The sequence below is a fragment of the Streptomyces sp. MGP-P1 genome (assembly GCF_057766565.1).
In genome coordinates, this window is the sequence record NZ_JBYMEM010000007.1 from 2,616,903 (window position 1) to 2,728,456 (window position 111,554).

The 111,554-nt window shown below is 71.4% G+C and carries 112 protein-coding genes and 7 pseudogenes (2 of these 119 cut by a window edge); 48 read left to right on the plus strand and 71 right to left on the minus strand.

Features of this window, described 5'->3' with window-relative positions:
* Together AC3CH1_RS33310 and AC3CH1_RS33315 are read right to left on the minus strand one after the other, a co-directional pair.
* Positions 1-465 (minus strand): annotated as a pseudogene (locus tag AC3CH1_RS33310) (TerD family protein) (it extends 116 nt beyond the left edge of the window).
* 70 nt (positions 466-535) lie between these two features.
* Positions 536-1,111: a TerD family protein gene (locus AC3CH1_RS33315; RefSeq protein WP_047175329.1), complete on the minus strand. Its 576-nt coding sequence runs from the start codon at positions 1,109-1,111 to the stop codon at positions 536-538.
* A gap of 281 nt (positions 1,112-1,392) precedes the next feature.
* Between AC3CH1_RS33315 and AC3CH1_RS33320 the strand changes: the two genes are divergently transcribed.
* The 6 genes from AC3CH1_RS33320 to AC3CH1_RS33345 all read left to right on the plus strand — a co-directional run bounded on the left by AC3CH1_RS33320 (position 1,393) and on the right by AC3CH1_RS33345 (position 6,622).
* Positions 1,393-1,824: a BlaI/MecI/CopY family transcriptional regulator gene (locus AC3CH1_RS33320; RefSeq protein ID WP_397923693.1), complete on the plus strand. Its 432-nt coding sequence runs from the start codon at positions 1,393-1,395 to the stop codon at positions 1,822-1,824.
* A 2-nt stretch (positions 1,825-1,826) separates the two neighbouring features.
* Positions 1,827-2,759, plus strand: coding sequence for a M56 family metallopeptidase (locus AC3CH1_RS33325; protein ID WP_488466272.1), 933 nt, complete (start codon positions 1,827-1,829; stop codon positions 2,757-2,759).
* 330 nt (positions 2,760-3,089) lie between these two features.
* Positions 3,090-4,448, plus strand: a complete 1,359-nt coding sequence (locus tag AC3CH1_RS33330) for a hemolysin family protein (protein ID WP_488466273.1) — start codon at positions 3,090-3,092, stop codon at positions 4,446-4,448.
* The gene (locus tag AC3CH1_RS33335) at positions 4,445-5,482 is read left to right on the plus strand and encodes a hemolysin family protein (RefSeq protein WP_488466274.1); all 1,038 of its coding nucleotides are present in this window, start codon (positions 4,445-4,447) and stop codon (positions 5,480-5,482) included. Before AC3CH1_RS33330 ends, AC3CH1_RS33335 begins: the two co-directional genes overlap by 4 nt.
* A 9-nt stretch (positions 5,483-5,491) precedes the next feature.
* The gene (locus AC3CH1_RS33340) at positions 5,492-6,268 is read left to right on the plus strand and encodes a uracil-DNA glycosylase (RefSeq protein ID WP_488466275.1); all 777 of its coding nucleotides are present in this window, start codon (positions 5,492-5,494) and stop codon (positions 6,266-6,268) included.
* Positions 6,269-6,322: 54 nt separating this feature from the next.
* Positions 6,323-6,622 (plus strand): HEAT repeat domain-containing protein, encoded by a 300-nt coding sequence (locus tag AC3CH1_RS33345; RefSeq protein WP_488466798.1) that lies wholly within the window; start codon positions 6,323-6,325, stop codon positions 6,620-6,622.
* A 32-nt stretch (positions 6,623-6,654) separates the two neighbouring features.
* Here AC3CH1_RS33345 and AC3CH1_RS33350 read toward each other — a convergent pair whose 3' ends face one another.
* Positions 6,655-7,218, minus strand: coding sequence for a DNA polymerase ligase N-terminal domain-containing protein (locus tag AC3CH1_RS33350; RefSeq protein WP_488466276.1), 564 nt, complete (start codon positions 7,216-7,218; stop codon positions 6,655-6,657).
* A 268-nt stretch (positions 7,219-7,486) separates the two neighbouring features.
* Between AC3CH1_RS33350 and AC3CH1_RS33355 the strand changes: the two genes are divergently transcribed.
* On the plus strand, positions 7,487-8,395 hold the full coding sequence (locus tag AC3CH1_RS33355) for a glycoside hydrolase family 16 protein (protein ID WP_488466277.1): 909 nt from the start codon (positions 7,487-7,489) through the stop codon (positions 8,393-8,395).
* Between the two features lie 93 nt (positions 8,396-8,488).
* Entirely contained in the window at positions 8,489-9,481 is a 993-nt protein-coding gene (locus AC3CH1_RS33360) for an aldo/keto reductase (RefSeq protein WP_488466278.1), read from the plus strand.
* Positions 9,482-9,538: 57 nt separating this feature from the next.
* Here the strand turns inward: AC3CH1_RS33360 and AC3CH1_RS33365 are convergent, their stop codons facing one another.
* The 4 genes from AC3CH1_RS33365 to AC3CH1_RS33380 form a co-directional block, all read right to left on the minus strand.
* Entirely contained in the window at positions 9,539-10,759 is a 1,221-nt protein-coding gene (locus AC3CH1_RS33365; RefSeq protein WP_488466279.1) for a serine/threonine-protein kinase, read from the minus strand.
* Between the two features lie 263 nt (positions 10,760-11,022).
* Positions 11,023-11,715, minus strand: coding sequence for an HAD family hydrolase (locus tag AC3CH1_RS33370; protein ID WP_488466280.1), 693 nt, complete (start codon positions 11,713-11,715; stop codon positions 11,023-11,025).
* 37 nt (positions 11,716-11,752) lie between these two features.
* On the minus strand, positions 11,753-12,262 hold the full coding sequence (locus tag AC3CH1_RS33375) for an Lrp/AsnC family transcriptional regulator (RefSeq protein ID WP_488466281.1): 510 nt from the start codon (positions 12,260-12,262) through the stop codon (positions 11,753-11,755).
* Positions 12,263-12,350: 88 nt separating this feature from the next.
* Positions 12,351-12,674: a hypothetical protein gene (locus AC3CH1_RS33380; RefSeq protein ID WP_488466282.1), complete on the minus strand. Its 324-nt coding sequence runs from the start codon at positions 12,672-12,674 to the stop codon at positions 12,351-12,353.
* A 312-nt stretch (positions 12,675-12,986) separates the two neighbouring features.
* Between AC3CH1_RS33380 and AC3CH1_RS33385 the strand changes: the two genes are divergently transcribed.
* The gene (locus AC3CH1_RS33385; RefSeq protein ID WP_488466283.1) at positions 12,987-14,492 is read left to right on the plus strand and encodes an FUSC family protein; all 1,506 of its coding nucleotides are present in this window, start codon (positions 12,987-12,989) and stop codon (positions 14,490-14,492) included.
* A gap of 622 nt (positions 14,493-15,114) precedes the next feature.
* Here the strand turns inward: AC3CH1_RS33385 and AC3CH1_RS33390 are convergent.
* A pseudogene (locus AC3CH1_RS33390) lies at positions 15,115-15,998 on the minus strand (transposase); the annotation flags it as partial.
* Positions 15,999-16,198: 200 nt separating this feature from the next.
* Here AC3CH1_RS33390 and AC3CH1_RS33395 point away from each other — a divergent pair.
* Complete coding sequence (locus AC3CH1_RS33395; RefSeq protein WP_488466284.1) at positions 16,199-16,855, plus strand: hypothetical protein; 657 nt, start codon at positions 16,199-16,201, stop codon at positions 16,853-16,855.
* Between the two features lie 63 nt (positions 16,856-16,918).
* Here AC3CH1_RS33395 and AC3CH1_RS33400 read toward each other — a convergent pair whose 3' ends face one another.
* The 7 genes and pseudogenes from AC3CH1_RS33400 to AC3CH1_RS33430 form a co-directional block, all read right to left on the minus strand.
* Complete coding sequence (locus tag AC3CH1_RS33400) at positions 16,919-17,236, minus strand: transposase (protein ID WP_488466285.1); 318 nt, start codon at positions 17,234-17,236, stop codon at positions 16,919-16,921.
* A gap of 191 nt (positions 17,237-17,427) precedes the next feature.
* Positions 17,428-17,943: pseudogene (locus tag AC3CH1_RS33405) on the minus strand (IS30 family transposase); the annotation flags it as partial.
* Between the two features lie 37 nt (positions 17,944-17,980).
* A complete protein-coding gene (locus AC3CH1_RS33410) occupies positions 17,981-20,497 on the minus strand; it encodes an FtsX-like permease family protein (protein ID WP_488466286.1) in 2,517 nt (838 codons plus the stop codon).
* Positions 20,494-21,198: an ABC transporter ATP-binding protein gene (locus AC3CH1_RS33415; RefSeq protein ID WP_488466287.1), complete on the minus strand. Its 705-nt coding sequence runs from the start codon at positions 21,196-21,198 to the stop codon at positions 20,494-20,496. The genes AC3CH1_RS33410 and AC3CH1_RS33415 overlap by 4 nt, the downstream gene beginning before the upstream one ends.
* Positions 21,199-21,278: 80 nt before the next feature.
* Positions 21,279-21,656 (minus strand): peptidase inhibitor family I36 protein, encoded by a 378-nt coding sequence (locus AC3CH1_RS33420; RefSeq protein ID WP_488466288.1) that lies wholly within the window; start codon positions 21,654-21,656, stop codon positions 21,279-21,281.
* Between the two features lie 524 nt (positions 21,657-22,180).
* Positions 22,181-22,360 (minus strand): hypothetical protein, encoded by a 180-nt coding sequence (locus AC3CH1_RS33425; RefSeq protein ID WP_488466289.1) that lies wholly within the window; start codon positions 22,358-22,360, stop codon positions 22,181-22,183.
* 76 nt (positions 22,361-22,436) lie between these two features.
* Positions 22,437-22,694: a hypothetical protein gene (locus tag AC3CH1_RS33430; protein ID WP_488466290.1), complete on the minus strand. Its 258-nt coding sequence runs from the start codon at positions 22,692-22,694 to the stop codon at positions 22,437-22,439.
* Positions 22,695-22,988: 294 nt separating this feature from the next.
* On the opposite strand from AC3CH1_RS33430, the gene AC3CH1_RS33435 reads away from it, so the two are divergent.
* Positions 22,989-23,258, plus strand: coding sequence for a hypothetical protein (locus AC3CH1_RS33435; protein ID WP_488466291.1), 270 nt, complete (start codon positions 22,989-22,991; stop codon positions 23,256-23,258).
* A gap of 25 nt (positions 23,259-23,283) precedes the next feature.
* Here AC3CH1_RS33435 and AC3CH1_RS33440 read toward each other — a convergent pair whose 3' ends face one another.
* Positions 23,284-23,766, minus strand: a complete 483-nt coding sequence (locus AC3CH1_RS33440; protein WP_488466292.1) for a hypothetical protein — start codon at positions 23,764-23,766, stop codon at positions 23,284-23,286.
* Between the two features lie 386 nt (positions 23,767-24,152).
* Here AC3CH1_RS33440 and AC3CH1_RS33445 point away from each other — a divergent pair, with 386 nt between their 5' ends.
* On the plus strand, positions 24,153-24,611 hold the full coding sequence (locus AC3CH1_RS33445) for a hypothetical protein (RefSeq protein WP_488466293.1): 459 nt from the start codon (positions 24,153-24,155) through the stop codon (positions 24,609-24,611).
* A gap of 301 nt (positions 24,612-24,912) precedes the next feature.
* Here the strand turns inward: AC3CH1_RS33445 and AC3CH1_RS33450 are convergent, their stop codons facing one another.
* Both AC3CH1_RS33450 and AC3CH1_RS33455 read right to left on the minus strand, forming a co-directional pair.
* Positions 24,913-25,104, minus strand: a complete 192-nt coding sequence (locus AC3CH1_RS33450) for a DUF6233 domain-containing protein (RefSeq protein WP_488466294.1) — start codon at positions 25,102-25,104, stop codon at positions 24,913-24,915.
* 185 nt (positions 25,105-25,289) lie between these two features.
* Entirely contained in the window at positions 25,290-25,529 is a 240-nt protein-coding gene (locus AC3CH1_RS33455) for a hypothetical protein (RefSeq protein ID WP_488466295.1), read from the minus strand.
* A gap of 176 nt (positions 25,530-25,705) precedes the next feature.
* Here AC3CH1_RS33455 and AC3CH1_RS33460 point away from each other — a divergent pair, with 176 nt between their 5' ends.
* Positions 25,706-26,236 (plus strand): NUDIX hydrolase, encoded by a 531-nt coding sequence (locus tag AC3CH1_RS33460; RefSeq protein WP_488466296.1) that lies wholly within the window; start codon positions 25,706-25,708, stop codon positions 26,234-26,236.
* A gap of 285 nt (positions 26,237-26,521) precedes the next feature.
* On the plus strand, positions 26,522-26,662 hold the full coding sequence (locus AC3CH1_RS33465) for a hypothetical protein (protein ID WP_488466297.1): 141 nt from the start codon (positions 26,522-26,524) through the stop codon (positions 26,660-26,662).
* A gap of 173 nt (positions 26,663-26,835) precedes the next feature.
* Here AC3CH1_RS33465 and AC3CH1_RS33470 read toward each other — a convergent pair whose 3' ends face one another.
* Together AC3CH1_RS33470 and AC3CH1_RS33475 are read right to left on the minus strand one after the other, a co-directional pair.
* Positions 26,836-27,567: a restriction endonuclease gene (locus tag AC3CH1_RS33470; RefSeq protein WP_488466298.1), complete on the minus strand. Its 732-nt coding sequence runs from the start codon at positions 27,565-27,567 to the stop codon at positions 26,836-26,838.
* Positions 27,568-27,583: 16 nt separating this feature from the next.
* Entirely contained in the window at positions 27,584-27,793 is a 210-nt protein-coding gene (locus tag AC3CH1_RS33475) for a hypothetical protein (RefSeq protein ID WP_488466299.1), read from the minus strand.
* A 144-nt stretch (positions 27,794-27,937) separates the two neighbouring features.
* On the opposite strand from AC3CH1_RS33475, the gene AC3CH1_RS33480 reads away from it, so the two are divergent.
* From AC3CH1_RS33480 to AC3CH1_RS33490, 3 genes are all read left to right on the plus strand, one after another.
* Complete coding sequence (locus AC3CH1_RS33480) at positions 27,938-28,198, plus strand: hypothetical protein (protein WP_488466300.1); 261 nt, start codon at positions 27,938-27,940, stop codon at positions 28,196-28,198.
* A gap of 799 nt (positions 28,199-28,997) precedes the next feature.
* Positions 28,998-29,894 (plus strand): ectoine hydroxylase, encoded by an 897-nt coding sequence (gene thpD, locus AC3CH1_RS33485; protein ID WP_488466799.1) that lies wholly within the window; start codon positions 28,998-29,000, stop codon positions 29,892-29,894.
* Between the two features lie 47 nt (positions 29,895-29,941).
* A complete protein-coding gene (locus AC3CH1_RS33490; RefSeq protein ID WP_488466301.1) occupies positions 29,942-30,349 on the plus strand; it encodes an ectoine synthase in 408 nt (135 codons plus the stop codon).
* 30 nt (positions 30,350-30,379) lie between these two features.
* On the opposite strand, the gene AC3CH1_RS33495 is transcribed toward AC3CH1_RS33490, so the two are convergent.
* Complete coding sequence (locus AC3CH1_RS33495; RefSeq protein WP_488466800.1) at positions 30,380-31,321, minus strand: LysR family transcriptional regulator; 942 nt, start codon at positions 31,319-31,321, stop codon at positions 30,380-30,382.
* A 329-nt stretch (positions 31,322-31,650) separates the two neighbouring features.
* Here AC3CH1_RS33495 and AC3CH1_RS33500 point away from each other — a divergent pair, with 329 nt between their 5' ends.
* Entirely contained in the window at positions 31,651-32,607 is a 957-nt protein-coding gene (locus AC3CH1_RS33500; protein ID WP_488466302.1) for an EamA family transporter, read from the plus strand.
* A 296-nt stretch (positions 32,608-32,903) separates the two neighbouring features.
* Here the strand turns inward: AC3CH1_RS33500 and AC3CH1_RS33505 are convergent, their stop codons facing one another.
* The 13 genes from AC3CH1_RS33505 to AC3CH1_RS33565 form a co-directional block, all read right to left on the minus strand.
* A complete protein-coding gene (locus AC3CH1_RS33505; RefSeq protein ID WP_488466303.1) occupies positions 32,904-33,560 on the minus strand; it encodes a LysE family translocator in 657 nt (218 codons plus the stop codon).
* Positions 33,561-33,626: 66 nt separating this feature from the next.
* Positions 33,627-34,886 (minus strand): diaminobutyrate--2-oxoglutarate transaminase, encoded by a 1,260-nt coding sequence (locus AC3CH1_RS33510; RefSeq protein WP_488466304.1) that lies wholly within the window; start codon positions 34,884-34,886, stop codon positions 33,627-33,629.
* Positions 34,887-34,938: 52 nt separating this feature from the next.
* Positions 34,939-35,448: a flavin reductase family protein gene (locus AC3CH1_RS33515; protein WP_488466305.1), complete on the minus strand. Its 510-nt coding sequence runs from the start codon at positions 35,446-35,448 to the stop codon at positions 34,939-34,941.
* A gap of 1 nt (position 35,449) precedes the next feature.
* Positions 35,450-37,060, minus strand: coding sequence for an amino acid adenylation domain-containing protein (locus AC3CH1_RS33520; RefSeq protein WP_488466306.1), 1,611 nt, complete (start codon positions 37,058-37,060; stop codon positions 35,450-35,452).
* Positions 37,061-37,064: 4 nt separating this feature from the next.
* Positions 37,065-37,802: a hypothetical protein gene (locus AC3CH1_RS33525; RefSeq protein WP_488466307.1), complete on the minus strand. Its 738-nt coding sequence runs from the start codon at positions 37,800-37,802 to the stop codon at positions 37,065-37,067.
* Positions 37,802-38,077 carry a hypothetical protein gene (locus AC3CH1_RS33530; RefSeq protein ID WP_488466308.1) on the minus strand — a complete coding sequence of 92 codons (276 nt, stop codon included), beginning with the start codon at positions 38,075-38,077 and terminating at the stop codon, positions 37,802-37,804. Before AC3CH1_RS33530 ends, AC3CH1_RS33525 begins: the two co-directional genes overlap by 1 nt.
* A 52-nt stretch (positions 38,078-38,129) precedes the next feature.
* A complete protein-coding gene (locus AC3CH1_RS33535; protein ID WP_488466309.1) occupies positions 38,130-38,930 on the minus strand; it encodes a 4'-phosphopantetheinyl transferase family protein in 801 nt (266 codons plus the stop codon).
* Positions 38,923-40,038 carry an acyl-CoA dehydrogenase family protein gene (locus AC3CH1_RS33540; protein WP_488466310.1) on the minus strand — a complete coding sequence of 372 codons (1,116 nt, stop codon included), beginning with the start codon at positions 40,036-40,038 and terminating at the stop codon, positions 38,923-38,925. Before AC3CH1_RS33540 ends, AC3CH1_RS33535 begins: the two co-directional genes overlap by 8 nt.
* A gap of 50 nt (positions 40,039-40,088) precedes the next feature.
* Entirely contained in the window at positions 40,089-40,343 is a 255-nt protein-coding gene (locus AC3CH1_RS33545) for an acyl carrier protein (RefSeq protein ID WP_488466311.1), read from the minus strand.
* A 65-nt stretch (positions 40,344-40,408) separates the two neighbouring features.
* Positions 40,409-41,698, minus strand: coding sequence for a type III PLP-dependent enzyme domain-containing protein (locus AC3CH1_RS33550; protein ID WP_488466312.1), 1,290 nt, complete (start codon positions 41,696-41,698; stop codon positions 40,409-40,411).
* A complete protein-coding gene (locus AC3CH1_RS33555; protein ID WP_488466313.1) occupies positions 41,691-43,199 on the minus strand; it encodes a class I adenylate-forming enzyme family protein in 1,509 nt (502 codons plus the stop codon). The genes AC3CH1_RS33550 and AC3CH1_RS33555 overlap by 8 nt, the downstream gene beginning before the upstream one ends.
* Complete coding sequence (locus AC3CH1_RS33560; protein WP_488466314.1) at positions 43,196-44,461, minus strand: acyl carrier protein; 1,266 nt, start codon at positions 44,459-44,461, stop codon at positions 43,196-43,198. The genes AC3CH1_RS33555 and AC3CH1_RS33560 overlap by 4 nt, the downstream gene beginning before the upstream one ends.
* On the minus strand, positions 44,458-44,730 hold the full coding sequence (locus tag AC3CH1_RS33565) for an acyl carrier protein (RefSeq protein WP_488466315.1): 273 nt from the start codon (positions 44,728-44,730) through the stop codon (positions 44,458-44,460). Before AC3CH1_RS33565 ends, AC3CH1_RS33560 begins: the two co-directional genes overlap by 4 nt.
* A gap of 873 nt (positions 44,731-45,603) precedes the next feature.
* Between AC3CH1_RS33565 and ectA the strand changes: the two genes are divergently transcribed.
* The 3 genes from ectA to AC3CH1_RS33580 all read left to right on the plus strand — a co-directional run bounded on the left by ectA (position 45,604) and on the right by AC3CH1_RS33580 (position 47,498).
* The gene (ectA, locus tag AC3CH1_RS33570; protein ID WP_488466316.1) at positions 45,604-46,158 is read left to right on the plus strand and encodes a diaminobutyrate acetyltransferase; all 555 of its coding nucleotides are present in this window, start codon (positions 45,604-45,606) and stop codon (positions 46,156-46,158) included.
* Positions 46,155-46,988: an enoyl-CoA hydratase-related protein gene (locus AC3CH1_RS33575; protein ID WP_488466317.1), complete on the plus strand. Its 834-nt coding sequence runs from the start codon at positions 46,155-46,157 to the stop codon at positions 46,986-46,988. Before ectA ends, AC3CH1_RS33575 begins: the two co-directional genes overlap by 4 nt.
* Positions 46,989-47,318: 330 nt before the next feature.
* On the plus strand, positions 47,319-47,498 hold the full coding sequence (locus AC3CH1_RS33580; RefSeq protein ID WP_488466318.1) for a hypothetical protein: 180 nt from the start codon (positions 47,319-47,321) through the stop codon (positions 47,496-47,498).
* An 869-nt stretch (positions 47,499-48,367) separates the two neighbouring features.
* Here AC3CH1_RS33580 and AC3CH1_RS33585 read toward each other — a convergent pair.
* Positions 48,368-49,627 (minus strand): serine hydrolase domain-containing protein, encoded by a 1,260-nt coding sequence (locus AC3CH1_RS33585; RefSeq protein ID WP_488466319.1) that lies wholly within the window; start codon positions 49,625-49,627, stop codon positions 48,368-48,370.
* Positions 49,628-49,848: 221 nt separating this feature from the next.
* On the opposite strand from AC3CH1_RS33585, the gene AC3CH1_RS33590 reads away from it, so the two are divergent.
* From AC3CH1_RS33590 to AC3CH1_RS33600, 3 genes and pseudogenes are all read left to right on the plus strand, one after another.
* The gene (locus AC3CH1_RS33590) at positions 49,849-50,118 is read left to right on the plus strand and encodes a hypothetical protein (protein WP_488466320.1); all 270 of its coding nucleotides are present in this window, start codon (positions 49,849-49,851) and stop codon (positions 50,116-50,118) included.
* A 12-nt stretch (positions 50,119-50,130) separates the two neighbouring features.
* Positions 50,131-50,636: pseudogene (locus AC3CH1_RS33595) on the plus strand (FUSC family protein); the annotation flags it as partial.
* Positions 50,637-50,756: 120 nt separating this feature from the next.
* Positions 50,757-51,812, plus strand: coding sequence for a lactonase family protein (locus tag AC3CH1_RS33600; protein ID WP_488466321.1), 1,056 nt, complete (start codon positions 50,757-50,759; stop codon positions 51,810-51,812).
* A gap of 202 nt (positions 51,813-52,014) precedes the next feature.
* On the opposite strand, the gene AC3CH1_RS33605 is transcribed toward AC3CH1_RS33600, so the two are convergent.
* The 4 genes from AC3CH1_RS33605 to AC3CH1_RS33620 form a co-directional block, all read right to left on the minus strand.
* Complete coding sequence (locus AC3CH1_RS33605; protein ID WP_488466322.1) at positions 52,015-52,938, minus strand: sirohydrochlorin chelatase; 924 nt, start codon at positions 52,936-52,938, stop codon at positions 52,015-52,017.
* A gap of 151 nt (positions 52,939-53,089) precedes the next feature.
* Positions 53,090-54,223: an N-acetylglucosamine kinase gene (locus AC3CH1_RS33610; RefSeq protein ID WP_488466323.1), complete on the minus strand. Its 1,134-nt coding sequence runs from the start codon at positions 54,221-54,223 to the stop codon at positions 53,090-53,092.
* Positions 54,220-54,897, minus strand: a complete 678-nt coding sequence (locus tag AC3CH1_RS33615; RefSeq protein WP_469222456.1) for a uracil-DNA glycosylase — start codon at positions 54,895-54,897, stop codon at positions 54,220-54,222. Before AC3CH1_RS33615 ends, AC3CH1_RS33610 begins: the two co-directional genes overlap by 4 nt.
* Positions 54,898-55,151: 254 nt before the next feature.
* Entirely contained in the window at positions 55,152-56,237 is a 1,086-nt protein-coding gene (locus AC3CH1_RS33620; RefSeq protein WP_488466324.1) for a WD40/YVTN/BNR-like repeat-containing protein, read from the minus strand.
* Between the two features lie 226 nt (positions 56,238-56,463).
* On the opposite strand from AC3CH1_RS33620, the gene AC3CH1_RS33625 reads away from it, so the two are divergent.
* Both AC3CH1_RS33625 and AC3CH1_RS33630 read left to right on the plus strand, forming a co-directional pair.
* Positions 56,464-56,892, plus strand: coding sequence for a hypothetical protein (locus AC3CH1_RS33625; protein ID WP_488466801.1), 429 nt, complete (start codon positions 56,464-56,466; stop codon positions 56,890-56,892).
* Positions 56,893-56,990: 98 nt separating this feature from the next.
* Positions 56,991-57,722 carry a class I SAM-dependent methyltransferase gene (locus AC3CH1_RS33630; protein ID WP_488466325.1) on the plus strand — a complete coding sequence of 244 codons (732 nt, stop codon included), beginning with the start codon at positions 56,991-56,993 and terminating at the stop codon, positions 57,720-57,722.
* 13 nt (positions 57,723-57,735) lie between these two features.
* Here the strand turns inward: AC3CH1_RS33630 and AC3CH1_RS33635 are convergent, their stop codons facing one another.
* Positions 57,736-59,115, minus strand: coding sequence for an FAD-dependent oxidoreductase (locus AC3CH1_RS33635; protein ID WP_488466326.1), 1,380 nt, complete (start codon positions 59,113-59,115; stop codon positions 57,736-57,738).
* Positions 59,116-59,203: 88 nt separating this feature from the next.
* On the minus strand, positions 59,204-59,890 hold the full coding sequence (locus tag AC3CH1_RS33640; RefSeq protein ID WP_488466327.1) for a DUF305 domain-containing protein: 687 nt from the start codon (positions 59,888-59,890) through the stop codon (positions 59,204-59,206).
* A gap of 158 nt (positions 59,891-60,048) precedes the next feature.
* Between AC3CH1_RS33640 and AC3CH1_RS33645 the strand changes: the two are divergent.
* Positions 60,049-61,541 (plus strand): annotated as a pseudogene (locus AC3CH1_RS33645) (LVIVD repeat-containing protein).
* 295 nt (positions 61,542-61,836) lie between these two features.
* On the opposite strand, the gene AC3CH1_RS33650 reads toward AC3CH1_RS33645, so the two are convergent.
* From AC3CH1_RS33650 to AC3CH1_RS33670, 5 genes are all read right to left on the minus strand, one after another.
* Positions 61,837-62,013 (minus strand): hypothetical protein, encoded by a 177-nt coding sequence (locus AC3CH1_RS33650; protein WP_488466328.1) that lies wholly within the window; start codon positions 62,011-62,013, stop codon positions 61,837-61,839.
* A gap of 96 nt (positions 62,014-62,109) precedes the next feature.
* Positions 62,110-62,805: an HAD family hydrolase gene (locus AC3CH1_RS33655; RefSeq protein ID WP_488466329.1), complete on the minus strand. Its 696-nt coding sequence runs from the start codon at positions 62,803-62,805 to the stop codon at positions 62,110-62,112.
* An 11-nt stretch (positions 62,806-62,816) separates the two neighbouring features.
* Complete coding sequence (locus AC3CH1_RS33660; protein WP_488466330.1) at positions 62,817-63,530, minus strand: phosphatase PAP2 family protein; 714 nt, start codon at positions 63,528-63,530, stop codon at positions 62,817-62,819.
* A gap of 101 nt (positions 63,531-63,631) precedes the next feature.
* Positions 63,632-64,567 carry a M56 family metallopeptidase gene (locus AC3CH1_RS33665; protein WP_488466331.1) on the minus strand — a complete coding sequence of 312 codons (936 nt, stop codon included), beginning with the start codon at positions 64,565-64,567 and terminating at the stop codon, positions 63,632-63,634.
* Positions 64,568-64,665: 98 nt separating this feature from the next.
* The gene (locus AC3CH1_RS33670; RefSeq protein ID WP_488466332.1) at positions 64,666-65,268 is read right to left on the minus strand and encodes a DUF5134 domain-containing protein; all 603 of its coding nucleotides are present in this window, start codon (positions 65,266-65,268) and stop codon (positions 64,666-64,668) included.
* Between the two features lie 250 nt (positions 65,269-65,518).
* On the opposite strand from AC3CH1_RS33670, the gene AC3CH1_RS33675 reads away from it, so the two are divergent.
* The gene (locus AC3CH1_RS33675; protein ID WP_488466333.1) at positions 65,519-66,094 is read left to right on the plus strand and encodes a GNAT family N-acetyltransferase; all 576 of its coding nucleotides are present in this window, start codon (positions 65,519-65,521) and stop codon (positions 66,092-66,094) included.
* Between the two features lie 12 nt (positions 66,095-66,106).
* On the opposite strand, the gene AC3CH1_RS33680 is transcribed toward AC3CH1_RS33675, so the two are convergent.
* Complete coding sequence (locus AC3CH1_RS33680) at positions 66,107-66,757, minus strand: glycerophosphodiester phosphodiesterase (protein WP_488466802.1); 651 nt, start codon at positions 66,755-66,757, stop codon at positions 66,107-66,109.
* A gap of 342 nt (positions 66,758-67,099) precedes the next feature.
* On the opposite strand from AC3CH1_RS33680, the gene AC3CH1_RS33685 reads away from it, so the two are divergent.
* From AC3CH1_RS33685 to AC3CH1_RS33705, 5 genes and pseudogenes are all read left to right on the plus strand, one after another.
* Positions 67,100-68,497 carry a DUF6421 family protein gene (locus AC3CH1_RS33685; protein ID WP_488466334.1) on the plus strand — a complete coding sequence of 466 codons (1,398 nt, stop codon included), beginning with the start codon at positions 67,100-67,102 and terminating at the stop codon, positions 68,495-68,497.
* Between the two features lie 26 nt (positions 68,498-68,523).
* Positions 68,524-69,291, plus strand: a complete 768-nt coding sequence (locus AC3CH1_RS33690) for an SDR family NAD(P)-dependent oxidoreductase (RefSeq protein WP_488466335.1) — start codon at positions 68,524-68,526, stop codon at positions 69,289-69,291.
* Positions 69,288-70,349, plus strand: a complete 1,062-nt coding sequence (locus tag AC3CH1_RS33695) for a threonine aldolase family protein (protein ID WP_488466803.1) — start codon at positions 69,288-69,290, stop codon at positions 70,347-70,349. The genes AC3CH1_RS33690 and AC3CH1_RS33695 overlap by 4 nt, the downstream gene beginning before the upstream one ends.
* 74 nt (positions 70,350-70,423) lie before the next feature.
* Positions 70,424-71,023, plus strand: coding sequence for a transglutaminase-like domain-containing protein (locus tag AC3CH1_RS33700; RefSeq protein ID WP_488466336.1), 600 nt, complete (start codon positions 70,424-70,426; stop codon positions 71,021-71,023).
* Positions 71,019-71,348, plus strand: a pseudogene (locus tag AC3CH1_RS33705) (cytoplasmic protein); the annotation flags it as partial. The gene AC3CH1_RS33700 and the pseudogene AC3CH1_RS33705, both read left to right, overlap by 5 nt.
* Before the next feature lie 34 nt (positions 71,349-71,382).
* Here the strand turns inward: AC3CH1_RS33705 and AC3CH1_RS33710 are convergent.
* Positions 71,383-72,105 carry a lysophospholipid acyltransferase family protein gene (locus tag AC3CH1_RS33710; protein ID WP_488466337.1) on the minus strand — a complete coding sequence of 241 codons (723 nt, stop codon included), beginning with the start codon at positions 72,103-72,105 and terminating at the stop codon, positions 71,383-71,385.
* Positions 72,106-72,337: 232 nt separating this feature from the next.
* On the opposite strand from AC3CH1_RS33710, the gene AC3CH1_RS33715 reads away from it, so the two are divergent.
* The 5 genes from AC3CH1_RS33715 to AC3CH1_RS33735 all read left to right on the plus strand — a co-directional run bounded on the left by AC3CH1_RS33715 (position 72,338) and on the right by AC3CH1_RS33735 (position 76,837).
* On the plus strand, positions 72,338-72,664 hold the full coding sequence (locus tag AC3CH1_RS33715) for a TlpA family protein disulfide reductase (protein ID WP_488466338.1): 327 nt from the start codon (positions 72,338-72,340) through the stop codon (positions 72,662-72,664).
* A gap of 196 nt (positions 72,665-72,860) precedes the next feature.
* The gene (locus AC3CH1_RS33720; RefSeq protein WP_488466339.1) at positions 72,861-73,370 is read left to right on the plus strand and encodes a flavin reductase family protein; all 510 of its coding nucleotides are present in this window, start codon (positions 72,861-72,863) and stop codon (positions 73,368-73,370) included.
* 196 nt (positions 73,371-73,566) lie between these two features.
* The gene (locus AC3CH1_RS33725; RefSeq protein WP_488466340.1) at positions 73,567-74,352 is read left to right on the plus strand and encodes an electron transfer flavoprotein subunit beta/FixA family protein; all 786 of its coding nucleotides are present in this window, start codon (positions 73,567-73,569) and stop codon (positions 74,350-74,352) included.
* A gap of 60 nt (positions 74,353-74,412) precedes the next feature.
* The gene (locus AC3CH1_RS33730; protein ID WP_488466341.1) at positions 74,413-75,375 is read left to right on the plus strand and encodes an electron transfer flavoprotein subunit alpha/FixB family protein; all 963 of its coding nucleotides are present in this window, start codon (positions 74,413-74,415) and stop codon (positions 75,373-75,375) included.
* Between the two features lie 163 nt (positions 75,376-75,538).
* Entirely contained in the window at positions 75,539-76,837 is a 1,299-nt protein-coding gene (locus AC3CH1_RS33735) for a DUF6986 family protein (protein ID WP_488466342.1), read from the plus strand.
* A gap of 126 nt (positions 76,838-76,963) precedes the next feature.
* Here AC3CH1_RS33735 and AC3CH1_RS33740 read toward each other — a convergent pair whose 3' ends face one another.
* Positions 76,964-77,512, minus strand: a complete 549-nt coding sequence (locus AC3CH1_RS33740) for a CGNR zinc finger domain-containing protein (RefSeq protein ID WP_488466343.1) — start codon at positions 77,510-77,512, stop codon at positions 76,964-76,966.
* Positions 77,513-77,611: 99 nt separating this feature from the next.
* Here AC3CH1_RS33740 and AC3CH1_RS33745 point away from each other — a divergent pair, with 99 nt between their 5' ends.
* Complete coding sequence (locus AC3CH1_RS33745) at positions 77,612-78,445, plus strand: alpha/beta fold hydrolase (RefSeq protein ID WP_488466344.1); 834 nt, start codon at positions 77,612-77,614, stop codon at positions 78,443-78,445.
* Positions 78,446-78,538: 93 nt separating this feature from the next.
* Here the strand turns inward: AC3CH1_RS33745 and AC3CH1_RS33750 are convergent, their stop codons facing one another.
* A complete protein-coding gene (locus AC3CH1_RS33750; RefSeq protein ID WP_488466345.1) occupies positions 78,539-79,567 on the minus strand; it encodes a LacI family DNA-binding transcriptional regulator in 1,029 nt (342 codons plus the stop codon).
* A 207-nt stretch (positions 79,568-79,774) separates the two neighbouring features.
* Between AC3CH1_RS33750 and AC3CH1_RS33755 the strand changes: the two genes are divergently transcribed.
* Together AC3CH1_RS33755 and AC3CH1_RS33760 are read left to right on the plus strand one after the other, a co-directional pair.
* Positions 79,775-80,704: an ROK family protein gene (locus AC3CH1_RS33755; RefSeq protein ID WP_488466346.1), complete on the plus strand. Its 930-nt coding sequence runs from the start codon at positions 79,775-79,777 to the stop codon at positions 80,702-80,704.
* A gap of 254 nt (positions 80,705-80,958) precedes the next feature.
* The gene (locus AC3CH1_RS33760; RefSeq protein ID WP_488466347.1) at positions 80,959-81,996 is read left to right on the plus strand and encodes an NUDIX domain-containing protein; all 1,038 of its coding nucleotides are present in this window, start codon (positions 80,959-80,961) and stop codon (positions 81,994-81,996) included.
* A gap of 53 nt (positions 81,997-82,049) precedes the next feature.
* Here the strand turns inward: AC3CH1_RS33760 and AC3CH1_RS33765 are convergent, their stop codons facing one another.
* Both AC3CH1_RS33765 and AC3CH1_RS33770 read right to left on the minus strand, forming a co-directional pair.
* Positions 82,050-82,775 (minus strand): MBL fold metallo-hydrolase, encoded by a 726-nt coding sequence (locus tag AC3CH1_RS33765; protein WP_488466348.1) that lies wholly within the window; start codon positions 82,773-82,775, stop codon positions 82,050-82,052.
* A 111-nt stretch (positions 82,776-82,886) separates the two neighbouring features.
* Positions 82,887-84,251 (minus strand): M20/M25/M40 family metallo-hydrolase, encoded by a 1,365-nt coding sequence (locus AC3CH1_RS33770; RefSeq protein WP_488466349.1) that lies wholly within the window; start codon positions 84,249-84,251, stop codon positions 82,887-82,889.
* Between the two features lie 195 nt (positions 84,252-84,446).
* Here AC3CH1_RS33770 and AC3CH1_RS33775 point away from each other — a divergent pair, with 195 nt between their 5' ends.
* Positions 84,447-85,661 (plus strand): geranylgeranyl reductase family protein, encoded by a 1,215-nt coding sequence (locus tag AC3CH1_RS33775; RefSeq protein WP_488466350.1) that lies wholly within the window; start codon positions 84,447-84,449, stop codon positions 85,659-85,661.
* Between the two features lie 73 nt (positions 85,662-85,734).
* Here the strand turns inward: AC3CH1_RS33775 and AC3CH1_RS33780 are convergent, their stop codons facing one another.
* Entirely contained in the window at positions 85,735-86,190 is a 456-nt protein-coding gene (locus AC3CH1_RS33780) for a nitroreductase family deazaflavin-dependent oxidoreductase (protein WP_488466351.1), read from the minus strand.
* 128 nt (positions 86,191-86,318) lie between these two features.
* On the opposite strand from AC3CH1_RS33780, the gene AC3CH1_RS33785 reads away from it, so the two are divergent.
* Entirely contained in the window at positions 86,319-87,020 is a 702-nt protein-coding gene (locus AC3CH1_RS33785; protein WP_488466352.1) for a TetR/AcrR family transcriptional regulator, read from the plus strand.
* 225 nt (positions 87,021-87,245) lie between these two features.
* Here AC3CH1_RS33785 and AC3CH1_RS33790 read toward each other — a convergent pair whose 3' ends face one another.
* From AC3CH1_RS33790 to AC3CH1_RS33800, 3 genes are all read right to left on the minus strand, one after another.
* Positions 87,246-87,998, minus strand: a complete 753-nt coding sequence (locus AC3CH1_RS33790) for a maleylpyruvate isomerase family mycothiol-dependent enzyme (RefSeq protein ID WP_488466353.1) — start codon at positions 87,996-87,998, stop codon at positions 87,246-87,248.
* Positions 87,999-88,031: 33 nt separating this feature from the next.
* Positions 88,032-88,397, minus strand: coding sequence for an SCO4225 family membrane protein (locus AC3CH1_RS33795; RefSeq protein WP_488466354.1), 366 nt, complete (start codon positions 88,395-88,397; stop codon positions 88,032-88,034).
* Positions 88,398-88,511: 114 nt separating this feature from the next.
* Positions 88,512-89,642, minus strand: coding sequence for an MFS transporter (locus tag AC3CH1_RS33800; protein WP_488466355.1), 1,131 nt, complete (start codon positions 89,640-89,642; stop codon positions 88,512-88,514).
* A 239-nt stretch (positions 89,643-89,881) separates the two neighbouring features.
* On the opposite strand from AC3CH1_RS33800, the gene AC3CH1_RS33805 reads away from it, so the two are divergent.
* Positions 89,882-91,096 carry an ROK family protein gene (locus AC3CH1_RS33805; RefSeq protein ID WP_329359025.1) on the plus strand — a complete coding sequence of 405 codons (1,215 nt, stop codon included), beginning with the start codon at positions 89,882-89,884 and terminating at the stop codon, positions 91,094-91,096.
* A 116-nt stretch (positions 91,097-91,212) separates the two neighbouring features.
* On the opposite strand, the gene AC3CH1_RS33810 is transcribed toward AC3CH1_RS33805, so the two are convergent.
* Both AC3CH1_RS33810 and AC3CH1_RS33815 read right to left on the minus strand, forming a co-directional pair.
* Positions 91,213-91,731: an ATP-binding protein gene (locus AC3CH1_RS33810; RefSeq protein ID WP_488466356.1), complete on the minus strand. Its 519-nt coding sequence runs from the start codon at positions 91,729-91,731 to the stop codon at positions 91,213-91,215.
* A 255-nt stretch (positions 91,732-91,986) separates the two neighbouring features.
* On the minus strand, positions 91,987-92,304 hold the full coding sequence (locus AC3CH1_RS33815; RefSeq protein WP_026290322.1) for a hypothetical protein: 318 nt from the start codon (positions 92,302-92,304) through the stop codon (positions 91,987-91,989).
* Between the two features lie 235 nt (positions 92,305-92,539).
* On the opposite strand from AC3CH1_RS33815, the gene cds1 reads away from it, so the two are divergent.
* Positions 92,540-93,673: an L-cysteine desulfhydrase Cds1 gene (gene cds1 / locus AC3CH1_RS33820; RefSeq protein WP_488466357.1), complete on the plus strand. Its 1,134-nt coding sequence runs from the start codon at positions 92,540-92,542 to the stop codon at positions 93,671-93,673.
* A 21-nt stretch (positions 93,674-93,694) separates the two neighbouring features.
* On the opposite strand, the gene AC3CH1_RS33825 is transcribed toward cds1, so the two are convergent.
* The 5 genes from AC3CH1_RS33825 to AC3CH1_RS33845 all read right to left on the minus strand — a co-directional run bounded on the left by AC3CH1_RS33825 (position 93,695) and on the right by AC3CH1_RS33845 (position 99,490).
* A complete protein-coding gene (locus tag AC3CH1_RS33825; protein ID WP_488466358.1) occupies positions 93,695-94,171 on the minus strand; it encodes an SRPBCC family protein in 477 nt (158 codons plus the stop codon).
* A 61-nt stretch (positions 94,172-94,232) separates the two neighbouring features.
* Positions 94,233-95,792: an SDR family oxidoreductase gene (locus AC3CH1_RS33830; protein WP_488466804.1), complete on the minus strand. Its 1,560-nt coding sequence runs from the start codon at positions 95,790-95,792 to the stop codon at positions 94,233-94,235.
* A gap of 147 nt (positions 95,793-95,939) precedes the next feature.
* On the minus strand, positions 95,940-97,970 hold the full coding sequence (locus AC3CH1_RS33835) for a hypothetical protein (RefSeq protein ID WP_488466359.1): 2,031 nt from the start codon (positions 97,968-97,970) through the stop codon (positions 95,940-95,942).
* A gap of 150 nt (positions 97,971-98,120) precedes the next feature.
* Positions 98,121-98,567, minus strand: coding sequence for an SRPBCC family protein (locus AC3CH1_RS33840; protein ID WP_018956731.1), 447 nt, complete (start codon positions 98,565-98,567; stop codon positions 98,121-98,123).
* 62 nt (positions 98,568-98,629) lie between these two features.
* The gene (locus AC3CH1_RS33845; RefSeq protein WP_488466360.1) at positions 98,630-99,490 is read right to left on the minus strand and encodes a DeoR/GlpR family DNA-binding transcription regulator; all 861 of its coding nucleotides are present in this window, start codon (positions 99,488-99,490) and stop codon (positions 98,630-98,632) included.
* A 264-nt stretch (positions 99,491-99,754) separates the two neighbouring features.
* Between AC3CH1_RS33845 and AC3CH1_RS33850 the strand changes: the two genes are divergently transcribed.
* Positions 99,755-102,193, plus strand: a complete 2,439-nt coding sequence (locus AC3CH1_RS33850) for a hypothetical protein (RefSeq protein WP_488466361.1) — start codon at positions 99,755-99,757, stop codon at positions 102,191-102,193.
* Here AC3CH1_RS33850 and AC3CH1_RS33855 read toward each other — a convergent pair.
* From AC3CH1_RS33855 to AC3CH1_RS33890, 8 genes and pseudogenes are all read right to left on the minus strand, one after another.
* Positions 102,160-104,589 (minus strand): right-handed parallel beta-helix repeat-containing protein, encoded by a 2,430-nt coding sequence (locus AC3CH1_RS33855; RefSeq protein ID WP_488466362.1) that lies wholly within the window; start codon positions 104,587-104,589, stop codon positions 102,160-102,162. The two genes, AC3CH1_RS33850 and AC3CH1_RS33855, sit on opposite strands and share 34 nt — an antisense overlap.
* Before the next feature lie 167 nt (positions 104,590-104,756).
* Positions 104,757-105,362, minus strand: coding sequence for an Rv1733c family protein (locus tag AC3CH1_RS33860; protein ID WP_488466363.1), 606 nt, complete (start codon positions 105,360-105,362; stop codon positions 104,757-104,759).
* A gap of 36 nt (positions 105,363-105,398) precedes the next feature.
* On the minus strand, positions 105,399-106,235 hold the full coding sequence (locus tag AC3CH1_RS33865) for an MOSC domain-containing protein (protein WP_488466364.1): 837 nt from the start codon (positions 106,233-106,235) through the stop codon (positions 105,399-105,401).
* A 131-nt stretch (positions 106,236-106,366) separates the two neighbouring features.
* Positions 106,367-106,840 carry a DUF6643 family protein gene (locus AC3CH1_RS33870; RefSeq protein WP_488466365.1) on the minus strand — a complete coding sequence of 158 codons (474 nt, stop codon included), beginning with the start codon at positions 106,838-106,840 and terminating at the stop codon, positions 106,367-106,369.
* Positions 106,841-107,157: 317 nt separating this feature from the next.
* Positions 107,158-108,480, minus strand: coding sequence for an MFS transporter (locus tag AC3CH1_RS33875; protein ID WP_488466366.1), 1,323 nt, complete (start codon positions 108,478-108,480; stop codon positions 107,158-107,160).
* A 41-nt stretch (positions 108,481-108,521) separates the two neighbouring features.
* The gene (locus tag AC3CH1_RS33880; protein ID WP_488466367.1) at positions 108,522-109,037 is read right to left on the minus strand and encodes a glycine-rich domain-containing protein; all 516 of its coding nucleotides are present in this window, start codon (positions 109,035-109,037) and stop codon (positions 108,522-108,524) included.
* A gap of 36 nt (positions 109,038-109,073) precedes the next feature.
* Positions 109,074-110,311, minus strand: a pseudogene (locus AC3CH1_RS33885) (hypothetical protein).
* Between the two features lie 130 nt (positions 110,312-110,441).
* Complete coding sequence (locus AC3CH1_RS33890) at positions 110,442-110,597, minus strand: hypothetical protein (protein ID WP_488466368.1); 156 nt, start codon at positions 110,595-110,597, stop codon at positions 110,442-110,444.
* 426 nt (positions 110,598-111,023) lie between these two features.
* Between AC3CH1_RS33890 and AC3CH1_RS33895 the strand changes: the two genes are divergently transcribed.
* Both AC3CH1_RS33895 and AC3CH1_RS33900 read left to right on the plus strand, forming a co-directional pair.
* Complete coding sequence (locus AC3CH1_RS33895) at positions 111,024-111,449, plus strand: hypothetical protein (protein WP_488466369.1); 426 nt, start codon at positions 111,024-111,026, stop codon at positions 111,447-111,449.
* Positions 111,449-111,554, plus strand: partial view of a sensor histidine kinase gene (locus AC3CH1_RS33900; protein ID WP_488466370.1) — the 5' end (the start) only. It continues 1,394 nt past the right edge of the window; 106 of the gene's 1,500 nt are visible here — the first part of the coding sequence; the start codon lies at positions 111,449-111,451; its stop codon lies off the right edge, out of view. Before AC3CH1_RS33895 ends, AC3CH1_RS33900 begins: the two co-directional genes overlap by 1 nt.

Genomic DNA, 111,554 nt, shown 5'->3' on the forward strand with positions numbered 1-111,554 from the left:
GGCGGTGTGCCGCCCGCCGCCGGTCAGGGTGTACCGGGCCAGCTCCTGGCCGTTGCTCTCGTCGACCAGACGGCAGAAGGCCGCCTCGACCTCCTCGAAGGTCTGACCGGTGAAGGAGTTCACCGTGAAGACGATCTGGTCCACATGGACCGGCACGCGCCGCAGGTCGACGACGATGGACTCGTCGTCCCCGCCCTGGCCCGCCCCGCCGACCCGGTTGTCCCCGGTGTGCTGGACCGAACCGTCGTCACTGGTCAGGTGCTGGAAGAAGACCACGTCCTGCGGGGCCTGGCCCGCGAAGAGCACCGCCGAGGCGTCCAGGTCGATCTCGCGGGCGGTCAGCCGCGCCAGAAATCCCTTACGGGGAGCGGACTTCCAGCCCAGTCCCATCCGTACGACGCCGAGCTCGCCGCCGCCGGACTTGGTGAGGCTGACCTGCTGGCCCTTGGTGAGGTTGATCGTCATCGTTCCGCCTTCGGTGACTGGGTGACTGGGGTGACTACGGTAGGGCGTGCGCCTCGAGGATCCCGTCGGCTCAGAGGCTGACGCCGAAGTCGGCGACGATGCCGCTGAGGCCGGAGGCGTAACCCTGCCCGACCGCGCGGAACTTCCACTCGGCGCCGTGCCGGTACAGCTCGCCGAAGACCATCGCGGTCTCGGTGGAGGCGTCCTCGCTCAGGTCGTAGCGGGCGATCTCCGCGCCGCCCGCCTGGTTCACCACCCGGATGTACGCGTTGCGCACCTGACCGAAGCTCTGCCCCCGACTCTCCGCGTCGTGGATCGAGACGGGGAACACGATCTTCGCGACGGTCGCGGGCACCGAGGCGAGGTCGACCTTGACGATCTCGTCATCGCCCTCGCCCTCACCGGTGAGGTTGTCGCCGGTGTGCTCGACCGACCCGTCGGGGCTCTTGAGGTTGTTGTAGAAGACGAAGTGCTCGTTGGACAGCACCTTGCCCGCCTCGTCGCAGAGCAGCGCGCTCGCGTCCAGGTCGTAGTCGGTGCCGGTGGTCGTGCGGACGTCCCAGCCGAGACCGACGAGGATCGCGGTCAGCCCCGGGGCCTCCTTGCTCAGCGAGACGTTTCCGCCCTTGGCGAGGCTCACGCCCATGATGTTCTCCCTTGTGCGGTGACGGGTGTTCACGTGTGTGCGGTGACGGGGGTTCACGTGGTGGCGGCCACGCCGCGGGTGACGGCGCGGACACTCTGCGACTACGAGAAAATCTACAGCACTGTAGATTTTCGGGGCCAGGAGGTGTTCGGCCCGCCCCGGCCGGTCGCCGGTACCTCCGCCGGCTGGATACGATTTCCGGACGCCCGGCAGGCGAGACGCCACGGCAGGGCGACCGAACGGAGAAAGCCGGGCGGACGGACGGAGAGAGGGGTCGGGCCGTGGACGCCGAAGGAGCCGGTGGCGAGCGGGAGTCCCCCGCCCGCAGGCGTGGCCAGGGCGAGCTGGAGGCCCAGGTGCTGTCGGTGCTGGGCGGGGCGAGCGAGCCGGTGACCGCCGCCTGGGTGCTGGAACGGCTCGGCGCGGGCCTGTCGTACAGCACCGTCATCACGATCCTGACGCGTCTGCACGCCAAGCAGGCGGTCACGCGCACCGGACGCGGCCGCCCCGTCCTGTGGGAGCCCGTGGCGAACGAGGCGGGGCTCGCCGCCCTGCGGATGCGCCGCCTCCTCGACAAGCAGAGCGACCGGGACGCGGTGCTCTCCAGCTTCGTCTCCGTCCTCTCCTCGCACGACGAGGAGCTGCTGCGGGCCCTGCTCGCCGAGAGCGGTCCCGACGACACCGGAACGCCCTCGGACCGGCCGGAGCGCTGACGATGGGCGTCTTCGTCTACCTGCCCCTGGTGCTGCCCCTGACCGCGTTGCCGATCGCGCGCCTGGCCGAACAGCACCTGCATCCCCGCAGGGCCGCCCGGCTGCTGACGACTGTCGCCGTGATCCTCGCCTCCTGCAGCCTGGTGTGTCTCGGACTGCTGGTGGTGGTGGGCACGGCCCAGCTGCCCGGCAACCCGCTGCCCGACGGCTGGTCCGACGCCGAGGTCCGCGAGGCCGTGCCGCACGACGCGTTCGCGGGCAAGGCGGCCATCCTCGCGCTCGTCGTCGTGACGGCGGCCTGCGCGGTCACCGTCCACCGCCACTACCGCTTCCGGGCGCGGGCCCACCGGACGCTCGCGGGCCTGCCGGGCGGCGACGTCGCCGTGCTGCCCGACGACGTCCCGTACGCCTACGCGCTCCCCGGCTCCCCGGGACGGGTGATGGTCTCCACGGCGCTGCTCGCCTCCCTCGAACCGGCCGAGCACCGGGCGCTGTTCGCCCATGAACGGGCCCATCTGGCGGGGCACCACCACCGATTGCTGCTCGCGACCCGGCTGGCGGGCTGCGTCAATCCGCTGCTGTGGCCGCTGCTCGGGGCCCTGGTCTACAGCACGGAACGCTGGGCGGACGAGGAAGCGGCCCGGGTCACCGGCGACCGCCGGCTGACCGCACGCGCGGTCGGCAGGGCGGCGCTCGTCTCCCGCCCGGCGCCCGGCGGCGCGGCCTTCGCCGCCTTCGCAGCGGCGGGGCCCGTACCGCGACGGGTGGCGGCGCTCCTGGGCCCGGTGCCGCCGGACCGGGGCTGGCCCCCCGCCCTCACCCCCGCCGGTGTCGCCGCGCTCGTCGCCGCGGCCGGGACGACCGTCTCCGCGCTGTCCGCGCTGAACGCGGCCGTCGCGCTGTTCCTCGTCCTGGAGGCGGCGACACCGCTGTAACCCGGGGCGTCCCTCGGGCGGGGCGGCGCCCGGCCCGGAGCCGCGAAGATCGGGCCGCCGCCTGTCGCTACAGGGTTGTAGAGTTCATCAGCCACGGAACGCGGGCCTCGTCGACGGCGGTTCCTCACCCGCCCGGCATGCAGAATCATGCCCGGGTGCCCGCCTCCCGCCGGAGTGCGTCCCCCTCGAACCCCATGGCTGGAGAACCCAGCCGGACAGGAGCCACGCGTTGTCCGCCAGTCCGGGCCCCACGGGGCCCGACCCCCACCGTCACCGACCCGCGGCCCCGGGCAGGGCCGCCCGCCGCCTCGCGCGCGGGGCGGGTGACCGATGACCTCCGCCCTGCTCGGTCTGCTGGCCGTGTTCGTCCTCACCGCCGGGACCGGCTACTTCGTGGCCCAGGAGTTCGCGTACGTCTCCGCGGACCGGCTGACCCTCGGCCGGGAGGCCGCAGCCGGGGACAGGAGGGCCGCCCGCGCCGTGCAGGTGCTGGAGCGGCTCTCCTTCATGCTGTCCGGCGCGCAGCTCGGCATCACCGTCACGGGACTCGTCGTCGGCTTCCTCGCGGAACCGTCCGTCTCCGCCCTCCTGCGGCCCGCCCTGAGCGGCACCGGCCTCTCCGACGGCCTCGTCTCGGGCATCTCCGTGGCGCTGTCGTTCGTGGTGGCGACCGTCATCCAGATGGTCCTCGGCGAACTCGCCCCCAAGAACCTCGCCCTGGCCGTGCCCGAGAGCATGGCGAAGTCCCTCGCCTCCTCCACCCTGATCTACCTGCGGATCGTCGGCCCCGTGGTCCACGTCTTCGACGGCGTCGCCAACCGGCTGCTGCGCCGCATCGGCATCGAACCGGTCGAGGAGCTCCACCACGGCGCGACCCTGGAGGAGCTGGGTCACCTCATCGGTGAATCCCGCGAACAGGGCGAACTCCCGGCCGCCACGGCCGAGCTCATGGACCACGCGCTGGAGTTCTCCGAGCGGAACCTGGGCGAGGTGATGGTCCCGCGCGCCGACGTGGCGTTCGTCCGCCGGGACGCCCTCGCCGCCGAGGCGGTCGAGCTGATCGCCCGGTACGGGCACTCCAACTACCCGGTGCTCGGCGACCACCCGGACGACCCCGCCGGAGTCCTCGGCGTGCGGGAGCTGATGCGGCTGCCCGCGGCCGACGTCGGGCGCACCACCGTCGGCTCCCTGGCCCGCCGCCCCCTCCTGCTGCCGGAGCTCCTCAGGCTCCCGGCGGCGGTCGCGCAGATGCGCGAGCGCGACGACGAGTTCGCCGTCGTCCTCGACGAGCACGGCGGCCTGGCCGGGATCGTCACGTACGAGGACATCGCCGAGGAACTCGTCGGGGACATCGCCGACGAGTCCGACACCGTCGTCGAACTCGCGGTCGCCGACGGCTCCGGCTGGATCGTGGACGCGGGCCGCCGCCTCGACGAGATCGAGGAGGCCACCGGCGTCGCACTGCCCCAGGAGAGCGAGGACTACGACACTCTGGCCGGGCTGATCATCGACCGGCTCGGACGCTTTCCCACCGTGGGCGACCGGCTCACCACCGGCGCGGTCCGGATCGAGGTGCGCACCCTCGACCGGCACGTCGCCGAGTACGTCCGCGTCGAACCCGCCGAACCCGTCGAACGCGTCAGCCCCACAGGCCCCGCAGGACCCACCGAACAGGAGCCGCAGGCATGAGCTTCCCCATGGCGCTCTTCGTGACGGTCCTCCTCCTGATCGGCAGCGGATTCTTCGTCGCCGCCGAATTCGCCCTGGTCGCCTCCAAGCGACACCGCATGGAACAGGCCGCCGCCCGGGGGCAGCGCGGGGCCGGTGCCGCGCTCGACGGGATGCGCGAGCTGTCGCTGATGCTCGCCGGAGCCCAGCTCGGCATCACCATCTGCACCCTGGGCCTGGGCTCGGTGTCCAAGCCCGCGATCTCCCACGAGCTGGACCCGCTGCTGGAGCGGCTCGGCCTGCCCGCGGCCCTCAGCTACGGCATCGCCTTCGCGCTGGCGATGACCGTCGTCGTCTTCCTGCACATGGTGATCGGCGAAATGGCTCCGAAATCCTGGGCTATCGCCCACCCTGAGCGCTCCGCGATGCTGCTGAGCCCGGCCTTCCGTGCCGTGGTGGGCGTCGTACGCCCGCTGATCCGGCTGCTGAACGCGATCAGCAACGCCCTCGTGCGGCTGTGCCGGGTCACCCCGCGCGACGAACTCGCCTCGGTGCACAACCGCGACCAGCTCACCCACCTGATCGAGGAGTCCGAGCGCCTCGGGCTGATCAGCAAGGGCGACTCCGGACTGATGACCAGGTCCCTGACCGAGCCGGGCACCCCGGTCTCCGTGCTCCGGACCCCCGTGGAGCGGATCGCGACGGTTCCGGCGGACGCCGGGCTCGACCGGATCCTGGCCACTGCCGCCGAGGCCGACCGCACCCGCCTGCTGGTACGCGACGGGGAGGAGATCCTCGGATCGGTGCACGCCCGGGACGCCCTCGTGGCCCGCGCCGGCGGCCGGGACGTCCTCGCCCGCGACCTGGCCCGGCCCGTCCCCGAGCTGGCCCCGGACGCGACCGCGGCACATGCGGTGGAGCAGTTGCGCGAGCGGCGGGCCACGATCGCCGTCGTACGTGACGGGGAGGGCGGGCCCACCGGACTGGTGAGCCTGGACGACCTGCTCGCCCGGCTGCTGCATCCCCCGACGGCACCGCGGCAGGCCGGGAAGTAGCTTGGAGGCATGGACGAGGCGGCGGACCCGGTGGCGGCGGCCGACGACCGGGGATTCCCGGCGCGGCACGCGCCCTCGTGCACCGGGCTCGGCGAGCTCGACGTCCTCGTTTCCCACTGCCGCGCCTGTCCGCGGCTCGTGGCGTGGCGGGAGGAGGTCGGCGGGGTCAAACGCGCCGCGTTCCGGGACCAGGACTACTGGGCGCGACCCGTGCCGGGCTTCGGCCCGGCGGATGCCAAGGTGGCGGTGGTGGGGCTGGCGCCCGCGGCCCACGGCGGCAACAGGACCGGGCGGATGTTCACCGGTGACGCGACCGGGGACTTCCTCCTCTCCGCGCTGCACACGGTGGGCCTCGCCTCGCAGCCGTCCTCGGTCCACGTCGAGGACGGGCTCCGTCTGCGCGGCGTGCGACTGACCTCGCCCGTGCACTGCGCGCCTCCGGAGAACCGGCCGACCCCCGAGGAACGCGACACCTGTCGTCCCTGGCTCGCGGCGGAGCTGGACCTGCTGAGTCCGGGGCTGACCGCGGTGGTCGTCCTCGGCGGCTTCGGCTGGCAGGCGCTGCTTCCGGCCCTCGCGGAGGCGGGGTGGGAGATTCCGCGTCCGCGCCCCGCCTTCGGCCATGGCGCCCGGGTCGTGCTGCCCGCCACCGAGCGCCGACAGGCGTTGCACCTGCTGGGCAGTTACCATCCCAGCCAGCGCAACACCTTCACGGGCCGGCTGACCATGCCCATGCTGGTCGACGTGCTCCAAGAGGCAGCCACAGTCGCGGGGATCGCCACCTGAGACAGCCATAGTCGCTGGAGGGCACGCCTGCACGCACACCGGACCTCGCGCGCCCTGTTCGACCGGGACACCCATGCCCGGCTCACCGCGCTCCTGCTGTCCGACCCCTTGCCCGACGTGGTGCGCATGACCGCGCGGACGCTCGGCCGCGCCGGCTGGGAGCCCGCGCCGCCCGCCCTCGTCCGCCTCCTCGACCACACGAGGCCGGGGGTCCGGAGAGCGGCCCGGGACGCGCTCGTCGGCTTCGGCGACGCGGCGGTCCCGGTCCTGCGCCGGACCGTCGCCCACGCCCGGCCCGACCGGCGGCCGCTCTATACGGACGTGCTCGCTGAGATCTCCGGCGCGGGGGCCTGACGGGGCGCCCGGGCGTCCCCCGGGGCGTGTGGTCAGCCTCCGGGTCCCCGGGACGCCGCCGCGGCGACCTGGTGCAGCGTCCGCCCCGTACGGGCGGACCTGGCGTGGTACGGGTCGGGGGAACCGGGCCTGCCGCGAACGGCGAGGCGGTCGTTCGCCTTGATCAGCAGCCACGCCTCGTGGCCGCCGCTGTCCGGCTCGTCGCCCTTCTGGATGCGGGTCAGCGCGAACTCGCCGTGCAGTTTCGACCCGTACAGCCAGAACGTCGCATGGCCGAGCGCCAGGGACTCGGAGAAGGGAACGGCGTCGCCCTGTCCGTCGTGCCCGAGCGGCCGGTAGGTGCCCTGGTCCCAGACGATGACCGTGCCGCTGCCGGACTCGCCGTGGGGGATCACCCCTTCGAACTCGCGGTACTCCAGGGCGTGATCCTCCGTCGGTACGGCGAGCCGACGGTCGCTGGGGTTCTCCGACGGGCCGCGCGGCACCGCCCAGGACTTCAGTACGCCGTCGACCTCCAGCCGGAAATCGAAGTGCAGGCGTCGCGCGTCATGGATCTGCACGACGAAGTGGGGCCGCGGTGTGCCGTCGTTCTCCACGTCGTGCTCCCTTCGTGCCCCGGCGTCGCGCCGGTCCCTGTTTCCACTCTGCGGCTGCCCGGGACGAACCGCACGATGAGCCGACTGCCTTCAGGCGCATATGCTCTGGTGATATGCCGTTCCCTTTCCGGTCTGGACCAGGTTATTGACGGCTCCCGTGGGACTCCCTTAAATCAAGTAGTGAAATATGGGCCCGAGGTGAACGCCCCAACCGTTCACCTCTCGGCAGTGATCTGTCATGCGCATGCCCCCCACGCGAAGTGATGTGATGACCGTGCACCCCACGCACTCCACGGCGCGCGGTGTTTCCCGGCGCCGCCGCGTCGCCCTCTGTGCCGCCTCGCTGCTCTGCTGTTCCGCCATCCTGACCGCACTCCCCGGAGGGGCGTCCGCCGCACCGCCCGCCGGCTCCCCGGTCCCCGGGCCCACGGCGCGGGCCGTCGCCTTCGAGGACCAGTTCGACGGGCCGGCCGGCGCCGCCGTGGACGGCGGCAAGTGGCAGACCGAGACCGGCGACAACGTCAACAACCACGAACGGCAGTACTACACGCCGGGCAACGACAACGCCGCCCTCGACGGCCAGGGCAACCTCGTGATCACCGCCCGGAAGGAGAACCCGGGCAACTACCAGTGCTGGTACGGGACCTGCGAGTACACCTCGTCCCGGCTCAACACCTCCGGCAAGTTCTCCGCCGCCTACGGCCACGTCGAGGCGCGCATCAAGATCCCGCGCGGCCAGGGCATCTGGCCCGCGTTCTGGATGCTGGGCGACGACATCGGCAACGTCGGCTGGCCGAACAGCGGCGAGATCGACGTGATGGAGAACGTCGGCTTCGAACCCGGCACCGTCCACGGCACCCTGCACGGACCGGGATACTCCGGCTCCGGTGGCATCGGAGCCGCGTACACGCTGCCGAACGGGCAGGCGTTCGCCGACGACTTCCACACCTTCGCCGTCGACTGGGCACCCGACGCCATCACCTGGTCCGTCGACGGCCAGGTCTTCCAGCGGCGCACCCCGGCCGACCTGGGCGGCAACCAGTGGGTGTTCAACAAGCCGTTCCTCCTCATCCTGAACCTCGCGGTCGGCGGCTACTGGCCCGGCGACCCCGACGGCAGCACGCGGTTCCCGCAGCAGATGGTCATCGACTACGTCCGCGTGACGACCGGCGACTGACCACCGGCCCGCACCGGGGCGGCCCCCGATACGTGGACGGCGGCAGAGGTGCTCCTGCCGCCGTCCACCCCCCGACCCCAGAAGCGGAATAGCATGATCCTCATGGAACAGCGCACACTCGGCAGGACCGGCCGTGACGTCTCGGTCGTCGGACAGGGCACCTGGCAGCTCGGGGGCGACTGGGGCGAGGTCGCGGAGGACGACGCGTTCGGGGTTCTCGACGCGGCCGTCGCATCCGGCGTCACCTTCTTCGACACCGCGGACGTGTACGGGGACGGCCGCAGCGAACAGCTCATCGGCCGCTACCTCAAGAACCGCTCCGACACCGACGTCCTCGTCGCCACCAAGATGGGCCGCCGCGCCGACCAGGTCGCAGAGAACTACGTCCTGGACAACTTCCGTACCTGGATCGACCGTTCGCGCGCGAACCTCGGGACCGACACGCTCGACCTCGTACAACTGCACTGCCCGCCCAGCGGCGTCTACTCCTCCGACGCCGTCTACGACGCCCTGGACACCCTGGTCGCCGAGCAGCGGATCGCCGCCTACGCCGTGAGCGTCGAGACCTGCGCCGAGGCGCTCACCGCCATCGCGCGCCCCGGCGTCGCGAGCGTGCAGATCATCCTCAACCCGTTCCGCCTCAAGCCGCTGGACGAGGTGCTCCCGGCGGCGGCAGCGGCGGGCGTCGGCATCATCGCCCGGGTGCCGCTCGCCTCGGGCCTGCTCTCCGGCAAGTACACCCAGGACACGGTCTTCGGCCCCGAGGACCACCGTACGTACAACCGGCACGGCGAAGCGTTCGACCGGGGCGAGACGTTCTCCGGCATCGACTACGCGACGGGCGTCGCCGCGGCCGCCGAGTTCGCCGCACTGGCCCCCGAGGGCGCCACCCCCGCGCAGACCGCGCTGCGCTGGATCATCCAGCAGCCGGGCGTGACCAGCGTGATCCCCGGCGCACGCTCGGTGGAACAGGCCCGCGCCAACGCAGCGGCGGCCGGCCTGGAGCCGCTGCCGCAGTCCACGCTGGACGCGGTGCGGGACCTGTACGACCGGTCGATCCGTGCGGAGGTCCACGACCGCTGGTGACGGCGCGCGGGGCCGGAACGGCCGGGGCGCCGACCGGTGAGGGGGAGCGGGCGGAACTCAGTCGTCCTGCTCGTCGTCCCCACCCTGCCGGCCACCGTCCTGCTGGTCCTGCTGTTCCTGTTGGTCCTGCGGGTTCTGCCCGCCCTGCGGGTCCTGCTGCTGCCCGTCGCCGTCGCCGACGTCCTGCGAGGGGCCCGAGGACGGACTCTGGTCCGGTGTTCCGGCCGAGCTGGAGTCCGGGGAGAAAAGGATCATTCCGAGATACACGGCGGCCAGGAACGTCGCCGTGCCCGCGATGACGCTGGCCACCCTGGGCCGACGCCGTATCGCCTCACGCGTGCTGCGACGACGGGCCGGAGCCGATCGGGCCGACGCCTGCCGTCTTCGCCCCGTGGGTCCCGGAAGCCGGTACGTCGTCGGGCCGACCGGCGCCGGCGGCCCGGCGGGGGAGGGCTTCGGGGCCATGGGGGCGGTCGCCCGGTGGGACGTGGGCGTCTGCAGGGGCAGGGGTTCCGGCCGGCCGCGCCAGGCGTCGGTGCGGAACCAGTCGGAGACCTGCTGCGCAGTGGGCCGCTCCTCCGGCTGCTTGGCCAGCAGCCCGAGGAGATACGAGTCGAAGGCGGCGGAGATCTCCACGCCCCGCTGCCGCAGCGGGACCGGCGGGGTGTCGACATGCTGGTACAGCGTCGCGGTCGCCGTGTCGGAGCGGAACGGCGGCTGCCCGAGCAGCAGTTGGTAGATGACGCAGCCCAGGGAGTACATGTCGGACGCGGAGTCGGCGGTACGTCCCAGTGCCCGCTCGGGCGCCAGGTAGAGGCTCGTGCCGACGATGTGGCCGGCCGTCGTCAGCGCGGTCGAGGGGTCGTCGACGAACTGGGCGATCCCGAAGTCGCCGATCTTCACCGAACCGTCCGCGTCCAGCATCAGGTTGCCCGGCTTGATGTCACGGTGGACGATGCCCTGGCGGTGCGCGGCGGCCAGCCCGGCGGCCGCCTGGCCGGCGATCAGGGCGACCTGTTCGGGATGGACCCGCTCCTGGGCGGCCAGCAGGTCCCCGAGGCTCTGCCCCTCGACCAGCTCCATCACGAGGAAGAACCGGTCCTCCCAGGCCCCGAAGTCGAACACGGCCACCAGGTGCGGGTGGCTCAACCGGGCGGCGGTCTGCGCCTCCAGCCGGAAGCGGGCGGTCGACGAGGCGTCCGCCTGGTCCCCCAGCAGCAGCTTCACGGCCACGGCACGTCCCAGCACCTCGTCCGTGGCACGCCACACCTCGCCCATGCCGCCACGACCGATGGGGGATACCAATCGGTACCGACCAGCTACCAGCACCTGTACACCTATCTCGAATTGTGGCCCGCTCCGGCTGCCGGCCCCGTGGTCCCGGTCTCCGGCGGAGTCCGGGGCGGAGCGGCGAACGACATGATCAGGATATCGGTCCGGCGGAGCCCCGATGCCCCGACGGGCCTTTCGCCAGGCTCTGCTGACGACCCGATACGCCTCGGCACCCGCCCCGGCGCCGGGAGCGCCCGCCGGGCCCTCGTTCAGCCGAGCAGCCGACGGTACGCGGCATCGGCCGTGAACGCGGACTGCCCGCCCCTGAAGAGCAGTTCGGCGGTCCCGAACGCCGGGTCGGACGCCGTCCCCGGCACATAGGGGACGGCGAAACACCGCATGCCCGCCGCGTGCGCGGCCGCCGCTCCGGGAGGGGCGTCCTCCAGCACCACGCAGTCCGCCGGCTCCGCCCCCATCCGCCGGGCCGTCTCCAGGAACACGTCCGGCCGGGGCTTGCCGTGCGCGACCTCCTCCGCGGAGACGTACAGCGGAAGGTACGCGTCGAGCCCGGTCACCGCGAGGACCGCCCCGATCGCGGCCCGGGACGAACCGGAGGCCACCGCCATCGGCACCCCGGCCGCGTGCAGGCGCTCCACGAAGAGGCGCATCTGCGGGAAGACCTCCGTCGACGCCCCGGCCAGCTCCAGGTACAGGGCGTTCTTCCCGGCGAGCAACTCCTCGACCGGGGCGTCGATCCCGTACTCCGCGCGCAGGACCGTCAGCGTCTCGCGGGTGCCGATGCCGATGAACCGGGTGTGGGCCTCCCAGTCGAAGTCCCGCACCCCGTACCGGGCGAGCAGCCGCCGCCCCGCCTCGAAGTAGTTCGGCTCGCTGTCCACCAGTGTCCCGTCGAGATCGAAGATCACGTGCGGGCCGGGCGCGGTCACGGGGCGGGACGTCATGGCCCCAGCATGCCGCAGTCCGCAGGGGCGGGCCCGGTCACCCCCGACCGGGTACGGGGCCCGACCGGTCCCGGTCGCCCGCCGCGCGCCCCACGGATTCGACCAGCGGCAGCACCCGGTGAGCCACCCGCTCGCGGAGCGCCACATCGGTCCGGGTCCTGACGACCCCCGGGAGCTGGATCAGCCGTTGGATCACGTCCTCCAGATGCCCGGCGTCCCGGGCGACGACGCGGGTCAGCAGATCGCCCCCGCCCGTCGTCGAGAACGCCTCGATGATCTCGGGCACGGCCGCCAGGGCGTCGCCCACCTCGACCAGATGCCCCTGCGTGACCTCCAGGTGCACGAAGGCGAGCACGGGATGGCCGAGCGCGGCGGGGGAGAGGGTCGGCCCGGTACCGGTGATCACCCCGTCGCGCTCCAGCCGGTCGAGCCTGGCCTGCAGCGTGCCCCGGGCCACGCCGAGGATGCGCGCGTACTCCCGGACGCTGGTACGCGGCTGCTCGATCAGCAGGCGCAGGATCCGGGTGTCGAGAGCGTCCACCGCCATGATCCGCAGATCTCCTTCCGAGCCGTCCGGTGCGGCCCCGACTGTACCCAGGGCGAGGGCCCCGCGCCGCCGGGGCGACGACGGCGCCTCACTCCTGGAACGACAGCAGCCAGGCCATCAGTAGGGCCGTCAGGACGAACTGGGCCACGGCGGCGCCCCAGTACCGTCCCCAGCACAGCGCCGTCCCCACAGCCGCCGGCACGCCGCCGCTCACCAACAGCTCCGTTGCCGGAACGGCTGCTTCCGCACCGTTGTGCGCGGCGGCCCAGCCGCCGATGCCGACCACGAGCCAGGCGTAGCCGCCGACGAGCGCGTCGAGCGGCAGCAGGGCCAGGAACACCAGGAGGTTCGCCCCTTTGCTCCGTGGTTCGCGCTCCTTCCGGGCCCCGTCCGCGTGCAGGTCCATGTCCATGGCGGCATCGTGTGCCGCCCCTCCCGTCCGGCGGATGAGTACGCGTACTCATCCGCCGCTCCCCCCGAACCGGAGCCAGGCCGTCCGGTGCGTGCGTTCATCCGTCGCGCGCGATGGTGCCCGACCCGGGTGGTCCGTTGGTACGCCGGTGGCCGAACGCTCACGGGATCTGCTGGGCCATTGGCACATGGTTCTCCTCCCCGTTTGATCCAAGAGCCCGACAGATGCTGCAATGGATCCATCGATGGCGCTGCGGACTTCCGCGGCGCCTTTTTCATGCGAGTTCTGCAGAGACGCGGAAGGGGCGGAAGTGTGCTGAAGAGGGTGTTCGTGGCACCGGACCCGGGGCGGGTGCGGCTGCGCTTCGCCGGCCGTGGTGTTCTCGGCATCAGCCTCGCCGTCGCGCTGTGCGGCCTCGCCGGGCACTCGCTCGTGGCGGCCATCACGGGCGGCCTCGCGGCGCTGCTCGCCCTGTTCACCGTGACCGACCCGACGGTGCGCGGTCAGGCGGTCACCACCGTCCTGCTCCCCGTCGTCGGCCTGCCGGTCCTCGCCGTCGCCGCCGCGCTGCACGACCAGCCGGTCGCCCGCGACCTGACCTTCCTCGCCGTGATGGGGGCGGGCGTGTACGCCCGGCGCTGGGGGCCCCGCGGGAACGCGCTGGGCGTCTTCGCGTTCATGATGTTCTTCGTCGCCCAGTTCCTGCATGCCACACCCATCCAGCTGCCCGGCTTCTTCACTGCTGTCCTCCTCGCTCTGCTGGCTTCTTCGGCGGTCCGTTTCGGTCTGTGGTGCTTCGAGCGCCGCTATCCACCCGTGGCTGTGCCTGCTCCGGCGGGTGGTCGAGGTCTGGGGCGTGCCACGACCCGCCAGGCGATACAGGCGACCGCGGCGTGCGGGTTCGCTCTCGGGGCGGGGCAGCTGCTGTCGCATGACCGCTGGTACTGGGCGGTAGGTACGGCCTGGTGGATTTTCGTGAACACCACCTCGCGCGGTGAGACCTTGGTCCGAGGTTTCCGCCGGGTGGTGGGCACGGTACTGGGTATTCCCGCCGGATTGCTGATCGCTGTTCCGCTCCACGGAAACCTCGTGGGCACAGCGATCCTGGTGGCGGTATGCGTCTTCGGGATCTTCTACACAGCCGCGGTGTCGTATTCCTGGATGATCTTCGCCGTCACGTTGATGATCTCGCTTCTCTACGGTCTGCTGGGAGTCCTGAACCCGGAATTGCTCGTGCTGCGGCTGGCGGAGACCGGGGTCGGGGCGCTCGGGGCTGCCCTCGCGGTGCTGCTGGTGCTTCCCGTGACCACGCACGCGACGACCCATGCGTGGGTCCAGCGCGCACTGAGCTGCGTCCACGAGTGCACCGCCCAAGCTGCTGCGCGGCTCGCCGGTGCCCCGGGTGCCGACCCGGAGCCCCACATCGCCGAACTCGAACTTCTGCTGGGGCGCGTGCGGCTCTCCCTGGCACCCCTGGTGCATCCCCTCAACCCGCTTCGAGCCCGCAAGGCCCGCGCCCGCAAGGTCCTGGCCCTGCTCGACGACTGCGCCCGAGAGGTCCGCAGCCTGGCCGTTGTCGCCGCCGACCCCGACGCTTCGCACGACGCCCGCCTTGCGGCTGCCTGCTGGCGGGTCCAGTCCGCAGTCGAGATCCTCACCGCACCTCGCCCCGGCGCGATCGCCACTGTGACCGTCCAGGCGCATCACTCCACTGCAACAGAGCCTGCCCTTGCACACCTCCACGACCTGGAACGTGCCCTCGCCGAACTCGTCAGCCCGCTCAGCCACGCCCCGTACGCGGCATCGACGAACGCCTGAAGTTGCAGGAAAGTTCAGACATAGGCCAAGTCCAGCCTTCTCGGAATCGCGGACGAATTGTTTCCGATGACCCACCACGTGGTTCTGATAGGTCATCAGACGCGTTGCCCCGCTGGTCAGGCGTCTCCTGGCTGGCCGGGAATGGCAGGATGCCGAGAATTGCGTGGTGCAGAGCGGTCCCACTGGGTCACCTGCGCGGAGTGGCGGTAGGTTCTTCGTCTGCTGGTGGTACACGCCTCCCATGGTCACTGACCAGCGGAAATGGCCACGGTATAGCCGAGTGCAGGCGGCTGGTCCGCGTATAGCCCGGGTCTTGTGGTCGGCACGAAGTGCACCCCTGACCGTCGGCCCGTGGCGGCGGCGAGCTGGCGGCTCGCTCAGGGACCGGCTCGGCGCCGTGTCGGCGGTAACAACGGCAAGGGCTGGGACGACTGCCTCCCGCGCAGCGGAACACCCCGCGTCGGCGGGGAGGACTCGTCGCGGTACGTACGGGAACGTCGGAGCACCGGAACACCCGCGTTGGCGGGGAGGACCGCCCCGACGGCGGCCCGCTCACCGACGCCGACGTAACACCCCCGCGGACGTGGGGGGCAGGCATGCACGGCTAGCGCAGCCACGAACGACGTTCTCTTCGCTGACGCAGGGGTGATCCGGCCGCCCGAAGGGCGAGGACAAGCCACTCAAGTTCTCCGCCGTCGCGAACCTCGCCGTCCGTCTCGACGGCCGGAGTCCAGGCCGATCCGGAACCTTCAGCACGTGCTGATGGATCGCCTCGGTGATCACCATGCCGACCGAGTAGGACAGCCCCCGTCCTCGCTGAGCGAGCCAGGCGACGAAGTCGTGGGTGCCGCCCGCGGAGTCGGTGCGGATCAGGGTCCGGCACCCGGGCCGGTACTTCTTCGGCAGCTGGGCCAGGGGTGGCGGTGATGTGGTCGGCCGTCGTGTTCGAGCCCGCGTTGCCCGGTCTGAGCAGGGCTGCAACGGGTTCACCCGTACCGCCCGGTCCGTGGTCAACGAACCCCATCAACGGGTGGTGACCGTAGGTCCGCTTCCATGTGGGTGCGGCGTCCTCCTTGTCCGAGTGCGCGTCCACCAGCACCCCGTCGAGGTCCACGCTCACCGTCCCGCCCGCATCAGGCGCTTCCCGGCCGGCCAACCGCCAGACCTGCTGGCGAACGTCGGCTCGCGCGGCACAGATGGCCCGCAGGGCTGTCTCCCCGGAGGCCGCGAGGATGTCGATGAGGCGGGAGACCGTTGGGTCGGAGGCCACCGCCCCGAACACGGCTTGCTCGGCCCGCAGCACCCCGACATCGCGAGGCAGTCCCCGCCCGGCGCGACCGCCAGAGCCACGCCCAGCAGGATCTTGCCCGGATCGGGCACCGCCCGAGCCTTCTGCCAAGGCGCCACCGCTGCTGATATCGCGGTGTCCAAGCCGGCCTTGCGGACCGTCTCGACCAGCAGCACGCCCCCGGCCTGCGAGACCACCGCCCGGCCACCGCCCTCGATGCGGACGCGTGGGTAGGACCGATACGCTTCTTCACCTGGGAAGTGCCTCCGGCGGTGGCAGGAGCAAGAACCTCGAAATTCCTTATTCCCGCTGCTCAGAGGCGTTTTTTTCGCTTACCTGACCACCCGTCGGGAAGCCCGCTTCATGAAGGCGCGAGGTTCAGCTCGACCCCACCCCACCAGCGAGCGGACCCCCCTCCATGACCAACGGCCTCACCTGGATAGGCGCCCAGGCCCACACCGCCACGCTCGTCCCCGGAATGCGCGCCGGCATTTCCCTCACTCTCGCCCGAGGCATCGACCCTGACGAGTTCCTCATCAACCTCGGGGCCGACCTCGATCAGCTCGCCGCCCGCACCCCGCTGGCCGAACTGCGTAGCCGGCCCATCCCGCCCGGCCACGACCCCACTCGCTACGCCTACGCGATGTACGGCAGCGAGGGTGAGTGGACGTACGTGCTGGAGAACGACCACGCCGCGACCTGGGCGACCGGCTTCCGCCGTGTCCCCTCGATGAGGCCCGGCCCGGGTGAAGAGATCCTGTGCGCCAGCCGGAACCTGTACAGCCCGCCTGCCGTGATCCTGCACGTTGAAGGCGACGAGGTGATACGGCGCGCAGAATTCGGCACCACCACCGGCCACGAGTCGGCGTTGGACGCGGCGCTCACCGCCGCCGGCGCCGTCTTCCCCTCCATCCCCGACGCCCCCGCCGACGAGGTGACCGCCTACTACGAACAGCACGGCGCGCGCCTGCCCACCCTGGTGTTCACCGCGCTGGGCGCGTACACGGGACTGAGCATCGACCAGGATGCCGCACAGGCCGGGAATCTCCCCGCCGTCCACCTCCTCACTCCTTGAGCGACTCTGTCGGGGATCTTGTGCGCGCGGCTCATTTACCTTGCCGCCACCAGCATTCCCAGGTCAGGCCGCGGGCCTCGAGGTACTGCTGGAAGGTCGTGGGGCGTCGGGGCGGTGGGGGTGGCGAGTTGTGCGCGATGCGAGGCGTTCGATGTTGATGGCGATGCCGGTCAGGACGTACGGCACGTGTGTCTTGCGGTGGCCGTGGTAGCGGCTGCGGCGGACCCGGTGTCCGTTGATGAACTCGCAGATGGTGCCTTCGACTCCGGACCGGGTGGCGTAGAGCCTTCTCCATGGGGAGTCTTGCTGGTTCGCGCGGTTCTGGGCCTTGTGAGCTCGGGAACCACCGCACCGGACCAGGGACGAACGGACACTGATCACCTCAGGAGGACGGAACTACACAGGACCGTCCGAAGTGTTCCAAGGGCCAACAGCCTCGTCCCGAGAACTCCAAGATCCCCGACAGAGTCGCTCCTTGAGCCGCACGCGTCTGCACAACGGCTTCGGCCCCCACCCTGACGCTTGAGTTCTAGCGGTCGTTGCAACACTGCTGGCTTCAGACGGCGAGTAGATCACGCAAGACGCTCGACTGGTGTATCCCAGTCGAGCGTCTTGCGTGGACGGCCGTTGAGCTCCTGGGCGACGAGTTCGAGATCCTCGGGACCGTGCAGGCTCAGGTCGGTGCCCTCGGGGAAGTACTGGCGCAACAGGCCGTTGGTGTTCTCGTTGGAGCCGCGCTGCCAGGGAGAGGCCGGATCGCAGAAGTAGACCGGCATCCCGGTGGCGGTGGTGAACTGCTTGTGACGCGCCATCTCGGTTCCCTGGTCCCAGGTGAGAGAGCCCCGTAGGTGCTGCGGGAGGGCCTGAACGGTGCGGACCAAGCCGTCGCGGACGGCTACGGCGTCGTGGGAGTTGCCGGGCAGGTGGACCAACACGGTGTAGCGGGTGGCCCGCTCGATCAGGGTGGCGATGGCCGACCGGCCGTTCGCGCCAATGATCAGGTCGCCTTCCCAGGGGCCGGGCACTGCCCGGTCCTCGACCTCGGCGGGACGGCTGCTGATCATCAGGGCGGCGGTTCCACGCCCCTCCGGCCCCGTGCTTGGGGCCGGAGGGGCGTGGAGCGGGTCAGGCTTCGGTGCGGTTGAGTGTGTTGTTGATGCGGCGTGGTGCGGCGAGTGCACCGTAGGCCGCGCCGAGGAGGAGGGTCAGGGCGAGGACGGCGCAGACGGCTGTCCAGTCCATGACGACGGGGATGTCGCCGGGCCAGTTCCGTGCGGCGGTCAGGCCCCAGCCGGCGGCGGTGCCGAGGACTGCCGCGAGGGCGGCGATGGTGACCGATTGCCATACGACGATCTGGCGCAGGGTGCCTGGGGACAGGCCGATGCGGTGCAGGCGTACCAGGTCGGGTCGGAGCTCGGCCGCGGAGGAGGTGATGGTGATGCCGAGGACGGTCACCACGGCGGCGAGTGCGAGGCCGAGCATGAGGTACCACAGTGAGGGCGGGGTGAGCTCGGGGCCTGTTTCGATGCGGACGTCCGACATGAGGACATCGACCGGTTCGAGTGCCTTGGTGAGCCGTTCCTGCAGATCGGGCACGGGCCCGGTGGGGGCGGCGATGACCGAGTAGTCCACGGTCGATGCGCCGAGCGCGCGTGCCGCCTTGGTGGTGATGTAGGCGGAGGCGCGGGTGAGGGTGGTGGCGTTGACGGGGTCGGAAAGGGCAGCGCCGTTGATCTCGCGGCGGGTGTCGGACTGTTCGGGGCTGGTGGGCAGGGAGGTCGGCATGGAGATCGTGACGCGGTCCCCCTTGATGTATGCGGGGGCCAGGACCAGGATGCGGCCCTCTTCGAGAGCCTGCTGTTCCCGGGAGGACCAGGCCCGGCCAGTGAGTGCCTTGAACGTCGTGCCGTCGTCGACAATTCCGATCGTCTGCGTCCGGTTGGCGAACTCTCCGCCTGCCTGCCAGGCGACGCTCCAGGGAGGAGTGAGGGCGGGGGTGACGGAGGCTTCGCGGAGCTCTTCGTCCACTGGGTAGGAGCCCCGGATGATCGGTGTTCCCTCAGGGAAGACGCTGGTGAGCGTCTTCTCGACTTCACTGGGATCACTGCCGGCGAACAGCAGAGCCTCCACCTGGTTGAGGTGGCGGCTGCCGACGTAGGTGGCGCGTTCCTGGGCGGTGACGCTGGACAGGGTGCCAAGGATGCCGACGGTGAGGGCGAGCGCGACGGATCCGATCACGACCGCCGAGACCGGTCGGCGAGGGTCGCGGGCGAACGCGCGCAGGGCGATACGGGCGCTGAGCGTACGGTCGGCCAGACGAGCCAGGCCGCGCAGCACATCTGCGATGCGGGTGAGTACGGCCGCGGCCAGGAACACCACAGCCGTGACGGCCGCGGCGGCGGAGACGGTCTCGTTGTCCTGGAAAACCACGGCGAGAGCGATACCGAGCGCGGCCACGCCATACAGCACCGGGGACCACAGGCGGGCTCGCTTGCTGTCACGGAGGGTGGTGCGGGCCCGAGCACGGGCAGGAAGTCCGGCGGGGTACCGCGACGTCAGTACGGCCGCCAGGGCCGCCACCGCGACCGACAACAGGACGGTCAGCAGGCCCCCGACCAGCAGCGGGTCGTAGGGGGCGGTGTCCTTGTGGGTGAAGCGGGGCAGCACCGGGCGTGCGGCAAGAGCGAGCAGACTCCCCGCGAGCCACCCGGCGGGAACGGCGGCCAGGCTGGCCGATACCGCTCCGGAGACGGCGGCATACCGCAGGTCCCGGTCCGGCACACCGAGGGCGGCGAGGATCGCGAACTCGGCGCGGGTGCGCCGCATGCGCAGGGCGAACGCCCCCGCGGCGATGACCCCGAGCACGACGATGCCGGGGAGGAGCAGCAGCGCGGGCTCGCGCTCGATCATCGTCCGGGAGGCGGAGATGTTCGACCTGGTCTCCAGCCGCAGCCCTTTTTCGCCGATGAGATTCTGTGCTGTCTCCATCTGGCGGGCGTCACCCGCGAGGAGCAGACCGTAGCTGGACATTGCGGTGTTGGTGCTGTCGTTTCCGGTCTTCGGCCAGGCTCGCAGCTGTCCGGGGGCGGCGAGGTAGTCGTATGCGGTGTGCGCCTGCGGGCTCTCGACCAGTCCGATGATCCGCGTGGGTGCGTCGCGCTTCCATCGATAGGGCAGATGGTCACCCAGGCGAAGTCCGTACGCGTCGGCAAGGGTCCTGCTTACTGCGACCTCCCCCAGCTTCGAGGGGAAGTGTCCCCCCAGCAGCCGGTACCGGCCGCGCATCAGGGGGGATGACCAATCGGTATCCACATAGCGCACGGCAACCGTGCGGTCCTTCGCCCACACGGGGAACTCGCTGTTGTCATCAAGCGCTACCACGGCGATCCCCGGCACGCGCCGGCGCAACTCTTGTGCGAGCTCGCCCGTCATCACGGGGTCGGAAAGCGTGATGAACCCGTCGGCACCGCCCAGACTGCTGGTGGCACGCTGTCCCGCCGAAGGGGCAGCCGAGGCGAAAACGCCGGCCGCGAGCGTGGCGAGCAGCACGGGCAACGTCAGCAGCACGAGAAGACCGATACGCCTGCTGCCGCGGCCCACGACGGTGCGCCTGCCGACCAGATGCACATACCCCTTGCTCATGCCACGCCTTCCTCGGCGGTGGTGAAGGAGAGAAGCGTGCCGTCCTGGAGGACGGCGACCTGGTCTGCGTGGGAGAGGTTGGCCGGGTTGTGGGTGCTGAGAACGACGGTGACGCCTTCATCGCGGAGCTGGGCCAGAACTCCCATGATCTCCGCGCCCGTTTTGGAGTCGAGCGATCCTGTGGGCTCGTCCGCCAGAACGAGAGTGCGGCTTCCGACGATGGCACGGGCGATGGCGGCACGCTGCTGCTGCCCGCCGGAGACCTCGGCGGGGAACCGCTGCTCCAGCCCTTCCAGACCGACGCGGCCCATCGCCTCACGTGCCGCCGCGGCCGCGTCGTTACGGGCGGTGCCAGTGGCTTCCAGCGGAAGGCGCACATTCTCGATCAAGGTGAGGTCGGCAAGAAGGCTGAAGTCCTGGTGGACGAAGCCGATCTCGCGAAGCCTCAGCGCGGAAAGCTCGGCCGCGGTGCACGAGTGGAGCTGGCTCCCCAGGACATCGAGAGTTCCGGAGTCAACCCGCTCCAGGCCCGCGATCAGATGGAGCAGGGTGCTCTTGCCGGAGCCGCTGGGCCCGGTCAGCGCGGTCAGCGTTCCAGCGGGGAGAGACAACGACACGTCCCGCAGCGCGGTCACGGTCTGCTTCCCCATGGGGAATGTCTTACCGACTTGAGTGGCGACGATTGCCACGTTCTTGCCCACGTGAATGGTTCTTCCTCTTCTACGCGAGTGGGGCAGCCGGTTGTCCGGCCGCCCCACGGGTCACCTCACCTCAACTACCGTCAACAGGCGGTGCGAGAACTGTACTTTCGGGCCGAGCTTGCCTCGTCGGAGTCCTGGAAGCTGAAGCTGCGGTTGCTGGTGTTGTTGTGGATGCACACACGGCGGCCCACGTAGCTGGTGTCCGTCCACCAGGCGGAGTCGTAGGTGTAGTTGCTGTAGTACGAGTCGGCCTGGTCGTTGAACCCGTACGAGCTCATGTGAGATATCGCGGTGGTGCTGTTGGTCAGGGTGACGTGACCGCCTCGGTAGTCGTCGTCCCTGTACAGGCAGACGAAGCCCGTCGTCTCACAGTCGGCCGGAGCAGCACTGGCGATTCCGGTCCCGCCGATGATCAATGCCGCTCCGATGAGTGCTGCCCCCACCAGGTTTCGCTTCATTAAACTCTTCTTCTTTATGCGGAAGCATGGCCTTCGCACGATAAGGAACGAGGCATGAAAAAACACAAAGGCGTGCAAGTGCCTTTCCCCGAGCCGTAGTTGTAACGACGCCGAATGTATATGCCAGCCTGATCGACTCATAGACCTTCATGATCTTTGGCTGATTTCCGGGGCGCGAGGGGAGTGAATTCAGGCAGGAGGGCGGCAGAAGAAGTAGACATCGCGCTGGCACGAGGGAGAGGGAGAGGGAGAGGGAGCACGGGGCCGTGGTGCTGCCGCCGCCGGTGGCGGTGCAGACCAGGACACGCGGGGATTCGGCGCCCAGGTCAATGGCGATGGCCCGGCTGGTGGTGCTGATGCCGATCAACATGGTCCCTTCGGGCATCGCCTCGATCCGCTCGCACGTTCTCCAGGACGAGGAAGATTGTGTCGGCCGGACCGGGCCCGGTCCGGCCGAATCGGCCGAATCGGCATCAGTCTTTTTCGGCCTGGTCGGTAGCGGCCCACGCGGCGGCTTCGGTCGCTCAGCGGTGGATCGTCGCGTCGTTGGTGTTCGTCGCCGCCTTCTCGGTGTTCTGCGGGGTGGCCTCGGTCGACGACCCGTCCTTCTCGCTGGGCCTGCTGAGCGCCGCCGTGACCGCGCTCGGCATGATCGGGCTGTTCTTCATCCCGGCCGCCGCCTCCCGCCCGCTGCCCGACGTCACCCGCCGGCGCTCCCGCCAAACATCCGGCGAACCGTCCTGAGGTCGTCCGCCCCACCCGGCCTGGAGGGTCAGCCCCTCACCCGCCGGTGCCACGCCACGCCTCGGACTCCTCGTCCTCGCTCAGCTCGTAGCCTTCCGGGTACGCGGCGTCCGCGCGTTCCCGGGCGGCCTCAGCGGAGGCGCGGACCTCGCGCCTGAGACGGGTGAGCAGGGCGAGCGCCGGTTCGTGGGTGATCGGGTCGACGATGTCGCGGGTGCGGGCCGTGTCCCAGTCGGCGATCCGCAGCGCGGTGTCCACCAGGAGCTGCGACGGCGACGCCCACGGTGTCGTCACCGTCGGCGGCCGTCGCGATCAGGCGGTTGCGGATCACCCGGGCGTCCTGCCACCCACGCCAGGCACCCTCCTGCTGGTCTGCGGTGCTGCCGCGGGTGGCTCCCTGCGACAGCGGCGGGAAGGCGAGCACCAGCTCGGCAGCGGCGCGCCAGTCCATGGCCGGCGCCTGCACCCGGGCCTCCTCGCCGCGAGCATCTCGTGGAGGTGGAGGCCGGCGGCCTCTGCCAGGGGCCGGCCGTGGATCCCGGGCTGCTGCCAGTACAGGTGCCTGAGCGCCCTGATCAGCTCCGGAGCGTGGACGGCATCCACCTCGTCACGCAGTCGCTTCACCTGGTCCAGCACGCTCCGCCGCGTGTGGTCGCGCCGCTGCTCGGCTTCCGCGAGCCCGGCTTCGGCACCGGTGAAATCGCCGACCGACCCCTCGACCTCGCCCAGAACTTCGTGCAGGCTCTCCTCGCTCATGTCCGAGAGCTTATGCACCAGGTCAGCGGCCCCTTCCTCAAGGTCGGGTCCTCATCGCTGACCTGCCGCAGTCAAGGCTGGTCGCCTCTCACGGAAAGTTGAGCGTGTAACGGGCGCGGGGCCGGAATCACCGGTTTTTGAGTACGCATTCCAGAGGCGTTGGGCTAGGCGTTGCGCCATTGTCGAGGCAGACCCGCACGACCGGAGCGCCGCCGGCCACGTCTGCCGGCACATCGAAGCTGAACTTCTGGCTGTCACCGTTGCATACCGCGAAGGGGCTCGTCCTCATGCTCAGTTGCTTGCCCGCCGAGTCGAGGGTGTAGGCCGTGGTCCCCCGGCAGCTCGCGACCGCCTTGTGCTCCCCGGCCACGCGGACCGCCCGGTTGTACCAGGTGATGGTCCCCTTCGTGTACGTGTTCCCCACGACGACCTCAAACGACTTGACCGGATAGTCGGAGGTGCTGGCGCTGGCCAACGGCGCGCTCACCAGCATGCTCGTCGTCAGTGCAACGGTGCCAAGAGCGGCAGCAAGAGGGTGGCGCATTCGGTCTCCCTGAAGGTGAGCCTGTCGCAGCTGTCGATGAAGAACCATCAGTTTCTGGCCCGTCATCGACAGCGTCCATACCATATCGGGCCAATCGCCCAGCGGCTGAAAGCATGGGACGAACCACGCCCGATCCGCTCATCAAGACGGAACGGCTTCGAACGGTTCGCCCAGATCCTCGATGACAAGGAAAGCCCGGCGACCAGCCTTCAACGAGAACGCTCAACCTTTGCGGGGACAGGTCATCGGCAACGGAAGCGTTCGGGTTGTGCGTCAGGTGGGCAACGGGCCGGACGGCGAGCCGGTGTACGCCCAACCTGTGGGGATGGACAAGTTGATCGAGTTGGCCAGCACTCTCGTCTCCGGGGCGGTCATCGCCGTCCTGGTGGCGTGGCTGACCAACCGCTCCCGCAACAGGCAGGATCGGGGCCCTGCGCGTACAGGCGGATGCGATGACCGTCGCGGTGATGGAACTGCAGGGCGCGGCCGTCGCCAACCGCCTGCTGTGGGAGGGGCCCGCCGAGCGCGGCCGCACATTCCTGCTGACCCTGCTCGCCTTCGCCGGTGGTGCGGCCCGCGCCCGGATCGCCGGCGGAACGGACGCGCAGAGCGGACTGGTGGGCTTCGGGCGCGCGGCTGAGCTGCTTAGCCGCGAGAGGGTGGCGAGCAAGCAGATCGTGGCCGCCGTGCGGGAGCCGCTCACCCGGGCCGGCACCGCGGCCGCCCCCCTCATGCGCTGCTCCGACCCAGCCGTCGTCACTGCCACCGAGAAGCTGCTCACCGCTCTGGCCGCCGTGGAAGACACCGCGCGCCTGGAGTCCGCTCTGGAGGCGTTCGGCCGGGCCGTCAACGCGGCCACCGCGCCGCAGCAGTCCTGGTGGGCACGCCGTCGTGCAACGCGCACGACCTGACGCAGGAGTTCATCGAGAGTGGTCGGCGATGCGGGCGTCGGGGCGGCAGACGAGGCCGTCGGTGTAGCGGTCGACCAAGCGAGAGGCCATAACCGTCATCTTCACGCCGCCCTGTACGCAATGCATCACGGCACAGCGCCGGGGCATACGTGCGCCCCGGCCGCACAGGTCAGAGGCCTTTGCACGATCGGCTGCGGTACTCACCTGAGGGGCGTTCCGCTTCAGCGCGGCCCGGGCGTAGTTTCCCCCGCCTCACCTCTTCGCAACGCTCGGCACCGGAAGAACAGGACCGGGCCCGGGATCACGGTCTGGTGAGGACGGTGTCGGGGCGACACACCCCGCAGGCCTGGACACCATCGGCCAGCTCGGCACGGGCACGCTCCGCACTGATCGGCTGCATCATCTTGCCCCCGGTGAAGCAGTCGCCCCGGTGGACCTGAACGACGGGTGCCCCGATACCGACACCAGAGATAGCCCAGTCAGGCGTGGGCATGCGGCACGAGCCGACAGGCCGGGCCGCGTGCGGTGCGCACTGGGGCTGTGCCGGCCGTTCGACAGCCGCGGTCTCCTCACGGACCTGCTTCAGGGAGAGGGAGAGCCACGTGCCCGACGTCCGGAGCCGCTCCAGATCAGGTGGCAGATCACCCGTGACCGATCAGCCCCTCTCAGGCAGTCGGCTCATGCCGCGTCCGTACGCCGGTCCCCGCCGGTGAGCCGCCTCAGCTCGACCCGGGCCGCGGGCGTCCAGCCGGCCGGAGTGGACCAGAACGGATGCCACTCGATCCTCACCGACAGGTGGAGCAGGCGGCGGCGCAGCTCGGTGGCACGGCGCGGGCGCGGCATGGCGAGGGCGCGGTAGGTGTCGTGCCACTCCTGCTGGGCGCGAATCAGGTCGTCGGGGAAGGGGAAGCGGTCCATCCCCTTATAAGAACACGTGTTCGATTTCTGATGCCACCCCGGGAGCCACGGCCCCGGTCGGCGCCCAGGCTGTCTGTCCTGGCCCACTGAAGCTCGACCGTTTGCCACTGAAGGTTGACCGGCGGAGTGCGGATGCGAAGGGCTTCTCGTGGAGTCGCTCGGGGCAGCATCCGACCGTGGCCTACCCCGCAGATGAACCGCTGGCAGCCGATGGCTGTGGCAACTCCTTGATCTCGTTCGCGCGGGGAGACGAGGCAGCGCCGCCGCAGGATGCCCCGCTGCCGGCGGCGCTGGTGGCCTTGTGGCGAGCCGGTCGGGTCCTCATGGTCTTCGATCGGTACCGTCAGTCCTGGGAGCTTCCAGGAGGGAGCGTCGAAGAGAGCGAAACCCCCCGCCAGGTAGCCGCGCGCGAGCTGCTGGAGGAGAGCGGACAGCAGCCTGACGAACGGTTGCGGTTCATCGGCTATGCGCGGTTCGTGTTGGCGCCTGACCGGCGAGCCGAGTATCTGGCCCTGTACGCAGGATCCTGTGCCGAGACCCGCGCCTTCGAGCCCACCGAGGAGATCTCGGCCATCCGCTGGTGGGACCTCCTCGAACGCCTCCCAGGGCAGGTGCAGCCCTTGGGCGCCCGCCTACCTCGCCGCGCTCACCCGATAGCCGAGCAGCCGACGCCACTGCTCCATCGAGCAGTGGTCAATGTACGTTGACAAACGGTCAAGGTTCGCTGCCACCGGACACAGAAGGTGGGCGTGCGCAACTCGTGGCACACGCCCGCCGCCCCCGAACGCGCGTCCCTCGCTTCGCCCCGTCCTGCAGGCCCCTCCGGTGCCCGGAACTGCCGTACTGCGAGGAGCGCCTGGGCTACTCCATCACCGTGGTGATCACGGAGAACGGCAGCATCATCAACGGGGCGCTGGAGTCCCGGCCCCGCGGCGGCACCGCGATCGTCGTCCCGGCCGGTACCAGGACCCCCCAACCGGTGCCGTCATCTCGTGTGCCGGGGGCTGGCCCGCTGCCTGTACCGGGAGCCCGGCCACCGCACCGGCCGCATCGACCACTCCGCCACCACCGAGCAGGAGATCGAGTACACGGCTCTCTTCCTCGGCCGCCACGTCGACAACGCCCAGCAGTGACGCCGCCGCGCCCCGGAGCTGTCCTCCTGGGCGCGGCGTCGGTTGTTCAGGAGGGGGTGTCACCTCATCCGAGATCTTGGTCCTGCCAGGCGGTGCGCGGGTTCGGTGTGGTGGTCATGGCCGGAGCGTACGACCAGCGAACCGCTCGGCACAGGCCCGCGACGGTGCGCGCTCTACCGGCCTCTGCGGGGCGGAGGAATCTTCGGCAGGAGCTCCCACAAGGGGCGCCCGCCGCTGGCCCAGGTCGCCAGGGTGCGCCGGTCGGCGAGGTGCATGTGCAGCTGCGTAGCGAGGGGTGCGCAGCGGGTGGAGAAGCGGCCGTTGGTGACGACCAGGACGACGTCGGCTCCGTAGAGCTGGCGGGCGGTGCCGTTGACGCGCTGGAGATCGGGGGTGCCGACCGGGGAGCCGCGGTCTCCGTCGCGGCGGTGCTTTACCTGGATGACCCAGGAGCGGCCCAGCGGGTCGGTGGCCAGGACGTCGGCGCCGTTGTCGCCGGCCCCGCCGATCTGGCGGGCGTCGGTGCACCCGTCGCGGCGCATCAGGTCGCGGATCGCGTACTCGAAGTCGCGGTGGTGCAGGCCGTCCAACTCGGGCAGCCCGTAGCGCAGCGCTTGCTGCCGGACCCGGTCCCAGGCCTGCTGCTGGCGGTACCGGTGGACCCACACCGCCCCGCCGACGGCGGCGAGGGCTCCGAGTACGACCAGCGCCCACCAGTTCACCAGCAGCCAGGAGATGACCGCCCAGACCAGGGCGAGGCCCGCGACGGCGCCGAAGCCGAGCAGGAGCAGCTGGTTGTCGCGGTGCTGCTGCCGGCGCGAGCGGCGGCGCCGCAACGGGGTGCTGCGGCGTGCGGGGCGGCGTGCCGCGGGCCTGCGGCGGGGCGGTGGGCGGCGGTTGGCCATCGGGCGCGCTCCGGTTTCAGCGGGAGGAGTCGGTGACGCCGGAGGCGAGCTGGCCCAGGAAGTCGCCGATGCCCTCCCCCAGCGGGGTCGGGGCGATGACGACGCCGAGAGCGAGCACGATGAGCACGGTTAGCTTCTCGTCGTTCCTGCTTCGGGACTCCGTGCGCCGGCGTGGCCGCAGCAGGACGATGACGGCGAGCAGCACTCCTACGTTCTTGGTCAGCATCCCGCCCCGCCCCTCGATCACCCTCGATCCCGTTCCGGCCCCCTTATGTATCCGCACGCTGCACCGTTGTGCCTGGCAGTTGCCGGATGATGACGCAAAGCGACTGGTTGGCCGGATCCGTCACCAGGGGAAGTGTCCTCGGGGGTGCCCGATAGGCTCGCCGCCCTGAGCGAGGACCTTCACCAGCAACTGGCCGCCTATGACCGGGCGGTGAACATCGCCGGTTCCACCTACCCGGGGATTTCCCGTAGCGAGCGCGGGGCCCGCGAGCTCGCGGGGCGCCAGCTGGCTCGGCACGCCCCCAGCGACCGGACGTCCCCGACCTGCCAGGGATGTGACGGCGGTGCGTGGCCCTGTTCCACCGTCCAGGGCGCGATCAAGTACGCCGACCCCCGGTACAACTGACACCTGGCTTCCAGACCGGGCGCCGTACCAACACCATCGTCAAGGACACCCGCCGGTAGCCCCGCTTCATGCCGCCGCGGCCTCGGAACTCTCTTCTGGGGCCGCAGCGGCGGTCGTTCAGAAGCCGGTCACGCCCCATCCGGGTCCCGGTCCTGCCGGGCGATGCGCGGGTTTGGCGTGGTGGTCATGGCCGGAGCGTACGCCCGGCAGACCGCTGAAACAGGCCCGAGCCTCGCTTCCCGGCGAGACGGCGGCCAGGGTCATGCGGCGATCCAGCAGTGGGATGGAATCCGGCGGCTGATCAGCTGATTCCGGATCCGCCCGGCGTTCAGTAGCTCACTTGGGGCGGCCGCGCCCGGCCGTTACGTGCCAACGGGGGGTGAACTGCAGAGGCCCCCTTCGGCTGCCACCCCGTTGCGCATAGCCCAGCGACTGTGCCAGATCATGCTGACTTCGTGCGCCACGGCGCGATCTGGCCGCGCGGCGACCTCTGGGCACCATGTGCGGACCGGCTTTGCTGACTCCGTCGCGAGCACGCCGGTGCGCCTCCAGGGCTGGCCTTGCAAGGGCATTGAGCTGCTTCTTTTTCATCTGTCAAGCTTACGAACGGTCGCTCCATAAAGGGCCACGGGTGTAAATTACATTACGGTATCTTACGAAAACATTTCGCCGTTTTCTCTTTTTCTCGACTACATCAACGGATTCTGGCTAGTCGTAGAGGTATCGGATTTGCGCCGAGCTGCACAGGCGCGTAATCGCGTAACCGATACGAGAGGCCACGGGAGAAGGAATGAACGAAATGGGCTCATGGGTTACGGATCGCTATCTCACGCGAGTTCCCGAGAAGGCCCCGCATCGGCGAAGGGAAGATCCGGTGGTCTGGGGGCCCGGCGAAGGTCCTATCTCCCCTGTGGATCTTTCATCATATGAAGAGCACGGGTATCTCGAGGTAGATTCGTTGCTGCTCCCCGAACAGGTTGAGCATTGCCGAGACGAACTCGATCGATTGAAGCAATCTGACGTACTCGCCGCTTCAGATCTTGTCATACGCGAGCCAAATTCGGGGGAAGTGCGATCGATCTTCCAAGCGCACAAAGTGAGCAGGGTGTTCGCCGACGTCATATTTTCGCAACGTTTGGCAGAGATGGCCCGGCAGATCCTTGGGTCCGATGTGTACATTCATCAGAGCCGCGTCAATTATAAGCCAGCATTCGGGGGAGCCGAGTTCGACTGGCACTCCGACTTCGAGACCTGGCACGCAGAGGACGGCATGCCCACGCCGAGGGCGTTCAGTATGTCGATCTCGCTAACGGAGAATTATGAGTTCAATGGCCCCCTGATGGTCATACCTGGCTCCCACCGGACCTTCGTTCCTTCCATCGGGGAAACGCCTGCAGAAAACCACAAGGTTTCTCTGCAGACCGCACGTCTCACCATCGGGACAGTCGATCACGCAAGCCTCACGGGTCTCGCCCAGAAGAACGGGATCCAGCAGATCACGGGGCCGGCCGGAACGGGTGTGCTGTTCGACAGCAATATTCTTCATGGATCCAACGGCAATATTACACCTTTCCCGAGATCGAATATTTTCGTCGTCTACAACAGCATGGAAAACAAGCTGGGAAAACCCTACTATGCGCCCACCGAACGCCCCACCTATTTGGCTGATAGGGATTTTGAACCCCTTCCGAAGTGATGGGTTGAGAGTGGCCGAGGAATAACATCTCAGATGCTGGAGGAAAAATGACCGTCAGGTCTCTGGAAACCATTAGCGGAACCGGACGGGACGTCAGCGGGCCGGGCTGGAGGAGTCGGCGTTTCACGCTCGCAGAAGATGGGTTGGGCTACTCGCTCAATGACACACTGATGGAAGCAGGAACAGAGACGTACATGCGGTATGCCAACCACGTGGAGGCGGTCTACTGCGTGTCTGGCGAAGCCGAAGTGGTGAACGAAGAAACCCAGGAGGTTCATCGCATCGTCCCCGGCACTCTTTATATTCTGGACCGTCACGACCCGCACACGTTCAAAGCCATTACGGACGTACGCAACGTATGCATATTCACCCCTGCGCTTACGGGGCGTGAAGTGCACGACGAGACCGGTGCTTACCCATCCGCTCCGGAGGACGACAGTGCACTTGATCGCTGAGTGATGTCAACTGCCGAGTACCACAAGCCGTCACTCGTGCACGATATTTGACTGTGAGGTAGGAGGCAGAAGAGCGACCGTTGCGGCTTGGTCTCGCAGAGCCTGGATTCCCAGGGCGATCGCGCGCTGGTGGTTGCTGCCGCGGCGTACGCAGATGAGAACCCGTCGAAAGGGTGCTTGTGTACCGCTGATACGGAGCCGTACCGCATGTGGATGAGTGGCCAGTGGTACGAGGCGGGGCACCAGGCAGATCCCGAGTCCATGACTGATCAGTGCGAGCACGGCGTGCCAGTCATCGGCGTGGTGAACCATTCTCGGGGTGAAGCCGGCAGTCGCGCAGAGGGCCCTGATCAGACGGCCCTGATCGTGATGGGGGGAGATCCAGTTTTCGGTGGCGGTCGCGGACAGATCGACGTGGCCCTGGGTGGCGAACGGGTGGTCGGCCGGGACCACGAGGTCCACGAAGTCGTCCATGAGGAGCTGCTGGTCGAAGCGGGGGTCGTCCACGGCAGGGTCGTCCGTCAGTGGTGTGAGGACGGCAAGATCGAGGTGGGAGGCCAGGATTTGCTCGAAGCACTCGTGGGTGTCTGCCTCGGTGATGTGGACTTGTGTGACTGGTTCGGAGTGCAGGAGGCCACGGGCTACGGGTGCGAGAAGCGAGCCGATACTCGTGGCGAAGCCTCCGAGGCGCAAAACCTGGGGCCGGTTCTCCTGATGGGCGGCAAGGTCCGTTCGGGCCTCCTCCCATTGGGCGCACAAAACGTTGGCGTGGTCGAGCAGCACCTGGCCGCTTGCGGTCAGGCGGAGGCGTCGTCCATCTGGCTGCAACAGTTCCGCATCGACCTGGCGTGAGAGCTGCCTAAGCTGCTGGGAGACCGCCGAAGGCGACAGATTCAAGGCTCGTGCAGCGGCGGTCACGGTGCCCTGTGCGTGGAGAACACGGAAGGTTTGCAGGAGACGTAAATCGACCATGCGGTCATCCAACACGGTTGCGTGCTGGAAGTCGCGATGGACGTGAAAGATAGAGCACGCGATGCTTTTCCCATGACCTTGAAGCGTGAGGGAAGCGGCGTACGCATGGGAGGGCCGGCTCCCACCACAGTCGGGGAAGTGGTGTCGCGCCACGCGGTCACCGACGGGGAAGTGGTGTACGTACGGTGTGCATGCGGTCGGTTGCGCGTGTGGCTGGTGCCGGTACACGCGATGCGGTCCCGGCTACTTGTATCCGGGACCCACACCACCGACGTATGCAACGCTTCCCCGCCGTCCCGGCAGCAACACTGAACAGCATGGGAGGCCACGTGGACAACGTCACCGATACACGTGACACCGGCACTCGCCCCGAGGCGGCGCCGAAGACGGCCGTTGAGACCTCCTTCAGCCGTCGGTTCTCTGCTATCCCCGCGCCAGCCCTGGTGTTGGGCAGTGTCGTCAGCGTTCAAATCGGCCAAGCACTGGGCAAGCGACTTTTCGAAGCCGTGGGGGGACCGCTTGGTGTCGTATCGTTGCGGCTGGTCCTGGCCGCGCTCGTTCTCATGGTGATATGGCGCCCGCGCTCGCTGCCCAGGGGGAGCGACCTCCTGCTTGTCGTCGCCTTCGGTACGGCGATCGCCGGCATGAACCTCGTCTACCTGGCTATGGAACGCATGCCCTTGGGCGTAGCCATGACGGTACAACTGACAGGCCCCTTGACGGTGTCCCTCCTTGCTTCACGGCGCTGGAAAGACGCTGCATGGGGAGTGCTGGCGGCCGCAGGAATCTTTCTCTTCATGTCGCCGGGCTCCAGTAACCAGCCCGTGTCGCTGACTGGCATGGCCTTCGCCGTTGCATCGGCGGTCTCGATGGGCCTGTATCTGCTTCTGAGCCAGCGAGCCGGAGCCCGTATGGTCGGCGGAGGCCCTTTGGCACTCGCGGTGGCGTGGGCCGCACTGCTGTCGCTCCCCTTCGGCCTGACCGAGAGCGGAGCGAATTTGGTGCAGCCCAACCTCCTGCTGATCGGACTTCTCGTGGCGATCCTGTCGGCTGCTCTTCCCTACTCTCTGGAACTAACAGCCTTGCGCCGTCTCCCGGCTCGCGTGGTGGGCGTTCTGCAGAGCCTGGAGCCGGTCGCGGCCGGCCTCGCCGGTTTGCTGTTGCTGTCGGAGCGCCTCTCACTTCTCCAGTGGCTCGCCATCGGATGCATCTCTGTGGCTTCCATCGGGGTCGTTGCAACCCGTGACCGCGGGCGTTCGGAAACGGCCGACGTACCTTCCGGATGAACGGCTGGGCCACCGGTCGCACCAGTCGGGGGTGCCGGCGTCACGCGGAAGCTCCGACTTATCCTCGGAGGGGAATCCATCCCTGAAATTGCTTTTCCCGCGGGCCCGCCGCCTCCCGCCCCCGCGAACAAACGCCGGATAACTCGTGGATGAACCCATTGCTGACTTCCGCCGCCCATGAGTTTCCTTTTGCTCCTGGCGCTCACGTGCCTCGCAGGAACTGTGCTCGGTGTGGCGTTGCTTCTCGGGGAACAGGCGGCAGCGGGGACAAGGGGCAAGCCCCGCCGAGCCGGGATTCAGGCGGCGGCCGCGACGCCGATGCCGATGCCGATGAACAGCCAGCCAGTGGTTAGCTCCCAGCGGTGCTGGATCTTCGGGCGAGCCAGGAGGGTACGAAGCCGGCTGGCGACGGCTACTACGGCAAACCAGTAGAAGATTCCGATCAGGACGTCCAAAGTGCCGAGGAAGAAAATCTGCCGCGTCATCGAGCCACCATCATTGACAAACTGCGGCAGGATACTGAGGAAGAACAGCGCCGCCTTGGGGTTGAGCACATTGGTGAGAAGCCCCTGCACGAAGCCGGAACGCCACCGTGCGCCGGTCGACCGAGGCTCTCCCGGCGGCGGGCCGTCGTCCTGCGCCCCTCGTACCGCCGGATGCCTCCGGGCGGCCCGCCGGGCCGCGAGCAGCGCCCGAACCCCGAGATAGACCAGGTAGAAGGCGCCCAGAAGTTTGATGGTGTCGTAGACCATCGGGGAGCGGGCGGCTACCACCGCCAGCCCGATGGCGGCGGCCAGCATGTGCACACACAGTCCTGCCTGGGCGCCCAGCCCCGCCGCCCGCCCCTTGGACGGGTGCTCGATCGCCGACCGGAACACCACTACGAAGTCCGGGCCGGGGACCAGATAAGCGACCACCACCACCCCGAGGAAGCCCATGAGGTCGACCGACATCCGCTCTCCAATCATCCACCCCGGGCATGGGAGCCGGAGTCGCGCGCTTCTACGGACAAGCCTCGATCAGGCCGCGAGGGTCCGCACGTTCATCACGGTCGCGACGGCTTCGTCGAATGTGGCCAGGCCACGCTCCACCTGCTCGTCCGTCACCGTGAGCGGGGGTAGGAGCTTCACCACTTCGTCCCGGGGCCCCGCCGTCTCTAGCAGCAGTCCCGCACGGTAGGCGGCGTCGCACACCTCACGGGCCGCCCCGGGACGTTCGAGGGGCAGCCCCCAGGCCAGGCCACGCCCCCGCGGAGCGGGAAGCCCGTGGCGGTCGGCCGTCCCGGTGAGGGAGCGGTGCAGTCGTTCGCCCAGCACGGCGGTCCTGGATTGGAGCACGTGGTCGGACCAGAAGACTTCCAGAGCCCGGGCGGCAGTGACGAACGCCGGACTGTAGCCCCGGAAGGTGCCGTTGTGCTCGCCGGGCTGCCACACGTCGTACTCGGGGCGCATCAGGGTGAGGGCCATGGGCATCCCGTACCCGCTGATCGACTTGGACAGGCAGATGATGTCGGGGGTGATCCCGGCCGTTTCGAAGGAGAAGAACGGGCCAGTGCGCCCGCAGCCCATCTGGATGTCGTCGACCACTAGCAGGGTGCCGTGTGCACGGGTCCAGACGGCGAGCGCCTTCAACCAGGCCGGACGGGCCGGATTGACCCCGCCCTCGCCCTGCAGCGTCTCCACCACGACGGCGGCAAGCGGGCCGTCGGCGGAGGCGGCCTCCAAGGACTGGACGAGACGGTTGACGGCGCGCTCGTCGTCGTCGGCGCAGTGGTCGAAAGGCATCTGCGCGGCGTGGGACAGAGGGACCCCTGCCGCGGCGCGTTTCGCCGGGTTGGCTGTGACGGCGAGCGCGCCCAGTGTCATGCCGTGAAAGCCGCGCTCGAAGTAGCCGACGGTGTGCCGCCCGGTGACTTTGCGGGCGAGCTTCAGCGCCGCCTCGACCGCGTTGGTGCCGCCGGGGCCGGGGAACTGGACGCGGTGGTCCAGGCCGCGCGGGGTGAGCACCAGATCGCGCAGGCGTTCCAGGAAGGCGCTCTTGGCGGCGGTGTGCATGTCCAGCGCGTGCGTGATCCCGTCGCCGGAGAGGTACTCCAGGAGGGCCGGCTTCAGGTCGGGCGGATTGTGACCGTAGTTCAGGGCGCCCGCGCCCGCGAAGAAGTCGAGGTAGGTACGGCCGGTCTCGTCTCGTAGTTCGGAGCCGCGGGCGAGGGTGAAGACGGTGGGCCAGGCCCGGCTGTAGCTGCGGACCTCGGACTCCATGTCGGTGAAGACGCTCATGGTTCGTCCCTTTCTGAGGCGGGGGCGGGTGGTCGTTGATGAGCGTGGGGGGTCAGTGGGACACGGCGTGCTGACTGCGCTGGTAGAGGACGAGAGCGGGCGCTGCCGGGTTCTTACGCGTCCATAGGGCGCGGCCGATCAGCAGGGTGTGGTCGAGGGCGGTGGGAGCTTGGTCGAGTCGGCACACCACGGTGGCGGCCGTGTCTGCCAGGACCGCGCAGCCCTCCTCGCAACGAAAGTCGACGCCCTGGAAGCGCTCGGGGCCGGGCAGCCGGGCGAAGCGGTCCATCAGTTCCCGCTGGTGCCAGCTCAGGATGTTGACCGCGAAGGCCCCGTGGTCGCGGGCGTGGCTCACAGTGCGGCCCGCGCTGGCGAGGGACACGAGGAGCGAGGGCGGGTCCGTGGAGAGCGAGAGCACCGCGTTGGCGGTGCAGCCCGCCGGGCCGTCAGGGCCTGCGGTGGTGATGACGGCGACGCCGGTGGCCAGATGCGCCATGGCGGAGCAGAACTCGTCCCGGCTGGGCAGTTGGGCGGGGGTGCCGGTGGTTGCGGTCGCGGTCACGTCAACGGGATCCTTCCGTGAGGTATATGCGGCGGGCGCCGGCAGGGCCGGGGAGGTCGTCGGCACCGGAGGCGGCGGGCCGGGCGGCGGCCACGGCGGCGAGCACGGCGGCGCGGTCGGTCTTGCCGTTGTGGTTGAGAGGTAGCTCGGGCAGGCGCAGCATGGTGTGCGGCACCATGTAGCCGGGCAGCCGCTGCCGCAGCACCCTGAGCAGAGGTTCGGGGTCGGGGGCGTCGCCGGTGTAGGCGGCCTGGAGAACTGGGGTAGGCCGGTCGGTGCGGGCGACCACGACGGCGTCTGTGACGCCGGGGCAGGAGCGCAGTGCCTCCTCGACCTCTCCCAGCTCGATCCGGTAGCCGTTGATCTTGATCTGGCTGTCCAGGCGTCCCAGATGGACCAGGTTCTCGCCGTGGCGTTCGACGCGGTCTCCTGTGCGGTACCAGGCGGACCCGGTCAGCGTTCCGCCCTGATACTCGGAGAGCCCGGTGGCGGGTTCGCCCGTGACGAAGCGGCCCGGGTCGTCGGCAGGGTCGAGGTACCCGGGAAACCGCTGAGGGCCGCGCACAAGGAGTTCACCCTGGTCGGCAAGGGTCAGGTGCTCGTCCACCACCAAGATCTCGGTGCCCGGGTGGGCGGTTCCGATGGGTACCGTGCCGTTGGGAGTGCGGCGCCAGTCACCGGGGTCTGCGGGGAGGCGGTGGCCGGTGCAGGTGACGGTCAGCTCGGTGGGTCCGTAGAGGTTGTCCAGCCGCGCGCCGGGAGCGGCTGCGGCGAACGCCTCGGCCTGCCTGAGCGTGAGCGGTTCGCCGGCGAAGGCCGCGTAGCGCAGGGTCGGCATGGAGCCAGGAGCCAGCCGCCGTAGGCGTGCGGCGAGCGACACCACCGACGGTACGGAGAACCAATGGGTCAGCCGGTGCTCCGTCACGAACCCGGCCGGATTCATCAATTCGTCGCGGGTGGGCACGACGAGGGCCGCTCCGCTGCTCCAGGCCACGAACATGTCGAAGACGGACGGGTCGAAGGTCAGGTCGAAGGTCTGCGACAGGCGGCTGTCCGGTCCGACGCCGGTTCGTTCGACGGCGTGTTGCAGGTAGGCATCGGTGTTGGCATGGCGGATGACCACGCCCTTGGGCCGCCCGGTGGACCCGGAGGTGAAGAGGATGTATGCGGTGTCCTGGTGGCGCGGGCCGGGAATGCCCGCCAGGTCCGCCCGATCGGGAGTCCCGGTGAGGGAGACCGGGGCCAGGGGCGCGGCCCGGCCCGCCGGAGCCGCGTCGGTAGCCGCGTCGGCCAGCACCAGCGTGGCACCCGCCTGGCGCACCACGGTCTCGTTGCGACCGGGCGGAGCGGCCGGGTTGAGCGGGATCACCGCGGCGCCCAGCCGTTGCACTGCCAGGTAGGCGGCGTAGGTCACGGGGGTGCGCCGGGCGAGAAGAGCGACCCGGCGCGGCGGCGGTTCGGCCGCACCCAGTCGGGCAGCCAACGCCTCGGAGTGCTTTCGCAGTGCGGCGTAGGTGAGGGTGGTGGAGTCGACGACGAGGGCTGTGCGGTCGGGGTGACGGTCGGCCGTGCGGGCGAACCGGTCCCAAAGGGTGAGTGGGGAGGCAGGCACCGTGTCACCCTCCCTGCGGGGCGTGGGAGCGGGCTTCGACGGGACGAAGGGCGGGGGCGCGGTGACCGTGGCGTTCGTGGAGCGGTGCGGCGGCGCTTTCCAGTTCGGCCAGGGCGGTGAACGCGCCGGTGACCAGTGAGGGCCTCGGGCGCCCGCGCCGGGCGGAGTTGGCGGCGAACCGCAGCATCCGGGGCAGTTCGCGCCACTTGACCGTGGTCGCGCGGACAGTCTGTAGTTCTGCCGGGCCCAGTTCGGCGCGACCTGTCAGCAGGTGGGTGTCGCGGAAGAGGTGGTGCTGCGCTGCGGCCCAGACGTCCTCCAGTACTCCGCGGGAACCGTCGCTGTCCATGTCGGTCAGCAGCAGTCGCGAGGTCTCCTCCAGAGCGGCGGCGCCGGTCAGCCAGGTGCCACCAGGCAGCTGCTCCTTCGTCGTACCCTGCTCCTCCACTAGCCACTGGTAGGTCTCGTAGGGCGGTGGGGCCACCGGAAAGCCGAAGGCCAGGGAGTTGCGGGTGCGGTGGACCGGCGACAGACCTCGAGGGAAGGCCAGCATGCCCATGAGCTCTTCGTCGGACACCGTGCCGGCGAAGGGGTCCTGGGAGCCGTTGCTGAACAGGGCGGTGAACCCGTCGACGACGTGCCGGTGGCCATCCGGGCCGCGGCCGTCCACCATGAGCAGGTGCGGCGCGTGGTCGTCAGCGGAGCCGGTCAGCCAGGGAAGCGACCCGCTGTCGGCGACCACTAGGACGCGACCGCGTTCGGCCAGTTCGGCGTCGATGCCCGCCAGTGCGCTCCGGGCGTCGAGGGCGCCCGGTAGGCCAGCCTGCGCGCGCCGGGGAAGTTGTTCAGGGCCCGGTCGTGGTGCGAGAAGGCGCCGGTGTCGGGGTCCACCGCGAGCCGCACGGAACGGGCGAGCAGGTCGGTGGAGCGGGGGGCGCGGGCGGACAGGTAGCCGAGAAGGTTTTCCGTGTAGCAGCTCAGGCCCATGCTGGTGGGCACGGTGGAGTCGGTACGCATCGGGCTCCTTGAGGGAGGCGGTAGCGGGACGGTGATGGCCTGCGGTGGCGGGTCAGCGGCGTGTACGCGGCGGCGGTGGCACGTCGCTGGTGCGGTGCCGTCGGGTGGTGCCGGTGCGAGGCGGCTGGTGCCTGGGGGCACGGTCGGGCGGTGCGAAGGCGCAGACCAGGGCCGCCGTCCCGGTGCCGGTCCCGGTCGGCCAGGACAAGCGGTGCCAGTGCACTGCTTGCCAGGTGCCGGTCCCGGCGTCCGGGTCGGCGGGCACGTTCCAGGGCGCACCGGGCAGGCCGGTGCCGCGGGCCTTCACACAGGCTTCCTGCACGGCCCACACCCGGGCGAAGGCGTACGCCATCCGTTCGGGCGTCAGGGCTGCCAGGCGGGCTGCCGTGTCCGGTGGGCAGCAGCGGCGCAGCATGCCGGCCGAGGGGGGCCGGGGTAGCTGGACGTCGACGCCGACGTCCTGACCGTCGGCCACGGCTGCGGCGGTGTAGGGACCGCTGTGCGAGATGCTGACCCCGGTGCCGGGCCGGCCGGCAAGCCGGGGCCGGCCGGCCGGTTCGGGTACCACCGGCAGTCGGGCCTCTCTCTCACCTGACTCGTCGGCGAGGAGGAGCCGTAACAGGGCCCGGCCGGCCAGGTGCTCGCGGCCGCGCCAGGGGGTCATCGCCGCGGCCGATCGGTGTTCTTCGGGCCGCAGCCGCGCCAGCGCTGGGGGTGAGGCCAGCACGTTGGGGATGCGGGCCAGGGCGACGGTGACGTCGGGTGCCGGAGTCCAGAGCCCGAGGAGTGGCTCACCGGCCCGGCGGGCGGTGGCGGGGGCCATGTCCGCCGGACCGGTGAGGATGTCAGGCAAGGGTCGTCTCCTGGTTCAGGAGGGTGAGTGAGCCGTTGGCCAGGTGGAGCCGGTCGTTGGAGTAGTTGAGGGAGGCCGAGCGAAGGTCGCGCAGGGCCCGTTCCAGGGCGAGAGGCTGGTTGCGGAGGTAGCCGTGGCGCAGGCCGACCAGCTCGACCAGTTCGTCGACGGCGGCCGGGCACTGCTCGGATGCCGTCACCTTGAGGGCGTTGACGAGCAGTTGCCAGGGGGCAGCGCCGCGTTCGCGTTCCGAGAGGGTGCCGTAGACCTCGGCGGTGTGGCTGAGCATGGCCTGTACGGTGTCGATGCGCTGGCGGGCTCGGGAGAGCCTGGTGAGCAGCAGCTCGCTTTTGAGGTCCCGGCGGCGTCGCTCCTCGGGGCTGCGCAGCAGCCGCAGGGTGCGCGATAGAGCGCCCGCTGCCGTGCCCAACCAGCAGGCGCTCCAGCCGAGGTGGGCGAGGGGGGCGAAGACGTCGACGGTGACCCGGCGGAAGTCGCCGTGGGCGCCGATGACCTGGGCGTGTGGCACGGCGCCGGTGAAGCGCATCGGGACACTGTGGGTTCCGCGCATGCCCAGGGGGTCCCAGCCGCCGAGTACCTGAACGTCGAGCTGGTCGCGTTCGGCGTAGACCAGGGAGACCTGGCCTTCGGAAGTGGCGCCAGGGGCGAGGGCGGTGATCAGGTAGGCGTCGGCGTGGGCGCCGCCGGTGACGATGGGAGCCATCCGGTCGAGCCGGATGAGATTCCCGTCTCGTCGGGTGTCCGTCTGCGAGCTGAGCAGGTGCCCGCCTTTACCGGCCTCGGTGGTCACCGATCCGAGGTACACCTCTCCGCGGGCGACCTTGGGCAGTACCTTCTCGCGCAGTTCCTCGGAGGCGTGGCGGACCACGGCTGCGACCTGTTGGCCGTGCATGGCGAAGACCATGGCCGCGGACATGTCGTGGCGGGCGATCTGCTGGGAGACGGCCAACAGATCCGGAACGGTGCCGTCCAAGCCTCCGTAGCGGGCCGGCACGAGCAGGCCCAGGAGCCCGGAGGCCCGCAGCGCGGTCAGGCCCTCCAGGGGGAAAGCCGCCTTGTCGTCGCTCTCGGCCGCATGCTGCTCCACGGTCGCGAGTACAGGTGCCAGACGGTCGGCCAGCTGCGGTGCGGGGGCCCTCACCGGGCCGCCAGGTCGCTGGAGCGGGCACTGCGCACGGCCTCCCACAGAGTGCCGGCGGTCTCGAAGTTGGCGTCGGTGAGTTGGTCGTCGGGGAGGAGCACTCCGCAGTTGTCCTCCAGGTCGAAGATGAGGTCGATGGCCTGCATGGAGTTGAGCCCCAGGTCGCGGAGCCGGTCCTCGGACCGCAGTTCCTGGTCGGCGGCGAGGTAGCGCAGGTGGGGGCGGAGGGTGTCGATGAATGCCTGGTCCATGGTTCTCTCCTTGGTGGGTGTCGAAAAGGCCGGTGCCGTACGTCGGCGGCACCAGGTGTACGGGGTCAGTCGGCGCAGGGCCGGCGGACGAATGCCAGACGGTCGCTGCGCAGCACCCGGCCGGATTCGGTGACGACTTCCAGCGGAGCCGGGTGGCCGAGGAAGAGCACGAGACTGGCGTGCAGGCCGTAAGCACCGGTGTTGGGTACGGAGAGCAGATCGCCCGGTGCGACGTCAGGCAGAGGGAGCGAGCGCGCCCAGGTGTCGAGCGGAGTGCACAGAGGGCCGCAGATCATGGCCGGTCGCGGCGGTCCGGCGGCGTCCTGCTCATCCTGCGTGGGCTGCGTGGGCCGGCTGTTGTGCGGGACCACGTCGGGGTGGAGCGGAGGCACCCGGCGGAGCCCGGCCATGCCCCCGAGATGGTTGATGCCGGCGTCCAGGACGACGACCCGCTGTCCGTGGGAGTTCTTTACGTCCAGGACCCGGGTGAACAGTTGTCCGCAGGTGGCCGTCAGGTAGCGGCCCGACTCGAAGGCCACGGTGGGTGTGTTGTGCCGCCAGCCGGGCAGTGCCTCGTCGAGTTCTCCGGCCAGCCGGTGGGCCAGGCCTGGGTAGGCGGGCAGGTCGCCGGCCCGGGCGTACGGGGCGCCGAAGCCGCCGCCGAGGTCGACGGTGTGTAGCGGTACGTCCAGCGCTTTCCGTAGTGTCCGGGCCACCGCGATGGCCTCGGAGAAGGAGTCGCCGAGCGCGTCCTCGTCGGTGATGTTGGTGGCCAGGTAGAGGTGGAGGCCGTCGATGCGGGCGTGCTCACCGCCGGTGTAGCGGCCCGGGTGCGTCGCGATGTCCTCGGCGTCGGCGCCGAACGCGGAGGGGTCGCCGGTCATCCGGAGCCCGGCGCCGCGGCTGCCGCCTCCGGGGTTGACGCGCAGTAGGTAGGTGACGGACACCTCGTGCCGCCCGGCGGCGCGGTCCAGCTGGTCGATGCCCCAGGTCGAGTCCACTGCGAAGTGGCGTACGCCGGCGGCGAGTGCCGCGTTCAGATCCTCGTCCCGTTTGCCGGGACCGGTGTAGAGGATGTCGCGGGGCGGGACCCCGGCCGCCAGGGCGGCTCCCAGTTCGCCGGGGGAGCTGACTTCTGCCCGGCAACCCAGGGCGTACAGGGCTGCCACCACGTCCGGGTGGGGGTTGGCCTTGAGCGAGTAGTAGAGCTCGCTGGGCTCCGGAAGCCAGGAGCGGAGCCGGTCGTGGGCGGAGCGCACCTGCGCCAGGTCGTAGATGTAGGCCGGGGTGGTAAGTCCGTGCGGCACAACCGAGCTGTGGGTGGCAGGCGCAGCGGGGTGGAGGGTCTCAGACACGACCGGCCTCCGCGAGCTGTCCGGCCAGGACCGCCTTGGCGGTCTTGCCGTTGGCGTTGACGGGCAGCGCTTCCACGGCGTGGCATACCGCGGGGACCTTGTAGTCCTCCAAGTGCTCGCGCAGCCGGGACAGAACCGTGGCGGGGTCGGCGTCGCCGGTGACCACCAGGATGGCTTCCGGACGTTCCGTCTCGGGGGTCAGCACCGCGGCGGTGTCCACATCGGGCAGTCGGCGGGCTGCGGCTTCGACCTCGATAGCGCTGACCCGGAAGCCGTGCTGCTTGTAGATGTCGTCGCGGCGGCCGGCGAAGTACAGCCGTCCCGCGTCGTCCGTCCATCCGTAGTCGCCGGTGCGCAGCTCGGGGAAGAGCCCTTCGCGCCGGGGGAAGCGGTCGGCGGTCAGTTCGGGCCGCCTCCAGTAGCCGGCCATCACGTTGGGGCCGCGTACGGTGATCTCGCCGACCTCCCCGGTCGGCAGCCGCTCGCCGGTCTCGTCCACCACGAACACTTCGGTTCCGGTGAGCGGGAGGCCGCAGCTGCCGGGACGGATCAGGTCCTCGTCGGGTTCGGCGATGGTGAGGCGCTTGCACTCGGTGAGTCCGAACATCAGCTGCACGCGCATCCGTGGCAGCACTTCGCGCAGCCCCCGCGGGACGTCGGCAGGCAGCGCGGCACCGGTGTTGGTGAGCAGCCTCAGTGGCGGGCGTTCGCCGTCCCGTCGGCGCAGCAGCCGCAACAGCGCGGCGGAGACCGGTGGTACGGCCGGCAGGACGGTGGCCCGGCTGCGCAGCAGGCTGGCCAGAAGGGCCGGGCCCGACTCGGCGCCCGACCCCAGCCACAAGTGGCTGCCTGCGAGCACGGAGAGGAACACCTGATAGAGGCCGTAGTCGAAGGAGAGCGGCAGCGGGCAGTAGACGACGTCGTCATCCCGGTAGCCCAGCCGTTCCGCGATGGCGTGGACGGCGAACATCATCTGCTGGTGTGTGGAGACGACTGCCTTGGGCATCGCCGTGGTGCCGGAGGTGTAGATCAGGCACACCGGGTCGACGGGGAGCGGCCCAGGGACGGCGTCGTCCATGCCGGGGGCGGTTGACATCTCGTTTTCGAGCTCGTCCGGCGCGAGGACGGCGGTGCCCGCCTCGCCCACGAGATCGCGGGTGGCGGGCGAGCCCGCGACGACGAGGGAGGGTTCGCAATCGGCCAGCACGTGCCGCAGTACCTCGCCCCGCACCTGGTCGTGCAGGACGGAGAAGACGACACCGAGCCGGGAGGCGCCGAACAGCAGCGGTACCAGCATGGGCCCGGCATCGCTGGTCACCACCAGGCGGTCACCGCGTACGAGGCCGCGGGCGCGCAGGGCCGACGCGTAGCGGTGGCCGGCTGTGACCAGGTCGGCCCGGGTGAGGGTGGTGTCCGCGCACGTGACCGCGGGTCGGGCCGGGTTCTCAACGGGTACATCGAGCAGTTCGTGCAGCATGGTGGCCTGCGGTCGCGGGTTCACGAGTGCACCACCCCCGCCCCGGTGGTGGTGCGCACGACCAGGTCGACCAGGCCGTCGATGCTGCGCAGCACGGCGGGCTTCAGGTCGCCCGGGGCGAATTCCACGCCGTAGGCGTCCTCCAGCCGCTCGACGGTCTCCACCATCTGGAAGGAGGCGAAGCCCTCCAGTCGGCTCAGATCGTCGGTGGCGAAGACCGCCTGGGGGGTAGTGCCCAGGACTTCGGCAACGGTCTCGGTCACCGTCCTGCGTATCCGGGCGGGGTCGGCGGGCATGGTTCCTCCTGGTTCGGGCTGCGCGGCTCGAACGGCCAGCTCGGCGTCGGCGTACAGCAGTTGGGCGAGGGTCATGTGGATCTGCGGGGGTACGGAGCGTCCGCGCCGTACCCGGCGTGCGGCCAGGTAGCACTGGCCGGCCAGGTCGCTCCAGGCATCGGCTTGCTCGGAGGCGGCCGAGGCGTGGGCGGAACCGGGCGCGCGGTGGCACACCCAGGCGGCGTGCAGCCGCCGCGACCGGTTGAGCAACCAGGTCTCCAGCAGCAGCGCGGTGCACGCCTCCTGCTGGTCCGCGTGGTCACGGAAGGCTGCCGCATAGCGATCGGGTGCCTCGCCCGACAACAGGATCGCGGCGTCCTTGGCGTTCCGCTCAAGCACGCATTCCAGGGGCTGTACCCCGGGGAGACAGGGGCGCACCGCCACCGGTACGGCAGGCGCGCCGTCAAACAGGGCGGCAGCCTGGTGTCGGTTGTAGGAGCACACCACCGGCTCGGCCCTGCCGAAGGGGGTCTCGTTGTCGTAGGCGTCGATCGCCTCCACGTTTGTGCCGCTGTCTGTGGCCCGCAGCAGCACGCTGTGCTCCATGTGCTGGTGACCGTGGTACGGCAGCCACGGCATGTGGTACGCGTCGCCGACGACGTACAGCGGGCTTCCGTCCTCGGGGAGCAGGTCCAGTAGCACCGTGCCCTCGGTCACCGGCTGCCCGACCCCCAGAGCGAGCCCGAGCGGGCCCGCCATCCGCTCGATCTGGTCGGTCGGCCGCTGCTCGACGGTGGGCAGTCGCCCGGGGGCCACGGTGCGTGGGGTGAAGTCCGGCCGGCTGCCGAGCTCCAGGTGGGAGTCGGCTCCGTGCAGGGCATCGGCCAGTACAGCGGCGTTGACCTGAATGCAGTCGAGCGCGGTGGTATCGATGCCCCGGATGGCGTCGGGCAGGGGCTCCGTCAGCTGCGAACCGTAGGGCCCGAAGGTGTGTTGGCTCGCCGCGCTCATGCCACGTGGTCCTTCATCGAGGCATCGGTGGTCCGCACGATGTCAGTCAGATCGCCGACGGTGTAGACGGCGGAGAGCTGTTCGTCGGGGATGGTGAGCCCAAAGGCATCCTCGATGTCTTCCAGTACGTGCACGATCGTCATCGAGTCCATGCGCAGGTCCTGTTCCAGCCGGGTGTCGGGGGTCAGAGCGCCCGGGTCGAGCGTCTGCTGGTCAACACGAGCGCGGAGCAGCGGGATCAGGGTGTTCAGGACGTCCTCGTTGGTCATGGACAGGACTCTCCTTCGCGTACGGGAGCGTTCGAGCGGGTGAAAGGGCAGCCCGGAACGCCGCTGGTGTGTGCGAGGCGGCGGGGCCAGGAGGCGGAGCGAAGAGGCGGCCGGGGGAAAGCACACCGGCTCGGGCGGCCCGACTGGAGCGTAGGAAGGGCTCAATGAAAAATCGTCAGAGCCAACGTCCCATGGAGCATAGCTGCTCCGAAATCCTGAGTCTCATGCAGCCGGATACAGCTGACCGACTCCCATAATGCGGCACGGTCTTGTGCGTGTCACGCGATCCGTTCCTTCTGCTTATGCGGCGAAGCTGGCTAACGGAGTGATCCGAGGCGGTGCGCCCTACGAGTAGCCAGGACGAACGATTCCATGCGGGGCGGCAAAGGAACTGACTGAAAACTACTAAAAGCAAAACCTCGCCCGAGAGGTTCCTGCGAGCGGGGGCCACTCCGCCATATACATCACTGGTCGCCAAACCTGCTGCTCACTGGTCTTGATCATCCTTTTCCCCACCGACACGGGGTGACGGGGGCAACTCACCAGCCCTTCGCATGATCTTGGCCGGGTTGCGATAGTTCAGAGCACGGACCCCCCTGAGACCACACACGAAATCGGCCCCGACGATGGCTCAGGACAAATCTTCCTTTCCCCTGGCGTGACCCGCGTCCACTGTGCTAGAAATTTTTCCAGGGCCCCTGCCTGCACTTCTCCACGCTCGCCCTGCCGCGCCTTGTCGCCGCGCGAAGGCGAATTCGCACCATGCAACGGCTTCTCACCTCTCGTGCGCCGTAGAGCGCGCAGGTCGCAGCGAATTCACTTTCTCACCACCTCGATTTCCGACCTCTGCGCCCCATCGACCGGGAAGGCCCCATGAACGACTTACACACTTCCGATTTCACGTTGCGGGAGCCGCGCCAGACGGACGCTCCAGCGGTATGGCAGCTGGTGCGGGACTCCGAGATCCTGGACACCAACAGCGCGTACTACTACCACCTCTGGTTCCGCGACTTCGCCGGCACCTCGGTCGTGGCAACCGACACGAACGGCCGCCTCGTCGGCTTCGTCACCGCCTACATACGCCCCGGTCGCCCTGACACACTCATGGCCTGGCAATCAGCCGTCGCGCCTGACATCAACGCACCCGGCCTGGCCGTGCGGATGATGCATGAACTGACCGACCGCGTCGCCGGGCGTGGGGCCACCCGCGTGGAGACCACGGTCAACCCCGGAAACCGGGCCGTCGCCCTGATGCTGCGCAAGTTCGCCCAGGAGCGCGGATTCGATGTGCACACCGAAGTGCTTTTCGCGGCTGAGGACTTCCCCGGAGGCGAGGCGCATGGCCATCCGCCCGAGGTGCTCTACAGGATGAGCCCGGTCCACCGAACTGCCGGGGCAGCGGCCCGCAACACTCCGAGCGCCCGATGAACACGCCCCCGCTCCACCTCACCGTGGACGAAGAAGGCCTCGCCCTCATCACCATCAGCGGCAGCGGCACCGGGAACGCGATGGGCGGTGCCTTCTGGGAAGACTTGCGCGACGTCATGGAGAACGCCTCCCGGCGCGACACCATCCACTCGATCGCCCTCATCGGAGCAGGAGACGTCTTCTCCGTGGGCATGGACCTGCGGTGGTACCTCATACGGCTCCGCCGAGCCCGGCGCTCGCACGACCCCGCATTCATGGACACGGACCTACGCAACCTCCGACAGGCCGTCTCCGCCGTCGCCGACTGTCCGAAACCGGTCATCGCCCTCATCGACGGCGAGTGCACCGGGGCCGCCCTGGAACTGGTCAGTGCCTGCGACATCCGCTACGCGACCCAGAGAGCCAACTTCGCCCTCCCGGAGGCGGAACTCGGCGTCGTCGCCGACCTCGGCGGCCTCCAACGCCTCCCCCTGATCGTCAACCAGGGCCACCTCCGCGAACTGGTCTTCACCGGCCGCACCATCGACGCCACCCGCGCTGCCCGCATCGGCCTCGTCAACGACCTCCACGAAGACCGCACTGCCCTGCTTCGCGCAGCCCGACAGCTGAACGCCGAACTGAGCCGGCATCCGGCCCACGTCATGGAAGGCATCAAACGCACCCTCGACGCCGCCCATCACGACACCCATATCCGCGGACTGGACCACGCCGCCCGATGGAACTCCACGCACACCGGCCCTGACGGTCTCGCCCGAGCCATGGCCGCCCGACTGGGCAGCCAAACCCGGTCGCCCGACCAGGAACAGCCTCGCTCCGTACCGACACCGTGACCACCACCGGCCACACCACCCCGACGGTCTGCGCACCGGCCCCGGACAGCAGCGACCCAGGAGGACTCCGTGCCCCAAGTCCCGCACCCACGCTCGCGGCCACGCCTCGCGCGCGTCCGCGGCATCGCACCGCGCTTCGCTCTCATCATCACCGACACACGCCTCGATCCGGCTGTGCACATCTCGTGCACGGACGACACCATCGACGTCCACTACCCCGAGACCCGCATACGCTGCCGCCTGCGGCGACTGACAATGAGCAACCGCCTCCTATGCTCGCTCCACGTCACCCACATCGCCCCCGACGGATCTGCCCAGACACCCCATCACATGGACATGATCCTGACGGGCACCCCGGGCACCGCCGCCCAGCGCGAAACCCTCCTCCGGCACTTCCACGCCTACCATTGTGCGGCCGCCGCCTCACGCATCCAGGCCGCCACCCGTGTCCCGCGCCAGGAGAACAATCCTCGACCGTCCCCCAACCACACCGCCGCGGCCGCGGCCTAACGAGCTCGTGGACGGTTAGCGGCGGGGACGTCGAGCGCTGGATCGTTGATCATGGATGTGTGGTCGGGAACGTGACGCGCACAGCGATCATCAGCGGCCGGAGGATCACGGGCTTGTCATCCGCGGTGATCGCTGAACTCGTAGCTGGGGTAAGACCGTTGTGGCATGAAGGGCACAAGGCCAGGCTGGCGTCCAGGCTGCGGAAACGCGCGGTGGGCGCCGGTGCGAAGCACCGGATGGTCTTCGTCGCTCGGCTCTTGGCCACGCTCGTGCACCTTCGCCACGGGGTTACCCATGACGTGCTGGCCTGCTGGAGAGGCCACCCGTCGTGGTGAGGTGCGCCCCCAGCTGCTGCCCGCACCTTCGATCCTCACGCCGGGCCAGGCAACCCGCATCCCTGCCCGGGCCTCGAGTCCTGGTCACCGTCGACGTCGGCGGGCTCCTGCTCCGGAGCGGCGACGGCGTGCGCGGCGCGCAGTTCGACCGGGGCCGTCAGCGCGGCCGGGACGTCATCGGCCGGCGGCTGGGGCCTGAGCGGCGGCGCCCCCGTTGTTCGCGGATCTGCCTGGCGGTGACGTTCCCGCGCGAGGCGATTCGGCGGTTGTCCAGCTCAGTCACGTCCCGCCCTGCGTCGCTTACGGCTTGCCGAGCTGCCTGACCTGTCCACGCAGCTCCTCGTCCGACTGGGCGGGGTTGCCGGGTTGTCCGCTTCGTAGAGATTCGAGTCACCAGTCGCCACCCACGACGCCAGTATCGAGCGCACGAGCGAGAGGTGTGATCGACCTCAATGCGGACCGACCGGTGTCGTCGAGCGCAGTGGTGCCCTACTTGACTGGCCGACTCGCAGTGCCGGCCAGTCGTGCCGCATCTCAGTAGCGCTCGGGCAGATCCCGATCGGCGGGCAGCGGTGCTTGGTCGGGGGAGGCGGAGGGCGCTGTGGAGCGGCCGGTCGGGGCGGGTGTCGGCTTCTTGCCGCAGAAGGCGGCTTCCAGAGTGCCGCCCAGCGCGGTGTTCGCGGCGCCGCGGTTGGAGGTGTTGGCCAACGCCGAAAGGCTCCGGCGGCCGTCGCGGGTGGAGAAGGCGTATGTGTAGAAGCCTTGGACGGTGCCGGTGTGGCCGTACACCTGGGTGCCGCACGTCAGGTCGTAGCGGCGCAGGCCGAGTCCGTAGAACCGGGTGTTGGTGGTGTCCGTCGGGGTTACGGTCGTCATCGCCTCCAGCAGCGCCGGGGGCAGCAGCCGACCGCGCATGAGGGCGCTGGTGAAGGTGTTGAGGTCGGCGGGGCTGGAGATGACGGCGCCGGCCGACTGTGCCCAGGAAACGGTCTGCTCCGTTGAATCGACGAGTGGCGCACCAGCCTCGTCGGGGTGCAGGTAGCCGCGCACGTGTGTGCCCTTGATGCGCGTGTCCGGGTGGACGTACGTGGTTTTGCGGAGCCCCAGCGGCTTGATGATGCGTCGCTGGTATGCGTCGGCCACCGGGCGCTGTGTCAGCTTCTCGATCAGCATGCCGACGACGACGAAGTTGGCGTTCGAGTACTTGTACGCGACCCCGGGCTCGGTGGTCCGGGGCTCGGCAAGGGAGAGGTCCACCAGCTCCTGGTAGCTGAACACCCGATTTCGTACGGCCTCGAAGCCCGGCACGGTCTGGTTGAACATGGCGTTGGTGTAGTCGGCAAGGCCGCTGCGGTGGGTGAGGAGATGACGGACCGTGATCCGGTCGTCAGGCAAGAGCCCTTCGAGATAGGTGTTGACGGGCGCGTCCAGCTGCAGCCGGCCCTCTTCCACCAGCTGCAGCAGTACGACGCTGGAGAACGTCTTGCTGACACTGCCGATCCGGAACCGCGCCTTGGTGTCCATCGCCGCGCCGGACACCCGGTCGCGGACACCGACAGCTCTTTCCTCTGCCCCTTCCGGGCCGGAGTAGCGGGCCATCGCGCCCGGCGCCCCGCTGGCCAGCGCGGATTCGAGTGCGGCGACGACCCCGGCCATATCCGGTGCGGGCGCCGGGGATGGGGCGGCGGGCAGGGCTGCGGACGCTGTGGTGGCCGGAGCGAGAGCTCCGGCGAGCGCGGCGATCAACGCGGCACTCACGGTCAGACGTCGGTGTGAAGACAGGGGCACGGTCATCCTCGGTTCTTCCTCGGCTGAATCAATATGGCACCACGACAGTGATCAACCGCATGGGCACCATGGAAGGGGAGTCCCGGACAGCCGGAACGGTTCCAAACACGAGGAATACAGCATCCGAACAGTCCGGCTCCGCCCGGCGACGCACCACGGCCCTTGGTCGCGCGGATGGTCGGCGAGGGCCGGGTAGCCGCGCCGCGGCCCCACGTGCATGGCGAGCAGTGCAGGAGCTGACCCGGCTCATCGCCACCGGCCCCGTCGACGCCCGCCAGTGGGACCAGGACGCGGCCGCCGCCGACGAGGCCAAGGCGTCGCTGCTCCAGGACATCGCCGACGCGGCGGCCGCGGGACGAGCCGGGGCCAGGTCGAGGTCGCTTCCCTCTATGCGCTGCTGGACCAGGTCGACGAGCACCTGGCCGTCGCCCGTACCGAGCAGGACCGGGAGAAGACGGCCGCCGAAACGTACGCGGTGCTCTCCGCGCGAGAGGTGAGCCGCCCGGCCAGTGACCGACGCGTGGATCCAGAAGGACCTGCGGTGCGTCCACGCCTGCACGGCGGAGGCCGCCGACCGGCTCGCCGGCTCGGCGGTCGCCGACCCCGGCCCCCGTGTCGCCGAACTGGAGGTGCTGCTCGGCCGGGTTCGGCTCTCCCTCGCGCCGCTGGTGCACCCCCTGAGCCCGCTGCCGGCCGCAAGGCGCGCGCCCGGCAGGTGCTCCCGCTGCTGGACGACTGCGTGACCGAGGTCCGAGGCCTGGCCTCGATCGCCGCCGACCCGGACGCCTCGCACGACGCGCGGCTGTCGGCCTCGTGCTCCCGCGTCGAGGCGGCCGTCGAGGCGCTCACCGCGCCCGAAGGCTCCCGCGGCTTCCACCTGCCCGAGCTGCCCGGGGCCGCCGCCGACCCGGCCCTGGTCCACCTGCACGGCCTGGAGCGCGCACTCGCCGCGCTGTCGGCACCGCTCCAGGGCCGAAGCGGCCGGACACCGGCTGTGGCGCCCGAACCGGCCTGACCACCGGGGCCGCGGGCCGGAGTCGGCCCGTTCCGTCCGGCCGCATTGGTCTGGACCGCAGCGAGGTGCCTGCTACCGTCGGCCGTGAAGATCGCGGCGACGGTGAAGAGGGGTAGCGCGATGATCGGCAACAGCGCCGGGCGGGCATTCATAGGGTCGTTCACCTCGGCGGGCGGGCGCGGGATCACCGCCGCCACCGTGGACCGGGACACCGGTGCGCTGACGGTGCTGGGGTCCACGGACGCCGTGCCCGACCCCTCGTTCCTCACGGCCGGCCCCGGCGGCACGGTCCTGTACGCGGTCGGCGAGAGCGCCCCGGGCGTCGCCGCCGCCTTCGCACTCGACGGCGACGTGCCGGCGCTCCTGGGCCCCGTCCGCGCCGTCGACGGCGACGCGCCCACCCACCTCGCGCTCGCCGCGAACCACCTGGTCACGGCCAACTACACCTCCGGCGGCGTCACCGCCCTGCCGGTCCTCGCCGACGGCTCGCTCGGAGCGGCGGCCTCGGTGCTCCAGCACGAGGGCAACGGGCCGGACGCCGGCCGCCAGGCGGCCCCGCACGCCCACCAGGCGCTCGCCGACCCCTCGGGGAACTGGGTGGTCAGCGTCGACCTCGGCACCGACTCGGTACGCGTCTGCGCCCTGGACCCCGCCACCGGCGCCCTGCGCCTGCACAGCGAGACCACCCTGCGCCCCGGCACCGGTCCGCGCCATCTGGCCTTCCACCCCTCGGGCTCGCTCGCCTACGTCCTGGGCGAGCTGGAGCCGACGCTCACCGTATGCCGCTGGGACGCGGTTGCGGGCCGTCTCGACGTGCTCGGCGAGACACCGGTGCTGCCCGAGCACGAGGCGGCCGACGACGCGGCGCGCACCTACCCGTCCGAGGTGGTCGTCGCGCACGACGGGCGCTTCCTGTGGACCGCCAACCGGGGCCACGACAGCATCTCCGTGCTCACCCTCGACGAGAGCGGCGAGAAGGCGGCCCTGGTGGCCACCGTCGGCTGCGGCGGCCGCTGGCCGCGCGACCTCACCCTCGACCCGAGCGGCCAGTGGCTGTACGCGGCCAACGAGCGCTCCGGGAACGTCAGCTGGTTCGCCGTGGACGCCGAGACGGGCGTCCCACGGCACGCGGGCTCCGTCGAGGTTCCCGCGGCCTCCTGCGTCGTCCTCGTCTGACAGCGGTCGCCCCCCCGGGACAGCACGTTCGGCAGCGGTCACCCCGGGGGCAGTACGGTCGGCAGCTGTTCGTCCCCGGGACGGTCGCCGCCGACAGCGGCCGCCGGACAGCGCGGCGGGCCCGGACCGGAGATCTCCTCCCGTCCGGGCCCGTCGCGCTGTCCGGCTTCCCGAGCCGCCGCACCATGGCGACGGCGTCCGGTCAGTGCGCCTGAGCTCCCTGCGGCGTCGCCGGCGTGATGCCCAGCGTCGTCGCGTACAGGGACAGCACGAGCTTGCCGATCGCCGGGTAGGCGCCCAGCGGCTCGGCCGTCGCGCAGCCCGCCTCCTTCGCGGCGGCGTCCAGCAGACCGGGGTCGACCTCCGGGCCCACCAGGTACGGCGCCAGGGCCAGCTGCGCGGAGCCGGAGCCCTGCAGCTGCTCCGCGATCGAGGCGACCGATCCCTCCACGTCCAGCGCGGCGGCCATCACCGGCACGGCGAGCCGGGCGGCCAGCAGCATCCCGGTGATCCCGGCGGCCCGCACGGCCTCCTCGCCACCCACCGTGACCAGCACGATGCCGTCGGCGGCGGTGGCCACGGTGAACAGCCTGGCGCGGTCCGCGCGCGCCAGCCCGGCCTCCGACAGCCTTACGTGCAGGGCCTCGGCGAGCAGCGGGTGCGGGCCGAGCACATCGGTCAGCTCCGCCTGCGTACCGCTGTCCATCACGGCCTGCCGTATCCGCCGGATCAGCGCGCTGTCCGGGCCCGCGAGCAGCGGGACCACGACGGCGGGCGGACCCGCGGGCTCGGCGACCTCACGGCCGACGGCGACGGCCTGCTCGAAGCGCGCGACGCGCTCGGCGGCGGTGTGGGCGAGAACGGAGGCAAGACTCGGGTACTCGGCATCGTCGCCGTCGAGGTAGCCGATCCGGGCGTTGAGGCCGGGCAGCTCGGAACGGGCGATGCTGATCACCTCTTCGGCCAGGCCGCGCGTGGCCGAAGAGGGGGTACCGGGAACGGCGAGAACGAGCGCGGCAGCGCCCTCGGGTGCGACCACGGGCTCCGGGCGGCGGTGCCGTCCGGACTGGCGAGGTCGCGGCATTCGTACAGGCAGGCCGGAAGCGGGCCCAGTGGGGGTGCTCATGGCGCCGCATGCTACTGGTTTTGCCTGCCCCTCTGTTCGGGGAGGGTCCGGTCGAGCGTTAACTATCCGCTTATGTCCGATGAGTGACGTACCGCCGGAGTGTCCCTGTCTGTCGGGGCGATTGTTCCGTCGGCCTCCGTCCGGCTCCCCGTCACCCCGTGCGGGGCTCGTCGCGCCCCGTCGTTCCGCCGCGCTCTCCGCTCCCGCGCTCCGGGGGCACGAACAGCATCGTCGGATGGAGCGGCAGGCGCAGATCCCCGGCAGCCAGGGCTCGCGCGATCCGGAGTGCGCCGGTCAGCGGATCGCCCGCCGCCGAGGTCACCCGGGCCCCCGGCAACAGCCGTGCCAGCTCCTCGCGCAGAGGTGCGATCAGGGGCTCGCCCATCTTGAACAAGCCACCCGTCAGAGCCACTTCACCGCCCTCGCCGTCCTCGCCTTCCGTCCCGGAGGACCTCGGGCACACAGCCGCCGCGGCCTCGGCGATATGACCGGCGGCCTGCCGAAGAATGTCGGCGGCCACCGGATCCGCTCCGGCGCACGCCGCCACCTCCGGGGCGAACGAGGCCAGCACGGCCGGCCGGTCGGAGCGCGGATAGAGCAACCCGGGCAGCGCCTCGGCCGGTCCGAACACGGCCCGCACCCGGTCCAGCAGGGCGGGAGAGCCGCCGCGCCGCCCGTCATGGGCCCGCATCGCCGCGTCCAGCCCGGCACGGCCGATCCACGCCCCGCCGCCGCTGTCACCCAGAAGATGACCCCACCCGTCGGCCCGGTGCCACTCCGTCAGGTCCGTACCGAGGGCGATCATGCCCGTGCCGCCCGCGACGACCGCCCCCGGGCGCTGTCCCACCGCGCCCGCGTAGGCGGTCACCGCGTCGGCGGCCAGCGCCAGCCGGCGCACTCCCAGCGCGTCCGCAAGCGCGCCGGGCAGCTCCGATCGCAACCGATCGCCGAGCGTGGCCATGCCGGCGGCCCCGATCGCCAGCGCCGCGACCTCACCCCCCGGGGCGCTGCCTGTCAAAGCTCCACCTGTCGGGGCGCCCCCTGACCTGGAGACGGACGCCCGGGCCAGCAACTCCCGTGCCGCGGGCAGCAGCTGGTCCAGCAGATGCCCGGCGTCGATACCGCCGGGCCCCGTCCGCACCGGCTCCGCACAGAGCGTCGTCGAGAGGGGCCCGGACAGCTCCACCCGGCCGAGCGCCACCCGCAGACCGGAGCCGCCGGAGTCCACCCCGAGGACGTACGCGCCGGGTCCGGCCGCGTCGGCCGCCGCCGGGGGACAGGTCACGGAAGCCGCCAGTCCACGGGCTGCGCCCCCTGGCGCTCCAGCAGTTCGTTGACGCGGCTGAACGGCCGCGAGCCGAAGAAACCCCGGTCGGCGGACATGGGGGAGGGGTGCGAGGACTCGATCGCGGGGAAGTCGCCCAACTGCGGGCGCAGATTGCGGGCATCGCGCCCCCACAGGACCGACACCAGCGGCGTGCCCCGGGCGACCAGCGCCTTGATGGCCTGCTCGGTCACCTCTTCCCAGCCCTTCCCCCGGTGGGCGGCGGGCCGCCGCGGCGCGGTGGTCAGCGCCCTGTTGAGCAGCAGCACCCCCTGCCGCGTCCAGGGTGTGAGATCGCCGTTGGACGGCCTGGGCAGCCCCAGGTCCGCTTGCAGCTCCCGGAAGATGTTCTCCAGACTGCCCGGCAGCGGCCGGACGTCGGGCGCCACCGCGAAGCTCAGCCCGATCGCGTGCCCCGGGGTGGGATACGGATCCTGGCCGACGACCAGCACTCTCACCTCCTCGAACGGCTGCTGGAACGCCCGCAGTACATGAGCACCCGAGGGCAGGTACGTGCGTCCCGCGGCGATCTCCGCGCGGAGGAAGTCGCCCATAGCGGCGACGCGTTCGGCGACGGGTTCGAGGGCGTCCGCCCACCCCGGCTCGATGATCTCTTTCAACGGTCGTGCTGCCACGGCCCGCACTCTACTGCTGATACGACCACTTCGATCAACTGCCCTCAGGGCCTCTCGTTTGGATCAGGTCGGGCTCGCGGGGTCCGGTGCGCACATCTGCCGCGCTGTCGTCTGTCGCCGACTTCCCCAAGCTCTCGAACGAGCTCGAGCGGGGGAGGCCCCACTGCGTCGACTCCCTCCTCCGCCCTGCGGCTGCACGCACCTGACCCCTCAGGGCCGCCCTCCGGGCGACGACGGCAGTTCGACGACAGGCCCTAGCCGAGCGCCACCGCGCGCACGCACAGGACGTCCGGCAGATGCGACGCGAGCTGCCGCCAGCTGTCCCCGTCGTCCGCGCTGGCGTACAACTCGCCGTTGCGGTTGCCGAAGTAGATCCCGGCGGGATCCGCGTCGTCCGTGCACAGCGCGTCCCGCAGCACCGTGCCGTAGTGCGCCCCGTCCGGGAGGCCCCGTGTGAGCGGCTCCCAGGTGCGCCCCGCGTCGGTCGTGCGGAACACCCGGCACCGGTGCTCCGCCGGGACCCGGTCGGCGTCGGCGTTGATCGGGAAGACGTACGCCGTGTCGCCGCGGTGCGGGTGCGCGACGGCGGCGAACCCGAAATCGGAGGGCAGGCCCGCGCCGATGTCGCTCCAGTGGTCGCCGGAGTCGTCGCTGCGGAACACGCCCCAGTGGTTCTGCAGATAGAGGCGGTCCGGGTCGGCCGCGTCCCGGGTGACCTTGTGCACGCACTGGCCGAACTCCGGGTCCGGATCCGGGAGGAAGACCGCGGAGACGCCCTTGTTCGACGGGGCCCAGCTCGCACCGCCGTCCTTGGTCCGGAACACGCCGGCCGTCGACACGGCCACGGTCACGGCCTGGGCGTCCCGGGGGTCGGTCAGGACGGTGTGCAGCCCCTCGCCGCCGCCGCCCGGCTCCCACCGCGAGCGGGTCGGATGCTCCCAGAGCGGCCGGACCAGCTCGAACGACTCGCCCCGGTCCTCGGAACGGAACAGCGCGGCCGGCTCCGTGCCCGCGTAGACCACGCCCGGCGCCTCGGGTCCTGCCGGGTGCAGCTGCCAGACGCGCTCCAGCGACGCCCCGGTGGACCGGGGGAACTTCACCGCGGGCTGCCGGGGCTCGGTCCAGGTCTCGCCCAGATCGTCGGAGTGGAAGACGGACGGCCCCCAGTGCGCGCTGTCCCCGCCGACCAGAATTCTCGGGGCGGCCCCCCGGGTGTCCACGGCGACCGAGTAGATCGCCTGCGCGTTGAAGTGCGGGCCCGTGATCTCCCAGGTCCCGCCGTGCCTGCGGCCGATGAAGAGACCCTTGCGGGTGCCTGCGGTGAGCAATACGTCGGTCATGGTCCTGGACCTTCCGAAACGCCGTTGTACCGGACAGTGCCAGTCTGCACCGGGCCACTGACAGCGGCCCCCGCACACGCCCGCCGCCGCGGTCGCGTCGGTGTGGCCCCCGCCCCCGCCCCGCTCGCGCGTCCCGCCGTCAGGTGCTGACATGCTTGCGGGGGCCGGACGGCGGCCGGACGGCGGCCCGGACACGGCCGGGGACAGGGACACCGAGGAGACGACGATGCGCAGCGGGATCACGGACGCCGACGGCCACCCGGTGCCGGTCACGGTCACCGCGGGCGAGCCCGCGCCGTTCACGGTCGCCGCGGGCGAGCCGGGCCCCCGCGTCTCCATCCGGCTCTCGCCCCCGGCCGGCGAGCTCGTCTGGTCCTGCACCCCCGGGGCGGCCCGCGAACTGGCCGCCGTACTCCTCCGGGCGGCCGAGGAGGCCGAGAACGCGCCGGGGGAGCGTCCCGTCACGGTCGAGGCGGGTGAACTGCGCCGGGGCGACGTGCGCGACGGCGACCGGTCCATGACCGTGGAGAGCGCCCGGACCGACGGCTCCACGGTCCACGTCACCTGGAAGTCCGGGGCCGGCCGCAGCTGGACCCAGGCGTACGCCGCCGATACCGCCATCACCCTCAAGCGGCGACTTTCCGAAGGACGTTGACGTTTCCCCGCCCCGCCGGGCCCCGGCGTGCCACCTACCGGCCCCCCCGTGCCCCGGCCGGCCGCGACGGGCGCGCCGCGTCGGTAGGGTGGCCCGTGATGTTCACCAAACAGGGCCCCACCGTGCGCGAACTGGCCGCTCAGGCGCTTTCCTCGACCGAGCGCGGATACGACCTCCTCGCCCCGAAGTTCGACCGGACGCCCTACCGCACCCCTGACCGCGTGCTCGACGCCGTCACCCGGGCGGTACGCGAGCTCGGACCCTTCGACACCGGACTCGACGTCTGCTGCGGCACCGGCGCGGGGGTCGGCGTGCTCCGGCAGCTGTGCCGGGAGCGCGCTGTCGGCGTCGACTTCAGCGCCGGCATGCTCGCCGAGGCGCGCACCGCCTCCCCGCCCGGGGGAGAGGGACCGGCGGTGCACTGGGTGCGGGCCGACGCCCGCTCCCTGCCCTTCGCGCCCGTCTTCGATCTCGCCCTGAGCTTCGGCGCGTTCGGCCACTTCCTGCCCGCCGAACGCTTCGGCCTCTTCGCCGAGGTGCACGGATCGCTCCGGCCGGGCGGGCGGTTCGTCTTCCCGATCGGCGCACCGCCCCCGGTGGGATCGCGCGCCTACTGGTCGCTGTTCGGCTTCGACGCGGCGATGCGGGTGCGCAACGCCCTGTGGCGCCCGCCGTTCGTCATGTACTACCGCACGTTCCCGCTCGGCGACGTGCTGGAGGACCTGACGCAGGCCGGATTCGCCGTGCGGCTGCTCCCGCTGACCGAGCTGGGCCCGCGCCCCGACGGCAGCCCCCGGGCCCGGCTGGTGGTGGCGACCCGGGAGGGATGACGCGGGCAGCGGTTCAGCGGTCCCCGTCCCGGGCCGCTCCCAGCAGCCCCGGCCAGTCGGGGATCTTCACCGGGCCGCGCCCCAGCGAACGGCCCAGCTCCGCCTCCGCACGCTCGATCGACAGCCAGCCGGACCACTCCACCGGCCGCAGCCCCCACCCCCGCAGCACGGCCAGCGGATGGTCCACCGCCGCGCGGCTCCTCAGCGCGGCAGCGTCCTCCAGCAGCGAGGCCACCGTCTCCTTGGCGCAGGAGCGGTTCGAACCGATCACCCCGGTCGGCCCCCGCTTGATCCATCCCGCCACGTACTCGCCCGGTGCGGGCGTCCCGTCCCGCAGCACTCGGCCCGCCGCGTGCGGCACCGTGCCGCGCACCGGATCGAAGGGCAGCCCCGGCAGCTCCACCCCCCGATAGCCGACCGCCCGCAGGACCAGTTGCGCCGCGACGTCCTCGTACGCGCCGGTGTCCCGGACCCCGCCCCCGCTGTCCGGAGCCGTCCGGGCGAACCGCACCCCGGCGACCCGTCCGTCGCGCTCCAGCAGCTCCACCGGCCGCAGGAAGAACCGCAGCCGGATGCGGCGCCCGGAGTCGGCCGCCGTCGGCTCCCCGGCCGCCGACCAGCCGCGCAGGACTTCCAGGTTCCGCCGCACCACGGCCGGCAGGGGCAGTGCTTCGGGCAGGCCGTCCGGAGCGGTGTACGCGGGGTCGAGCGCGAGCTCCGCCGGGTCGACGACGACCCGTGCCCCGGGCAGCGCCCCCAGCTCCCGCAGCTCCTTGGTGGTGAACCGGGCCTGGGAGGGGCCCCGGCGGCCCACGATGTGCACGTCGCGCACCCGGCTCTCCTCCAGTGCGCCGAGCGCCGCGCGGGGCACGTCGGTGGCCCGCAGTTCGTCGGCGCCGCGGGCCAGGATCCGGGCCACGTCGACCGCCACGTTGCCCACGCCGATCACGACGGCCGAGCGGGCGTCCAGGACGAACGGGTCCGCGCCGACGTCCGGATGGGCGCTGTACCAGGAGACGAAGCGGGTGGCGGAGTAACTGCCCGGCAGCCCCTCACCCGGCACCGCGAGCGCCCGGTCGGCCGATGCCCCGACGCAGTAGACGACCGCGTGGTAAAGCTCCGCGAGCCGGGCGGGGGAGACCCCTTCCGCGCCGCCGACGCCGACGTTGCCCACGAAGGTGACCCGGTCGTCCTCCAGCACCGCCCGCAGACTGTTCTGCAGCGACTTGATCTTCTCGTGGTCGGGGGCCACCCCGTACCGCACGAGTCCGTACGGGGTGGGCAGCCGGTCCAGGACGTGCACGCGCACATCGGGTACGAGCGACTGCTGGAGCAGGGCCTGAGCGGTATAGACCCCGCTGGGCCCGGAACCGACGACGGCGACGGAGAACACGGCGCACCTCTTCCCGGAGGTTCCCTCCAGGATGGCACCGCCCGGCCGATCCGCACCGCCCGGTGCACGGGGCGCTCGGCCGAGTGGCTCAGTCCATCAGTCCGCGCATGCGGTTGATCTCCACGGTCTGCTGGGCGACCACGTCGCTCGCCATCTCCTCGACGATGACGTCGTTCCCTTCGGTGAGCGCCTCCGTGGCCATGGTGATCGCTCCCTGGTGGTGGGTGACCATCAGCTCCAGGAAGAGCTTGTCGAAGGCCTTGCCCTCGGCGGCGCGCAACCTGGCGAGCTGGGCATCGGTCGCCATGCCGGGCATCGTGGCGTGGTCGTGGCGCTCCTCGCGCCGGTCGCCGCCGTTCTTCTGCAGCCACCCCTTCATCGCGCCGATCTCCGGCTTCTGGCCCGCCGATATGCGATCCGCGAGCCGTTTGACGGTGTCGGCGGAGGCCCGTTCCGGGACCAGCCCGGTCATCACGATCGCCTGGCCGTGATGCTCGATCATCATCCGCGCGTAGCGGAAGTCGGCGGAGTTGGCGGTGTCCTGACCGGCCTCCTTGACGGCCTCGTCGGCGGAGAGCGTCCGGGCGGGCTCGCCCGGACGGCCGGGCGCGACCACGCCCGGACCCGCGTCCTTGGCCTTGTCCGACGCCCCGTCACCGCTGCCCGCCTCACAGGCTCCCAGGACGAGCACGGCGGCAACCGCCGTCGCCGCGAGAGCGGTTGAGCGCAGAACTGCGGACCGGCGATGGATCAACACGGCGACCTCCTGTGCCACATGGTTTGTTGCAGACCGTCCTAACACGCTTCCACGGGGTGAAGATCAAAAACTTTTATTACGTCTGTGTTGCCATCTGTTGTTGTGTACATGGGAGGGACGATACTGCCGGGGGTTCATGAACCGTTCGACCCCGAACGGAGACAAGGGAGGACGCAGTGACCTCGTTGCACACCACCCGCGTGCGGCGCAGACGTCTGGGCGCGGTGGCAGCCGCGGCCGGACTCCTCGCCACGCTGCTGACGGCCACCACAGCGGCCGCTACCCCCGACCCGGGCGACGCCCCGGCCGAGCGCGGGTCCGTCACCAAGAGCGAGCAGGCCGAGGCCAGGGCCGCGATAACCGGTGGTGACATACCCGGCGTGGACGAGATCGTCCACAGCTCCAACATCAAACACCTGACGAACGTGCCGAAGGGCGCCCTCAAGGGCCTCAACACGGACCTCGCCTTCCAGGGGAAGTACGCGTACGTCGGCAACTACGACGGCTTCGTCATCTACGACATCAGCAAGCCGAAGAAGCCGAAGACCGTCGCGCAGGTGCTCTGCCCCGGTTCGCAGAACGACATCTCGGTCTCCGGGAACCTGCTGTTCCTGTCGACGGACTCCTCGCGCAGCGACGACTCCTGCTCCAGCACTTCGCAGCCCGCCACGGAGAAGTCCTCCTGGGAGGGCATGAAGATCTTCGACATCAGCAACAAGCGGCAGCCGAAGTACATCGCCGCCGTGGAGACCGCCTGCGGCTCCCACACGCACACGCTGGTGCCGGACGGCAAGAAGAACGTGTACGTGTACGTCTCCTCGTACTCGCCCAACGACACCTTCCCGGACTGCAAGCCGCCGCACGACGGGATCTCCGTCATCAAGGTGCCGGTCAAGGCGCCCAGAAGGCCCGGATCGTGAACTTCCCGGTGCTCTTCCCGGACGGCGGCAACCCCGGTGCGCCGGAGAACCCCGGCGTCTCCAAGACGACCGGCTGCCACGACATCACGGTGCTGCCCTCCAAGGACCTCGCCGCCGGCGCCTGCATGGGTGACGGCCTGCTGTTCTCCATCGAGGACCCGGAGCACCCGAAGATCATCGACCGTGTCCAGGACAACGTGAACTTCGCGTTCTGGCACTCGGCCACCTTCAACCAGGGTGCGAACAAGGTCGTCTTCACCGACGAGCTCGGTGGCGGCGGCGCGGCCACCTGCAACGCGGAGATCGGGCCCGAGCGGGGCGCCGACGGCATCTACGACATCGTGGGCAAGGGCGACCAGCGCAAGCTGGTCTTCCGCAACTACTTCAAGATCGACCGGCACCAGGCCGACGCCGAGGTCTGTGTCGCGCACAACGGCTCGATCATCCCGGTGAAGGGCCGCGACCTGATGGTCCAGGCCTGGTACCAGGGCGGCATCTCCGTATGGGACTTCACCAACTCCTCCAAGCCCAAGGAGATCGCCTTCTTCGAGCGCGGCCCGGTCACGCTCGACCAGGTCACCACGGCCGGCTCCTGGTCGGCGTACTACTACAACGGTCACATCTACTCCAGCGACATCGCCAAGGGCTTCGACGTGCTGAAGCTGGAGGACCGGCGCACCGACCCGGCCGAGCGGGTCGAGCTGGACGAGCTCAACGCGCAGACGCAGCCGGACTACTTCGACCGCTGATCCCTCAGGGGTCCCGCGGTCCGGTCGTTCCCGCGTCCGGGGCCGGTGTCTGCCGGGCGGCCTGCCCGGCAGACACCGGCCCCGGTGCGTGTGCCGCTGGAAATTCATTGACCGATGAGCCGGGTGGGGACATGCTGGATCCCTGCGACGGCGGACTCCGCAACTCCGGTCCCCGGCGCGGTCCGCGGCCGTGTCCCTCGTGGCACGCCGAGGGTGTGCCCGGATCCGGCGACGCGGGGGATCGCCGGATCGGGCGCGATCTTCGCCCAGGCCTACAGTGCCGCCGTTCCGGCGGTCAGGCGGCGGTGCGGACGCTCCCGCCGGTGGCGGCGGCCCACTCCACCAGCAGCCGCTGGTACTCCGCCTCGTCCTGCGGCGTCAGGCACCCGCCCGACCGCTGCCACAGGTCGCGGATCTCCGCGTTGACCTGGTCTGCGGAACGAGTGGACAGGGACGACGGCATGGGGGACATGTCCACCAGGCTACGGCCAGGAGCCGCTGCCTCTACCCCATCCGAGGCGGGATATGCCTCACACCCCGGTCCGATCTCCTCTGTTCGCCGCCGGCCTCATTCCGGCACGAGACCCAGCGAACGCAGGCCGTCCGGCCGCTCCGCCACCGGCAGGTGGTCCACGAAGCGGACCCCGCAGCCCAGGGCGGCCGCACCACCGTCCGCGACCCGGTCGTCACCGACCATGACCACGTCCGCCGGCTCCCGCCCGATCAGCGAACAGGCGATGCGGAACAATCCCGCGTCCGGCTTCTGGAGCCCGTGCTCGAAGGACAGGGCATAGGCGTCGACCAGGGCGTCCAGCCCGTGCGCGCGGAAGACCGGGCGCGGGTCCCACCCGATGTTGCTGACCACACACACCGCGATCCCCGCCCTCCGCAGCCCCGCCAGCACCTCCGCGGCGTCCGGATAGGGCCGCCAGGCCTCCGGCCGCATATGGCGGTCGTACAGCGCGTCGTACAGCCCGGGCTCGGGCAGGGCGACGCCCCGGGCCAGACCGGTGTACGCCTCGCGGTGCAGGGCAGCGCTCAGGTCCCGGCGGGACACGGCCCCGGCCAGCCTGTCGGGGACCCGGACCGGGGGCGGGCCGCCCGGGAGCGCGCCGGCCTCCGTGAGCCCGCTCACGTACTGCTCGAAATCCTCCGGGGGGACGTCGACGCCCTGCTCGGTCAGCACGGCGGCGAGCCAGTCACGGACCGGCTCGATACGGAACAGGGTTCCGGAGAAGTCGAAGAGCACGCCTTTGACCACCATGGACACGATCCTTACCGGTCCGCCCCCGCGCCGACAAGGGCGCCCTCCCGCGCCGCCGCGTACCGGGCGTACCCCGCGGCGCTCAACGCCACCACGGCCACCCCCAGCAGCGCGCCGCCCACGACGTCGGTCAGCCAGTGCACTCCCAGGTACACCCGGGTCGCCGCCACACCGACCGCGGAGACCACCGCCACGGCCAGCACCGCGGCCCGGGCGCCGGGACCTGCGCCGTACAGCCACAGCAGCCAGACGAACAGCCCGCAGGTCACGACGGCCGTCATGGCGTGCCCGGAGGGGAAGGCCGCGTAGTGGGCCGAGTCCACCGGGTCGGGCCACTGCGGGCGCTCCCGGCCCACCACTGCCTTCAGCCCCTGCTGGAGGAGGGTGGCGATCAGGCTCGTCGCGGCCAGCCAGAGGGCCAGCGGGCGCGCGCCCCGCCACCACAGGGCGACCACCGCCACCGCGATCAGGGCGCGCATGGTCCAGGGATCCCACACCCAGTCCGTCAGCACCCGGCTCACATGAACCAGACCGGGATCGGTCACCGCGTGCCGGTGCAGGGCATCGGCGACCGACCGGTCCAGGGACATCAGCGGCGACCAGCGCGCCGCCACCAGCACGAGCAGCACGAGAGCGGCCGCGCCGACGACGGCTCCGGCCCACAGGGCGGGCGGGGTGCGGGCGGAACGATCGGGCGAGCGGAAGCGGAACAGGGGGGAGGACATGGGGTGATCCTCGCGGAGGACACCGCCCGAAGGCCAACCCGGGGCGCGGCCGACGGCGTGCGGAACGTCACGCCCCGGTCCCTGACGCGGACGAAGGGTCCCTAACCCAGCGCGCGGAGCCCCGGGACGAAGGCCACGAACACCGGGACGACCGGGACCAGCGCGGCGGCGGCTGTCAGCCGGAGCCTGCGGCCCGCCGTCAGCCGTTCGACCGGCGCCAGCAACCGGTTGACCCGGAGGGGCACTTGGGCCTGCGGGGTGGGGCAGGGGCCGAACACCCCGCGGTCCTCGTTGAGTCCGACGAGCGCGAGCGCGGTCGTCAGCCGACCGAAGCGGCGCGACGCCACGTCGTCGGCGGCCAGTTCGACCAGCCGGTGCATCTCGTCGCGGAACGCGGCGAACACCGGGATCTGCGGGAAGCCGATCGCCAGCGCCGACGAACAGTGCAGCAGCCAGTCGTGCCGGGCCTGGGCGTGCCCCTGCTCATGGGCGAGCACGGCATCGAGCTGACGGCCCTTCAGGCGGCCCAGGGCGGCGGTGGTGATGACGAGTTGCGGAGCCGTGCCGGGCAGCCACCAGGCGTCGGGGCGTTCGCCCTCCAGCACCACGAGGCGGTCGCCGCCCGGCTCCTCGCCCGGCAACAGCGGGGAACGCACCAGCAGTTCCGCCCGACGCTGTTCACGGCGACGCCGCGCCCGCCGGATCTCCCTCAGGAGCATCGCCCCGGTCCACAGCCCGCCCATCGCCAGCAGCACCGCGATGACCGCCGACCACGGCCCGTACGCCGCCAGGGCGTACGCCTCGACGACGGCGTGCGGGGCGGGGGCGAAGACATGGCCGCGCACCGCCTGCCAGGCGGCGGCCGCGCTCAGCGTCATGGACAGGGCGAACGACAACAGGACACCGGCCACCACGCACTGCCAGACCCACAGGGCCACGACCGGTTCGCGCTCCGGCCACCGGGCGCGCGCCATCACGCGGGGAGTCACCAGGGCGGTCGATGCACCGAGCAGCAGCAGCGCGAGGGAGACCAGCATGGTCTCAGCTTATGAGGGGCGGGTCGGCCGGAGGTACGGCCGCGACCGGCAAGTGACGTAGACCACGGTGTGCCGGGGGTTCTGTCCCACTTCCCGTCTCACAGGGTGAGCAGCATGGCGAACATGCCGATGCCCATCGTCAGCCTGCACGCCGTCGTGAGCTCGGACAGGCCGTCCGACGCGCCCCCGAATCCTCCTGGGGTCCGGGGAGCGGGGACCGCCCCGCCGGCCGGGACCATGACGGTCCCCGGCAGCAGGCGGCCGGCCGAGCCCAGCACGTAGAACGCGTAGTAGACGAGCAGCGCGCCGGTCAGCGGGGGTATGCCGCCGGCGCCCGCCCCGTGCCCGGCGTGCCCGCCCCCGGCGCTCCCCGTGACCGCGGGGGCCATCGCCACGGCCATGTAGACCATGGCCAGTGAGCCGACGAGATGGTGCAGATGGTGGCCGCCGCGCAGGGCGGGGCGCAGTGCTCGCAGCGCGGCCGCGCCGAACAGCACCGCGTACAGGGCCCAGGCCCAGTCCGGGGGCGACAGCACCGCCGCCGGAACGGCCATCGCCGCCATGCCGAAACCCATGAGCGCCTCCGAGCGCGCGGTGCGGCGCTCCCGCGGCGTCCCCGCGCGGGTGCGCAGCAGGCAGTAGGCGCCGCTCACCGCGCACAACGCCATCAGCAGCCAGCCGGTCAGGGCCCCTCCGTGCACGGCGCGCCTCCCCCCGGTCGGACGTACGGCACTGTTGCGGGTCGTCCCATCGATGCCCGGGGGGCCGCCGTCGAATCCGGCGCACGGGGGTGTGAAGGGGGTGCGTCGGGGCCCGCCGGGGGCGCTTCGGGTCGCGTTACTCTCGACCGCACGTGCGAGGGCGGAGACCGCGACCGTACGTACGGCAGCAGGCAAACGCGTACGGCAGCACAGAAGTGCGTACGGCAGCAGAGAAACGGAGCACCCGACCATGGACACCGCCACGCCCCCCGACGCGGCCCGGCTGACCTTCCGCGACGCGACCGAGAACGACGTGCCGGCGCTGGTGACCCTCATCGAGTCCGCCTACCGGGGCGACTCCAGCCGCACCGGCTGGACCACCGAGGCCGACATCCTCCAGGGGCAGCGGACCGACGAGCAGGGTGTGCGCGAGGTCATCGACGCTCCGGCGGGCCGGCTTCTGGCGGTCGAGCGCGACGGCGGACTCATCGCCTGCTGTCAGCTCGAACACCGGGGCGACGCGGCCTACTTCGGCATGTTCGCGGTGCGACCGGGACTTCAGGGAGGCGGACTAGGCAAGCTGATCATCGCCGAGGCGGAGCGCACCGCCAGGGAGAGTTGGGGCGTCGGCGAGATGCACATGACGGTGATCTCGGTGCGCGCGGACCTGATCGCCTGGTACGAGCGTCGGGGCTACCGCCGTACGGGAGTGCTCACCCCGTTCCCGTACGGCGACGAGCGCTTCGGGATTCCTCAGCGCGACGACCTGGCCTTCGAACTGCTCGTCAAGAACCTTGAGGTCAGCGACGCGGGGAAGGGCGCCTGAGGAGGCCCGCCCTCAGGCGGTGAAGCGCCCGGCGCGGCGGATCTCGGGAAAGTCGGTCGTCGCGCCGTCCAGGCCCAGCGCCCGCGCCAGACGCAGGTGGTCCTGGGTGTTCACCACCCAGCCGATCACCTTCACCCCCTCGAAGTGGGCCCGTTCCACGATCTCCAGAGTGAGGCGGCGGATGTTCAGCGCGAGTGTCGCCGCGCCCGCCGCCTTCGCCCGGTCCACCACGTCCGAGCCCCAGCGGCTGGCGATCAGGACCGTGCGCACGCCCGGCACCAGCCGCGCGATCTCGGTGACCGCCTCGTCGTGGAACGAGGACACCTCCACCCGGCCGACGAGATCGCGCTCCCGGATCACGTCCGCCAGGGCGCGGGCCGCCGCCACGTCCTTGATCTCGGCCTGGAGCGGGGAGGAGACGGCCTCCAGCACCTCCTCGAAGACGGGGATCCGCTCGCCCTGGCCGGCGTCGAGCTCGCGCAGCTCCGCCAGGGTCCTGGCCGCGATCGGTCCGGTCCCGTCCGTGGTGCGGTCCACGTCCACGTCGTGCATCACGACGAGCGCGCCGTCCTTGCTGAGATGGAGATCCAGCTCGATGGCGTCCATTCCGGACGCCTCGGCGCGGACGAAGGAGCGCAGGGTGTTCTCGGGCTCGACGCCCATCACTCCGCGATGACCCAGGGTGAGAAATGACAAGGCGACCTCGTTTCCGTCGGCGGCGGTCCGTCGACTGCTCCTGCCCGCGCGCAGGTGCGGCGAGCGGAGGTACGGCGATGCGGCACTGGGGAGGGTAGCGGCCGGGGCCCGCGATGTCCCCCGCTGTGCGTTCCCGGTCGCCCGCGTCCGGGAACGACTGGGCGAACTGCGCGTGTACCCAGCATGTGGCAGGAAAAACAGCGGTGATGATGGGGGGTGCGCAGGATAATTTGCAGTCCTCCGCTTGCCGGGAGGAACCCCGCACGGCTACGGTGAAGGCACGCGAGGTTCTCCCGTGGAGGAAGTGTTATGACGGAAATTCTTGTGCACGACGCCACCGACGGCGCGATAGTTACGGCCCAGCGGGTGGTCGAACACCCGGCCTGGCCCGTGCTCAAGGATGCCGTCGAGGAGATCCGCCCCTGGCAGTCCAAGGACGGGTCCATCGACTTCGAGGCCGAGGGCGCCCCGTCCCCGGCCGTCGTCGAGCGGGTCCTCGACCGGGTGACCGGAGCGGTCGAGGAGCTGTCCCCGCTCCTCCCGCACGACGCCGCCTACCACCGCGCGCTCGTCACCGACCTGCGCCGCTGGGCCGCCGACGGCTTCCGCGTCCCCGACTTCCTGGACTCGCTGCTGGCCTTCCAGCCCGCGAAGGACCGGACCGACGGTCTCCAGCACCTCGTCGTCTTCGCGATGTACACGCAGAACGGCAACCCCGACCGCAACCTCGAAGCGGTCGTGCTGAGGATGGTCTGGCCCGACTGGCTCGCCGACCTGGAGGCGAACCGCTACGACAACCCGCTCTTCTGCGGCATCACCTTCGAGGACTTCACCGCCGGGTACGACACCCACTCCGCGGTGCTCTTCCCGGAGACCATCGCCGTGCGCGAGGCCCCCGAGCGCTTCAGCTGGGGCGGCATCTTCTGCGACCGCGAGGCCGCCCGCTTCCGCCGCGTCACCGAGGCCTCCGTCGACCTGCTCGGCCTGGAGCTGCCCGACGACATCCGCGAGATGATCGGCGACCAGCAGCGCTGCGAGCAGGCGTTCGTCCTGTGGGACATGGTCCACGACCGCACCCACAGCCACGGCGACCTGCCGTTCGACCCGTTCATGATCAAGCAGCGCCAGCCGTTCTGGATGTACGGCCTGGAGGAGCTGCGCTGCGACCTCACCGCCTTCAAGGAGGCCGTGAAACTGGAGTCCGAGGGCAACGCCCACGGCCGTGACGTGCAGTACGCGGTGCTCTTCGACCGGCTGTTCCGCTTCCCGGTCTCCGGCGAGCGCGTCCGCAACTACGACGGCCTCGGCGGCCAGCTGCTCTTCGCGTACCTCCACAAGCACGACGTCGTCCGCTGGACCGACAACACCCTGAAGATCGACTGGGACCGTGCCCCGGAGGTCACCAACCAGCTCTGCGGCGAGATCGAGCAGCTCTACCGCGACGGCATCGACCGCCCGAAACTGGTCCACTGGTTCGCCGCGTACGACCTCGTGTCCTCCTACCTCGCCCCGCACCCGGGATCCCGCTGGGCCAAGGGCCCCGACGCCCTGGACCTCACACTTCCTCCTCGCAAGCTCGTCGACGACGTGCTTCCGGACGAGTTTCCCCTGAGCATGTTCTATGAGGCGCTCGCCAAGAAGCTGAAGCACGTGATTGCCTCTGCCAAGGGAATCACCGCGGCGAACGACGAGCGGGCAGCCGCGTGAACCATTCTCCCGAGGAGGCGGTGGCCATGAACGCGAACGGCACGGGCGAGAGGACCGGTGTGCTCGAAGGAGCCGTGGTCGCGGTCGCCGGAGCGGCCGGCCCCGCCGGCCGGGCGACCCTGCTGCGGCTCGCCGAGGCGGGCGCGACGGTCGTCGGGTGCGACGCCCACCCCGAACGGCTCGCCGAGGCGGTGGACGCCGCCCGGTACGCCCACGGGGGCGCGACCGTCACCGGCGAGACCGTCGATCTGCTCGACCTCGACGCCACCCGGGACTGGGCCGAGCGCACCGAGGCGGAGTTCGGCCGCATCGACGGCCTGGTCCACCTCGTCGGCGGCTGGCGAGGCAGCCCGTCGTTCCAGGAGACCGTGCTCTCCGACTGGGACGCCCTGGAGAAGCTGCTCATCCGCACCGTCCAGTCGACCTCGCTGGCCTTCCAGGAGGCCCTCGAGCGCAGCGACCGGGGCCGCTATCTCCTGATCAGCGCCGCGGGAGCCAGCAAGCCCACCGCGGGCAACGCCGCCTACTCCTCCGCCAAGGCCGCCGCCGAGGCGTGGACCCTCGCGCTCGGCGACGCCTTCCGCAAGGCGGGGGGCGAGGACGGGCCCGCGGCCGCTGCTGCGATCCTGGTGGTCAAGGCACTGGTGAACGACGCCATGCGCGCCGAGCGCCCGAATGCGAAGTTCGCGGGCTTCACCGACGTCACGGAGCTGGCCGAGGCCATCGCCGGCGTCTGGGACGAGCCCGCCCCCGAAGTGAACGGAAAGCGCCTGTGGCTGACCCCGCAAACGTGAGGACCGACGCGCGACGTCACCACGACCCGCAGGTACGCGGCTTCGCCAGTGACAACTACGCCGGCGCGCACCCGGAGGTCCTCGCGGCCATCGCGCTGGCCAACGGCGGCCACCAGGTCGCCTACGGCGAGGACGACTACACCGGCCACCTCCAGCGCGTGATGCACAGCCATTTCGGCGCCACCGCCGAGGCCTTCCCGGTCTTCAACGGCACGGGCGCCAACGTGGTCGCCCTCCAGGCTCTCACCGACCGCTGGGGCGCCGTCATCTGCGCCGAGTCCGCGCACATCAACGTGGACGAGGGCGGCGCGCCCGAGCGGATGGGCGGGTTGAAGCTCCTCGGCGTGCCCACACCGGACGGCAAGCTCACCCCGGAGCTCATCGACCGGCAGGCGTACGGCTGGGACGACGAGCACCGGGCCATGCCGCAGGTCGTCTCGATCACCCAGAACACCGAGCTGGGCACCGTCTACACCCCCGACGAGATCCGTGCCATCTGTGACCACGCCCACGAGCGCGGCATGAAGGTGCATCTCGACGGGGCCCGGATAGCCAACGCCGCCGCCTCGCTGGACGTGCCGATGCGGACGTTCACCAACACGGTCGGCGTCGACGTGCTGTCCTTCGGCGGCACGAAGAACGGCGCGCTCTTCGGCGAGGCCGTCGTCGTGCTGAACCCGGACGCGGTCCGGGCGATGAAGCACCTGCGCAAGCTCTCCATGCAGCTCGCCTCCAAGATGCGCTTCGTCTCCGTGCAGCTGGAGGCGCTGCTCGCCAGGGACCTGTGGCTGCGCAACGCCCGGCACGCCAACGCCATGGCCCAGCGGCTGGCCGAGGGCGTCCGGGCGATCGACGGGGTTCAGATCCTCTACCCGGTCCAGGCCAACGCCGTGTTCGCCCGGCTGCCGCACGCGGTCAGCGAGCGGCTCCAGAAGCGCTTCCGCTTCTACTTCTGGGACGAGGCGGCCGGGGACGTCCGCTGGATGTGCGCGTTCGACACCGGCGAGGACGACGTGGACGCCTTCCTCCAGGCGCTCAAGGAAGAGATGGCGCGCTAGCCCGCCATGCATGAATATGCGGTCGACCGGAAATTGATGGACTTCCGGTCGGCCGCTTCGTACGCTCTCCGCTCATGGAGCTGACACAGCAGTCCCCGGACATTGACGCGTATCTGGCCTCCGACGAGGCCATCGACTGCGAGCATCCTCGGATCGGTGAGACGGCGACCCGCCTCGCGCTCAAGGCCGACACCGCATACACATACGCCCGGGCCGCCTTCGAGTTCGTCCGCGACACCATTTCGCACTCCGCCGACTCGGGGGACCCGCGCGTCACGTGGCGTGCCTCCGACGTGCTCGCCGCCCGTACGGGCATCTGCTACGCCAAGTCGATCGCGCTCACGGCGCTGCTGCGGGCCGGCGGCATTCCGGCCGGCCTCTGCTATCAACGCCTGGTCGGCAAGGACAGTGCGACCCCGGTGCTTCACGGCCTGGTCGCGTTGCGGCTCCCCGGGGCCGTGGAGTGGGCGCGGGTGGATCCGCGGGGCAACAAGCCGGGCATCGACGCACAGTTCTCGCTGGAGGAGGAGCGGCTGGCCTGGGTGGCACGCGAAGAGTTCAACGAACTCGACTATCCAGTCGTCTATGTTGCACCGCCTGATGTGATCCTCCATGCGCTGAAGAGCGCCCGGGACCGCTCGGAGTTGTTGCGGAACCTCCCCAGGGCCCTCTGAACGCAGTGCCGCGCCCGCCCTCGCCGACGGCGGCCTGCCCCGCATCGACCGGCGCCTCACCGTCGCCGGCGGCGAGGAGACGGTGGAACACCCCGAGCCCGGAGAAGTCGTCCGGTGCGACGACGAGGGCCTCACCTGCCGCCGCTGGAAGTGGCGTCAGGGCGTGCGCACCCGGCTCACCGAGGAGTCGGTCAACGGCGTCTTCCTGCTGGCGGGCCTCGCGCCCCCGGCGAACGGCGGGCTCGACGCCGCGGGCGCCGAACTCGCCGCGACCCTGGAGCGGCTGAGCTCCGGGGCGCGGATCACCGTCCCCGGGTCGCGGTGAAGCGGCGAGGCCGCGGATGCCGTGGGGGTGGCTGTCAGCCGAGCTCGCGCACCTCGGCGGGCGTCGGTGCCGTACCGCCGAGGTGGGCCGGCACCCACCAGGTGTCGCTCGCGTCCTTCGGGCGCACCGGGTAGGCCCGCTGCGCCGCCTCCAGCAACTCCTGAACCCGCTCCCGCAGCCGCCGGGTGATGGCGCCGGCGTACTGGTCGGAGGGCGCCTCCATCGCCTCGCCGACGCGGATGGTGATCGGGATGTGGCTGCGCTGGAAATTGCGCGGGCGCCCCTTCGTCCAGATCCGCTGCGTGCCCCAGAGCGCCATCGGGATCAGCGGGACCCCGGCCTCCTGGGCGAGGCGCGCGGCACCCGACTTGAAGCTCTTCAGGGTGAAGGACTGCGAGATGGTGGCCTCGGGGAACACTCCGACGATCTCACCGGAGCGCAGCGACCGAAGCGCGTGGGCGTACGCGTCCTCGCCCTGGTCGCGGTCGACCGGGATGTGCTTCATTCCCCGCATCAGCGGCCCGGAGATCTTGTGCCGGAAGACCGATTCCTTCGCCATGAACCGCACCAGCCGCTTCTGCGGCAGGGCACCCAGCCCGGTGAAGATGAAGTCGAGATAACTGATGTGGTTGCTGACCAGCACCGCGCCACCGGTCTTCGGGATGTGCTCCGAACCCTGAGTGTCGATCTTCAGGTCGAGCGCCTTGAACAGGGTGCGAGCGGCGCCGATGACCGGTCGATAGACGAGTTCTGCCATCTGGATGAAGACCCTTCTTCAGCGCCTGGGGAGGGTTCTCCCGGCGGAAGTTACGCAGCCGTAGGTTTTCGGCATTGTGGCGATGGTGCCCCATGCGCGAGTCCCTGGCCAGTCCCGACGGACGCGGGGCGCGAGATTCTCGTCACGTGCGCGTACCCCCGGAGCTGCGGGGAATGCGCGGGCGGTGGCCGGTGTTGACCTCTTACGAAGAGCTCTGATCAGGAGGCACCAGGTGGATCGCCGGACCCATGGACAGCGACTCGACGCATCCCAACTCGGTGCGGAACTCGGGGAACGCGCGACGCTCGTCCAGTTCTCCAGTGCCTTCTGCCAGCCGTGCCGGGCTACCCGCCGCACCCTCGGCGAGGTGGCAGGGATGATCGACGGGGTCGCCCATATCGAGGTCGACGCCGAGGCCCATCTCACGCTGGTGCGGCAGCTGGACATCACGAAGTCGCCGACCGTCCTCGTGCTCGACGCCGAGGGCCGGGTGGTCCGCCGCGCATCCGGCCAGCCCCGCACCGTCGACGTCGTCGCGGCGCTGGGGCACGCCATATGACGGGCCGTGACGCATCTCCCACATTCCGGAACGCCCTTGACTGCGCCCGCTTCGCATCGTCAGTCTGACGTTATGCCGCCAGAACTCCTTCTCTACGGCCGGGTCCATGTGGACCTCGCACGCCATGCGAGTGCGCGTTGTCCGGGTGCCTGAGCCCCCACGGACCCGTACGCCACTTCCGCAGAAGGACACGTCCATGACGGCAACGCCCGATCTCGCCCCCACGCCGACGGTCGCCACCCCCGAACTCTTCCGCTCGATCTTCCGCCGCCACGCCGCGGGCGTGGCCGTGATCACCGCCGCGGGGGAGCGCCCGGTCGGCTTCACCGCCACCTCGCTGACCTCCGTCGCCGCCGAACCCCCGCTGATCTCCTTCGGGATCGGCACGTCCTCCTCCAGCTGGCCCGTGCTGTCCGAGGCCGCTCATGTCGGCGTTCACATACTCGGCGAGGACCAGCGGGAACTGGCCGCGACGTTCGCCCGCAGCGGAGCCGACCGCTTCGGCCCGTCGACCGAGTGGAGCAGTGGCCCCGAAGGCGTTCCGCTGCTCGCCGGCGTGTCCGCCTGGCTCGTCTGCCGCGTCGTGACCCGTGTCCCGGCCGGGGACCACCGCATCGTCATCGCCGAGGCGGTCGCGGGCGCGCCCTCCGGGACCGGTCGCCCGCTGGTCTACCACCAGGGACGGTTCACGGCTCTGCGAGACTGAGGGCGCGCACGCACAGGCCCGCCGCGTTGGCAAGGTCACAGTGCGCGGCGCTTGCCCAGGGGTAACAGACTGGGTGTACTGGCGAGTAATATCGGGCTCGGAGCCTCGGTCGTCCTGACCGGATCCGGCCCGATGAGGCGCCTATGCTGCGAGCAACAAGGCAGCCCGGAAATGACGATGCAGTAGGAGAGCCGGCGTGAGCTTGAGGATCGTTGTCTGTGTGAAGTACGTGCCCGACGCGACCGGTGACCGGCGTTTCGCCGATGACCTGACGTTGGATCGTGAGGATGTCGACGGTCTGTTGTCGGAGCTGGACGAGTACGCGGTCGAGCAGGCGTTGCAGATCGCTGACGGGGTGGACGATGCGGAGATCACCGTGGTGACGGTGGGTCCGGAGGATGCCCGGGACGCGTTGCGCAAGGCGTTGTCGATGGGTGCGGACAAGGCGGTTCACGTCGAGGACGACGATCTGCACGGCAGTGATGTGATGGGCACGTCGCTGGTGCTGGCGAAGGCTGTGGAGAAGGCCGGGTATGACCTGGTGGTCTGTGGGATGGCTTCGACGGACGGTGTGATGGGTGTGCTGCCGGCCCTCCTCGCGGAGCGGCTGGGTGTGCCGCAGGTGACGCTGTTGTCGGAGGTCGCGGTGGACGGGGGTGTGGTGACGGGGCGGCGTGACGGTGACACCGCGTCCGAGCGGCTTCAGGCCTCGCTCCCGGCGGTGGTGTCGGTGACCGACCAGTCCGGTGAGGCCCGTTACCCGTCGTTCAAGGGGATCATGGCGGCGAAGAAGAAGCCGGTGGAGTCCTGGGATCTGGATGATCTGGGGCTGGAGGCGGACGAGGTCGGTCTGGCGGGTGCGTGGACGGCGGTCGATTCGGCGACGGAGCGTCCGGCGCGGACGGCGGGCACGATCGTGAAGGACGAGGGTGAGGGCGGCCGTCAGCTCGCCGAGTTCCTCGTGGGCCAGAAGTTCATCTAGGCCGTATGTCCTTCCCCGCTGTTTCTCTCTCTCGTCATTTCTCGTCTGGAGTGCGTTGTCATGGCTGAAGTTCTTGTTCTGGTCGATCATGTGGACGGTGCGGTCCGCAAGCCCACCCTGGAGCTGCTGACGCTGGCCCGGCGTATCGGTGACCCGGTCGCGGTGGCGCTGGGTTCCGGTGCCGGGGCCACCGCCTCCGTGCTGGGTGAGCACGGTGCGGTGAAGGTCCTGACCGCGGATGCCCCGGAGTTCGGTGACTACCTGGTGGTGCCGAAGGTGGATGCGCTGCAGGCGGCGTTCGACGCGGTCGGCCCGGTGGCGGTGCTGGTGGTGTCCTCGGCGGAGGGCAAGGAGATCGCCGCCCGCCTGGCCCTGCGGGTCGGTTCCGGGATCATCACCGATGCCACCGATGTGGAGGCCGGTGAGCAGGGTGTGGTCGCGACGCAGGCGGCGTTCGCCGCGTCGTTCACGACCAGGTCCCGGGTCTCCAGGGGTGTGCCGGTGATCACGGTGAAGCCGAACTCGGCGCCCGTGGAGCCGGCCGCCGCGGCCGGCACGGTGGAGGCCCTGTCGGTGTCGTTCGGTGGGACGGCGACGGGTACGAAGGTGACGTCGCGGACTCCGCGTGAGTCGACGGGCCGCCCGGAGCTGACGGAGGCGGCGATCGTGGTCTCCGGCGGCCGTGGCGTCAACGGCGCGGAGAACTTCCCCCTCATCGAGGCGCTCGCCGACAGTCTGGGGGCCGCTGTGGGTGCGTCGCGTGCCGCGGTCGACGCGGGCTGGTACCCGCACACCTCCCAGGTCGGGCAGACGGGCAAGTCGGTCTCGCCGCAGCTGTACATCGCTTCGGGTATCTCCGGCGCGATCCAGCACCGGGCGGGGATGCAGACCTCGAAGACGATCGTCGCGATCAACAAGGACGCCGAGGCCCCGATCTTCGAGCTCGTCGACTACGGCGTCGTCGGCGACCTCTTCACCGTCGTGCCCCAGCTCACCGAGGAGATCAACACCCGCAAGGGCTGACCCCCCTGACGAACACCCCGCCGCGGGCCGCACGGTGAACCCCACCGCGCGGCCCGCGGCCGTTCCGGGCGACCATTGACGCAGGTCGAGTGGCCTTATAACTTCACTATACGGATTGTTGATTCCGGGAAGCGGAAACAACGAGAGCGTGGAGGGTATGGTCATGGGTCAGCAGGAGAAGGTGGCAACGAGCCTCGCCGGTGCGGTCAGCGAGGAGATCAGCGCCTCCCTCACGGCGGTCGACGCGGAACTCGCCCGCCGATACCCGGGTGATCCCGGCACCCGCCAGCCCGTGCACACCGTCTACGTACCCGGCGACGTCTTCGAGCCCGGCACCCTGCGCTCCTGGGGCGACCAGGCGCTGGCCGCCCTCGACGAACACGCCCCCGACGCCGCTTCCTTCGCCGCCGTCCTCGGCATCCCCGAAGAACTGGCGGGGCCGGTGTACGACCGCGTACGCGCCAAGCTGGACCGCGAACCCGTCGAGGATCTGCGCATCGACTTCGAGGACGGCTACGGCCCCCGCCCGGACGCGGAGGAGGACGAGGCCGCCGCCCGCGCCGCCCGGCTGGTCTCGGAGGCGTACGCGAACGGCACCGCGGCCCCCTACATGGGCATCCGGATGAAGTGCATGGAGACCGGCGTCCGCGACCGGGGCATCCGCACCACGGACGTCTTCCTCAGCGGCCTGACGGCGGCCGGCGGTCTGCCCGAAGGGCTCGTGCTGACCCTCCCGAAGGTCACGTACCCCGAGCAGGTCACCGCCTTCGTCCAGCTCCTGGAAGCCTTCGAGAAGGCGCACGGCCTCGACGCCGGACGCATCGGCTTCGAGATCCAGATCGAGACCAGCCAGTCGATCCTGGCCGCCGACGGGACCGCCGCGGTGGCCCGCATGATCGACGCCGCGCGAGGCCGGGCGACCGGACTGCACTACGGCACCTTCGACTACAGCGCCTGTGTCGGGGTCAGCGCCGCCTACCAGGCCAGCGACCACCCGGCGGCCGACCACGCCAAGGCCGTCATGCAGGTCGCCGCCGCGGGCACCGGCGTACGGGTCTCCGACGGCTCGACCAACGTCCTGCCCGTGGGCCCGGCCGGCCAGGTCCACGAGGCCTGGCGGCTCCACTACGGCCTCACTCGTCGCGCTCTGGCCCGTGCGTACTACCAGGGCTGGGACATGCACCCCGGCCACCTGCCGACGCGCTACGCGGCCGTCTACGCCTTCTACCGGGAGGGCCTGGAGCCGGCCGCCGCCCGGCTCGCCGCCTATGTGGCCAAGGCCGGCGGCGACGTCATGGACGAGCCCGCCACCGCCAAGGCTCTCAGTGGCTACCTGCTGCGCGGCATCGACTGCGGCGCGCTCGACACCGCCGAGGTGGCCCGGCTGACCGGCCTGACCCGCGCGGACCTGGAGGCCTTCGCCTCGCCGCGCCGGGGCGACCTGACGGTCACGGCTCCGTAGGGGGCGTCAGCGGTGTGCGCGCCCCGACGGGACGGTCCCTCCCGCCGGGGCGCTCCGGCGTGCCCCGGCTGCCGTGAACGATCCTCCGGGACGTGTCCTCGGGGGAGGCCGGGGCCCGGGCCGCCCTCAGGCGTCCCGGCGTGCGGCCGCCCCGCCGCGGGCGCGGTAGGCCCGCATCTTGTGCCGTGCGCCGCACACGTCCATGTCGCACCAGAGACCGTTCGACGACGGTGCCCGGTCGTAGAAGACCCAGCGGCACTCCGGGGCCGCGCAGGCCTTGAGACGGGTGGCGTGACGCCCGGTCAGGCCGTGTGCCAGGAGGGCTTCGAGCACCGGGCGTACCACCTCCGCCACCGCACCGCCGGAGGCCGGCCGCAGGGCGAGCGTGCCGTCGGGGCGCACGGCGGGAGCACCCGCGACCGCGGCGATGAGCCGGTTGAGAGCGTCGACCGCCTCCGGTGAGGTCCGCTCGACCAGAAAGGCCCGCACGGTCTCCCGCGCCTCCGTGAGCGAGTCCAGCTCTCCCTGATCGGCCGGTGCCGGGAAACCGTGCGCGCCGAGCCACCGGGCAGCCGTCTCCGGCCGGGCGAGATCGTCCTCGTCGTGGAGGTGAGTGGCCGTGTTGCAGAAGTCCTCGACCAGTTCGAGTTCCGCGGGCGCAGGGTTCCGTCGCATGACCACCACTCTAACAAGGTTACCGACAATGCGCTGTAGCTGGTAACGTCGTGGTCCGGCAGGGGTCCCCCCTCCCAACCGCAGGCCAGGAGGCGCACCATGAACGGGAAGCTGACCAGGACGTTCGAGACTCCGGACGGGGCGGTCCGTTGGGACGTGCTGGGGGAGGGGGAGCCGGTGGTCCTGCTGCACGGCACCCCGTTCTCCTCGCTCATCTGGCGCGACATCGCCCCGGCCCTCGCCCGCGATCACCGCGTCCACCTCTGGGACCTGCTCGGGTTCGGACAGTCGGAGCAGCGCGACGGGCAGGACGTCGGCCCGGCGGCGCAGGCGAAGGTCTTCACCCGGCTCCTGGAGTACTGGGGGCTGGAGCGCCCGCGCGTGATCGCCCACGACATCGGCGGGGCCGTTGCCCTGCGGGCGCTGCTCCTGCACGGCGCGCGGTACGCGGACCTCACCCTGGTGGACGCGGTGGCCAGCGGGGAGTGGGGCACCGGGTTCTTCCGGCTCATCAGGGAGAACGCGCACGTCTTCGAGCAACTCCCCGGCTACGCCCACGAGGCGCTGGTCGAGAGCCATCTGCGTCACGCGACGCACACCGGCTACCGGGCGGACGTCCTGTCCGCCCATGTCGATCCGTGGCGCGGCGAGCGCGGCCGGGCCGCGTACTACCGCCAGTACCGGCAGGCCGAACAGGCCGCGACCGACGAGTTCCAGCACCTGCTGGGGGACGTTCCGGTGCCGACCCGGATCATCTGGGGGCGTGAGGACCGGTTCCTGCCGGCGCCCTTCGCCGAGCAGTTGCACGCGCTGATCCCGCACTCCGAACTGCACTGGATCGAGGGCGCGGGCCATACGGTGCAGGAGGACGCCCCCGCACAGCTGTTGGCCCTGCTGACCAGGGAATTCCGGCGGCCCGGCGCCGGGGTCTGACCACGCCCCGACGGGCGCCGCCCCGACGTGCGGTCCGCACACCTTCGTGACGCGGTCGTGCGCCCCCGTGCGGGCGGCCGCGCCCGACGGGCCTCAGGCGGGGGGCAGTTCGCCCGAGCCGCGGGGGATCAGCGTCGTCGGCAGTTCCACCCGCGCCGTGGCGTGGTCCGCCCCGTCGAGGCGGCGGAAGAGGTGCTCGGCGGCGGTCCTGCCGACCGCCGCGGCGTCCTGCGAGATCACGGTGATGCCGAGCAGGTCGGCCAGCTCGATGTCGTCGAACCCCACGAGCGCCACGGGCCGCTCCCGTTCCGCGATCACCCGGACCGCCGTCACCGTCACCCGGTTGTTGCCCGCGAACAGCGCGGTGACCGGCTCGGGTCCGGAGAGCATCCCCTCGGCGGCGGCCCGCACCCGCTCCGGCTCGGTGGAGCCGAGGGAGACCCAGCCGTCCTCGACGGTGATGCCCGCGTCCAGCATGGCGACGTGGTAGCCGCGCAGCCGCTCGGTGGCCGTGTGGATCCGCGGCTGGTCGCCGATGAACCCGATCCTGCGGTGGCCGTGCGCGATGAGGTGCGCCACGCCCTCCCTGGCCCCGCCGAAGCTGTCGGAGAGCACCATGTCGACGTCCACGTGGCCCGCCGGGCGGTCCACGAAGACCGTCGCGATGCCCGCCTTGATCTCCGGCTCCAGATAACGGTGGTCGTCGCCCGCGGGGATCACGATCAGACCGTCCACCCGGCGGGCGCACAGCGCCAGCACCAACTCCTGCTCCCGCTCCGGGTCCTCGGCGCTGGAACCGTTGATCAGCAGCGCGCCGTGTGCGCGGGCGACCTCCTCCACCGCGCGGCTCAGCGGACCGTAGAACGGGTCCGCCAGATCCTCCAGGACCAGTCCGATGGATGCCGTACGGCCCTTGCGCAGCACACGGGCGCTGTCGTTGCGTCGGAAGCCGAGCGCGTCGATCGCCTCCTGCACGCGGCGCTCGGTGTCCGGTGTGACGCCGGGCTCGCTGTTCACCACCCGGGAGACCGTCTTCAGGCCGACTCCGGCGCGGGCCGCCACGTCCTTCATGGTCGGCCGGTTGCCGTAGCGGGTCTCGGAATGACGGGCGGTCCGGTCCACGTGCGCTGTCCTGTCGTCGGATTACGGGCGGGGCTGCGGTGCTCCGGCCGGCGCCGAGCGGGGCCCGGTGGGGCGCCGCGGGGGTGATCGGAGGCTGTGGCGTCGAGCATAGGCCCTTGACAACGTTGTCAAGGGCATGGAGACTGTGCAGACTGTGGACGGAACCCGCAGGTCCCGCCCCTTCACTGATCCGGAGAGCACACACCGATGCATACCGACCTCGTCGCCGCGCTCGACATCGGCGGCACCAAGATCGCCGGCGCGCTGGTGGACGGCGACGGATCCCTCCTCGTGCGGGCGCAGCGGCCGACGCCCGCCCGGGAGGGCGCCGAGGAGGTCATGGGCGCCGTGGACCAGGTGCTGGGCGAGCTGATGGCCTCGCCGCTGTGGGGTCGCGCCGGCTCCGTCGGCATCGGCAGCGCCGGTCCGGTGGACGCCGCCGCCGGCACGGTCAGCCCGGTCAACGTCCCCGGCTGGCGGGACTTCCCGCTGGTGGAGCGCGTGCACAAGACGGCGGGCGGACTGTCGGTCGCCCTGGTCGGCGACGGGGTCGCGATGACGGCCGCCGAGCACTGGCTCGGCGCGGCCCGGGGCTACGACAACGCGCTGTGCCTTGTCGTGTCGACGGGCGTCGGCGGCGGCCTCGTCCTCGACGGTACCCCGCGGCCCGGCCCCTCGGGCAACGCCGGGCACATCGGCCACATCAGCGTCGACCTGGACGGCGACCTGTGCCCCTGCGGTGCGCGCGGCTGCGTCGAGGGCATCGCCAGCGGCCCCAACATCGCCCGCCGCGCGCTGGAGAACGGCTGGCGGCCCAGGCTCGACGGCGACGCGACAGCCGCCGCGGTGGCCGTCTCCGCCCGCGCCGGAGACCCGGTCGCCATCGCCTCCTACGAGCGTGCCGCCCAGGCGCTGGCGGCCGGCATCGCCGCCACCGCCACCCTGGCGGACCTCGACATCGCGGTGGTCGGCGGGGGAGTGGCCGGGGCCGGCGACGTGCTCTTCGTGCCGCTGCGCCGCAGCCTGCGCGACTACGCCACGCTCTCCTACCTCCGGCGGCTGACCGTGGCGCCCGCCGTGATGGGCAACGACGCGGGTCTGGTGGGGGCCGCGGCGGCGGCCATCGCGCTGCGCTAGGCCCTGGCGTCGAACTCCCGCCCGCCCTCCGGGCGACGACAGGAGTTCGGCGACAGGGCCCGGCGGACCCCGGCGACAGCTTCCAGGGGCGCCCGGTTCGTCAGGCCGGGCGCCCCCTGGGTCACGTTCCGAGCGCCCTGCCCGGCCCCCGATCGCTCCGGACGACCGCATCCGGTCAACGCCGTCGCCGCCGCGGGGTTTCCGCGGCAGGGTGTTGCGGGCAAGCCACAGGGGGCTACGGAAGAGGGGGAACCGTGATCGTCTGGATCAACGGTGCGTTCAGTGCGGGCAAGACCAGCGCCGCGAGCGAACTGATCGATCTGATCCCGAACAGCATGCTGTACGACCCGGAGGACACCGGCGCGGGGCTGCGCGGCCTGCTGCCGCAGAAGAGGCTCGCCGAGGTCGACGACTTCCAGGAGCTGCCGATCTGGCGGCGGCTCGTGGTGGACACGGCGGCGGCGCTGCTCGCCGAGGTGCCCGGGGTGCTGGTGGTGCCGATGACCCTGCTGCGGCAGGAGTACCGCGACGAGATCTTCGGAGGGCTCGCCTCCCGGCGCATTCCCGTGCTGCATGTGGCGCTCTCACCTGAGGAAACGATCCTGCGAAGCCGGATCGCGGGCCGCGAGGAGTTTCCCGGCGACGAGGAGCAGAGCGAGCGCGTGCGCCGGTGGGCGTACGAGCACATCGGCCCGTACCGCGACGCCCTCGACTGGATCGCCGAGGACGCGCACGTGGTCGACAACAGCGCCCTCACGCCCCGTGAGACGGCCGAGCGGATCGCGGACGCCCTGCGCACGGGGAACGCCGCGCCGTGCCCGATCGTCCAGAGCCCGGAGCCGACCGCCGAGACGGTGGCCGCCGGAGTGCTGCTCTTCGACGAGCGGGACCGGGTGCTGCTCGTCGACCCCACGTACAAACCGGGGTGGGAGTTCCCCGGCGGGGTGGTGGAGGCGGGCGAGGCTCCCGCGCAGGCCGGGATCCGTGAGGTCGCCGAGGAGATAGGCCTCCGCCTCGACCGGGTCCCCACCCTGCTGCTCGTCGACTGGGAGTCGCCCTGCCCGCCCGGCTACGGCGGGCTGCGCTTCCTCTTCGACGGCGGCCTGTTGCGCTCCGAGGACGCCGGCCGGCTGCTGCTGCCCGGCTCCGAGCTGCGCGGCTGGCGCTTCGTCACCGAGGAGGAGGCCGCGGGGATGCTGCCGCCCACCCGGTACGAGCGGCTGCGCTGGGCCCTGCGGGCGCGCGAGCGGTCGACCGTGCTGAACCTGGAGGCGGGGGTGCCGGTGGGCTGAGCGGGGCCCGTTGGCCGCTCACGCGCCGTTGGCCGCTCATCCCCGTCGGCCGCTCACGCGCCGTTCGCCGCCGCGTCCATCGCCGCGGCCGCGTTCTCGGTGAGCGGGTCGCCGTGACCGAAGCAGACGGTACGGGGTGCGAGCGCGGCCAGTCGCCGGAACGTGTTGGCCGCCCCGGCCCGGTCCACGTTGAACACGCCGAGCATCACACGCCGCTCCACGGAGGCGACGGTGTCCCCGGTGAACAGCACACCGTGGCGCGGCAGATGGAGCGCGATGGAGCCCGCCGTGTGACCGGGTGCGTGGACCACCCGTGCCCCGTCCCCGAACGGCAGCACCTCGCCGCCGGTTACCTCGCGGTCGACCCGGGTGGGCGGGGCGTCGGGGCACGTCAGCCCGTGCTCCCACAGCGGCAGTTCCCAGTCCAGCAGGTCCGGTTCCGGTACGGGCAGTTCGCCCCGTACCACCGGGGCGTCCAGCGCGTGGGCGATGATCTCGGCGCCGTGCCGGTCCGCCAGCTCCCGCGCGGCCCCGTAGTGGTCGCGGTGGCCATGGGTGATGACGATGCGCCGGATCCCGGCAGGGTCGAGGCCGAGCGTGCGGATCGCGTCCTCGATCGCGGCGGCCGACTCGACGTCACCCGCGTCGACCAGGGTCAGCTCCGTCCCGCCCGTCCCGCCCGTCCCGCCCGTCCCGCCCCTCCCGTCGTGCCAGAGGTAGGCCTGACCGATCCGGAAGCGGAACATGTGCAACTGGGGGAGTACCTCGACGAGATCCATGCGGCGAACGTACGCAGCGACGGACGTCCGCCGCACGGATCTACGCTTCGGGCGACTTCGCCGAGGGCGTAGGGCGGCCCGGGCCTCCCCCGAGGGCAGCCGTGGGCGGGGTCAGACCTTCTTCGACTCCGCGTAGTTCCGCAGGAACAGCGCCTCGGCGACCGACATCCGCTCCAGCTCCTCGGGCGAGACGCTCTCGTTCACCGCGTGGATCTGCGCCTCGGGCTCGCTCAGCCCGATCAGCAGGATCTCCGCCTGCGGGTAGAGGCCCGCCAGCGTGTTGCACAGCGGGATAGAGCCGCCCATCCCGGAGGACTGCATCTCCTGGCCCGGGTACGCGTCCCGCATCGCGTCCGCCATCGCCGTGTACGCCGGGCTGGTCATGTCCGCGCGGAACGGCTGGCCCTGGCCCACCTGTTCCACCCGCACCCGCGCACCCCAGGGGGCGCGGGACTCCAGGTGGGCGGTGAGCAGCTTCGTCGCCTCGGCGGCGTCCTGGCCCGGCGGCACCCGCAGACTGATCTGCGCCCGCGCGCTCGCCTGCACGGACGGCGTCGCGCCGACGACCGGCGGGCAGTCGATGCCGATGACGGTGACGGCCGGGCGGGCCCAGATCCGGTCCGCGACCGTGCCCGTGCCGATCAGCTCCACCCCGTCCAACACCTTCGCGTCCTGCCGGAACTCCGCCTCCGGGTACTGGAGCCCGTCCCAGTCCGCGTCGCCGGTCAGGCCGTCGACCGTGGTCGTCCCGTCCTCGGCGCGCAGCGAGGCCAGCAGCTGGATCATCGCGGCCAGCGCGTCCGGGGCCGCGCCGCCGAACTGCCCCGAGTGCAGGTTCCCCGCAAGGGTGTCCAACTGCACCCGCAGCATCGTCATCCCGCGCAGCGTCGCGGTGACCGTCGGCAGTCCGACCCGGAAGTTCCCGGTGTCGCCGATGACGATCGTGTCGGCGGCCAGCAGCTCCGGGTGCGCTTCCGCGTACCGCTCCAGACCACCGGTGCCCTGCTCCTCGGATCCCTCGGCGATCACCTTCACCGAGACCGGGACGCCGCCGTTCGCCTTGAGGGCGCGCAACGCCAGCAGGTGCATGATGAACCCGCCCTTGCAGTCGGCCGCGCCCCGGCCGAACCAGCGGCCGTCGCGCTCGGTCAGTTCGAACGGCGGGGAGATCCACGCCGACTCGTCCAGCGGCGGCTGCACGTCGTAGTGCGCGTAGAGCAGCACGGTCGGAGCCCCGGCCGGACCGGGCAGGAACCCGTAGACGGACTGCGTGCCGTCGGGGGTGTCCAGCAGGGCGACGTCCGTGAACCCCTCGGCGCGCAGGGCGTCGGCGACCCACCGTGCCGCGCCCTCGCACTCGCTCCTCGGGAACACCGCCGGGTCCGCCACCGACTGGAACGCCACCAGCTCGGCCAGCTCCTCCCGGGCGCGTGGCATCAGCGAGGCGACGGTCTCGGAAATCGGACGGGCGGTCATGGGCACGCTCCTCGTGGGTGCGACGTTAGGGATAGGGCGCGGTGTGTACGCGACCGTGTGCGACGCCGTCGGTGAGGCGACGCATGTACGACGAAATCATGGCCGATCCTCCCACAGGAGGGCTGGGCCGGAACGCGCCGTAGGATGCCGTGAGCAGCTTGGGGCCACTGGTCGGATCAGGAGCAGAAGCACATCGTGAGCAGCGAGAACGCAGACGCCGGACGTGAGCCGGAAGAGTCGCCCGTGTGGGATGTCGTCGTGGTCGGCGCCGGACCGGCCGGCGCATCGGCGGCGTACGCGGCAGCCGTGGCGGGCCGGAGAGTCCTGCTGCTGGAGAAAGCGGAACTGCCGCGCTACAAGACCTGCGGCGGGGGAATCATCGGTTTCTCGCGGGACTCCCTGCCGCCGGGGTTCGAACTGCCCCTGAAGGACCGCATCCATGCGGTCACCTTCTCGCTCAACGGCAAGCTGTCGCGCACCCGCCGCTCCCGGCGCATGCTCTTCGGGCTCATCAACCGCCCGGAGTTCGACGCCGGTCTGGTCGAGGAGGCGCAGAAGGCCGGAGCCGAACTGCGCACCGGGGCATCGGTGGTGCGGGTCGAGCAGCACGGTCCGGCCGTGCCCGACCGGCGGACGGTCGCCGTGGTGCTGGCCGGCGGCGAGACGGTGCTCGCCCGGGCGGTCGTCGGCGCGGACGGCAGCGCCGGCCGGATAGGAGCCCATGTCGGGGTGAAGCTCGACCAGGTCGACCTCGGCCTGGAGGCGGAGATCCCGGTCCCGGCCACCGTCGCGGAGGACTGGGCGGGCCGGGTGCTCATCGACTGGGGCCCGATGCCCGGCAGTTACGGCTGGGTGTTCCCCAAGGGGGACACCCTCACCGTGGGCGTCATCTCGGCGCGCGGCGACGGCGCGGGCACCAAGCGGTATCTGGAGGACTTCATCGCCCGCCTCGGCCTCGCCGGATTCGAGCCGGCCGTCTCCTCGGGCCATCTCACCCGCTGCCGCAGCGACGACTCGCCGCTCTCCCGCGGCCGGGTCGTGGTCTGCGGGGACGCCGCCGGACTGCTGGAGCCGTGGACCCGCGAGGGCATCTCCTTCGCGCTGCGCTCGGGCCGGCTCGCGGGGGAGTGGGCGGTCAGGATCGCCGAGTCGCACGACGCGGTGGACGCCCGCCGTCAGGCCCTCAACTACGCCTTCGCCATCAAGGCCGGTCTCGGCGTCGAGATGGGCGTCGGCCGCCGCCTGCTCAAGCTGTTCGAGCGCCGCCCGGGGATGCTGCACGCGGTGCTGACCGGCTTCCGCCCGGCGTGGAAGGCGTTCGCAGGGATCACCCGGGGGACGACGTCGCTGGCCGAGCTGGTCCGTACGCACCCGCTGGCGCAGCGGGCGCTGTCCGCGAGGGACCGCTGAGGTCCCACCGTGCTTCTCGGGGCGCCGCTCCGCCCGGCCGGGGCGGCGGCGCCCCGACGTCGTACGGGGCGGGTCAGCTCGCGACCGTGATGCGGAAGACGGGGTGGTCCGGGCAGGCCGCCAGCAGCTCGGCGTCGGTGGACTTCGCTGTGATCCCCTGGAAGTACTGGTTGACCTCCCAGCCCCACCGCTCCAGATAGGCCCGGATGATCCGGGCCTTCTGCGCGTCGTCGGCGATCTCCACGGCGGTGAAGCTGTTCACCTTGCGCCCCAGCCGCAGCTCCCCGCCGCCCGCGACGCGCATGTTGCGTACCCACTGCGAGTGTCCCCGGGCCGAGACGACGTACCGCTCGCCCTCGAAGGCGTGGGCGTTGACCGGGAGGCGCTGCCACTGTCCGCTCTTTCGCCCGCGCACCGACAGCTCGGCGGATCCCATCAGGCTGATACCGCGTCGGGCCAGCCATCCGACGATCCTGTTGAGACGTTCGGCGGAGGCGCTCGCCCGGAGGTAGTAGGGCTGCTGCGACATGGATGACTCCCGCGTTATTGGGAGAGCGGTGCTCTCGCTTGAGATCAGTGTGCACGGGGTGCGACTGCAAAGCAAGAGCACTGCTCTGGTTATTGGTCGGTGCTCCTTGCGCGTGGCAGACTGATCGCATGAGCACCATCCGAGGGGCCCGGGAACGCGCCCGCATCGAAGTGACCGCGGCCATCAAGGACGAGGCCAGGAAGCAGCTCGCGGAGGAGGGGGCGGCGAAGCTCTCGCTGCGCGCCGTGGCCCGCGAGCTGGGCATGGTCTCCTCCGCGCTCTACCGCTACTTCCCCAGCCGCGACGACCTGCTCACCGCAATGATCGTCGACGCGTTCGACGCGATCGGCGTGGTCGCGGAACGGGCGGCGGGGGAGCGGGCAGGGGCGCTCCCGCCCGCCGAACGCTGGATCGCGGTGGCCTGTGCCGTACGGGAGTGGGGGCTCACGCACCCTCATGAGTACGCCCTGATCTACGGTTCGCCCGTACCCGGCTACATCGCCCCGATGGACACGGTGGGGCCCGCGTCCCGCGTGGGCCTGGTCTTCATCGATATCGTCCGTGCCGCGTTCCGGGCCGGGGACCTCGCCGTGCCCGCCCTCGCCCCGGGCTTGCGTTCCGACGCGGAGCGGATGGCCGCCGAGTTCGCCCCGGACGTGCCTCCGGCCGCCGTGGCGGCCCTGGTCGCCGCCTGGGCCCAGCTGTTCGGCCTGATCTCCTTCGAGCTGTTCGGCCAGTTCAACCGGGTCGTCGAGGCGCGCGAGCCGCTGTTCCGGCAGGCCGCGGGCGACCTGGCCCGCTCGGTGGGCCTGCGCGCGGTCACGCCGTAGGTCGTGTCCGTAGGGCCGCCCTTCCCCGGCGGCGTACGCCCCACGGGGCATGGGGGATCACCCCGCACGGCCGACGCCCCCGCACCCGTCCGCCGTCCGGGGCCTCCCGGACGCCCGGGCCCGAGAGGTGGCCCGCCGGTGTGGCTGTCCGGCGCGCGTTCCGGGTCGGACTCGCGCTGCTCGACTCCGACCCGGGCCCGGACCGCGCTCACCACCCGGCGCCCATCAGGTGACCGCGGAGTCGTCCGTCCAGATCCGGGCCACCGAGCGGTCGCCGCGCAGCGTGACGGCGGTGAGCGGCAGCCGGTTCCAGAGGGTGAGGTAGAGCCCCTCCGCCGTACCGCTCAGCTCGCAGTCGAAGCCGTCGCCCGGCTGGGTCCCGGCCTCCGACCGCACGGCCCGGGGCGGATCCTGGGAGATCCGTACGGTCCAGGCCGCCTCCGTGTCCACGGCTCGCACCCGCAGCGTCCGGGGCTTCTTGGAACGCACCTTGCTCTTGGGCCGGGCGTGGAACCCGGTGAGGAGCTCGTCGATGCCGTCGACCGCTCGGTCCGCGGACACCGGGGTCAGCGGACCGCCGAGCGCCGACTCGGCGTCCACACGGTGCACGGTCGTCTCGTGGAGCTGGCGGCGGGACCAGAACGCCAGGGGCGAGGTGGCCGGCATGAAGGTCCAGCAGTCCAGGTCGGCGGGGGCTTCCTCCAGGGAGCTGACCAGATGGCGGTGCCCCTCGCGGAACCAGTCCAGGAGTGCGGCGCCGTCGAGGTCGGGTTCGCCGCCGTTCGGCTGGTAGGTGGTGTGGGCCTCGGTGACGAACGCCGCCGCCCAACGGTGCACCATGCCGGTGTGCCGCAGGAGATGACGTATCTGCCAGCCGGGACAGGTCGGGACCGATGCTCCCGGTCCGGCCCGCTCGGCGGCGGCCGCCAGCAGCCGCCCTTCCTCGGACAACGACGCGATGTGCTCGGCGATCTGCATGGCGGCGATTGTGCCAGGCCCCCTGTTCGGGCGTCAGACGCCCTGCGGGTGCGCGGAACCGGCCGCCCCGGCCCTGCGCACCAGGCGGACGAACCAGCCCAGGGCCAGCGACTGGACGAGGACCGAGACCACCAGGCCGAGCACCAGGAACCACCCGGGCCCGCCGGCCTCGGCGCCCGCCAGGGAGCCGCCGAGGAAGAACAGGAAGACGGTCGGGGCCGCGAGGAGGAACAGCCAGACGCCGGAGAACGAGGCGTCCTCGTGGGCGACGAACAGGGTGTCCGCGGCGACGAACAGCGTCGCCGCGAGCACCAGCGCGAGGTAGATCAGGGAAGCGGGGTTGCGGAAGGTCAGCCGGACCAGGGTGTTCAGGTGCGGGTGGTCGGTCAGGCGCTTCATGGTGTGCTCCCCTGCTTCTCGCTCTGCCTCTTGCTCGGTCGAGGCTTCCATCGTGGGCCGGGGGAGCGGTTCCTGCCTGAGTACGGCTACTCAATCGACCATGTGTGCGGGTGATCAGGTGTGCGCGTCCGTCGTCGCGTTGCGCGCTCCGTAGCCCAGGGCGGCGGCCGCCGCGGCCAGCAGGGCGACCGTCGTCAGGGCCAGCGGCAGCGAGAACCAGTCGGCGAGGAAGCCGATCGCGGGCGGGCCGAGCAGCATCCCGCCGTAGCCGAGCGTCGACGCCGCGGCGACTCCGCTCGGTCCCGCGAGTTCGCCCGCACGCCCCACCGCGACGGGGAAGATGTTGGCGAGCCCGAGGCCGGTGACCGCGAACCCGGCCAGCGCCAGCCAGGTGGTCGGCGCCAGTGAGCCCAGCAGCATTCCGGCCGACGCCGTTACGCCGCCGAGGACGAGGGTGCGGGTCTGGCCCAGCCGTTCCAGGAGCAGGGTCCCGGTCAGCCGGCCCGCCGTCATCGTCAGGGCGAACAGCGCGTAGCCGGCGGCGGCGAGCCCGGGGTGTGCGCCCAGGTCCTGTTCCAGGTGCAGCGCGCCCCAGTCGGCCAGCGCCCCTTCCCCGTACGCCGTGCACAGGGCGATCACGCCGAAGAGCACGACGACGCGGCGGGCCCGGGGCGACAGCCGCTGCTTCGGCGCTTCCCGGTCGACCGGCTGAGGAGCGGCGGGGGCCGGGCGGTGGCGCAGCAGGGCGGGCCCGGCGAACGCGGTGACGAGCAGGCCTGTCCCGGCCAGCAGGAAGAGGTGCGTGGACGCGGACAGGCCCCCCGCGACCAGCCCGCCGAGCCCGGCGCCGACCATGCCGCCCAGACTGAACGCCGCGTGGAAGCTCGGCATCACGGGCCGGCGCAGTTCGGCGACCAGGTCGACGGCGGCGCTGTTCATCGCCACGTTCATCCCGCCGTACGCCGCGCCGAACACCAGCAGCACGAGGCCGAGGGAGAGCGCCGAGTGGGTCTGGGCGGGCAGGGCGATGCTCAGGGGAAGCAGGACGCCGCAGACGACGGTGACGGCATGGCTGCCGTAACGGCGGCACAGTCGGCCGGTGAGCATCATGGTGATGACCGCCCCGGCGGAGACGCCGAGCAGGGCGAGGCCGAGGGTGGAGGCGGAGGCTCCGGTCTGCTGCTTGATGGCCGGGATACGGACCACCCAGCCGGCGAAGAGGAACCCGTCGAGGGCGAAGAACACGGTCAGCGCGGTACGGAGGCGGGCCGGCGAGGGTGGGGCGGTGTCTCCGCCGGGTCCCCCGGGTAGGGCCGTCCGCAGTTTGTTTAGTTGCGGCACAAACTCAGCATAGGGGCGCTCGGGCGACGGGCGCAACACCGCTGCACGCCGTACGTCGCGGGGGCCCGGCCGTGGCCGGTACCGGGTCCCCGGGCAGGCCCTGGGCGTCCGGGGCGCCTTCGGATCATGGGAGACTCGCCCCCATGAACGGCAAGGCGACCACCACCCGGACGAAGTTGGAGAGGGGCCGCAGCGCGCTCGGGCCCGCACTGGAACTGGTCCACACCGGACGCGCCCCCACCCGGGCCGTGCTCACCTCCGAACTCGGCGTCACCCGCGCCACCGCCGGGGCGGTCGCCGCGGAACTGGAGGCACTCGGGCTGATCCGGGTCGACTCCAGCCCCGGGTCGGCGGCCGGATCCCAGGGCCGCCCCTCGCACCGGCTGTCCGTCCTGGAGACCGGCCCCGTCGTCCTCGCCGCCCAAGTGCACGCCGACGGCTTCCGGGCCGCGCTCGTCGGGCTCGGCGGCCGGATCGTCGCCACCTCGCCGGGCTGCGTCGCGGTGATGGCCGACCCCGCGCAGGTCCTCGGCGAGGTCGTGGAAGCGGGGGCGGGGCTGCTGCGCGAGAGCGGGCTGCGCTGCGTCGGGGCCGGGCTCGCGGTGCCCTCCGCGGTCGCCGAGCCGGAGGGCACCGCCCTCAATCCGCTGCACATCGCGTGGCCCGCCGGCTCCCCGGTCCGCGACATCTTCGCCGCCTGCGTACGCGAAGCGGGCATCACCGGGCCCGCGTTCACCGGCAACGACGTCAACCTCACCGCGCTGGCCGAGCACCGGCACGGCGCGGGCCGCGGCGCCCAGCACCTCCTGTGCGTGGCCACCGGCCACCGGGGCGTCGGCGGGGCCCTCGTCCTCGACGGCCGCCTGCACAGCGGGAGTTCGGGTCTCGCGCTGGAGGTGGGGCATCTCACCGTGAACCCCGAGGGGCGGCCCTGCCACTGCGGCGGGCGCGGCTGCCTCGACGTGGAGACCGACCCGCTGGCCTTCCTCACCACCGCCCGCCGCGAACCGGGTCCCGAGGAGTCCCTCCTCAAGCAGGCCGGAAACCTGCTCCGTACGGAGTACGACGACCCCGCCGTGCGGCACGCCGCCGAGGCGCTGATCGACCGCCTGGGGCTGGGACTGGCCGGACTGGTCAACATCCTCAACCCGGACCGGATCATCCTCGGCGGGCTCCACCGCGACCTGCTGGAGGCGGACCCGGAGCGGCTGCGCGCCGTCGTCGCCGACCGGAGCCTGTGGGGGCGCAGCGGCAGCGTGCCGATCCTGCCGTGCACCCTGGCCCACAACAGCCTGGTGGGCGCCGCCGAACTGGCCTGGCAGCCGGTCCTCGACGACCCGCTCGCGGCGTTGGCCTGACGCCCGCAGGTCCCCGCCGTCGGCGCGTTCACCGCTGCCGCTCGAGCGGCGCGATCGGTGAGGACGCGCCGGGCCGCCCTGCCGCACGCCGTCGACCCGGCCCGGAGCGCTCCCTTTCAGCCGACCACGGCCGACCGGGCGGGCACCGCCACGAGGTCGTCGGGGGCGATGGTCACGGCCCCGAACGGCCCGTCGGTCATCGACCCGTAGACCGCGAGCGGTGGCAGGGTCGAGGCGCCGGTGGCCGCGGGCAGGGTGAACCAGACGGCCTTCCCGGCCGAGCCGATCGGCCGCACGCCCCAGCTCTCGCTGACGGCGGCGATCAGGGCCAGACCCCGGCCCGACGTGGCGAACGAGTCCGCCTCGTTCACCGTGGGCAGGCGCGGGTCGTGGTCGTGGACGGAGACCGTCAGACGGTCGAGCAGCAGCTCGATGTCGACGGTGCATGACTTGTCCGGCTGTGCGTGCCGGTGAACGTTGGTGAGAAGCTCGGTGACGCCCAGGGCCGCCTGGTCGATCAGAGGATCGAGATGCCAGTAGCGCAGTTGCGCCGAAATGATTCTGCGGACCTGACCGATCCGCGACGGCAGGGCCTGGAGCTCCACCGTGCAGTGCCTGCTTGGCTCGCTGATCACGGCTGCGACTCCCCGAAATAGGTCCGGAAGAAGAGAAGAAGAACGAACGGAGCCGGCGGACGACTGACTGCCGAATCCGCTCTGCTCTTGTCGTGTCTGCTCGTGTCGCGCGATCCGGTCCGTGGAGCGGATCACTCTGTCACCGAGGGTGCACCTTCAGTGACATGGGACCAGCGTGGCCCAGGGGATACAGCTCCGCAACTCGCGGCGGAGCCCGGCGGCCCGCGAACCGGCCCGCCGGACCCGAGCCGGTGGTCAGTCCCGGCGGCCGCGCGCGTGGCGCAGAGCCTCCAGGAAGCGCCGCAGCGGAGCCGCCCCGTCGCGCCTGCGGCTGCGCTGCCCCATCGTCAACCGGTAGCGCACCCCGTTCACCCGGGCGATGACGGAATCGGCCGCGATGAACCACCATTTGCGGGCGCTGACCGAGCCCACCGGGGCGCTGTCGATCTCCCGCCCGTTGCTTGTGAGCAGCGACAGCCGCCCGTCCTTCACCACCACCTGACCAGCCCTGGTCAGCGACCTGGTGAACCGCTCGATCCTGACCCCCGAAGCACTGAACTCGACGTCCGTCATGGCGGATTCGCCCCCCTTCGACACCACACCCTGCTGTGCAGTGTGCCCCGGCGCGGGCCGGATCGCCAGAGGGCCCGGCAGCACGACGGGCTCTCGCCCGCTCCGCCCGTCGCCGCCGCCCCCGCGGGCGGTGGTCAAAGGCAGCGCTATGGGCCATCAAAGTGACCGTTTGCGCAGGTGGGGTGCATATCGTGGAGGCGCCAGCATCGGACCGACGACCAACAGGAGCAGGCCCATGGACACCAGTGAGCACGCAGCCGGGCACGGGGCCAGGGCGACCGTGGACGTCGACCGCAGCGACCCGGAGTACCGGGCCTGGCTGAAGGAGGCCGTACGCAAGGTCCAGGCCGACGCGAACCGTTCCGCCGACACCCACCTGCTGCGCTTCCCGCTGCCCGAGGCATGGGGCATCGACCTCTACCTCAAGGACGAGTCGACGCACCCCACCGGCAGCCTCAAGCACCGCCTCGCCCGCTCGCTCTTCCTGTACGGGCTCTGCAACGGCTGGATCCGGCCCGACAGGCCGGTCATCGAGGCGTCCAGCGGTTCGACGGCCGTGTCGGAGGCGTACTTCGCCAAACTGATCGGCGTCCCGTTCATCGCCGTGATGCCGCGCACCACCAGCCCGGAGAAGACCCGGCTCATCGAATTCCACGGCGGGCGGTGCCACTTCGTGGACGACTCGCGCACCATGTACGAACAGTCCGCGGCCCTCGCCGCCGAGACCGGCGGGCACTACATGGACCAGTTCACCTACGCGGAGCGCGCCACCGACTGGCGCGGCAACAACAACATCGCGGAGTCGATCTACCAGCAGCTGCGCCTGGAGCGCTACCCGGAGCCCGCCTGGATCGTCGCCACCGCCGGGACCGGCGGCACCTCGGCGACCATCGCCCGCTACGTCCACTATCTCCAGCACGACACCCGCATCTGTGTGCCCGACCCGGAGAACTCCTGTTTCTTCGACGGCTGGACCAACCACGACCCGCTCGCCACGAGCGACCGCGGCTCGCGCATCGAGGGCATCGGCCGCCCGCGCATGGAGCCCAGCTTCGTGCCCGGCGCCATCGACCGCATGATGAAGGTGCCCGACGCCGCCAGCGTCGCCGCCGTCCGCGCCCTGGAGCGCGCCATCGGCCGCAAGGCGGGCGGGTCGACGGGCACCGGACTGTGGAGCGCGTTCAAGCTGATCGCCGAGATGGTGGAGCGGGGGGAGCACGGGAGCATCGTCACGCTGCTGTGCGACCCGGGCGACCGCTACCTGGACAAGTACTACTCTGACTCGTGGCTGGAGGAACAGGGCCTGGACATCGCCCCGTACACCGCCGCCATCGACGACTTCCTCGCCACCGGAGGCTGGCCCTGCTGAGGGCCGCGCCGGCCGCACGGCTCAGGGCGTCGTCGCCAGCCGCGCGTCCAGGCGGCGCACGGCGTCCCGGAAGGACCGGCCCACCCCCGCCCGCGCGAGGCTCAGCACCAGGCGGAACAGCCCCGTCCCGTCGGCGGCGAAGGTCCACTGCACCCGGGTACCGGACCCCTCGGGGGTGAGCCGCCACTCCTCCAACAGGGCACGGAGACCCGGCGCGTTGGACTCGTCGGCCCGGTAGGCGTAGCACGTGTCCGGTTCGGCGGCCACGATCGTCTCGCGGAACCGGACCCCGCCCCGCAGCCGTACCTCGCGGCCCGCCCCCTCATGGGTGGGCGTGGCCAGGGTGACGGCGGTGAACCAGGACGGCCACGACGCGACATCCTCGGCGAGCGCGCGGTACACCACACCCACGGGCGCGGACACCTCGGCGGCGAACACCAGACGAATCGGCGCGGAATCGACGAACTCCCGTCCCACGGTGCGGAGTAGGCGTGCCATCGCGTGCACCTCCCGGCGGTCTGCGGCGTGTTGGGCCGGGCACACCCTAGCGGCAGGACCGTCAGTTGTCTGTACCACTGCCGGCCGTCGACGCACGCCGTTTCTCCTCGGCCCCGGCAGCCTCGGCGATGTTGCGAGCCATCCCGCCGAACACCACCGAATGGAAGGGCCACACGCTCCACCAGTACACGTGGCCGAACAGCCCGCGCGGATGGAACAGGGCGCGCTGCCCGTACACCGTCCGGCCCCGGTCGTCGCGGCGCACCGACAGCTCCAGCCAGGCCAGGCCCGGCACCCGCATCTCGGCCCGCAGCCGCAGCAGTTCGCCCGGCAGGATCTCCTCCACCCGCCAGAAGTCCAGCGAGTCGCCCACCCGCAGCCGCTGGGCGTCCCGGCGGCCGCGCCGCAGCCCCACCCCGCCGACGAGCCGGTCGAGCCAGCCGCGCACCGCCCAGGCCAGGGGGAAGGAGTACCAGCCGTTCTCCCCGCCGATGCCCTCGATCACCCGCCACAGCGCGTCCGGCCCGACCGGCACGGTCAGCTCCCGGTCGTCGCGGTAGAGACTGCCGCCCGCCCAGTCCGGGTCGGTGGGCAGCGGGTCGCTCGGCGCGCCGGGCACCGAGGCGTTGGACCAGCGGGTGTCGACCCGTGCCTCCTGGATCCGCTTCAGGGCCAGACGCAACGCCCGGTCGAAGCCGATGGGCCCGTCCGGCGGATCGGGGACGTACTCCTTGATGTCGTGCTCCCGGCACACCACCTCGTGCCGCAGTGATTCCGTGAGCGGCCGGGCGATGGAGCTGGGCACCGGGGTGACCAGACCGACCCAGCGGCTGGAGAGCGTCGGGGTGAGGACCGGCACCGGCAGGATCAACCGTCGCCGCAGCCCCGCCACCCGGGCGTAGTGCTGCATCATGTCCCGGTACGTCATGACGTCCGGGCCCCCGATGTCGAAGGCCCGGTTCACCTCCTCGGGCAGCTTCGCGCTCCCCACCAGATACCGGACGACGTCCCGTACGGCCACCGGCTGGATCCGGGTCCGCACCCAGCTCGGGGTGATCATCAGCGGCAGCCGCTCGGTGAGATACCGCAGCATCTCGAACGAGGCGGACCCCGAGCCGATCACGATCGCCGCGCGCAGTACCGCCGTCGGCACCCCGGAGTCCAGCAGGATGTGCCCCACCTCGGCCCGTGAGCGCAGATGCGGCGACAGGTTCCGCTCCGGCACCCCGGCCGGGGTCAGCCCGCCCAGGTACACGATCCGGCGCACCCCGGCCGCCCGCGCCTGTTCGCCGAAGGCCCGGGCCGCCCTGCGATCGGTCTCCTCGAAGTCCGCGCCGGAACCGAGTGCGTGCACCAGGTAGTACGCCACATCGACGTCCCGCGCCGCCTCCGCCAGGGACGCGGCGTCGGTGACATCGCCGCGCACCACCTCGACCCGGTCGGCCCAGGGATAGTCGCGCAGCTTCTGCGGCGTTCTGGCGAGGGCGCGCACCCGGTATCCCGCATCGAGCAGAGCGGGCACCAGTCGGCCGCCGATGTAACCGGTCGCCCCGGTCACCAGAGCGCGCGGAGGCGAGCTGTCGGGGCCGGCGAGGCCGTCCGGGCCCTCGGCGGGCCTCAGGTCGTCGGAGCCGCGGTCAGAGGTGTCGTCAAGATCCGTCACCTGTCCGAGTGTGGCACCGGAGGGCCGGTACGACCGGTCGGGGGGCTCCGTACGGCGGCATCGACGCCATCGTTACGGCGACGTGTCCCGGGGCCCCGTGCCGGCTCAGCGCACTGCGGCCAGCGTTTCGCCCCCGCGCAGCGACCCCGTCAGCTCCACATCGGCGTCACGGGGCGCCCGCACGGCGAACGTCGGTCCGCCCGCCGCTCCCCGTACCGCCCCGGTAGCCTCGATCCGGGTCACCGCCCGGCTTCCCGCCGCCAGGACGTACCACCGGCCGGAGGCCGCCTTCCAGTGCGTGCCCGCCAGGACGTGCTGCCCGAACCTGCTGCACAGGGCCGTGTCGTCGCGGTCGGCGACCACCGCGGCCGGGTCCGTGGGCGAGGCCCCGGGGCCGAGGAACTGCACCAGCACCCGGCCGGGGCCCCGCCAGGTGTCGGCCCGGGTGCACAGCCAGCCCGCCGAGGCCCCGCCCTCGGGCAGCTTCTGCTCGGCGAAGGCCCAGTTGTTGACCGCCCGCACACCGGAGCCCGACAGGGTCCGCAGGGAACACGCCGTACGCGCCCAGGCGAGCAGCGCCTCGGTGCCCGTCGCCTCACGCGGCTGCCGGGCCGGCGCGCCCCGGCCGGGCTTCGGGGTGTACGTCAGATGCGCGGGAGCCAGGTCGCCCAGATCCGTCAGCAGGAAGGCGTGCTTCTCCACGATCCGCCCGGACGAACGCAGCTGGAGCACCGGCCAGGAGTCGCACGCGCCGCCCGCCGGGGGCCGGGGCACCGGGGCGGTGACCCCGTCCCGCCCGACCTCCAGCGGCTGCCCGGGGGTGTTCGGCGCGAGCAGGTCCCGGGTGCTCGACCCGGCGATCCAGGGGGCGAGCAGGAACCGCGCGCCGTCGCCCGTGCGGCTGACGACGACGGCCGCGCCCGTCGTCACGTCCGCGTCGTCCATCCGGGCGAAGTCGAGCGCAGCCCCGCCGGGCCCGGACAGCGGCTCCGCGTACCGCGCCACCCGGATCCCGCCGTCGTGGAACAGCACCACGGCCGCCCCGTCCACCTCACCCGCGAACAGCAGCCGGGGCGGCTGCGCGGGCGGGACCGCGACCGTGCCCGGCGTGGTGGACACCCGGACCGTGCCCGGCGGACCGGACCAGGCCCGCAGCGCCCGGCCCAGCAGCTCGCCGTCGCCCGTGCGCCCGCCCCGGGCGGGCCAGGCGGTGAAGTCGACGCGCGAGGTGTCCGCCCACCGCTCCGCCGACGCCCGCAGCAGCCCCGCCGGGTCGAGCGCCGGGGCCGCGGCGGCGGCCGGGTTCCGGCCGTCGCCCGTGGACCGCGTCCCCGCGTCGACGGAGACCGCCAGACCTCCCGCCACCACGCACAGCGCCGCGGCCACCGCCACCGCCCGCACCCGGTGCCTGCGCCGCAGCAGGTCGCTCGGGCGGGTCTGGACCGTGCACGGGTCGAACTCGCCGGACCTGAGCATCGCCCGCGCCCCGGCCCGGTCCGGCCTCCCCAGCCGGGCCGCCCGGCGCACCGCGTCCGCCGGATCCGCCACCGCCGCCCCGGCCAGCAGCTCCCGCGCCCCGGACTCGTCGAGTCCCTCCAGCAACTGCAGGGCGAACGCCGCCCGGACCGCCCCGGGCACCGCGGACAGGGCCCGGTCCAGGGCCAGTTCATCGACGCCGCCCGCCCGGGGAAAGAGCCGCAGCCCCCACACCACCGGCACGGCCGGACGCAGCGCGCCCGGAGCCGGGAGCCTTCCGGGCCACCAGCCTGGCCGCCGCTCGTGGGCCAGCGCCGCTCGCAGCACCCGCAGCCGCATCCACCCGTACGCGGCGCCCGAGGGGCCCTGTTCTGGCCCGGCGTCCTCCGGTGCGGACTCCGTGCCCTCCGGAGCGCCCGACCGGCGGGACTGTCCGGGAACGCGCGGGTTCCGCACGCGGCTCCCGGCAGGGGGCAGGGCCCGCTGGACGACGGCGTGCGCGGCCAGGACCCGGCGGTGCCGCCCGAGTGCCGGCGGGAGGACGACGTAGGCGAGCCGCACCAGGCGGGGATAGTGCTCCACGAGAGCGGCCTCGGCCTGCTGCACGCCCGTGCGGTCGGGGTGTACGTCGGTCCGCTGCTGCGGTTGATGGATCGGCATGAAATGGGTGCCTTCCGGGGCCGTGGCGGGGATGTCATACCGACAAACGAGTCAATCGTGTGACGGTCACATCACCCGTACCGCATCGGCCACCCGGTCGTTGGCGATCAATGCGGAGACGCTGGGACGAGCGGCTCCGGCCCGACGGTCCTACCGGTCGCCGGGGGAGGCGAGCAGGGCGTCCAGGACCTTGCCGAACATCCGCCGTCCGGTGGAGGCGAGCAGCGGATCACCCCACCGGGGCACCAGCCGCACCCGCAGTTCCTCGACCCAGACCACATGGGAACCGGAATCCGTGGGAAGCACGTCGATCGAGGCCCGGCCCAGCACCACCGACCCCCGCTTCTCCAGTCGGCAGACCCCGGCCCGGCCCCCGGCGGGAGGCGTCCACCGCACCACTTCCATCGGATCGTCGAACGCCAGCGGGCCCAGCCCCGTACGCGCCACGAAGACCGTCCCGAGCTGCGAGGGAAGTCCGGTCGGGACCGAGACCGCGGTCAACGGCACCTGCGCGCCGTGCCGTTCCCAGTCGGTCACCCGGCGCCAGGCCTCGGCTGCGGGGAGTGGGGAGAAGCGCTCGATCCGGAAGACGGCCACACCACGATCCTATGGGGTGTCCGGCAAACCCGCCGATCCGAACGGAATCCGGAGCGCCCGCCTCAGCCCTCGGTGGCGGGCGAGGCGTCGGCGGCCCCGGCGGGAGAGTCGCCCGCCACCAGCAGACCCGGCAGATGTTCCTCGATCTCCGCGCGCGTCCCTGGGGCCAGACCGGCGTCCGTGACGAACGTGTCGACCTCCTCCAGCGTCGCGAAGGAACTCAGGCCCACCGTGCCCCACTTGGTGTGATCGGCCACGACCACGATCCGGCGCGCCGCCCGGACGAAACGGCGATTGGTCTCCGCCTCCGCGAGGTTGGGCGTCGAGAGCCCCGCCTCCGCCGAGATCCCGTGCACGCCGAGAAACAGCACATCGAAGTGGAGGGAGTCGACGGCCCGGTCCGCGACCGGCCCGACCAACGAGTCCGATGGAGTGCGCACCCCGCCCGTCAGCACCACCGTCGCCGCCCCGGGGCGCGCCCCGCGCCCCCCGGCCGGACGCTGCGCGTCATGGAACACATCGGCCACCCGCACCGAGTTGGTCACCACCGTCAGATCCGGCACGTCCAGCAGATGCCGGGCCAGCGCGAAGGTCGTCGTCCCGCCCGAGAGCGCGATCGCGCTGCCGGGCACCGCCAGCGCCGCCGCCGCCCGCGCGATGTCCTCCTTGGCGCTCAGCTCCAGCGCCGACTTCGCCTCGAACCCGGGCTCGTGCGCACTCGCCTCGACGACCGGGACCGCGCCGCCGTGGACCTTCTCGATCACGCCCTGGCGGTCCAGCGCGTCCAGATCCCGGCGGATCGTCATGTCGGAGACGTTCAGCTTGCGGGTCAGCTCGTTGACCCGGACCCCACCGCGCCTGCGCACCTCGTCGAGGATCAGCGCACGTCGCTGCTCCGCGAGCAGGTTCTGATTCTCGCTCAACGCCGGGCCCGGTCCTTCCCTCTGCCGTACGGTCCGCAGCGGTCTGCGCGACACGCTCATCCTGCCACGCAGGCATGTCCGGCGTATCACCTGGGGAGATTCCGTGAGACCGCTTCACACGCCCGCCCCGCGCCCGGAATCCTCGGGACTTCGCGACCGGCGGGGTCACCACGCCGGCGCCCACGACGTCCCGGCCCCGCACCATCCGCTCCTGCGCACGTCTCCGTCGGCCGCGAGGCCGACGCGCCCGAGAGAGAGTCCCCCTTGGCCCCTGCCGCCCTGCCCCCGTCCCCGCCCGACTCCCCGCCCGCGCAGCACACCGGGGCCGCACTGGAACTGCTCGTCCACGGCGTCGGCGGCGCCACCCCGCAGGAGATGCTGGGCGATCCCCGTACCGTCCGCGTCACCGGGGACGAGACCGCGGCCGTGTACCGGCGCACCGAGGACGCCCACGGCGAGAAGTACCCCGAGCGCTATCGGGACGAGCCCGTCGCCGAGGCGTACTGCTGGTCCGGCCTCACCTCCGGCAACGGCTCCCGCGCCCTGTGGCTGCTGCTCCTGCCGTTCATGGTGGTCAACCTCGCCCACTGGATGCGCCCCACCGCCACCGGCCGCACCCGCGCGGTCCGGCTGTACGGCGTGCTGGTGCGGCTCGTCGCGCTCAGCCTCACCGTGCTGCTCACGGCGGCTGCCTGCGAAGTCGCCCTGGACCTGCTGGCCTGGCAGTGCGCGGGCGCCGATGCCTGCGCCGAACGCCGTTCCTGGCTCGGTTTCCTGTCGGCCCGGCAGGACGGCTGGTGGTCGCAGCCCGGCCGCCGCCTCGCCCTGGCCGCCGTCGTGCCCGCGGCCCTGGTGGGGCTCCTGTGGTACCTGTCCAACCGGACCTGGAGCGCGTACGAATCCCAACGCCCCCTGGATGAAGGGGACATCGACGCCCACGACCCCGAAGGGGGGCACGAGGCCCACGGCCCCGACACCCCCGCCCCGGACACCGACGGGACCCCGCGCCCGGCCGCCCCGATCCGCCCCGCGCTCGGCAGGCCCGGCTTCTGGTACGGCCGCCGCATCGTCGCCCGGCTCCGTGCCGCCCACACGGCGGCCGGATTCCTGACCGTCGCCGCGGCCGTCGCCGGCGCCGCCGCCCGACACGACCGGAGCCCCGAAGGATCAATTCCCCCGCTCCTCGGCGCGGCCGTCGAGGGCGGGATCGTCCTGTGCGCGCTCGTCGTCGTCCAGGTCGTCTGCAGCCGGGGCCGCAGCGAACGGACCCCCGACACCAAGCTGGACGCCGCCCTGATCACCTATCTGCCCGGCTCCGCGCTCGCCCTGCTCGCCCTCGCCGTCGTGTACGCCTCCTGGTCGCGCCCGGACTGGGAGTCCTCGGGCAGCCTGCCCGGCGAGACCGCTTTCCGGCTCCTCACCCTCGGCCAGGGTGTCCTCGTCGTCGGCCTCGCCCTGGTCGCCCGGGGCATCTTCCGGAGTAACCCCGAACCGCGCACCGTCCTGCACGGACTCGGCGGCCCCGCGGTCGCGATGCTCGCCTGCGCCCTCGGCGGCGTGATGACCGGGGGAGTGGCCCAGCGCGTCGCCGACTGGCTCGACGGTCCGGGGAGCCCGGGTATGGGCCACGGCACCGACATCGCCGGACCGCCCGTCCTGCTGAGCTGGCAGGCCTCCGTCATCCCGGTGCTCCTGCTGCTCCTGCTCGTCCCGGTCCTGGTGCTGATCGTCCGCACCACGCGCACCGCCCGCAGGCTGGGCCCGCTCATCGAGGCGGAGTACGCCCCCGAACCGCCGGACGAGGGCCGTACCCGCCGCATCGCCCGGATCCGCGCGACCGCCGCCCTCACCGACTCGGCGCCCTGGATCGTCGGCGTGGTCTCCGGGGCCACCCTGCTGCTCGGGGCGGGCGCGACCGTCGGCTCCTGGCGCAGTGACGAAGTGCCGGGCCGGGCCGCCGACGGGAGCTGGCCGCTCATCGAATCGTTCGCCGAGACCGCGCAGTCGACCGGCTCCTGGCTGATCGGCTTCGGCTTCGTCCTGTTCGTCGCCGGTGGCCGCCGCGCCTACAAGGACGCCTCGGCCCGCCGCACCATCGGCATCCTCTGGGACGTGGGCACCTTCTGGCCGCGCGCCGCCCACCCCTTCGCACCCCCGTGCTACGCCGAGCGCGCGGTTCCCGACCTCGCCTCCCGGATGTCCGCCTGGACGACGACCACGCCCCGGGGCCGGCTCGTCATCTCGGGCCACTCACAGGGCAGCGTGCTCGCCGCGTCCGCCGTCTGGCAACTGCCCGACGCGACCCGCCGCCGGGTCGCGCTGCTCACCTACGGCTCGCCCCTGGAGCGGCTGTACGGGCGGTGGTTCCCGGCCTACTTCGGCCCCGGACCGCTGCTCGGGCTGCACCGCTCGGTGCACTGCTGGCGCAATCTGTGGCGGCACACCGACCCGATCGGCGGCCCCGTCCGCATCTGCGCCGACCCCGACCCGGGCGTCGACCGGGGCCCCTTGAAGGACCCACTCGCCTACGGGCGGACCACGAAGCTCCCGCTGCCCGAACCGATCCTCGGGCACTCCGACTACCAGGCAGACCCGGTCTTCGCCGAGGAGCGTGCGGATCTCCTCGCGGAGCTGGGCCCCCTCGTCCCCCGGCAGGCGGAGGCAGGCCTTCAGAAAGGCAGCTCGGGGAGATCCTCCGGGTAGAGCAGGGTCAGGTCGTCCGTGCTCGTCTCGGCGAGCTGGGCGACCCGGCCCGCATGCCGCTCCACCATCGACTCGAAGGTCTGGCGGGCGGTGCGGCCGTTGCCGAAGGCGGGACCCTTGGGCAGCTGCGTGAAGTACTTCAGGAGCGCCTCCCCGGTGCCCTCCGCCAGGCTGTACTCGTGTTCCTCGGCCTGCTGCTCGACGATCCGCAGCAGCTCCTCGGGGAGGTAGTCATGGAAGGTGATGGTCCGCGAGAACCGCGAGGCCACCCCGGGGTTGACGGTGAGGAACCGCTCCATCTCGTGGGTGTAGCCCGCGACGATCACGACCACCGCGTCCCGGTGGTCCTCCATCAGCTTCACCAGCGTGTCGATGGCCTCCCGCCCGAAGTCCCGGCCGGAGTCCTCGGGCGAGAGGGCGTACGCCTCGTCGACGAACAGCACCCCGCCGCGCGCCCGGTCGAACGCCTCCTGGGTCCGGATCGCCGTCGAGCCGATGTGCTCGCCCACCAGGTCCACCCGGGACACCTCGACCAGATGTCCGCGCTCCAGCACCCCGAGCGAGGCCAGGATCTCCCCGTACAGCCGGGCGACCGTGGTCTTGCCGGTGCCGGGGGAGCCGGTGAAGACGAGGTGCCGGCGGACGGACGCGGCCTTGAGCCCGGCTTCCTGACGGCGGCGGCCCACCTCGATCATGTCGGTCAGCGCCCGCACCTCGCGCTTGACACTGTCCAGGCCCACCAGCGCGTCCAGTTCGCCGAGGACCGCCGAGGAGTCCCGGGCCGGCTCCACCGGGACGACCGGCTCCGGAGCGGGCTCGACCGCGCGCTGGCCGGGCAGCGCGCCCAGCAGACCGGGCGTCGACCGGGTCTCCGTCAGCACCGCGGGCGGCGGCGGGGCCGAAGCCGTACGCAGACCCCTCTCGTCGCTCGTGCAGTCCTTCGCCACCGGGCCGGCCGCGCCTGCGTCGCCCTCGGGGAACTCGTAACCGCCCCGGGCGCACCGCTCGGTGCGGCAGCGGGTGAGCGTGGTGCGGCAGCCGTCCATGACGTGGAAGCCGTAGCCCTCGCTGCCCGTCACCCGGCAGCTGTCGAAGGTGCCCCGGCCCTCGGCCGAGACGTAGAACCCCGCCTCGGCCGGCGAGGTGACCGTGCAGCGCTCGATGGTGGGGTCCGCGCCCTTGGTGACGATGACCCCGGTCTGCGCCGCGTCGATGGTGCAGTTGTTCAGCGTGCCGCCACTGCCGTGGTCGCGGAACCAGGCGCCCGTGGACGCCTCCCGGATCCGGCAGTCGTCCAGCTGGGCGGTGGCCCCGTCGCTCACGGAGACGGCGGTGTTGCGGATCTGGGAGAGGTCGCTGTCCACGACGTCGGCGCGCGACCCCCGGTCGAGGACGAAGAGGGCGTCGGGGACGTCGTGCACCCGGCAGGCGTCCAGTATCACCGTGGCGCCGTCGCTGACCCAGACCGCCGGGTAGTCGCCCGTACTGTCGTGGATCTCGCACTGGTTGGCGTCGACCCGGGTCCCGGGGTCCCAGACCGAGAGCCCGTTGCGGCCGAAGCGGCGGACGGTGGAGCGGGTCAGCGTGAGCACCGAACGCGACCGCAGGTCGATCGCGTTCTCCGGGATGTCGTGGATGTCGCAGTCGGCGAGGGTGAGCACCGCGTCGGTGTCCAGCGTGACGCCGTCCGCGGAGGTGCGGTGCACGGTGCAGTCGGTCAGGTGGGCCGAGGCACGGGCGGTGACCTGGATGCCGCTGCCCCTGATCTCGTACACCTCGCAGCCGAACGCCTCCAGGCCGCTGCCCTCGCCGGTGACGCCGATCCCCGCCCCGGACGCGTGGTGGATCCGGCAGCGTTCCAGGCGCGGATGCCCGCCGTCGCGGACCGAGACCCCGGACTGGCCCGCGGAGACGATCTCGCACTCCTCGAACACGCCGCCCGCACCGTCCAGCACGGCGATGCCGACCCCGGCCGGGTTGTCGACCGTGCAGCGCCGCACGGTGGGCCGGGCCGCGCCGCGCACCTCGATGCCCGCGGCCGACCGCGTCACGATCCGCAGGTCCGTCAGCTCCGCCGTGCCGTCCTCGACCAGCAGCGCCGGAGCCGCCGAGTCCTGGCCCTCGACATGGAGGTCCTGGATGACTGCGGAGGCACGCACGGTCAGCGGTACGCCGTCGACCGGCGCGATCCGCACGGAACCGACCGAACCCTCCGGCCCGCGCAGCGTCACCGCGCGGTGGACGACGAGGTTCTCCCGATAGGTCCCGGGCGCGACGGTGAGGACGTCGCCGTCGGCTGCCGCCTCCAGGGCCGCGGAGAGGGAGGCGTACTCGCCCGTGCGGCGGCGCCATCGCGATGTGCCGGTGTGCGTCACCTGGACCGTGCCCTGTGCCATGGCGTTGCTCTGCCCCCACCTCGTGCTGTGCGATGCCTCGGGTCCGTCCGTCGCCGGGGAGGCGGACGGGGTCGGACCACCGTAGCGCGCGTGAGGGGCGGGAGTTGACGAGTCCGCCCAGCGGAGCGATGTCCCCCCCGCCCGCTCCCGGCCGGGGGAGGCCGTGGTCAGCCGCCCTTACCGGCCCTGCCCCAGCCCGGACCGGCCGCGGCCCACTCCCGGTCCAGCCGTGCGTACCGCCGCCGCACCATGCGTCGCACGGTCAGCCGGCGGCCCGCCTCGACGCACGCGCCGGCGAGCAGGAACGTGCCGATGCCGCCCAGCACCGCGTGGGTCCGGGCGGTGCGCCCGTCCATCGGCGGCGGCACCGGGTGGCCCGTCGCGTCCGTCCAGATCCGCACCGGGGACCCCGGGCCGCCCGGCCGTGACGCGGTGGCCACCTTTCCGGTGCGCGGACTGCCGTCCGGGGCCTCCCAGGACGCCACCACCCAGGTGCGCGCGGCCCGTTCGACGCCACCCTCGGGATCACCGGCGAAACGTCCCCTCCCCGCCGGGCCCACCACCACCGCGTCGACGGGGTGACGCTCCTCGTGCTGAGCCCGCACCGACCGCTGGAGGGCGGCGTCGGCCACCGTCCCGCCGGCCCAGCCCGCGGCCGGGGCGCCGACCACGAGGAGCAGGAGCGCTCCGAGCGCCACCCATGCCTCGCGGCGGTCGGTGGCACGGCGCAGCGGACTGCCCCGCCCGCGCAGCAGTGCCCACAGCACCCACACGCCCGTCCCCCTGCCCCTTCTGTCGATCCGGTCGATCTATCCGTCGAGGACGTCGAGGATCCGGACGGGGTCCCCGACCCTGATCACTCCCGTCCCCTCGGGAATCAGATTCTGGCCGAAGACCAACTGCTTGCCGAACCGCCGGTGGCGGGCCAGCGTGAGCAGCGGCTCCCTGCCCCGCTCGGCGGTGCGCTGGTCGGTCGTCGTGATCACACAGCGGCCGCAGGGCTTGGCCACCGTGAAGGCGACCTCGCCGATGGCGATCCGCCGCCAGTGGTCCTCCGCCCACGCCTCGGTCTCCCCGATCACCACGTTGGGCCGGAAACGGTCCATCGGCAGCGGTCCCTCCTCGGGCCGGTCGCCCGCGGCGATCAGGGTGTTGAGCGCGTCGAGCGACGACGTGGTGGTCGCCAGCAGCGGGTAGCCGTCGGCGAGGGAGACCATGTCCCCGGGCCGGGCGAAGAGCGGGTCGACGGGCCTGCGGTGCGACGGGTCGTCGAGATGCACGAGCCGGACCTCCGCGCCGAGGACCGCGCTCAGCCAGTCATGGGCGTCGCCCGGCGCCTCCTCCACCACCACGGTGTCCCGGTGCAGCTCCACGGTGATCATGCGGCCGGGGTCCGGTCCCTCGACGCGCTGGGGCGGAAAGCCCGGCGCGGACAGGAGCACGCCGCCGCCCGGCAGCGGCTCGGCCGAGATCCGGGCCATGGACGGCTGCTGACGTTGTGTGACGGCCCTGCCCGCCTTGTCGACCAGCATCCAGCGGCGGTCGCCGTCGAGTCCCCATGGCTCGACGGCGACCATGTCGCAGGCGCGGGCGGCAAGCGACTTGACCGGATGGACGTGGGCTGAACGGAGCACGGGAAAGCTCATGCACCCATCCTGCCAGCAACCTCTGACCCCGTACGCGTGGATTCCCGGGCATCAACTGGCACCCGTATGTCCTGGATGGGGCTGGTGTCCGGTGCGTCCCCCGGCGCACCTCGTCGCACGGAGTCGCGGGTTCAGTACCCCCGGCTCTGGTACGGGCGGTTGTACGGGTCCTCGTACGGCGACTGCGCCGGCGCGGGCCGCGGCGAGGCCGGGCGCATCGACTCGTACCCGGTGCCGGGCGCGGGCCGCGGCTGCTGCGGGTAGCCGCGGACCGTCGACGGCTGCTGCGGGATGTACGGCGCGGGCGCGTGCTGCAACTGGGCGGGCTGCATCGGCGACTGCTGCGCCGGAGCCTGCTGGTACTGCGGCATCGACTGCTGCTGCGGGTAGCCGTAACCGGTCTGCTGCGACGGGGCCGCGGGCAGGGCGGGCAGCGCCGACGGCAGGGCCGGCAGGTAGCTGTTGCCGGTGTCATAGGCGGCCGGAACCCGGATGGGGGCGATCTGAGGGGTTCCCCGCTCCGCGACCAAGGAGTCGTAGATCGGAGTGTCGGGGAACGACGCGGCGTAGTAGCCGCCGCCGAAGGTGGAGCGGGGGGACGTCATGCCACCTAAGTTAAGCCCACAATGCGCTGTAGGGGGAGTCCCCATCTTTGGGTTATCCGTTTTACGCTGGTTCTGTGCGGCCGACCCGCCAAAGCATCGTTAAAGATTTCGTTAACGGGAGGGACCTTTCCGCTGGTGGGCGAGGGCTTCGGCCCCCCGCTCCCGACCGTGAAGGGGAACGGCGCCGAAGCATCCGGGAGGCAGGCGAATAGCGTTTGGCCAAAGCGCGATGCGTACGGTTCGACGTCACGGAGATCGTCCGCCGGCCCGAAAGGCCCTGCCTTCCGTCAACCCACGTAAGGCTTTTGGCACCGCCCTCACCCGCCCGGCTCGGTGGTACCTGCCGTGCGCGGTGCGCGGCGAGGGGATCGGCCGGCCACCGGCAGCACCAACAGGGCGGCCAATCCGCCCATCAGGGCCAGGGCCGGGTAGCCGTCCCACGCGACGACCAGGCCGGACGCCAGGCTCCCGGCCGCTCCGGCCGCCGCGAGCCCCACGTCCACCAGCCCCTGGGTGGAGGCGCGCCGGTCCGGGGGCAGGGCGTCGGTGACGATCGCGGTGCCGCTGATCAGCCCGAAGTTCCAGCCCAGGCCGAGGAGTACGAGAGCGGCGCCGAGGGCGGGCGTCGAGCCCGCGGGCGACAGGGCGGCCAGTGCCCCGGCCGCCAGCAGCAGCGGCCCGGACGCGCAGGCGACCCGTCGTCCGCCGATCCGGTCGACGAGCAGCCCGGTGAGCGGGGAGGGCAGGAACATCGCTCCGACGTGCAGGGAGATCACGAGCCCGGCTGCCTGGGCGCTATGACCGTGCGCCAGCATGTGCACCGGCGTCATCGTCATGATCCCGATCATCACGACTTGGGCCAGGATCATCACGGTGGTGCCGACGGCGACGTCGTGACGCCCGGCGGGCGCCGCGGCCCCGGCGCGGGGCCCGTCCGTGCGCGCGTCACCCTCCTCGCCGGTGTCAGCGCCCTCGCCCGGGGCGCCCGCCGCCCGGACGGCCAGCTCCTGGGCGAGCCGGAGCGGATCGGGCCGCAGCAGGCAGGCGAGGACGACCGCGGTGGCGGCGAACGCCGCGGCCGCCAGCAGGAAGGGCCCGGCGAGACGCGGCACGCCCCAGGCGTGCGCGAACTCGCCGGCCGGCGTCACCAGCATGGGCCCGGTCACCGCGCCCAGGGTGGTGGCGAAGAGCACCGCGCTCACGGCCCGTCCGCGCCGGGCCGGGGAGGCCAGGTCCGCGCCGGCGTAGCGCGCCATGAGGCCGGTCGCCGTACCCATTCCGTAGACCACGAGGGCCGGGAAGAGCAGCGCCACGCTGTCGGTGGCGGCGGCCACCACGACGCCGACGCTGCCGAGCGCCCCGGTCGCGTAGCCCAGTGCCAGTCCGGGGCGGCGGCCCCAGCGGGCGCAGAGCCGGCCGATGCCGAGCGCGCCGAGTGCGGCCCCCGCGGTGAAGAGCGCGCTCGGTACTCCCGCGAGGCCGGTGGAGCCGAGCATCTCCTCGGCGAGCAGGGCTCCGACGGTTATCCCCGCGGTGAGACCGGCGCCGCTCATGATCTGGGCCAGTACCAGCACGGCCAGAATGCGCCGCTGTTCCGGAATCTCACCCGTGGCGACCGGATGTCCGCTGCGAGTCGACAAGGGAGAGCTTCCGATCGTCAGGCGGGCGAGGACATTGTCACTCAGGCAACGGCCATGGGTTTCAGCTCCGCGATGTCCGTGAGGGAAACGCCCAGCTGTTCATGGAGGAACCGGACCATGGTCCAGTGCGGCAGCGCGCCTTCGTCGAACGGCCCGAATTCCTGGCAGTAGAGGGGGATCCAGCGCAATGCCTCTTCCAATGCCTGTTCGCGTCCCGGCTCTTCCTGGTAGTCCTCGTAGGCGATGCTGCGGTGGTTGACGAAGAACCGCCCGGGAAGCCGTTCTTCGCACAGCGTGCGATATTCGCGGGTCTGCAGGATGAGGTAGTGCCATATCTCGTCGATGTCCTGTTCGACAGGCAGGAAAAGCCCGGCGAGCCGGTCCCGGTACCGGGAGACGAGGTAGAGGTACCGCAGACATTCGGTGACCTGACGTTCCACGAAGTCCTGGGGTATGTCCGGCGCCTTGTCGCAGAAATGCCGTACCACCTCGGTGTGCAGCGCGTCTCCGAGAATACGCTTCAGGTCGTCGGCGGAGAGTGTCTGTCCGCTGGTCATGGCACTCCGTTTCTGAGGGGGAGAGGTGGCGGTGCGTCAGGTGCCGGTGATGAGCCAGGCGTACTTGCCGGAGCGCCCGATGGGGATATGGGTGCGGTGTTCGATCCGGCAGTTCCGTCCGGTCAGTTGGGCGACGGCCTGCCGCAACGCGGCGCCCTCGGCGGCTCCGAGGGGTTCGTCGGTGAACGTCGTGTACGACAGGGTGGCGTCGGCGTCGCCTTGGAGGTGCAGTTGGTGCAGGAAGATCCGGGGGAAGCGTCTGCGACATGCCGGTCGAGGTCGCCCTGGGCGACCGGGCCGTTCGGTGTGCTCAGCAATTCCTTCTGACGGCCGCAGAACTGGGTGATCGCCGCGGGGTCCGGCGAGCCGTCCAGGGTGCGCACACAGTCGCCCGACCGGTAGCGGACGAGCGGCATGTAGGGATTGCGCACACTGGTGACGATGAGCTGGTGGATCGTGCTTCCGGGGACCACCGGCAGGAGCTCGACGCTCATCCCGGCCAGGTGGGGCCAGTACCGGCCCTCCCGGTCGCTGTAGTAGAGGTAGCCCAACTCCGTACTGCCGAACAGGTCGATGACCGGGCAGTCGAAGCGTCGGTGCAGGAACCGCCGTACGTTCACCGGGGTGTACTCGTAGGCGGTGATGACGCTGGCCGGCGCGGGGAACGCGTCCAGCAGGCCCCAGGCCTCCGCCTTGCGCACCAGGTGCGCCAAGTGGTAGCCGGAGCAGTCGAGGTGGTACCGGCCCTCCGGGTGTGTGCTCCGGGCCAGGTCGATCTCGCGGAGCATCCGCAGTACGTCCTTGCGGACCCACTGCGCCGGATCCAGCCGCAGGTTGAGGTAGCAGGTGCGCTCGTCGAGCCAGCGGTCGGCCAGGATGGGTATTCCCTTGTGCTCCACGCCGCGGCGGGCGGCGTTGACCCGCGCCACGTGTTCCGTCGCGAGCACCGTGGTGAGGGAGACCCGGCGGCAGCCCGACTCCCACGTCTCGCCGATGTCGGGGTGGTTCCGCCACAACTCGTAGTAGGAGCGGAGCAGGAAGTACGGAGGCCGGATGATCTGCATCCGGGCGTGGTTGGTGCCCGTGGACAGGACGAACTCCGCCTCGCCGTTCTCCAGCGCCGCCGCCAGCCGCGGCGTCATCCAGTTGGCGGGGAACCCGCGGGCGATCTCCGGTTTGTCGAGCAGGGGGAAGTGGCCCTTCGCCAGGGACTCCTGGTAGATCGGTATGTCGCGAATGTGCTCTATGACATCGCTGGTCGGCTGGCCCTTCATTAATTCCTTCTCATGTTTCGCATAGCTGAAGAAATACGGGCTACGAGGGAGACGGAGTCGAGACGCCCGGGAACATGCTGTGGTGGGGGAGGAATCTTTCGCAGAGCTGATCCCGGGTCGCCCCGGCCGATCAGGAGATACAGCCGGCCTTCGGTGCGGCGCTGATACACCCGTTCTTGGGTGCCGCGCTGATGCAGCCGTTCTTCGCGGCCTGCTGGGCCGAGTTGGCGGCGAGCCAATTCTGCCAGACGTGGTCCTGGGCCATCTTCTGGATCAGGTGTTCCATGAGGTCCTCCGGTGATAGTGCGGAAGGTACTCCCTGAGACGGGCCGACGGTGAATGGATTTCTCCTCGGCCTGCCCGCTGAATGTAAAAGCGCGGTTGCGCAACTGTCAATGAATGGCAATGTCGAACCATGGGGAAGCAGCCCCATTCAGGACCGGTTTGGCGTGATTCCGCTCTGCGGGGTGTCGCGTCGGCGCCGGCTCGGGTCGCGGCTCGCGCACCCGGCCGCATCATCCGCGGAGCCCCAGATGGAAGCGGGTCGCCCGGCTCGCCCGGGGGCGCCGACGCGGCGACGGACGTGTCGACGGCCACCGAAGATGAGAATGTTTTCCTCATGTCCGTCCCCGGGACCCCGCGAAGGCAGACTGGTCCGATGCTGTGGCGTGGGGTGGGGTCGGTATTGGCAGGATGTGGGGCAGGAACAGTAGTGTTACTGGTCGTATGGATATGGCCCGGGCAGAAGGTGCCGCCCTCCATGGGGCCCGTGGTCGTCGTGCCCTTCCTGCACGTCCCCACGCCTCCGGCCGCCGCACCGACCGTCCCCGGCCGCACCGCCGTGTCCCCGACACCGTCCCCCGCCACGCCCGCGCCGTCCGGCTCCTGTTCGGGCGGCCGGGCCGTGTCGCCCCAGCCGCCGCCCGAGTCCGACGACAGGAGCACCGACTCCCCTGGGCTCCCCGGAGGCCGCGGGGCCGAGGGAGCGTCACGGACCACCGGTGACGACGAGAAGGCCTCACGTGTCCCCAGGGGCGACGCGGAGGACGCAGAGGACGCAGAGGACGAGCTCGACGACGAGAACGAGGAAGCATCACACGGCAATCGGGGGGATGCGGACGACGAGTGGGACGACTGATGCTCAGGCGCCCGACCAGCGCCCGGTCCCGGATCGTCGGCTGGATGCTCCTGCTTCTCAGCGCTGCCCTGGCCGTGCCCACCTTCGGGATCACGATCGTCTGGC

Coding starts and splice junctions, on each gene's coding strand:
- AC3CH1_RS33315 (WP_047175329.1), bottom strand. CDS start 1,111: ATGGGCGTGAGCCTCGCCAAGGGCGGAAACGTCTCGCTGAGCAAGGAG.
- AC3CH1_RS33325 (WP_488466272.1), top strand. CDS start 1,827: ATGGGCGTCTTCGTCTACCTGCCCCTGGTGCTGCCCCTGACCGCGTTG.
- AC3CH1_RS33330 (WP_488466273.1), top strand. CDS start 3,090: ATGACCTCCGCCCTGCTCGGTCTGCTGGCCGTGTTCGTCCTCACCGCC.
- AC3CH1_RS33335 (WP_488466274.1), top strand. CDS start 4,445: ATGAGCTTCCCCATGGCGCTCTTCGTGACGGTCCTCCTCCTGATCGGC.
- AC3CH1_RS33340 (WP_488466275.1), top strand. CDS start 5,492: ATGGACGAGGCGGCGGACCCGGTGGCGGCGGCCGACGACCGGGGATTC.
- AC3CH1_RS33355 (WP_488466277.1), top strand. CDS start 7,487: ATGACCGTGCACCCCACGCACTCCACGGCGCGCGGTGTTTCCCGGCGC.
- AC3CH1_RS33360 (WP_488466278.1), top strand. CDS start 8,489: ATGATCCTCATGGAACAGCGCACACTCGGCAGGACCGGCCGTGACGTC.
- AC3CH1_RS33365 (WP_488466279.1), bottom strand. CDS start 10,759: ATGGGCGAGGTGTGGCGTGCCACGGACGAGGTGCTGGGACGTGCCGTG.
- AC3CH1_RS33370 (WP_488466280.1), bottom strand. CDS start 11,715: ATGACGTCCCGCCCCGTGACCGCGCCCGGCCCGCACGTGATCTTCGAT.
- AC3CH1_RS33375 (WP_488466281.1), bottom strand. CDS start 12,262: ATGGCGGTGGACGCTCTCGACACCCGGATCCTGCGCCTGCTGATCGAG.
- AC3CH1_RS33380 (WP_488466282.1), bottom strand. CDS start 12,674: ATGGACATGGACCTGCACGCGGACGGGGCCCGGAAGGAGCGCGAACCA.
- AC3CH1_RS33395 (WP_488466284.1), top strand. CDS start 16,199: ATGACCAACGGCCTCACCTGGATAGGCGCCCAGGCCCACACCGCCACG.
- AC3CH1_RS33410 (WP_488466286.1), bottom strand. CDS start 20,497: ATGAGCAAGGGGTATGTGCATCTGGTCGGCAGGCGCACCGTCGTGGGC.
- AC3CH1_RS33420 (WP_488466288.1), bottom strand. CDS start 21,656: ATGAAGCGAAACCTGGTGGGGGCAGCACTCATCGGAGCGGCATTGATC.
- AC3CH1_RS33440 (WP_488466292.1), bottom strand. CDS start 23,766: ATGACGGGCCAGAAACTGATGGTTCTTCATCGACAGCTGCGACAGGCT.
- AC3CH1_RS33445 (WP_488466293.1), top strand. CDS start 24,153: ATGACCGTCGCGGTGATGGAACTGCAGGGCGCGGCCGTCGCCAACCGC.
- AC3CH1_RS33450 (WP_488466294.1), bottom strand. CDS start 25,104: ATGCCCACGCCTGACTGGGCTATCTCTGGTGTCGGTATCGGGGCACCC.
- AC3CH1_RS33455 (WP_488466295.1), bottom strand. CDS start 25,529: ATGGACCGCTTCCCCTTCCCCGACGACCTGATTCGCGCCCAGCAGGAG.
- AC3CH1_RS33470 (WP_488466298.1), bottom strand. CDS start 27,567: ATGGCCAACCGCCGCCCACCGCCCCGCCGCAGGCCCGCGGCACGCCGC.
- AC3CH1_RS33475 (WP_488466299.1), bottom strand. CDS start 27,793: ATGCTGACCAAGAACGTAGGAGTGCTGCTCGCCGTCATCGTCCTGCTG.
- thpD (WP_488466799.1), top strand. CDS start 28,998: ATGGGCTCATGGGTTACGGATCGCTATCTCACGCGAGTTCCCGAGAAG.
- AC3CH1_RS33490 (WP_488466301.1), top strand. CDS start 29,942: ATGACCGTCAGGTCTCTGGAAACCATTAGCGGAACCGGACGGGACGTC.
- AC3CH1_RS33495 (WP_488466800.1), bottom strand. CDS start 31,321: ATGGTCGATTTACGTCTCCTGCAAACCTTCCGTGTTCTCCACGCACAG.
- AC3CH1_RS33505 (WP_488466303.1), bottom strand. CDS start 33,560: ATGTCGGTCGACCTCATGGGCTTCCTCGGGGTGGTGGTGGTCGCTTAT.
- AC3CH1_RS33510 (WP_488466304.1), bottom strand. CDS start 34,886: ATGAGCGTCTTCACCGACATGGAGTCCGAGGTCCGCAGCTACAGCCGG.
- AC3CH1_RS33530 (WP_488466308.1), bottom strand. CDS start 38,077: ATGCGTACCGACTCCACCGTGCCCACCAGCATGGGCCTGAGCTGCTAC.
- AC3CH1_RS33545 (WP_488466311.1), bottom strand. CDS start 40,343: ATGGACCAGGCATTCATCGACACCCTCCGCCCCCACCTGCGCTACCTC.
- AC3CH1_RS33560 (WP_488466314.1), bottom strand. CDS start 44,461: ATGAGCGCGGCGAGCCAACACACCTTCGGGCCCTACGGTTCGCAGCTG.
- AC3CH1_RS33565 (WP_488466315.1), bottom strand. CDS start 44,730: ATGACCAACGAGGACGTCCTGAACACCCTGATCCCGCTGCTCCGCGCT.
- ectA (WP_488466316.1), top strand. CDS start 45,604: ATGAACGACTTACACACTTCCGATTTCACGTTGCGGGAGCCGCGCCAG.
- AC3CH1_RS33575 (WP_488466317.1), top strand. CDS start 46,155: ATGAACACGCCCCCGCTCCACCTCACCGTGGACGAAGAAGGCCTCGCC.
- AC3CH1_RS33580 (WP_488466318.1), top strand. CDS start 47,319: ATGGACATGATCCTGACGGGCACCCCGGGCACCGCCGCCCAGCGCGAA.
- AC3CH1_RS33585 (WP_488466319.1), bottom strand. CDS start 49,627: ATGACCGTGCCCCTGTCTTCACACCGACGTCTGACCGTGAGTGCCGCG.
- AC3CH1_RS33600 (WP_488466321.1), top strand. CDS start 50,757: ATGATCGGCAACAGCGCCGGGCGGGCATTCATAGGGTCGTTCACCTCG.
- AC3CH1_RS33605 (WP_488466322.1), bottom strand. CDS start 52,938: ATGAGCACCCCCACTGGGCCCGCTTCCGGCCTGCCTGTACGAATGCCG.
- AC3CH1_RS33620 (WP_488466324.1), bottom strand. CDS start 56,237: ATGACCGACGTATTGCTCACCGCAGGCACCCGCAAGGGTCTCTTCATC.
- AC3CH1_RS33625 (WP_488466801.1), top strand. CDS start 56,464: ATGCGCAGCGGGATCACGGACGCCGACGGCCACCCGGTGCCGGTCACG.
- AC3CH1_RS33630 (WP_488466325.1), top strand. CDS start 56,991: ATGTTCACCAAACAGGGCCCCACCGTGCGCGAACTGGCCGCTCAGGCG.
- AC3CH1_RS33650 (WP_488466328.1), bottom strand. CDS start 62,013: ATGTCCCCCATGCCGTCGTCCCTGTCCACTCGTTCCGCAGACCAGGTC.
- AC3CH1_RS33655 (WP_488466329.1), bottom strand. CDS start 62,805: ATGGTGGTCAAAGGCGTGCTCTTCGACTTCTCCGGAACCCTGTTCCGT.
- AC3CH1_RS33660 (WP_488466330.1), bottom strand. CDS start 63,530: ATGTCCTCCCCCCTGTTCCGCTTCCGCTCGCCCGATCGTTCCGCCCGC.
- AC3CH1_RS33665 (WP_488466331.1), bottom strand. CDS start 64,567: ATGCTGGTCTCCCTCGCGCTGCTGCTGCTCGGTGCATCGACCGCCCTG.
- AC3CH1_RS33675 (WP_488466333.1), top strand. CDS start 65,519: ATGGACACCGCCACGCCCCCCGACGCGGCCCGGCTGACCTTCCGCGAC.
- AC3CH1_RS33680 (WP_488466802.1), bottom strand. CDS start 66,757: ATGGGCGTCGAGCCCGAGAACACCCTGCGCTCCTTCGTCCGCGCCGAG.
- AC3CH1_RS33685 (WP_488466334.1), top strand. CDS start 67,100: ATGACGGAAATTCTTGTGCACGACGCCACCGACGGCGCGATAGTTACG.
- AC3CH1_RS33690 (WP_488466335.1), top strand. CDS start 68,524: ATGAACGCGAACGGCACGGGCGAGAGGACCGGTGTGCTCGAAGGAGCC.
- AC3CH1_RS33700 (WP_488466336.1), top strand. CDS start 70,424: ATGGAGCTGACACAGCAGTCCCCGGACATTGACGCGTATCTGGCCTCC.
- AC3CH1_RS33710 (WP_488466337.1), bottom strand. CDS start 72,105: ATGGCAGAACTCGTCTATCGACCGGTCATCGGCGCCGCTCGCACCCTG.
- AC3CH1_RS33720 (WP_488466339.1), top strand. CDS start 72,861: ATGACGGCAACGCCCGATCTCGCCCCCACGCCGACGGTCGCCACCCCC.
- AC3CH1_RS33730 (WP_488466341.1), top strand. CDS start 74,413: ATGGCTGAAGTTCTTGTTCTGGTCGATCATGTGGACGGTGCGGTCCGC.
- AC3CH1_RS33735 (WP_488466342.1), top strand. CDS start 75,539: ATGGGTCAGCAGGAGAAGGTGGCAACGAGCCTCGCCGGTGCGGTCAGC.
- AC3CH1_RS33740 (WP_488466343.1), bottom strand. CDS start 77,512: ATGCGACGGAACCCTGCGCCCGCGGAACTCGAACTGGTCGAGGACTTC.
- AC3CH1_RS33745 (WP_488466344.1), top strand. CDS start 77,612: ATGAACGGGAAGCTGACCAGGACGTTCGAGACTCCGGACGGGGCGGTC.
- AC3CH1_RS33755 (WP_488466346.1), top strand. CDS start 79,775: ATGCATACCGACCTCGTCGCCGCGCTCGACATCGGCGGCACCAAGATC.
- AC3CH1_RS33765 (WP_488466348.1), bottom strand. CDS start 82,775: ATGGATCTCGTCGAGGTACTCCCCCAGTTGCACATGTTCCGCTTCCGG.
- AC3CH1_RS33770 (WP_488466349.1), bottom strand. CDS start 84,251: ATGACCGCCCGTCCGATTTCCGAGACCGTCGCCTCGCTGATGCCACGC.
- AC3CH1_RS33780 (WP_488466351.1), bottom strand. CDS start 86,190: ATGTCGCAGCAGCCCTACTACCTCCGGGCGAGCGCCTCCGCCGAACGT.
- AC3CH1_RS33785 (WP_488466352.1), top strand. CDS start 86,319: ATGAGCACCATCCGAGGGGCCCGGGAACGCGCCCGCATCGAAGTGACC.
- AC3CH1_RS33790 (WP_488466353.1), bottom strand. CDS start 87,998: ATGCAGATCGCCGAGCACATCGCGTCGTTGTCCGAGGAAGGGCGGCTG.
- AC3CH1_RS33795 (WP_488466354.1), bottom strand. CDS start 88,397: ATGAAGCGCCTGACCGACCACCCGCACCTGAACACCCTGGTCCGGCTG.
- AC3CH1_RS33805 (WP_329359025.1), top strand. CDS start 89,882: ATGAACGGCAAGGCGACCACCACCCGGACGAAGTTGGAGAGGGGCCGC.
- AC3CH1_RS33815 (WP_026290322.1), bottom strand. CDS start 92,304: ATGACGGACGTCGAGTTCAGTGCTTCGGGGGTCAGGATCGAGCGGTTC.
- cds1 (WP_488466357.1), top strand. CDS start 92,540: ATGGACACCAGTGAGCACGCAGCCGGGCACGGGGCCAGGGCGACCGTG.
- AC3CH1_RS33825 (WP_488466358.1), bottom strand. CDS start 94,171: ATGGCACGCCTACTCCGCACCGTGGGACGGGAGTTCGTCGATTCCGCG.
- AC3CH1_RS33835 (WP_488466359.1), bottom strand. CDS start 97,970: ATGCCGATCCATCAACCGCAGCAGCGGACCGACGTACACCCCGACCGC.
- AC3CH1_RS33855 (WP_488466362.1), bottom strand. CDS start 104,589: ATGGCACAGGGCACGGTCCAGGTGACGCACACCGGCACATCGCGATGG.
- AC3CH1_RS33865 (WP_488466364.1), bottom strand. CDS start 106,235: ATGAGCTTTCCCGTGCTCCGTTCAGCCCACGTCCATCCGGTCAAGTCG.
- AC3CH1_RS33870 (WP_488466365.1), bottom strand. CDS start 106,840: ATGACGTCCCCCCGCTCCACCTTCGGCGGCGGCTACTACGCCGCGTCG.
- AC3CH1_RS33880 (WP_488466367.1), bottom strand. CDS start 109,037: ATGACCAGCGGACAGACACTCTCCGCCGACGACCTGAAGCGTATTCTC.
- AC3CH1_RS33890 (WP_488466368.1), bottom strand. CDS start 110,597: ATGGAACACCTGATCCAGAAGATGGCCCAGGACCACGTCTGGCAGAAT.